Here is an 84,719-nt window from a genome sequence, read left to right as displayed (position 1 = left end):
ACGACGTGATGGGCTCCAAACACCTCGGCGCCGACCTCAACCTCGCCTGGCCCACCGCCCAGATCGCCGTGATGGGCGCCCAAGGCGCCGTCAACATCCTCTACCGCCACGAACTCAAAACCGCCGCCGACCCCACCGCCCGCCGCGCCGAGCTCGTCCAAACCTACGACGACACCCTCGCCAACCCCTACCAAGCCGCCGAACGCGGCTACATCGACGCCGTCATCACCCCCCACGAGACCCGCACCGAGATCACCCGCGCCCTCCGCCTCCTCCACACCAAACGCGAGACCCTGCCCCCCAAGAAACACGGAAACATCCCCCTATGAGCGAGCCAGCCGACCAGGCGACGCCGCCGCTGCTGACCATCGTCAACACCGACGCCACCCCTCACGAGATCGCCGCCCTCGTCGCGGTGCTCTCCGCCCTGGGGTCCGGACAGGCACCGCCGGAGAAGCCGGTCTCGGAGTGGGCCTCGCACCGCCGCAAGGTGCGCCGTACCCTCCCGCACGGACCCGGCGGCTGGCGGGCCAGCGCCCTGCCCCGCTGAGGTGACTCGACCGGTGGATAGGGTCGCCGGGTGACCGTGCCGTTCGTCCTCGCGTCCGCATCTCCCGCCCGTCTGCAGACGCTGCGCGGGGCCGGCCTCGACCCGCACGTCGTCGTCAGCGGCGTCGACGAGTCGCAGCTCCACGGGCTGCCCCCGGTGGAGCTCGCGCTGCAGCTGGCCGAGCTCAAGTGCGCGGCCGTGGTCGAGCGCGGAGACCTCCCCGAGGGTGCCCTGGTGCTCGGCTGCGACTCGGTGCTCGAGCTCGACGGCGAGGCGCTCGGCAAGCCCGCCGACGCCGCCGAGGCGACCCGGCGCTGGCGGGCCATGCGCGGACGGGTGGGTGTGCTCCAGACCGGGCACTGCCTGCGCGAGACCGTGACCGGAGCGGTGGCCGCCGCGACCGCGTCCACCACGGTGCGGTTCGCCGACGTCACCGACGACGAGATCGCGGCGTACGTCGCGACCGGGGAGCCCCTCCACGTCGCCGGCGCCTTCACCGTCGACGGCCTGGGCGGTGCGTTCGTCACCGGCATCGAGGGCGACCACCACAACGTGGTCGGCGTCAGCCTGCCGCTGCTGCGCGACCTGGTGCGCGAGCTGGGGCACGAGTGGACGTCACTGTGGAGTCCCGTCAGGGCTTGACCGCCACCACCGGGCACCGCGCCTCCATCAGCAACCGGGTGGCGACGCTGCCCATCAGCATCTTCCCGACCTGGCTGCGGTGCCGGATGCCGATGACGAGCGCCACGGCGTCGACCTCGCGGACCACGGCGAGGATCTCGTCGGCGACGTCGGCACCCATGGCCTGGCGCAGCTCGACGTCGACCGGGGAGGCCGAGAGGCGCTCCTCGAGCTCGGCGCGGGCGGCCTCGCCGACGTACTTGGTGTCGACCAGCGTGTCGCCACGCGTCGCGTTGACCACGACCAGTCCGGTGCCGCGCCGCTGGGCCTCCGAGAGGGCCTCGGCCAGGGCCGCCTCGCCGTACTCGTTGGGGATGTAGCCGACCACCACGCTCATCGACGCGCCTCCTCGTCCACCGTCTCGTCGCGCCGCGCGGGCACGCTTGCGCGTCGGCGGAGACGCTCGACGGCGAAGGGCACGACCAGCGCCAGCACGATGATCACGTAGATCGCGACCGCCAGCGGCTCGTTGAAGAGGCCGCTCACGGCGCCGTCGGAGAGGTCGAGCGCCTCGCGCATCTTGGTCTCCATCAGCGGGCCGATGATGACGCCGAGGATGAGCGGCAGGATGGGGATCCCGAATCGGCGTACGGCGAAGCCCACCGCCCCGAAGACCAGCAGCAGGGCGATGTCGAACGCACTCTGGTTGACGGCGTAGGCGCCGAGCGAGGCGAAGAACAGGATGCCGGCGTAGAGCTGTGGCCGCGGGATCTGCAGGAGCTTGGCCCACAGGGGCGCGAGGGGCAGGTTGATGACGAGCAGCAGCGTGTTGCCGATGAGCAGGCTGGCGAGAAGGGTCCACACGAGGTCGGGCTGGTCGACCATCAGGGTCGGCCCGGGCACGATGCCGTAGGTGTGCATCGCGGCGAGCAGGACCGCAGCCGTCGCGGTGACCGGCAGGCCGAGCGCGAGCAGCGGCACGAACATGCCTGCCGCGCTGGCGTTGTTGGCCGCCTCCGGCCCGGCGACGCCCTCGATGGCGCCGTGGCCGAACTCGCCGGACTTGCGCGAGAGCCTCCGCTCGAGCACGTAGGAGAGGAACGTCGGGGTCTCGGCACCGCCCGCGGGCAGCGCCCCGAACGGGAACCCCAGCGCGGTGCCGCGCAGCCAGGGCTTCCACGAGCGCCCCCAGTCGTCGCGGCTCATGAACGGCCGGCCGACCGGGATGACGTCGATCGGCTGGCGCCGCAGGTGCGCGGCGATCCAGAGCGCCTCGCCGATGGCGAAGATGCCCACCGCGACCACGACGATGTCCACGCCGTCGGCGAGCTGGAGGACGCCCCCGGTGAGGCGGGCCTGGCCCGTGGAGAGGTCGAGGCCGACGAGCCCGATGGTGAGGCCGATCGCCAAGCCGATGAACCCGCGCAGCTTCGACGACCCCAGCACGGCGGTGACGAGCACCAGCGACAGCAGCATGATCGCGAAGAAGGAGGGTGCGCCGATCTCCACCGCGACCTCGGCCAGCGGAGGCGTGAAGAAGGCGACGAGCAGGGTGCCGATCGTGCCGGCGACGAACGAGCCGATCGCCGCGGTGGCCAGCGCCTGTGCGGCCCGGCCCTTCTTGGCCATCTTGTTCCCCTCGATCGCCGTCATCACCGACGCCGACTCACCGGGGGTGTTGAGCAGGATGGAGGTCGTGGACCCGCCGTACATGCCGCCGTAGTAGATGCCGGCGAAGAGGATGAACGACTGCGTGGGCTCGAGGCCGAAGGTGAGCGGCAGCAGCAGCGCCACCGCCATCGCCGGCCCGATGCCGGGCAGCACGCCGACGAAGGTGCCGAGCAGCACGCCGACGGCGGCGAAGGCGAGGTTCTGCGGCGTGAAGGCGTTGCCCATGCCGTCGAGGAGCAGGTTGAGGGTGTCCATCTAGAGAACCCCGTCCAGGATGCCGGGCGGGAGCGGCACGCCGAGGCCGACGTAGAAGAAGTACCAGCTGCTGACGGAGAGTACGACGCCCACGATCAGGTCGCGCACCAGCGTGCGCGAGCCGAGGGCCCAGGCACAGCCGGCGAACAGCAGCGCGCCGGTGATGGCCCAGCCGACCAGGTTCACCAGCAGCATGTTGAGCACCAAGATGCCGACCAGCTTGCCCACGGTGAGCCAGTCGGGCGGGGTGGTCAGGTCGATGTCCTCGCCCTCCTCGCCCTGGGCGACGTCGCCGCGGGCGGTGGCCATCGCGAGCAGCACGGCGAGCACGACCATGGCGCCGCCGATGACGTAGGGGAACACCCGTGGCCCCACCGGGTCGCCGAACCCCACGTTGAGCCCTCGGGCGTCGATGAGCGTGTAGATGCCGACCAGGGCGAGCGCCGCGGCGAGGAGGTACTGCCCGCGGTCGACGCGGACCGGCTCCGGGGTCCTGGTGGTGGCCATCAGATCAGCCCCAGCTCTTCGAGGGTGCTCGACACCCGTTCGTCCTGCTCCTCGATGAAGGCGGTGAAGTCGTCGCCGGTCTTGAAGTCGTCGGTCCAGCCGTTCGTCGTCAACTGCTCCTGCCATCCCTCCGAGTCGTGCATCGCCTCCAGGTAGCCCACGAGCTCGTCGCGACGCTCCTCGGAGATGTCGGGTGGTGCGAGCACCCCGCGCCAGTTCAAGAAGACCAGCTCGATGCCCGACTCGGTCAGCGTCGGCACGTCGGCGAACATCTCCTGCGGTGAGCGGTCCTCGCCGGAGACCGCCAGCATCCGCAGCTCGCCGTCCTCGATCGAGCCGGCGAACTCGGACGGCCCGGAGAAGCCGGCGTCGATCTTCGCGCCCAGCAACGCGCTCGTGAGCGGCCCGCCGCCGTCGTAGGACACGTAGTTGACGTCGTTGGGGTCGATGCCGACCTCGGCCGCGAGCTGCATCGGGAACAGGTGGTCGGGCCCGCCCGGCGAGGACCCGCCACCGAGGGCCAGTGAGCCCGGGTCGGCGGTCCAGGCCTGCACGAAGTCGTCGACCGTCTGGAACGGCGAGTCGTCGGGCACGAGGATCCCCTCGGGCTCGCTCATCAGCTGCGCGAGCGGGGTGGCGTCCAGGAGGCTGTAGGTGCTGGCGAACGAGTAGGTCGAGCCGACGACGCCGAGCCCCACGGTCATCATCGTGTGCTCGTCGCCGGCCTCGCCGATCAGGTCGGTCATCGCCGCCGCACCCCCGGCGCCGATGACGTTGTCGACGGTGAAGGAGCCGCCGGTGATGTCGTCGTCCTCCATCACGTCCACGGCCGCCCGGCCGGTCAGGTCGTATCCGCCGCCCGGGCTGTTGGGGATGATCATCAGCAGGTCGCGGCTGTCCTCCCCCCGGGTGACCCCGCATGCAGTGAGCGGCATGAGTGCCACCAGCGCTACGAGCATCGACCACCGGCGCGCCTGCTGCTCTCGGTTTCGTCGCACGGGCCCACTGTGCCGCCTACCACCTGCACTGTCGAGCATGGGCCGACCGGTAGCCTCCGCACCATGGGGGTGACCAGGGAGACCGCTGCCGACCCGGCCGCGGAGCGGCTCTGGACCGCGGCCACCGTGATCACCTTCGTGCGCACGGCCATCTCGGTCTCACTCGCGGCCTGGGCGGCGTACGACGGCAACCTCACGCTGCTGGTCGTCGCGCTGGCCGTCTACTGGGTCGGCGACATGCTCGACGGGTTCGTGGCCCGCATCCGCGACGAGGAGACCCGCATCGGTGCGGTGCTCGACATCTTCAGCGACCGCTTCTGCGCCGCCGCCTTCTACATCGGCCTCGCCTGGCTCGAGCCGCACCTCTCCCCCGCGATCTTCGTCTACCTGGCGGAGTTCATGGTCATCGACTGCTTCTTGTCGATCGCCTTCCTGGCGTGGCCGATCCGCAGTCCCAACTACTTCTACGAGGTCGACCGCCGGCTCTGGCTGTGGAACTGGTCCAAGCCGGGCAAGGCCACCAACTCCGCGCTGTTCGCCGTGCTCCTGCTCGTGACCGGCTGGATGTGGCTCGGCCTGGCCATCGCCCTCGCCCTCGTGGTGCTCAAGTGCGTCTCGCTCGGCTGGCTGATGAAGCTGAAGCTGCCGGTCCCGGAGCGGGTCGCTTCGTGAAGCTGCTGGTCGGGACCTTCTTCTTCTCCTTCGGCTCGGCCCTCCTCCCGCTCCTCAACGCCGAGGCCTACGTCGCCGTCGCGGCCAACTCCCATCCCGCGGTGCTGATCGCGCTGATCGCCGCCGTGGGCCAGATGGTCGGCAAGATCCTGTGGTATTACGCCGGCGCCAACGCCGAGAAGCTCCCGTGGCTCCACCGCAAGATGGACCAGCCCAAGGCTCGCGCCAACATGGAGAAGTGGCAGGCACGGACTCAGGGCCGGCCGTGGTTCACTGCGCTCCTGCTCTTCGCGTCGGCGTCGCTGGGCTTCCCGCCCTACGCCGTCATGGCGGCCCTGGCGGGGGTGCTGCGCGTGAACCTGATGGTCTTCCTCGTCACCGGCCTCGTGGGGCGCTTCCTGCGCTTCTGGGTCGTGGCCGCCGCGGCGACGTCAGTGTTCGACCTGGTGCGCTGACACCAGCGTCGGGGCGGACCGGAAGACGAACCGCCGGAACAGGTAGAACCGCGCGCCGAACCCCAGCCCCAGGCCGACGACGTTTGCCGCGAGGTTGTCGGCCACGGCGTTCTCGATGCCGAGGCCGTTGCGGGTCAGCCACAGCAGGGCGACCGGGATCGCCATCGTGGCGACGTTGATCAGCAGGTACGCCGACCGCCCGCCGTCGGCGTGCACCGGCGGGCGGTGCCGGAAGGCCCACGAGCGCGTGCCGCGGTAGCTGACCAGCATGCCGACGGTGTTGGCGACGACGTAGGCGAGGATCGCGTGCTCGGCCATCGGCGCGTCCAGGGCACCCCAGCCGTGCAGCAGGTAGTTGAACAGCACGAACGAGACGAAGGTGGCGACGATCCCGACCGTGGCGAACCTGCTGACCTCGCCCAGCAGTCGGCGTGAGTCCATGGGGCAAGGCTAACGATGAGGGGGCTACTCGACGGGGAGGCCCAGGCCGCGGGCGATGAGCAGCCGCTGGACCTCGGAGGTGCCCTCGCCGATCTCCAGCACCTTGGCGTCGCGGTAGAAGCGCGCGACCGGGTACTCCTCCATGAAGCCGTAGCCGCCGAAGACCTGGGTCGCGATGCGGGTCGCGGTGACGGCCGACTCGGTGGCGTAGAGCTTGGCGACGGCGGCGGCCTGCTTGAAGTCCTTGGTGGAGACCGTCTCGCCCGCCTCCATCCGGTCCCTCATCTCGGCGGCGCGGTAGGTCAGCAGGCGAGCGGCGTCGAGCATGACCTGGAGGTCGGAGATCTGGAAGGCGACCCCCTGCTTGCGCCCGATCGGGCCGCCGAAGGTCTGCCGGTCCCCGGCGTACCGGAGGGACAGGTCCAAGCACGCCTGGATGCAGCCGACGGCCAGCGCGGCGATGGCGACGCGGCCGTCGTCGAGGGTGGCGAGGAACTGCGCGTAGCCGCGGCCCCGTTCGCCGAGCAGGTTGGCCTCGGGCACGCGGACGTCCTCGAAGCTCAGCGGGTGGGTGTCGGAGGCGTGCCAGCCGAGCTTGTCGTAGGCCTTCTCGGCGGTGAAGCCGGGTGTGCCGCTGGGCACGATGATCGTGCTGATCTCGGGCCGTCCGTCCTCGCGCTCGCCGGTGCGGGCGGTGACGGTCACCAGGCTGGTGATGTCGGAGCCGGAGTTGGTGATGAACTGCTTGGCGCCGTTGACGACCCACTCGCCGTCGGAGAGCTGCGCCTTGGTGCGGGTGGCGCCGGCGTCGGAGCCGGCGCCGGGCTCGGTCAGCCCGAAGCCGGCGAGCCGTTCGCCGCTGACCAGGTCGGGCAGCCAGGTCTGCTTCTGCAGGTCCGTGCCGTAGGTGAGGATCGGGTTGATGCCCAGGCCGACGGCCGCCTCGAGGGTGATGCCCATCGACTGGTCGACCCGGCCGATCTCCTCGATGGCCACGCAGAGGCTGGTGAAGCCGCCGTCCTCGCCGGCCAGGCCGGCGCCGCCGTACTCCTCCGGCGCCGTGAGCCCCATCAGGCCGAGGGCGCCCATCTTCTTCACGACATCGGTCGGGAAGTGGTGGTCGCGGTCCCACTGCGCGGCGTACGGCGCGATCTCGGCCTCCGCGAACTCGCGGACGCTGCGGCGGAACATCTCGTGCTCGGGCGACAACTCATAGGCCATGGCCACATGCTAGCCGCGAGGGTTAACGATCGCTAACCATTCGCCGGACCTTCGGTCGTCTTCGGCCGAGCGGGCGATATGGTCGGGCGCGTGCCAGACATCAAGCCGCTGCAGAAGGTCCTGATCGCCAACCGTGGTGAGATCGCGGTGCGGGTGGTGCGTGCGTGCAGGGACGCGGGGATCGGGTCGGTGGCGGTCTATGCCGACCCGGACCGGGATGCGTTGTTCGTGCGGTTGGCCGACGAGGCCCACGCGCTGGGCGGCTCGACCCCGGCGGATACGTACCTCGACATCGCCAAGATCATCGCGGTCGCGCAGAAGACCGGTGCGGACTCGGTGCACCCCGGGTACGGGTTCCTGGCCGAGAACGCCGGGTTCGCCCAGGCCGTGCTCGATGCCGGGCTGGTGTGGATCGGTCCCCCGCCCGAGGCGATCGAGAACCTCGGCGACAAGGTCAGGGCCCGCCACATCGCCGAGCGCGTCGGTGCGCCCCTGGCTCCGGGCACCAAGGACCCGCTCGCGAACGCCGACGAGGCGGTCGCCTTCGCCGAGGAGAACGGCCTCCCGATCGCCATCAAGGCCGCCTTCGGCGGCGGCGGCCGCGGCCTCAAGGTGGCCCGCGAGATGTCGGAGGTCGCCGAGGCGTTCGAATCAGCCGTCCGCGAGGCGGTCTCGGCGTTCGGCCGGGGCGAGTGCTTCGTGGAGAAGTTCCTCGACCAGCCCCGGCACGTGGAGACCCAGTGCCTGGCCGACTCCCACGGCAACGTCGTGGTCGTCTCCACCCGCGACTGCTCCCTGCAACGACGCCACCAAAAACTCGTCGAGGAGGCCCCCGCACCGTTCCTCACCGACGACCAGGTCTCCAGGCTCTACGAATCCTCCAAGGCCATCCTGCGCGAGGCCGGCTACGTCGGCGCCGGGACGTGTGAGTTCCTCGTGGCGAAGGACGGCACCATCTCCTTCCTCGAGGTCAACACCCGCCTCCAGGTCGAGCACTGCGTCTCCGAGGAGGTCACCGGCATCGACCTGGTCCGCGAGATGTTCCGCATCGCCGCCGGCGAGGAGCTCGGCTACGACGACCCCGTCATCCGCGGGCACTCCATCGAGTACCGCATCAACGCCGAGGACGGCGGCGCCAACTTCATGCCCGCCCCCGGCACCCTGACCGCCTGGACCCCACCCACCGGCCCCGGGATCCGCCTCGACGGCGGCTACCAGAACGGCGAGACCGTCCCAGGCGCCTTCGACTCCCTGATCGCCAAGCTCATCGTCACCGGCGCGGACCGTACCCAAGCCCTCGAACGCTCCCGCCGCGCCCTCGCCGAGTTCGTCGTCGACGGCATGCCCACCGTCATCCCCTTCCACCGTGCCGTGGTCGAGGACCCCGCCTTCATCGGCGACGGGCACACCTTCTCGGTCTACACCACCTGGATCGAGACCGACTTCGACAACCAGATCACCCCCTACCCCGGGCACAACCCCGACACCGACGAGCCCGCTGAACGGCACAAGGTCACCGTCGAGGTCGACGGCCGCCGCCTCGAGGTCGTCCTGCCCGGAGGCCTCGGTGGCCTCAACACCGGCCACGGGGCAGCGAAGAAACCCAAGCGCACCGCCCGCACGAAGGCCGCCGCCGCCGCGTCCGGCGACGCCGTGACCAGCCCCATGCAAGGCACCATCGTCAAGGTCGCCGTCAGCGAAGGCGACCACCTCACCGAAGGCGACGTCGTGGTCGTCATCGAGGCCATGAAGATGGAACAGCCCATCAAAGCCCCCAAGACCGGCACCGTCACCGGCCTCCACGCCGAGGTCGGCGCCACCCTCACCCAGGGCGCCGTCATCTGCGAGCTCAAGGACTGAGGACTCGGGCGAGGGGCCTTGGTCTCGAGGCTCCTCGCTGGCGCTCGTCGCACCTCGACCGGCGGCGGTCCCGGTCGCACCTCGACCGGCGGCGTTGACTACTCGCAGAGGCGGCGGGACTCGGCGCTCGTGCAGCTGTCGGTACCGGCCTGGCCCCACACGGTGTCGTGGCCGTTGCCGCCGTCGAGACGGTCGTTGAAGAAGCTCCCGTAGGCGAAGTCGTTGCCGCCGTTCAGCCTGGCGTCGAGCGCGCCCCCGCGAGCCACACCCACCAGCTCACCGGTGTTGGCGCCGGTGAAGTCGACGGAGACGTAGTCGTTGACGACGACCTGCTCGATGCCCTTGACCGTGCCGGCCCCACCGACGGCGGAGTCGATGACCCCGGAGGCGAGGTTGACGCGCACGTTGGGCCGGCTGCCGGGGTCGCCGAACGTGGTGGCGAGCGTCAGGACGTCGATCCCCGAGGAGCCGTCGATCTTGCTGCCGCCGCCGCGGACGACGTTGGCGAACAGCGCGTCGTTGCCGGCGCCGGCGCTGACCTTCGCCGGGTCGCCGGACTGGGCGTAGATGGAGTCGATCTCGGGACCGCCGGAGAGGGAGTCCCGGCCGCGGAAGCTGTAGAGGTAGTCGACACCCTCGCCCCCGGCGAGGGTGTCGTTGTCGTCGCCACCGGGCACGGGTCCCTCGGCCCACAGCACGTCGCCGCCGCCGAGACCGTTGATGGTGTCGCTGCCGCCGCCACCCTCGAGGTAGTCGTCGCGCCCGGAGCCGTTCATGCTGTCGGCGAACCCCGAGCCGATGATGCCGACCTGGCCGGCCGTGACGATGGTGTCGGCGCCGTCTCCGGCGACGGTGCCGGTGGAGCCCGTGGCGCCGAGATTGACCGTGACGGGCACCGGGGAGGTCGCGTAGGTGACGCGGTCCGGGATGGTCTCGTCGCGGCTGTTGCGCGCGTCGGCGACGGGGTCGATGAGGTCGTTCCCGGCGCCCGGGTCGATCAGGTCGCCGACCTTGTGGTCGCCACGACCGTCGAACCAGAAGGCGTCGGCGCCGCCGTAGACCTTGTCGTCACCCGCGCCCGCCACGATGGTGTCGGCGCCGGAGCCCCCGCAGATCACGTCGTTGCCCTCGAGCGCGTCGACGAAGTCGTCGCCGTTGCCGGCCGAGACCACGTCGGGTCCGGAGGTGCCGGTCAGCTTGTCGGGACCGTCGGTGCCGACGATGGTGGCCGGCAGCCCGGCGCAGACCTCGGCGGCGCGGGCCAGCTTGAGACCCGGCTGAGCGGTCGCCGCGGACAGCCCTCGGCCGGCGGTGACGTCCGCCGTACCTGGCGCACCCCACAGCGTCGAGATCGTCACGACCCCGGCCAGGAGAACGAATCGCTTCTTCATGGCACCCCCTTGCGACCGCCAACGGTACGTGACTGGAGTGACGAATGCTGACAAGCGGTGCGCCCCGCGCGTTTCCCGCGCCGGTCCCCCGGCCGGCACGCCCGGGCGGAGGCTCAGTCCGTGAGCGGCATGCCGACGGCGGCCTTGATCTGGTCGGAGGAGTCCCAGTCGTTGACCTGCATCGCGGCCGTGACAAGACCGTCGTGGAGCCAGTAGGCGCGGAAGACGCGCCCGGGCACATCGCCCCGGGTGACCACCTCGTCGTCGCGGCCGCCGCGGCCGACGTACTCCATGCCGAGGTCGTACTGGTCGGTGAAGAAGTACGGCATCCGGTCGTAGGTCTCGGACCCGCCGGCCATGTTGCGCGCGGCCACCTTCGCCTGCTCGATCGCGTTGTCCCAGTGCTCGACGCGGATCCGGCCGAGGGTCGGGTGGTCGTGCGACGCGATGTCGCCGATCGCCCAGATGCGCTCGTCGCTGGTCCGCAGGGTGGCGTCGACCAGCACGCCGTCGTCGACGTCGAGCCCGGCCTCCTCGGCGAGCGTGGTGTCGGGCACCGCGCCGATGCCGACGACGAGGACGTCGCCCTCGATGTCTGCGCCGTCGGTGCGGACCACCACCCCGTCGCCGCGGCGCTCGATGCCGGTGACGCTCGCGCCCAGCCGCAGGTCGACGCCGTGCTCGCGGTGCAGGTCGGCGAACACTCCGGCGACCTGGTCGCCGAGCACGCCCTGAAGAGGCAGGTCTGCTCGCTCGACGACGGTCACCTCCGCGCCGGCCCTGCGCGCCGCCGAGGTGACCTCAAGCCCGATCCAGCCGGCACCGATCACCACGACCCTCGTGCCGGCAGTGAGCCGCGACCGCAGCTGCTCGCTGTCGTCGATGGTGCGGAGGTAGAGCGCGCCGACCGCGTCCGCCTCGGGCAGGTGCCGCGGCTGCGAGCCAGTGGCGAGCAGCAGCGCGTCGTACGACGTGGTGGTGCCGCGGTCGGTGGTGACCGTGCGGGCGTCCCGGTCGATGGCGACGACGCGCTCGCCGGTGTGGAGGTCGACGTCGTGGTCGGCGTACCACTGTCGTTCGTGGCAGCGCACCGACGCGGGCTCCTTGTCGCCCATGAGCACAGACTTCGAGAGCGGTGGCCGCTCGTAGGGCTCGTGGGGCTCGGCGGCGAACACGACGACCTCGCCGTCGAAGCCGGTGTCGCGGAGCTCGGTGGCTGCTGTGGCCGCGGCGAGGCCGCCGCCGACGATGACGATGCGCATGCCCGGGACGCTACTCCCGGCGAGCCACCGGGGATGCGGTCACCTGGGTGAACGTGAACCACGTCGACCGCAGTCCGAGCGCCGAGCGCACGGTGTCCCCGGAGACCGTGACGGTGCCCTGGTCCCCGACGATGGTGAGCTCGTCCACGCGGCCGCCCCACTCCCCGTTGCCGTCGCGGGTGTCGACCACGAGCTGGGTGAGGTTGCCGACCTTCGGCCACTTCGCCTCGATGGCAGCGTCGGTGATCTTCCTGGTCCAGGTGTGCACCGGGTTGCCGGCCCAGCCGTCGTACGGGTCCTCGCGCGCGGCGAGGTAGGGCACCGAGCCCGCTGCCGTCCACCCGCCGCTGCTCGAGGCGAACTGCGTGAACGCCGGCTGCCCGCCCACGGTGAGCGCCTGGCCGGCTGTCGCCGCGATGGCGGCGTCGGAGCTCGGATGCTCGGCCGACTGGCCGCCGTAGACCTGGCAGAACGTGGTGTCGCAGACCTGGTAGTGCCCTGCCCGGGGGTGTGCCCGTTCGTAGGACGCGTAGGAGCGAGCCGCCACGGCCTGGGCGCGCACGGCCTCGGGGCTCCACGTGGCCGGGATCTCCAGCGGCACGACGCCGCGCAGGTAGCGCTCGATGTTGACGATGTTGACGGTGTCGCGAGCCACGCCCCCCGGCGTGGGCGAGGCGGCCCGGAGGCGGCCGCGGTAGGACACCGTGCCCGAGGGCGTCACCAACGCGATCGGCGCGCCCCTCGCGGCGAACTCGCCGTCTCCCGCGAAGGCCATCAGCCGACGCCAGCCCGACGTGCCGGCGCGGTACGAGACGACCGTCTTGCTGCGCTTGTTGGCCACCAGCCGCCACTGGGTGGCGCCGTTGGCCGGAAGCAGCCACTTCTGCCGGGTGACGGTGTTGCGGACGCTGAGGTCCGAGCGGGCGGCGACGACCAGGTCGTCGGAGGTGTCGGCGCTGACCAGCACCTTGATCGGCCCGGTGGCGGTGCCCCACTCGGTGCCGGCGTAGTAGAAGCCGATGATGTCGCGGTAGCCGAGGCCCGCCCGGGCGGCTCCCTCGGCGCCGTACTGGGACATGCCGTGGCCGTGACCGTAGCCGCGGCCGGCGATCGTGATCGACGCTGAGGCCGGCACCGCGAAGACCTCGTTGGTGGCGACGCTCTTGGCCAGCGACGGCGACTGCATCGAGAGTCCCATCGGCAGTGCCAGGACCGCCGTCGCCGCGACCAGCAGCCTGATCGTGCCGACTCGGACGGGGCTCATGGCGCACTCTTCCTGGGTCTGGTGTGGCGACTGATGCTCGATGGGACCACGCCTGTCACAGCAGTCTCAATGGAATGTCTACAATTACAGTCGTGTAATTCGAGGCGGCCTCGGAGCGAGTGACCGGAGTACGGACCGGTAACCGGGCTGGCGGACACTCGGGCCGCGGGTGGGTAGCCTGCGCGCATGTTCTCCAAGGTCCTGGTCGCCAACCGCGGTGAGATCGCGATCCGCGCCTTCCGCGCCGCCTACGAGCTGGGCGCGGAGACGGTTGCGGTCTTCGCGTACGAGGACCGGCTCTCGGAGCACCGGCTCCGCGCCGACGAGGCCTACCAGATCGGCGAGCGCGGCCACCCCGTCCGCGCCTACCTGGACCCTGACGGCATCGTCGCGGTCGCCCTGCGTGCTGGGGCCGACGCGATCTACCCGGGCTACGGGTTCCTCTCCGAGAACCCCGGCCTGGCCGAGGCGTGCGCCGACGCCGGCATCACCTTCGTGGGTCCCACCGCGGAGGTGCTCACCCTCACCGGCAACAAGGCCCGGGCCATCGCGGCGGCCCGCGCGGCCGGCGTACCCACGCTGGCCAGCGTCGAGCCGTCGACCGACGTCGAGGCGCTGGTCGAGGCGGCCCGCGAACTGCCCTTCCCGGTGTTCGTGAAGGCGGTCGCGGGTGGCGGCGGCCGGGGGATGCGCCGGGTCGACGACCCCGCCCACCTGCCCGAGGCCATCGAGACCTGCATGCGCGAGGGCGAGGGCGCCTTCGGCGACCCCACCGTGTTCATCGAGCAGGCGGTGGTCGACCCGCGGCACATCGAGGTGCAGATCCTCGCCGACGGGCAGGGCCAGGTGATGCACCTCTTCGAGCGCGACTGCTCGGTGCAGCGCCGGCACCAGAAGGTGGTGGAGATCGCCCCGGCTCCGCACCTCGACCCTGCGCTGCGCGACCGGATGTGCGCCGACGCGGTGCGCTTCGCCCGCGAGATCGGCTACCGCAACGCCGGCACCGTGGAGTTCCTCCTCGACCCGGCCGGCAACTACGTCTTCATCGAGATGAACCCGCGCATCCAGGTCGAGCACACGGTGACCGAGGAGATCACCGACGTCGACCTGGTGCAGAGCCAGCTGCGGATCGCCTCCGGTGAGACCCTCGACGACCTCGGCCTCTCCCAGGAGTCGCTGGTCATCAGGGGCGCGGCGCTCCAGTGCCGGATCACCACGGAGGATCCCGCCAACGGCTTCCGTCCCGACACCGGCAAGATCACGACCTACCGCTCGCCCGGCGGCGCGGGGGTGCGGATCGACGGCGGTACGACGTACACCGGCGCCGAGGTCAGCGCGCACTTCGACTCGATGCTGGCCAAGCTCACCTGTCGTGGGCGCACCCACGAGATCGCGGTGCAGAAGGCCCGGCGGGCGCTCGCGGAGTTCCGCATCCGCGGGGTCTCGACGAACATCGCGTTCCTGCAGGCGGTGCTCGCCGACGCCGACTTCGTCGACGGGCGGGTGACCACGTCGTTCATCGAGGACCACCCCCAGCTGCTCGCGACCCGGACCTCCGGCGACCGCGGCACCAAGCTGCTCGCCCACCTGGCCCACGTCACGGTCAACCAGCCACACGGACCGGCGCCGGTCAGCATCGACCCGGCCAGCAAGCTGCCGCCGGTGGACCTGAGCGTGCCCGCGCCCGACGGCACCCGCCAGCTCCTGCTCGCCGAGGGGCCGGAGGAGTTCGCGCGCCGGCTGCGGACGCAGACGCAGGTGGCGGTGACCGACACGACGTTCCGGGACGCCCACCAGTCGCTGCTGGCGACCCGGGTCCGCACCCGTGACCTGCTGCAGGTCGCCGGGCACGTCGCCCGCACGACGCCGCAGCTGTGGTCGCTCGAGGCCTGGGGCGGGGCGACGTACGACGTCGCGCTGCGGTTCCTGGCTGAGGACCCGTGGGACCGGCTGGCCGCGCTGCGCCAGGCCGTGCCGAACGTCTGCCTGCAGATGCTCCTGCGCGGGCGCAACACCGTGGGCTACACGCCGTACCCCACCGAGGTCACGAACGCCTTCGTGCAGGAGGCCGCGGCCACCGGCATCGACGTCTTCCGGATCTTCGACGCCCTCAACGACGTCGAGCAGATGCGACCGGCGATCGAGGCGGTCCGCGCGACCGGCAGCACCGTCGCGGAGGTGGCGCTGTGCTACACCGGCGACCTGTCGAGCCCCGACGAGAGGCTCTACACCCTCGACTACTACCTCGCCCTGGCCGAGCGGATCGTCGAGGCCGGTGCCCACGTGCTCGCCATCAAGGACATGGCCGGCCTGCTCCGCGCACCAGCCGCCCGCACGCTCGTCACCGCGCTGCGCGAGCGCTTTGACCTGCCGGTGCACCTGCACACCCACGACACCCCCGGCGGACAGCTCGCGACCCTGGTCGCCGCCATCGACGCAGGGGTCGACGCCGTCGACGCCGCCACCGCCTCCATCGCCGGGACCACCTCCCAGCCGGCCCTGTCGGCGCTCGTCTCGGCGACCGACCACTCCGCCCGGGAGACCGGCCTCTCCCTCGACGCGGTCTGCGCGCTCGAGCCCTACTGGGAGGCCACTCGCCGCGTCTACGCACCCTTCGAGTCCGGGCTGCCCTCACCGACCGGGCGCGTCTACACCCACGAGATCCCCGGCGGACAGCTCTCCAACCTGCGCCAGCAGGCCATCGCCCTGGGTCTGGGCGAGAAGTTCGAGCAGATCGAGGACATGTACGCCGCCGCCAACACCATCTTGGGCAACGTCGTGAAGGTGACGCCGTCCTCGAAGGTGGTCGGCGACCTCGCCCTGCACCTGGTGGCGGTCGGAGCGGATCCCGAGGTCTTCGAGGAGAACCCCGACAAGTTCGACATCCCGGACTCGGTGATCGGCTTCCTCAACGGCGAGCTCGGCGACCCGCCCGGCGGCTGGCCCGAGCCGTTCCGCAGCAAGGCCCTGGCCGGCCGCACCTGGAAGCCGCCCGCCTCCGAGCTGACCCGGGAGCAGTCGGCACGGCTGGCCACCCATCCCCGCGAGACGCTCAACGAGCTGCTCTTCCCGGGCCCCACCGCCACCTTCCTCGAGTCCCGGCAGACCTACGGCGACGTGTCCGTGCTGCCGACCCTCACCTACCTCTACGGCCTCAAGCAGGGCGAGGAGATCGAGGTCGAGATCTCCCCGGGCAAGCGGATCCTCTTCGGCCTCCAGGCGGTCAGCGAACCCGACGAGCGCGGCTTCCGCACCCTGATGGCCACCATCAACGGCCAGCTCCGCCCCGTGTCGGTGCGCGACACGTCGGTCGCCGCGGAGGTCACCGCCGCCGAGAAGGCCGACCCGTCGGTGCCCGGACAGGTCGCCGCACCCTTCCAGGGCGCGGTGACGCCGGTGGTGGCCGAGGGCGACACCGTCGCGATGGGCGACACCGTCGCGACGATCGAGGCCATGAAGATGGAGGCCTCCATCACCGCCCCGGTGGCGGGCCGGGTCGCCCGCCTCGCGATCACCTCGACCCAGGCCGTCGAGGGCGGCGACCTGGTGCTCGTGCTGGAGGCCTGAGCCCGCACCCGGTGCTGACGGCTGCGGTCCGGCGCCCACTCCCCGTACCCTGGCCGCCCAGACCATCGGGGGTACGCGGAAGGGGTTGGGGGACGACGCAAGGGACCGCCATCGGACGGGCGTCAGTCGTCGCGCAGCCTCGCGTAGAGGTGCTGCAGCGAGTCCGACACCGCCGTCACGGCGAACACCGCCGCCCAGGTGCGCGCGGGGCGCGGGGCGAGCGCGAGCGACGCGACGTACCCCGTCCCGACCCAGACGGCGAGGCAGAAGGGGCAGGTGAGCAGCTCCCCCACCGTGTGCCGCGCACCGTGCGAGCCCCGGGCGGCCTCGTCGTGCTCCGCGGACCCGGCCGGCCGCTCGAACCGCGTGAACGGGGCCCGCAGCGGGCTCGTGACCGACGCCTTAGACAGGAGGCGGGTGAACTTGTGGGTGGCCAGACCGCCGAGGACGACGTCGGCCACGGTGTAGCGCTCGGGCAGGCCGCGGCCCGCGGTCCGGGACGCCGCGACCAGGACGCCGACCGTCGCGGCGTACGTCGCCAGGCTGCCGGCGAACCCGGCCAGGTTGACCTGCCCCTGCGGATCGTAGGAGCGGGCGATCCTGGCGACCGCGCTCCCGGCGTGCTCGAGGTGGAAGGCGCTGACACCCTCGGTCACAACACTCATCACCTCCGTTACCCCCTCGTGGGCGTCTCACTCGCGATGGGAGGCGCCGATGTGCCGACACGCCGGGCCGGGTGCTGGTGCATGCTGGTCGCCCCGCAGGGGCACATGGTGGCCAGCGAGATCGTTCGTGGAGAGTGAGACATCGGTGAGACCAAGGTGGAACGGCGGACCGGCCGAGATCGTGCTCGTCAGGCACGGGCACAGCGTCGGGAACCTCGCAGACTCCCGGGCCCGTGAGTCCGGGGCCGAGCGTCTCGACCTCGACGCCCGGGACGCCGACGTCGAGCTGTCGGACACCGGGCAGGCGCAGGCTGACGCCCTGGGCGCCTGGCTCGGCCGGGCCGGGCAGGACGCCCTGCCCACCGTGGTGATCAGCTCGCCGTACCGCCGGGCCGCCGAGACCGCACGCCGCGTCGTCGCCGACCACGACCTCGACCTGGTGCTCGATGAGCGGCTGCGCGAGCGCGACCTCGGGGTCTTCGACGGGCTCACCGGGCGCGGCATCAAGGCGAAGTACCCCGAGGAGGCCGAACGGCGCGTGAAGCTCGGGAAGTTCTACTACCAGCCCCCTTCGGGCGAGAGCTGGGCCGACGTCGTGCTGCGCGTCCGCAGCCTGCTCGACGACCTGCGCCACGGCTACGACGACGCCCGGATCTGGCTGTTCAGCCACCAAGCGGTGATCAGCAGCTTCCGCTACGTGCTCGAGGGCATCTCCGAGGAGGAGCTGTTGGAGATCGACCGGAGCACCCCCATCCCCAACGCCTCCTTCACGACGTACCGCCGCCAGGGCGACTCCTTCGAGCTGGACTCCTTCGCCGACACCACGGCGGTCGACAAGGCCGACGTCGAGGTCACCGAGCAGCCGAGGCACGACGGCGACCAGGAGACCGACAGAGCAGCCACGGAGGCACAGTGAGCGCCGGCGGCCCGACCACGGTCACCCCGGCGACGCTGCGCGACTGGCAGCTCCCCGCACCCGGCTCGGGGAAGGGTGCCCGCGGCGAGGTGCTCGTCCTGGGCGGGAGCAGCGGTACGCCGGGGGCCGTGCTGCTCGCGGGCGAGTCCGCGCTGCGCGCCGGGGCGGGCAAGCTCGTGCTGGCGACGGTGGAGGACGTCGCCGCGGCGCTGGCCGTGGCCGTGCCCGAGTCGATGGTGCTGGGCCTCCCCCGCACCGAGGAGGGAGAGGTGTCACCCGGCTCCGCGCGGCTCCTGCAGCCGCGACTGGAGACGGCTGACGTCCTCGTCGCGGGCCCCGGAGTGACCGACCCGCAGGCCGCCGTCGACCTGATGGCCGCCGTGCTGCCCGACGTCACGGGCTCGCTGGTGCTCGACGCGCTCGGCTCGGCGTACCTCACCGAGCACCCCGAGGGGCTGCACCACCTCGAGGGCCGGGCGGTGCTGACCGTCAACCCGACCGAGCTGGCCCGGACCGCGCACTGCGACGAGGCCGAGGTCGAGGAGGACCCCTGGGGCCCCGCCACCCGGGTGGCGAGGCGGTCGCGCGTGGTGGTGCTCTGCGGTGGCAGCACCAAGTACGTCGTCACGCCCGACGGCGATGCCTGGACCGTCCAGGGCGGCGGCCCCGGCCTCGGTGTCTCCGGCTCCGGAGACACACAGGCGGGCATCGTCGGCGGGCTGACGGCCCGGGGCGCGGAGCCGGCCCAGGCCGCGGTCTGGGGCGCCTACCTGCACGCCCGGGCCGGCGAGCGGCTCGGCGCCGCCGTGGGCGTCGTGGGCTACCTGGCCCGGGAGATCCCCGAGCAGGTCCCCCGCGTCCTGGTGGAGCTGCAGGCCTGACCCCTCCGGATCGGCCCGCGATCGGGCAGGCGGATCAGACGTGGTGGAGCCGGCGGGCCGCCTCGGCGATGGAGCCGCTCAGCGAGGGGTAGACCGTGAAGGCCTGGGCGAGCTGGTCGGCGGTCAGCGACTCCGCGACCGCGATCGAGACCGGATGGATCAGCTCGGACGCGCGCGGGCCGACCACCACCCCGCCGACCACGATGCCAGTGCCGGGGCGGCAGAAGAGCTTCACGAAGCCGTCGCGCACGCCCTGCATCTTGGCGCGCGGGTTGCCGGCCAGCGGCAGCATGACCGTCTCGCTGAGGATCTCCCCCGCTTCGACCGCCTGCTGCGACCACCCCACCGTGGCGATCTCGGGCGCGGTGAAGACGTTGGAGGAGACCTTCTTCAGGTCCAGCGGGGCGACGGCGTCGCCCAGGAAGTGCCACATCGCGATGCGCCCCTGCATGGCCGCGACGGAGGCGAGCATGAGCACGCCGGTGCAGTCGCCCGCGGCGTAGACCCCGCGCGCGGAGGTGCGCGAGACCCGGTCGACCACGATGAAGCCACCCTCGTCGAGCTGGACGCCGCTCTCCTCGAGGCCGAGGTCGGCAGTGTTGGGCACCGAGCCCAGAGCCAGGATGCAGTGCGAGCCCTGCACGCTCCGGCCGTCGGTCAGGGTGACCGTCACGGTGTCGCCCTCGCGCGACACCGACTCCATCCGCGACTTCTTGAGCACGTTCATGCCGCGGCGGGTCGAGACCTCCTCCAGCACCGCCGACGCGTCGGCGTCCTCGCCGGGCAGCACCCGGTCGCGCGATGACACCAGCGTGACGTCGATGCCCAGCGCCAGGTAGGCGGAGGCGAACTCAGCGCCCGTGACGCCCGAGCCGACCACGATCAGGCTCTCCGGCACCTCGGGGATGTCGTAGACCTGCTCCCAGGTCAGGATCCGCTCGCCGTCCGGCTGCGCGGACGGCATCGTGCGCGGGGCGGCGCCGGTCGCGAGGAGCACGGCATCGGCCTCGAGGGTCTCCTCGCCGCCATCGGCCAGGGAGACCTGCACCCGGTCGGGGCCGGCCAGCCGGCCCCGGCCGCGGACGACCCGGACGCCCTCCTTCTCGAGACGGCGCGCGATGTCGGCGGACTGGTCGGCGGCAAGCTGCTTGACGCGGGCGTTGATCCGGCCCAGGTCGACCTGGATCGTGGTGGCGGTGTCGCCCTCGTGGTCGTGGAAGTTGACCCCGAGCTCGGCGGCCGAGGCGACCTCGGTCATCAGCTCGGCGGTGGCGATGAGGGTCTTGCTCGGCACGCAGTCGGTGAGCACCGCCGAGCCGCCGATCCCGTCGCTGTCGACGACGGTGACCCGAGCGCCGAGCTGGGCCGCGACCAGGGCGGACTCGTAGCCGCCCGGGCCGCCGCCGACGATGACGACGTGGTGGTCTGTGCTCATTGGGGGCTCATCTTGGGCTCATCTCGCACTCATCACAGGTTGATCATGTGGCCGGCGATCCCCTCGACCGCTTCCTTCATGGCCTCCGACAGCGTCGGGTGGGCGAAGACGTTGCGGGCCACCTCGTCGGCCGTGAGGTCCCACTGCTGGGCCAGCGTGAGGGCGGGCAGCAGCTCGGTGACCTCCGGGCCGATCATGTGCGCGCCCAGGATCTCGTTGTAGGTGGCGTCCGCGACGATCTTCACGAAGCCGACGCCCTCGGCCATGCCGCGCGCCTTGCCGTTGGCGGAGAACGGGAACGACGAGACCTTCACGTCGTACCCCTTCTCCTTGGCCTGCGCCTCGGAGTAGCCGAACGACGCGATCTGCGGCTGGCAGAACGTCGCGCGCGGGATCATGTCGAAGTTGATCTCGACGGTCTCGGCGTCGGCGATGGTCTCGGCGGCGACCACCCCCATCGCCTCGGCGGTGTGGGCGAGCATCAGCTTGCCCGTGACGTCGCCGATGGCGTAGACGCCCTCGACGTTGGTGCGCCCGCGGGCGTCGACGGCGATGGCGCCGCGGTCGGTGAGCTCCACGCCCGCGGCCTCGAGGCCGAAGCCCTCGACCCGGGGGGCGAAGCCGAACGCGGCGAGCATCTTGTCGGCCTCCAGCACCTGCTGGTCGCCGCCGGCCGCCGGGCTGACCGTGACCTTCACGCCCGAGCCGGTGTCCTCGACGCCGTCGACCTTCGTCGACAGCAGCACCTTCACGCCGAGCTTCTTGTACTGCTTGAGCAGCTCCTTCGACACGTCGGCGTCCTCGGTGGGCACCATCCGGTCGAGGAACTCCACGATGGTCACGTCGACGCCGAAGTTCTTCATCACGTAGGCGAACTCCACGCCGATGGCGCCGGAGCCGCCGATGATGACCGAGCCGGGCAGTCCGGCGTCGAGGATCTGCTCCTCGTAGGTCACCACGTTGTCGCTGACGCTCATGCCGGGCAGCATCCGGACGGTGGCGCCGGTGGCCAGGATCAGGTTGTCGCAGGAGTACGACGAGGTGGAGCCGTCGTCGCTCTTGACGTCGAGCGACTTCGGCCCGGTGAGGGTGCCCCAGCCGTCGATCTCGGTGATCTTGTTCTTCTTCATCAGGAAGTGCACGCCCTTGGCGCTGGCGTCGGCCACGCTGCGGCTGCGCTGGTGCGAGACCGCGAAGTCCATCGTCGGCTCACCGGAGATGCCGAAGGTCTTCGCCTCGGAGGTGATGATGTGCGCGATCTCGGCGTTGCGCAGCAGCGCCTTGGACGGGATGCACCCGACGTTGAGGCAGACGCCGCCCCAGTACTTGCGCTCGACCACGGCCACGGACTTGCCGAGCTGCGAGGCGCGGATCGCGGCGACGTACCCACCGGGTCCGGCGCCGAGGACGATGACATCGAAGTGGGATTCGCTCACCGCCCCAGCCTATTGCCCCGTGGTAGCCCCCGGCGAGCCGGTCGGCACGCGCCGCGACGACCCGCGGGCCGATACCCTCACCCCGTGACGCTCTACGCCGCCTACGGGACGAACCTCGACCCCGCGCGCATGGGCGAGCGCTGCCCGCACTCACCGCTGCGCACCACCGGCTGGATGACCGGCTGGCGGCTCACGTTCGGCGGCGAGGACCTCGGCTGGGACGGCGCGCTGCCGACGATCGTCGAGGACCCGATCGACCAGGTCTTCGTCGCGGTGTACGACGTCACGCCGGAGGACGAGACCTCCCTGGACGGGTGGGAGAGCGCCGACACCGGGCTCTACCGCAAGACCAAGGTGCGCGTCTCGACGCTGACCGGCGAGCTGCTGGTGTGGGCCTACGTCCTCGACGCCTACGAGGGCGGGCTGCCGTCCGCCTCGCTGCTCGGCCTGCTGGCCGACGCCGCCGAGGCGGCGGACGCACCGGCCGACTACGTCGCTGCGCTGCGGCGGCGCAACTGCCGCTCGACCGGTCTCTGAGGCCCTCCACCCGGCGGCAACGCTCGACGCGTCTTTACGGCGGCTGGTAGACAAGCCCGACAAGGCGGGCACCGGCAGGAGCCCGAAGGGACCTTGACGGCCTGGAAGGAGCGCGGAGCGTGCCTCAGGCAGCCGAGCGGCAGCGCCGGATCGCGGAGCGGTTGGCCGGCCAGCACGTCCTGCTCACGGGCGTGACCGGCTTCGTCGGCGAGGCCCTGCTGGAGCTGCTGCTCGCCGAGGCCCCCGACACCACCCTGACCCTGCTCGTGCGGGCCAAGGACTCGACCAGTGGCACGGACCGGGTGACCGCCCTGCTCGGCAAGCCGGTCTTCGCGCAGAGCGTCGACCGGGCCGGAGGCGTCGAGGCGCTGCTGCGCAGCCGGGTGCGGGTGCTCGAGGGCGACCTGGCCGAGGTGCCCGCGCTCCCTGGCGACCTCGACGCGGTCGTGCACTGCGCCGGCGACGTCTCCTTCGACCCGCCCGTCGACGAGGGCTTCCGCACCAACGTGGTCGGCACCCGCGCCCTGCTCGAGCGGGTCCGCGAGGTCGGCGACCAGGTCCACTACGTGCACGTCTCCACGGCGTACGTCGCGGGCCGTCGGCGGGGCGCGATCCCCGAGGAGCCGGTCGCCCACGACGTCGACCTCGAGGCCGAGCTGGCCTGGGGCCTGGCCCAGCGGCGCGTGGTCGAGCACACCTCACGCTCCGCCGACCACCTGGCCCGCTCCCGCGCCCGTGCGGAGCGGCGGCACGGCCGGGCCGGGCTGATCACCGCAGCCGCGGCGACGGAGGAGGACCGCAGGACCTGGGTCACCCGGCAGCTCGTCCGGATCGGCACCGAGCGCGCCCGCTCGCTCGGCTGGACCGACTGCTACACCTTCACCAAGGCGCTGGGCGAGCGGGTGGTGGAGGGACACGCCGGCCGGGCCCCGGTCACGATCGTGCGGCCGAGCATCATCGAGTCGGCGCTCCGCAGGCCCTACCCGGGCTGGATCGAGGGCTTCAAGATGGCCGAGCCGCTGATCCTCGCCTACGGCCGGGGCGAGCTGCCGGAGTTCCCCGCGGCGGGCGACACCATCGTCGACATCGTCCCCGTCGACCACGTGGTCGCCGCGATCGCCGCGGCGGTGGCTCACCCCCCGGAGCCGGGCGCGCCGTCGTACCTCCACGTCTGCTCGGGGTCGCGCAACCCGCTCACGTTCCGCTGTCTCTACGAGAGCGTCCGCGCCTACTTCGACGAGCACCCCTTCGAGGTGGGCGACCGCGGGGCGGCCCGGCTGCCCGACTGGCGCTTCCCCGGCGCCCAGTCCGTGGAGCGGCTGCTCGCCACGAGCGAGCGTGCGCACCGGGCCGCCGACTACCTCGTCGGGCACGCGCCCCGGTCGGACCGGGCGCGCGACCTCGCCCGCAAGCTCGACCGGCAGGGCCGGCGGCTGGAGTTCCTGCGCCGCTACCTCGACCTCTACCGCGAGTACGCCGAGGCGGAGCTCCGCTTCGACGACGGGCACACCCGGGCCCTGCTCGACCGCCTGCACCCCGACGACCGTGCCGCGTTCGGCTTCGACGTCGACGACATCGACTGGGACCACTACCTCCGCGAGGTGCACTGTCCCGCGGTCACCGCACCGATCCGCGACCTCGACGAGCTGCGCCGGGCGCGTCCCAAGGGCGCCGCCGGCACCCTCGGGCCGGTCCAGCCGGGCGAGCAGCGCACGGCGGCCTTCTTCGACATGGACGGCACGCTGCTCTCGTCCAACGCCATCGAGACCTACCTGTGGATGCGGCTCCAGGAGCTGTCCCCCGCCGAGCGACTCGGGGAGCTGGGCCGGATCGCCGCGCGGGTGCCGGGCCTGGTGCGGGCCGAGCGCCGCGAGCGGAGCGCCTTCCTGCGGTCGATCTACCGCGAGTACGCCGGGGCCCGGCTGGCCGACCTCGACACCGTCGTCGACGAGGTCCTCACCGACCACGTCCTCGCGCGGCTCGCCCCGGCCGCCGTACGCCGGATCCGCGAGCACCGCGCGGCCGGCCACACCACGGTGCTCATCACCGGGGCGATCCGCCCGCTGACCCGGCCGCTGGTCCCCCTCTTCGACCACATCGAGGCCGCCGACCTCGCCGTCGACGACCGGGGCACCTGCACCGGCTTCCTCGCGGCGTCGCCGCTGGTGGGCGAGTCGAGGGCGGCATGGATGCGCCAGTGGTCGGCGACCCACGGGATCGACCTGGCGGCCAGCTACGGCTACGCCGACAGCCACTCCGACCTCCCGCTGCTGGCCGCGGTCGGGAACCCCGTCGCCGTGCGCCCCGACGTCTCCCTGTCCCGGCACGCCCGGCGGCACCACTGGCCGACCGTCGACTGGGCGAGCCCGAGCGCCGCCGCCCGGCCGGTCAACCCCGCGGGAGTACGCCGATGATGCTGGCCCTGCAGATGTACCGCTCCCTCCCCCGGCACCTGGCCGGACGCGCCGTCGGCGACCGGCTGCCGGGCATCCTCTCGGGGTTCGCGGCTCCCCTGCGGCTGGTCACCATCGACGAGCCGAGCGTCGACCGGCCGGGCTGGGCCCGGCTTCGCAGCCGGCTCTCCGGGGTGTGCGGCTCCGACCTCGGGGCGCTGTCGGGCCGGACCAGCCTCTACTTCTCCGGCCTGGTCTCGATGCCGTTCGTCCCGGGTCACGAGGTGGTCGCCGACCTGGTCGAGGACTGCGAGGACCTCGCCGCCGGCACCCGGGTGGTGGTCGACCCGGTGCTGGCGTGCGCCGCCCGCGGGGTCGAGCCGTGCGAGGCGTGCGCCACGGGCGCGACCAACAGGTGCGCGCGGATCACGGTCGGTCACCTCCCGCCCGGCCTGCAGACGGGCTTCTGTGCCGGCACGGGCGGCGGCTGGGGCGAGGTCCTGGCAGCCCACCGCAGCCAGCTGCATCCCGTCCCCGAGGGCTACTCCGACGAGCAGGCGATCCTGATCGAGCCGATGGCGTGCGCCGTCCACGCCGCGCTGCGCGCCCGGGTCGAGGAGAACGCCCGGGTGCTGGTGAGCGGCGCGGGATCCGTGGGCCTGCTCACCACCCTCGCCCTGCGCAGCCTCACCGGCGCCGGCGAGATCACCGTGGTCGCCAAGCACGCGCACCAGCGCGAGCTGGCGCTCCAACTCGGCGCCACCGAGGTGGTGGCACCCGGCGAGGCACTCCGCCGGCTGCGCCGGTCCACCGGTGCCTTCCAGGTCAAGCCGGAGCACTCGTCGCCGTACCTGCTCGGCGGGGTGGACGTGGCCGTCGACGCCGTGGGCAGCAGGCAGTCCATGGAGACGGCCCTGCACGCCACCCGCGCGGGAGGCCGGGTCGTGCTGTCGGGGATGCCGGCGGCCGCCGACCTCTCGGCGGCGTGGTTCCGCGAGCTCGAGGTGGTCGGCTCCTACTCCTCCGCGCAGCGCGAGCACGACGGCCGCGGCGCCTTCGACATCGCGACCGAGCTCGTCGCCGGCGACGCGGTCGGCCGGCTGGCCAAGTCAGTGGCGTGCTACCCGCTGCACCGGTGGCGGGAGGCGCTCGACCACGCCCATGGCGCCGGCCGGCTCGGCACCGTCAAAGTGGCATTCGACCCGAGGAGACAAGGGGTGAGCCGACCATGAGCCGACCAGGCTTCGTGCTCGAGGTGGACGACCGGACCCCGCCGCTGGTGGTCCACGAGGGCCAGGGATTCCGGCTGGAGACCTTCCCGCTGGGCACCCGGGTGATCTACCCGCCCGAGTCGCTGCCCGGGATCGCCGACGTCGACGCGGCGATCCAGGAGGCGCTGCTGCACCCGGTCGACGCCGACCCGCTGCCGGCCAAGCTGCGGCCGGGCATGCGTCTCACCATCGCCTTCGACGACGTGTCGCTGCCGCTGCCGCCCATGCGCGCACCCGACATCCGGCAGCGCATCATCGAGGCCGTACTCACCATGGCCGCCGACGCCGGCGTCGACGACGTGCAGATCGTCGCCGCCAACGCGCTGCACCGGCGGATGACCGACGCCGAGCTGCGGCACATCGTCGGCGAGCGGGTCTTCCGCTCGTTCCATCCCCAGGGCGCGCTCACCAACCACGACGCCGAGGACCGCGACAACCTGCTCCACGTCGGCCAGACCGACCGGGGCGAGGACGTCGAGATCAACCGCCGGGCCGCGGAGTCGGACCTGCTGGTCTACGTCAACGTCAACCTCGTCGCCATGGACGGCGGGCACAAGTCCGTGCCGATCGGGCTCGCGTCGTACAAGAGCCTGCGGCACCACCACAACGCCAAGACCATGGTCCGCTCGCACTCCTTCATGGACCACACGAAGTCGCACCTGCACCTCTCGGCCTGGCGGATGGGGCGGCTCCTCAAGGAGCACCTCGACATCTTCCAGATCGAGACGACCCTCAACAACGACGTCTTCCCAGCGCCCTACGACTTCCTGATGAAGCGCGAGTGGGAGTGGGGCGTCCGTGACCAGGCCTCGATGCTGGGCGTACGCCGCGGCCTGGCCGCCGCGCCCCGGCGGCTCAAGCACAAGCTCTTCCACGACATCCGGGCGCCGTACGGCCTGACAGGCGTCCACGCCGGTGACACCGAGGCGGTGCACGAGCGCACCATCGCCGCCGTGCACCGGCAGCAGCTCGTCGAGGTGAAGGGGCAGAGCGACGTGCTCGTGATGGGAGTCCCCTACCTCGGGCCCTACAACGTGAGCTCCTCGATGAACCCGGTCCTGGCCACCTGCATGGGGCTGGGCTACTACTTCAACTCCTACCGCGGCCAGCCCGTGGTTCGTCGCGGCGGGGCGGTGATCCTCTACCACCCGCTGAACGAGGGCTTCGACCAGCTGCACCACCCCAGCTACGTCGACTTCTACGACGAGATCCTGGCCGAGTCGACCGACCCGGCGGTGATCGAGGCGAAGTACGAGGAGCAGTTCGCCACCGACCCGTGGTACATCCACCTCTACCGCACCTCCCACGCCTACCACGGCGTCCACCCGTTCTACATGTGGTACTGGGCGGCGCACGCCATGGACCACGTCGACGACGTGGTGTGGGTCGGCGCCGACCGGAAGGTCGCCCAGCGACTGGGCTTCCGGGCGGCGTCCACGCTCGCCGACGCGCTGGAGATGGTGTCGGGCACCGTGGGCACCAGCCCGTCGATCTCCTACCTGCACAACCCGCCCCACCTGATCGCGGACCTGTCGTGAACTGGCTTCGCGACGGTGTCGCCGACGTGCGCACGGTCGCCGACGGCTGGCGCTGGGGACGGCGGTCCCAGGTGCCTCGGTCGGCCGAGGCCTTCGTGCCTCCGGCGCGTACGACGGTCTTCCGCACCGCCTGGGCCCGCCGCCCGGCGGCCCGCGTGGCGCGCGAGGTGGCGCAGAGGGCCGGGCTCGAGCCGCTGTTCCGCTCGCAGGTGCGCACCCACGTCGAGGGGCTGGACGTGCTCGAACGCCTGGAGGGGCCGGTCATCTTCGTGGCCAACCACGCGAGCCACCTGGACACCCCGCTGATCCTGCTGTCCCTGCCCGACGAGTGGCGCAGGCGGACCGCCGTCGCGGCGGCCGCCGACTACTTCTTCGACACCTGGTGGCGGGCCGTCGGGTCGGCGGTGGTCTTCAACACCTTCCCGATCGAGCGGCGGGGCGGCACCATGGCCACCACGCCGGACGAGGTGCTCGCCGACGGCTGGTGCCTGGTCATCTTCCCCGAGGGCACCCGGTCGCCCGACGGCTTCGTGGGCAAGTTCCAGCTGGGTGCTGCCCACCTCGCGGTGAAGAACGGGGTGCCGGTGGTGCCGATCGCGCACCGCGGCACGTTCGCGGCCATGCCCCGCGGACAGAGCTGGCCCAGCCCCGGTCGGCGCCGCCTCACCGTGCGCTTCGGGGACCCGGTGCGCCCGCAGCCGGGCGAGTCGGCCCGCGACCTCGCGCCCCGGATCAGGCAGGCCGTCGCCACCCTCCTCGACGAGGAGCAGAGCACCTGGTGGGAGGCGCGGAGGCGGCAGGCGGCTGGCAGCACTCCGGACCCCGCCGGACCCGACCTGGCCCGGTGGCGGCGGGTGTGGGAGCAGACGGCCCCGGTCGCCGATCCGGGCGCGGCCGGCCGGACTCGCGCCTGGGCTGGTCGACGCCGTTCCTGATCCCCGGCCGTCCGGGAACCATGGACGGCCGGCGCGGTTGCGAGGCGGGATCCGTCAGACTGTCTGCGCGATTCGCCCGGCGCGAGCTGGCGCCTCAGGCGGATGAACCGGTGGGAAGGGAATCAGCATGGTCTTGCTGCTGACTGCAGAGGAGCTGCATGGACTCATCACCTTCGAGGAGGCAATCGCCGCCCTTGAACATGCGTGTCGAGATTGGGCGGATGATCCGGCTCTGTGTGAGCCCCGGCACCGGGTCTTCGCCCCGAGCGGGGTGCGTGCGACAGTCCACCAGGGGGCAGCGCCCTCGGCCAACGGGACCGGCCTGGCCGTCCATGCCGAGCTGTTGAAGTTCGATGACGATGGTCATCAGACGTACTCGATGCTCGGAAGCCCCGTCAGGGTCAGCTACAACCTGGAGACGGCCGAGCTCGACGCGATCATCGTCGGTGAGCCGTACTCGCCGGAGTTTCCCACCACCCATGCCAACTTCGGCATCGCAACTGCGGCCGCCAGCATGGTGGGCACGAAGTTGCTCGCCAAGAGAGACACCCCCCTCGTCGGAGTCTTGGGATCCGGGAACCAGGCCCGACTCCACGTGGCGGCGCTCACTGCCGTTCGTCGCATCCAGGACGTGAAGGTCTACAGCCGGAACCCCGATCGTGCTGCTGCCTTCGCGGCCGAGACCTCCGAGGCGCTGGGTCTCAGGGTGACAGCAGTCTCGGGAGCGGAGGAGGCAGTGGCGCACAGCGACGTGGTGATCTGCGCGACCAACGCGAGCACGCCCGTCCTGGACGGGTCCTGGCTGAGTCCTGGTGCGCACGTCGTGTCACTCGTCACCGGCGACTCTGGCCTTCAGACCAGAGGGCACGTGAGTAGGAAGCGTCGCGAGCTGGACGACGAGACGCTCCGGCGGGCGGATGTGATCGGCACCAGCTCGGTGCTCCAAGTCGACCTGGATCGAGGTGCTGACCTGTACGACTCGCGGGAGAAGGGCCTCTTCCCCGCGGAGAAGCTGGTGGACCTCGGTCACCTGATGCGGGGCGAGCATCCTGGTCGCGTCAACGACGCCCAGATCACCGTCTTCAAGAACTCGGCCCTGTACGGCAGCGGGGACCAGGCCATCACCCGCCTGCTGATCGACAAGGCACGCTCCCGCGGGCTGGGTACGAGAATCAACACGAGCCCGGGAACGTCCCCCGCCGAGTCTCGCTGAGGCGGGCGGCCCCGCCTGCGCTCAACCCACGGACGCCCGGGTCACGAGCAGCAGCCGGGATCGTCCTCCCCGGGGCGCGGCGCCTCGGATGCCGCAGCGCTCCACGCGGTCCGCCAGCGCGGCTCCCACTCCTCCACCTGCGCCATCGTCTCCTCGGCGCTCCAGTCGGAAAGCCCGGCGAAGCGCGCCCAGTTGCCGCCGAGCATGTGGGCCATGTCGGCACGCCCGACCGGCATCCCACCGTCCGCGGCGTCGTTGACCAGCGCGAACTTCGGAAGCACCTCCGCGGGTGCGCCACCGCCCGGGTAGTCGCTCGCCCAGCAGATGCGCGACCACGGGCAGTCGAGCTGGCGCGCCCTCTGCAGGAAGCCGTAGATGTCCGCCTGCGCGACCTTGCGGATGAAGTAGCTGACGTCCAGGTAGAGGTTCTCGTGACGGCCGACGATGGACAGGGTGTCGTCCACCCACGGGAACCCCGCATGACACACCAGGATCCTGAGGTCGGGCAGCCGGCGGGCCACCTCGTCGAGCCCGCCGGGCTTCCCGTAGGCGAGCACGGTGTCGCGCGCCGGGGTGAGCCCCATGTGCACCATGACCGGGATGTCGAGGGCCATCGCATGCTCGAGGACCGGCATCGACAGCTCGACGTCGTCCACGGCGTAGTGGTCGTACATCGGGTAGATCTTCAGTCCGGTGAGCCCGAGCTCGCCGACGGACCGGCTCAGCTCCTCCTTGGCCGCCTCGACACCCCGGTACCTCGGGTTCACCGCAGCCATCCCGAGCAGGGAGTCATAGGTGCGGGTGAGGGCGGCGATGTAGTCGTTGGCCCGGTCGATGGAAGGGGGCCCGGGGACGTCGGTCGCCCCCGTGAGGTCGACCGACCCCCTCATGCCGTACTCCGTGTAGTCGGAGGGGGCGACCGACAGGATCACCGACACGTCGACACCGACCGCGCGGTGGTCCTCGAGCAGCCGGGTCGGCTCGACCGGCTCCCACCCGCCGCCGGCCTTGTCCCAGTCCTCTTCCGTGGCGGGTCGGTCGCTGGGGAGGAGGCCGGCGGTGCGCATCCCCGCCCCCCGCATCTCCTTGATGAACCGCTCGTGCCCAGGGGGCAGGGCAGTGCCGAGGACGTGGTTGTGAGGGTCGATGATCATCCGCGCGCCTTCCCGGTCACGTCGTCAGCGGGGAGCTTGGAGTCGATGGGCATGGATCTCCTCCTCGAGGAAGGGTCGCTCCGCTACTTGCTCGGCAGCAGCCCGAAGTCGAGGGCCTCGTCGAAGGGCAGGATGTCGGACTCCTTGTAGAGGCCGAGGTCGACCAGCACGTCGGTGGTGCTCTGGTAGTCCTTCTCCTCGACGGTCAGGCCGGGCGGCACCATGTCGAGCGTGAAGCTGACGGCGTCGGCGAGGACGTCGTCCGAGACCGCGAAGTCGCTGTCGCTCATGGCGTCGACGGCGAAGCCGGCGTCGGCCTCCGACTTGTCGTAGGCCGTGCTCAGCCCCTCGAGGAAGCCCTTCATCGTCGCCTCGTGGTCGGAGGCCCAGTCGGGCTTGGCGAGCGCTGTGATGGAGAGGAAGGAGAAGTCCGGGGACCAGACGGTGGTGTAGCCCTTGTCCAGGAGATCCGCCAGCGTCGGCTGCAGGACCATGCCTGCCGCCACCTGACCCTGCTGGAGGGCGGCGATCGCCGTCGTCCCCGCCCCGACTCCGAGCACCTGCATGCTGTCGTAGGCCACGCCGGCGTCGGCCGCCGCCTTCTTCAGCTCGGTGTCGGACAGGCTCCCTGGCGAGGTGATCCCGACCTTCTCGCCCTCCAGGTCGTCGATGGAGTCCACCGTCGAGTCAGGCGGCGCAACCAGGACGTACGGCATCCGGTTCTCGAGCACCGCGTACGCCTTGAGGTCCAGGTCCTGGGCGCGCAGGGAGAGGGGGTACTCGATGGACCCGATGACGACGTCGACGCTGCCGCCGATCAGGGCCTGGACCATCTCGGAGCCGCCGTCGAAGCAGGTGGACTTGACGGAGAGCCCCTCAGGGAAGGTCTTGGCCGCCATCGCGACCTGCGGGATGAGGGGGGTCACGCCACCGCACACCAGCCCCAGGCGGACCTCGCCGAGATCGGTGCCACCGCCGGCGGACTCGTCGTCGCCCTCACCCGAGCTTCCGCACGCCGCCAGGAGCAGCGTGAGACCTACCGCGACGACCGAGAAGGAGAACCTGCGTGACAACCTTCGGGACATGTGTGCAACTCCTTGGAAATTGGCTGGATTGAAGCAGTCCTGGGCTCGGTAGCCAGGACCTCGATCGCGAGGACCCACGAGTGTCCAGCTGGGCTTGCGCGTCGCGATGACGACATCGCCGTGCCCTCCGACAGCTCGGCGGAGGTCGAGCTGTCGGTGACAACCGACGATCAGCCGGGTGTCACGGGCGGTGTCCTGGGCGGGAGACGCGCAGGAACACCAGGTGGGCGGACAGCTGTCCCGCCGGGAGGTGGCGAGCCTCGTTGGGAAGCAGCGCCGTCGCGCGCGGACACGCTTCCGGGTGTCATCGGCTCAGCGCTCCGGGGTAGGCGACCCGAGGTCGTCCGCGCGTGGTGGTGCACGGCGACGCCCGGTCCACTTCGCACTCAGGCCGCCGTCGAGAGCGAGGGGGTCGAGGACCCGATGCTTGCGGGCATCCCACCGGTTCCGAGACTCGCCGTTTCCGGCATGAATCCTCCTAGCCCCAAACCGTCGGACGTCTGACGTCCGATGATGCACGTGAACCACGTCACACGCAAGGGTCAGTCCAGGCCGGCGGCGGTCAACCCCGACTGACCTTCATCGACTCGAGCACCATCATCAGCTCGCCTGCCTGCGGGCCCCAGCCTCCCGGCAGGACCGGCCACGAGACCCGGACGCCGCCGGCCTGCACGACATGCGTCTCCTTGGGCGAGCCGTCGTTGAACGCCGTGAAGACGAGCGACTCCGCCCGCAGCCCGCCGGGTCCCGGCACGTCGCCGTCGTACTCCAGGTCGCTGGTGGCGTCGTCACCCCCGTCGGCCTCGAACCTCTTCTCCGACTCGTAGGCGTCGCGCAACGGAGCGTCGACGTCGGCGGAGACGGTCAGCCTCTCCAGCTCGGCCTGCAGTGGCCGCTGGCGCGACAGCGAGCACGTGCGCCCGCTGGTGAGCCGCTCGGGAGCCCAGAACGTCACGATGGCCGACCGGTGTCCTCGCGGGCCGGCACAGGACGCCCTCCGATAGCCCGTCGGCGGCGGCCCGGTCGTGACCGGCCCGAACTTGATGGCCTCGTACGTCGGCTCCTGCGGCATCACCTCGTCGGAGCGCGCGTCCGGGTCGCCGTCGCCGGCGGCCGGTGAGCGCACGGCCAGGCTGGCCTGCACGTCGCGCCACAGCCGGCTCGCGTCGCGCTCCTCGGTCGGCCTCCGGCCGACCGGCGCGAGCCAGGTGAGGCGCACGCCGTCGGCCTGGAGGGCGACCACGTCGTAGGCGCCGATGCCGGGCACGCGGAGGCGGTAGGTCGCCCGCTCCCCCGCACGACCCGAGAGCACGCGCACGTCGTCCTCCACGCTGTGCGGCGCATCCTGCGACGCGAGGTGTGGCAGCGCTGCGCGCAAGGACTGCCGGGCCGGGATGGTCACCTCGAACACGTCGCGGCCCTTCACCCGCAAGGAGTCGATGCCCCTGCCGACGATGAAGGCGCACGTCGGCAGGTACCTCGCCGCGTCGTCCCCCTCGAGCGTCGCGGCGGGAAGGTCCTGCGGGAACGGGTCCACCCGGTAGGCGACCGGCACGACGATCGAGGCCACGCGCGTCGCGACGGCGTCGGTCCCGTCGGTCTCGTCCGACGCGGCCTCGGCCGTGCAGGGCTGCAGCACGGAGTGGCCGTCGATCACCTGGGTGCGCTCCGGCTCCCGGAGCGCGACCACGACCGCGCCGGCCGGACGGTTGCCTTCGTCGTGCCTGCTGCAGCCGACCAGCGACCCGACCAGCAGGGCCGAGACGAGGAGAGGCGCAAGCCGACGACGCGTCACGTGGCGCTGATGCCGATCTCTCCCTCACGGAAGGCATCCACGAAGAGCGCGTGGTCCTCACGCACCCGCGTCGCGTACGCGAGACCCCAGTCGACGACGTACTCGGTGAAGGCCTTGCGCCGGCCTTCCAGCGCCTGCCCGATGACCTCCTCGACCTGGAAGTCGACGAGGTCCTGGCTGCTGTCCTCGTCGGAGGCGCAGTGAATCTTCGCCGTCGCCCGGCCCAGCTGGTCGACCACGGTCGCGATCTCGTCGGGCTCGTTGAGGCCGCCCCAGTCGAGATCCACCTCGTACGGCGACACCTCCGCGACGACGTACCCCACCCCGTCGAGGCTGGTGTGCCCCAGCAGCGGGTCGGTGTGCACCTGCAGGGCTCGCTGGCTGACCACGGTGCGGTGCCCCTCGTGCTCGAAGTAGCCGTCCACCGCGGCCGAGTCGACGAAGCGGCCCAGCGCGGGCACGTTCGCCTGCTTCATCGAGAGCACCACGTCGTTGTCGAGCGCCTGGCTGTAGCCCTCGACGAGCAGGTTGTACGCCGGGAGGCCGGCGCTCCCGATGCCGAACCCGGACTTGCCCACCACGTCGCGGAGCTCGTAGAACAGGTCGCGGTCGAAGCGCTTCGACTCCGGAATGGTCTCCAGGTAGCCCTCGAAGGCGGCCACCACCTTCGCCCGCTCTGCCTTGCCGAGCGGGCGGACCGAGGCGTCGCCAGCGAAGCGGCGTACGCCGCCCTCGAGCATGGTCATGCCGTCCAGGAGGTCGGCCCGGCGGATCTGCCGGGCCAGCACCAGCGCCTCCAGCACCGCGCCGGTGCTGTTGTCGAGGTGGAGGGCGAAGTCGTCGTCGTCGGCGCTGTCGCGGTAGTGGTTGATCTGGAGGAGGTAGGCGCGGACGTAGCGCGCGATGAGCTGCCGCACGGTGGCCTCGGGCAGCGCCTTCTGCCAGCCGACGAGCGCCAGGCTCGCCGCGAACCGCTGGAGGTCCCAGGTGTAGTGGCCCAGGTAGGCCTCGTCGAAGTCGTTGACGTCGAAGACCAGCCGGCCGTCGGAGTTGAGGTAGGTGCCGAAGTTCTCCACGTGCAGGTCGCCGTGGATCCAGATCCGCGAGCAGCGGTCGTCGACGTAGTCGTCGGGCTCCTCGCTGACGTCGGCGTAGAACACGCACGCCGACCCGCGGTAGAACGCGTGCGGGTCGGCGGCCATCTTGCGGTACTTCGCCCGGAACGCGACCGGGTCGGCTTCCATCAGGGGTGCGAAGGCCTGGTCGAGCGACCTCACGATCAGCTCTGTGCGCGCACGGGTGTCGGCATCGGTCACGCAGCCGAGCCTATGTTGGGCGATCGACCCTGTCCGGTCCTAGAGTCGCGCTCGTGACCGCCACCACCGCCACCTCCCCGTCCGAGCTCGCCACCGAGGCCGCCCGCGTCCTCGCCGACCTGACCGGCGTCGAGCGCCACGACGTCGCTCTCGTGCTCGGCTCCGGGTGGCTGCCCGCCGTGGACGCCCTGGGCGAGGCCACGGCCGACATCGCAACCACCGACCTGCCCGGCTTCTCGGCCGCCGCGGTGGCCGGCCACAGCGGACGGATCCGCAGCGTGCGGGCGGGCGGGAAGAACCTGCTGGTGTTCCTCAGCCGCACCCACTTCTACGAGGGCAAGGGCGTGCGCGCCGTCGTGCACCCGGTGCGGACCGCTGCCGCGGCAGGCTGCCGCGCGATCGTGCTGACCAACGGCTGCGGCGGGCTCAAGGAGACCTGGTCGCCCGGAACGCCGGTCCTGATCAGCGACCACATCAACCTGACCGCGACCTCCCCGATCGAAGGGGCCAACTTCGTCGACCTGACCGACCTCTACTCCAGCCGGCTTCGCGCGCTCTGCAAGGAGGCCGACGCCAGCCTCGACGAAGGTGTCTACGTGCAGTTCCCCGGTCCGCACTACGAGACGCCGGCCGAGATCGGCATGGTGCGCGCGATCGGCGGGCACCTCGTCGGCATGAGCACCACGCTCGAGGCGATCGCCGCGCGCGAGGCCGGCATGGAGGTGCTGGGCATCAGCCTGGTCACCAACCTCGCGGCCGGGATCAGCGGCGAGCCCCTCGACCACGCCGAGGTGCTGGCGGCCGGCAAGGCCGCCGCCAGCCGGATGGGCGACCTGCTCGGCAGCGTCGTCCCCCTCATCTGATGCGCGTCCTGCTCACCGGGGCCGGCGGCAGCATCGGCCGGGTGCTGTGCGAGGGCCTCGCCGACCGCGGTCACGAGGTCGTCGGGCTGGACCTGGTGCCCGCGCCCGAGGGAGTCACCGGTGCCTGGCACGTCGCCGACTGTGCCGACCCCGACGCGGTCGCGGCCGTCTTCGACGAGGAGCGCATCGACGCGGTCGCGCACTTCGCCGGCATCCCCGAGGAGCGCGGGCTCCCCGAGTCGCTCACCTCCCACGTGGTCACCACCGCAGCGCTGCTCGACGCGATGGTCGAGCACCGCGTCACCCGGATCGTCTTCGCCTCCTCCAACCACGCCGTCGGCCGCACGCCCAGGCAGCACCTGCTCACGATCGACGAGCGGCCACGCCCAGACACCTTCTACGGCGTCGGCAAGGTTGCCGCGGAAGCGCTGCTCAGCCTCTACGCCGACCGCTACGCCATCGACGCGGTCAGCTGCCGGATCGGGTCGTTCACCGAGACCCCGCAGGACACCCGCGCCCTGTCGACGTGGCTCTCCCCCGACGACTGCGTGCGGATGGTCGAGGCCGCGCTCACCGCGCCCGCCCCCGGCTATGCGGTGCTCTACGGCATCAGCGCCAACACCCGCGCCTGGTGGGACCTCGAGCCCGGCCGCCGGCTGGGCTACCAGCCCCTCGACGACGCCGAGCAGTACGCCGCCTCCGTGCCGGCCGCCGAGGGCGACCAGGACGCTGCCGCGCACGTGGGCGGCGCCTTCGCCGGGCGCTCCGTCGAGCGCCCGGCCTTCTGAGGGACCGGGACAGGTAGCCGCCTCGATCGGGATGGCTGCCCCGAGGTGGGCTGGCGGGCTTAGCTCAGCAGAGGTGAAGGTGACCCACACCGCCCACAATGACGCGGCTGGCTGGGGTGGCCTGTCCGGCCAGCTGGACTCCGACGTCGCGACTTGGTTCGTGTTCAGATTGGCCGATGGCGACGGGCTAGCGGCCGCCCATCCGATCGCGGTAGTGCCAGCTCGGATCACGCGTCTGCGCGTCAGCGGGGCCGCTTAACGGAAAACGAGGGATTGGCGCTCACGGTTCGACCTTGGAACCCGCACCGCTCTGGGGTGGCACGAACCAAGCTCCAGATGCCCCAGGGCGAACTGATGAACCAGAACTTTCCGATGCCTCAATCAGGGAGCGACCGCTACCTGCCCGCTAGGTGTCTTCCGCTGATTCCAGGTCTATAACCTCGTCGTCAGGGTGAGCGGTAGGCGGGAGAATCGTATCGAGCGTGAAAGGCGGGTAGCCGAGCCTGCTTGTCGCGCTTTGAACCGTCTCCCGAGCATAGGGATGAACGTGCATGACGCCGAGCGCGAATGCAAACGCTTCCAACTCATCAGCCGAAAAGTCTGGCAATAACTCTTCACTGTTGTTGCGCTCGAAGTTCGCAATCAACTCGAGTTGCAGACCCCATGCTTTAGACGATTCATAGTCAGAGTCGGCCTGCCCCGCGGTCGCGTCCACTATGTAACGGATCCAGCACTCCACGGCTTGCCGATTGCGCGGAACACCTCGGAAGGAGATTCCCGTCGAGACTTCGAATGGTCCAGCCAAAAGGACGTCTGAGCTGTCACAGCTAAGTGACTTGAGACGTATGTCCTCAATGTGCACGTGGTCGAGAACCCGTTGCGCCATCGTGCGGAGATTGGCGACGCTGACTTGCCGCGTCACGCCGCGCCACTGTGGCCGGCAATGCCTCGGATCGCTACCCCCGTCTGGGTGTAACGCAGGTCCTCAGCCGGCCAGTCCATTGTGCGACGAGAAGCAATGGCGGGGCGTCGATCAGCTGGAGCTGCAATGGGCCGAAGGTTGATCTCGGCCTCAAACCCAAGCTCGTGAGCCATCGCCGCGAGAGAACGCAGGGTGAGGTTGCGGCTACCACTTATGCGTTGGCTGAGCTCGGCGGGCTTGATGTTCAGTCGTCCCGCAAGGTCCTTTTTCACAGTCCCAGTCCGCTCGATCGCCATGGAGAGCCTCTCTGCGACCTTCACAACCAGGCGCTCCTCGGCGAGAACGCGCCGCTCCTCAGGACCGTCGGTCCACCAGTTACTCACTGCCGCCTCCTGTGGCGAATACATCTCGTGCTCTCTTGGCCTCTTTGGCCACCTTGCGATCCTTCGGCTTCTTGCAGCCATGGGTGGCGTACCAAGACGTTCCCAGTCGGATCAGATAGAGCCTCCAGCCCGGCCCGTGGTCGACCTTGATCTCGTAGACCTTCGGGCTACCGGGCACGTTGAGGACCCTCATGAAGTCAGGGGTGCGCAGCGTGCCTGTCTGCGACAACGCGTCGAAGCGTGCCCTGAACTGTGCCCGCGCTCGGAGTTCGAGGGACTGGAGAAATTCTTCCGCAGGACATGACCCATCCTCCACCTTGACAGCCCAGATAGCCCCCCTTGGACCTGCTGGATGCAGCTCCTCACACGAAGGGACTTTAGACATAACTTAATCCCTCCGTGTGGGTTTTTCAAGATGCGAGACGAGAGCCACGCCACATCAGCGAGCGCCCGGGGACGCACAGCGTAGATCACAGTGCCGGGGTCTTCCTGTACACCCGCAGGTGTTGTTGTTCGAGGGTCGCGGCCACCGTCGATTGACCCGATCAACTCGCTGAACGAGCGCACGATGGTCAAGCCTGAATCAGCGCCGGCCGTCGTGCACCTAGCTGGCAGCCTCACGCCAGCGAGGCGTGCTCGTAGGCAAACCATCGCAGCTCCCTCACCCTCAGTCGCCCACATCGCCGCCTACGACGGTCAAGCCGCAAAGGGGCGTTGGTCCGGCGTGGCCGTGCTCGGTGCCCCGTGAAGCCGGGCTCCCCTCCCCTGCTTTCGCACACACGTCGGCTAAGGAGCAAGATCCGTCCCGTCGGGCATGGTGACGAACGGCTTCGCCACGAATGGGTTGAAGTCGTACTGGCGCACGCATGTGTCTTCATGACGTCGTTGCCTGGCGGCTTCTCTGAAGTGCGCTGGCTCCTCAGGCATGAGGTCGAAGCCCCTGAGGGCGTGCTCCGGCGCAATCACGGCCTTCGCGTCTTCGAAGTTCGGCTGCCCGAACCCACGAAGGATCGAACATCCGTCGTTCGTCATCACGGCGGCGAGGAAGAACGGTGCGTCTAGGGTGCGGGTGTGGCCAAACCGACCTGCTTCATCGTGATGCCTGTCACAACGCACGAGGCCGACGCTGAGCGTTTCGCCGACCCGGATCACTGGCAGCACGTACGCGAGACCCTTTTCGTGCCAGCCATCGAGCACGCAGAGTTCGAGCCGATCCTGCCGATCATGAGCGGGGCCGAACTCATCCACGCCAGCATCATCCGCCACCTGGAGACGTCGGACATGGTGTTGTGCGACCTGAGTTCTCACAACCCGAACGTATTCTTCGAGCTCGGTGTGCGCACTTCCCTCAATCTACCGATCGCGCTCGTGCGGGACGAGTTCACGACGTTGCCGTTCGACACAAGCAGCATCAATACGGCCACATACCGGTCTGCACTGCATGGCTGGAACACGACAGAGGATGTCACACAGCTCGCAGCGCATATTCGATCGAGTTACGAGTCGTGCGACGGGTCTAACCCTCTTTGGCAGGCATTCGGGCTCCGCATACGTGCCTCCGAGGCGGTGGCTGATCAGGGTGAGGACAGTGATCCTCGGGTCGATCTGTTGCTGCAAGAGATGACCTCCTTGCGAAAGGAGCTCGCAGTGCTGGGTACGCAAGTCGGCCAGGACTCATCATTGCCCCGCCGGGAGCGGGAGTTCCTGCTCCTGTCTGCCAACAGTGGGGAGGCCTCGGCCAAGCTCAATGAGTTCATGAAGGCCGCATCGGTCTTTTCGACTGACAGCGACGACGATCTTCATTGGTACTTTGCGCCCGGGGATAGTTCCACAGCCTTCGTTCCGAATCACCAGTTGGAGAGCGTCCCGCTGGCCAGCCGACGGGCCTTACTCCAGATGGCGAAGGACCGGAACGTCGGGATCGCAAGGCTTCCCTGATCGACCAACTGGAGAGCGAGGGGCGGAGCCTCCAACGAACCCGCCCAACACCACGCTCGGAAAATGAGGTCATAGCGACGGTCGAAAAACGAGGCCACCAAGACAGCTCGGCTGCGTGAACTTGTAAGGATCGGGGGTCTGATTCGGCTGGTTGCGGACGGTGTTCTGCAGTGTCAGTTCCCGCGGGACCTGGGTGTGGGGGGCGACGGTGGCGCGGGCGTTGGGCTCCCGCCGAGATATGAGCGTGCGGGGTGCCGACGGCGGGCACGACGTTCGAGCCGTTGGTGGCCCAGTGGTGAAGGACGCCCCGGACGTGCCGGCCCTAGCGTTAGTCCCTCGCAACATGGGAAGTTCGACCTGCCGCCCAACACCCTCGAAGCAATCCGCAACATCGTGAGTGCCTGTGGGCCAAGCGCGGCCACTCCGCCCAACCAGACCATTGCCGAGACCAATCCCTCGGATGTGAGCAATTCCGCTGCAGATGAAGACGAAGAGCAGGGTGGCGAGGAGGAGCACTTGCCCGGGGTCCGTCCCACTCCGCACGCCTCCAGGAAGGCTTCTCGCTACCCGAGATGCGTGACTCCGCCGCCAGCCGGGCACCTCTTCATGGCGATGACAGGGGCCTTCGGCTGAGCAGATCGAGATCCCTGGGCGCGTCAGTGGCAGGAACGCTTAGTCGTCGGGCACCTAGTTGTCTGAGGGCGGGTCGCCACGGGATCTGTGGACCGTCCAGCCGTTGATCATGGCACCCTCCTCGACGACCTCTCCTGTGATCCAATCCATGTCAGGAGTCATGACGATCAGCGGCATGGTCCCGGTGGGAATCGAGCGCTTAGACCAGTCCGGCCACAGCGAGATGGGTCCGACCTCCATGGCGGCCCAGCCACCCTCCGTGAACTCCCCACCGCCCTCGACATACGCCTCTCGAACAGGCAACAGCCATTCCGCGACCTCTTTCGCGTACGGATCGGGAGAAGCCGGGAGCCACGCCGATGGCATTTCTGAGGAGTGGATGTACCACCTGGTCTTGCCGCGCGCGGAGAAGGCGAGATACGCGACCACCTCGGCTTTGTCTGTGATGCCCCGAGTGGCCGTTTGCGCTGCCTTCCAGACGGCGTTCCCGTGCAGCGTTACCAGATGTTTGACAGCGCTTCCGGGGCTGTTGGCGTCGAAGCCGGGGTATTTGTCCTCCAGATGCACAAGAAGTTGTAGGTACGCCTCAACACCGGTCGCCAACGCCAGAGGTACGAGTGCTGGGACCCTTCCAGCCGCGTAGGTGGCTACGTCAGAATCGTGAAGTCGGAATTGACCGATGGCGCCGGCCGAGCTTCCGTGGGCCACCGCCGAACCGACTCGATAGAGGTCGTACAGGTCTCCACGTCCTGAGGCGGCGGCGCGGTCATACAAGTTGGCTGTGTGCCATTGGCGGGCGAAGCTCGCTCCGTACCGCTCCAGGGATTCCTCCCATTTCGACCGTGCGGCGTTCGCGGCCCTTCGGGCGGCACGGATCACGGTGCGCCGCGGACCGGTGTCCAACATTGGGGCCTCTGGCGCATCGGCGAGGAGGATTGGCCCTTGGTCGAGATGTGCGAGGTAGCGCTCCGCGGCCTCCTCGGAAGTGATCACGCTGTGGATGTTGACGGCGTGCTCGATCAGGCTGCGCGCGCTCCGCATCGCGGCGCGCCCGCTCCCGCGCTCGACCTCGTCAATGAGGTCGAAGACATCGCTGATTGCCAGCGTCGCGATGAGCCTGACCGCCCTGTGATACTCGGGACCAGAGATCAATCGTTGTACGACAAGCGCTTGCAGGACTCGTGCTGTCTCCGCTGCCTGGGCGAAGTCAGGATCAAGCTCGGCAAGGATCTCGGTGTATTTCGGCGCTGGCATCTGGTTAGTCTCACCGACTGTGCGCAGGCATGAGGTGATTTCGTCACACACGCTCGGAGCGAGAAAAAGCGTGGCACAGCCACCGAAACGACCGCTCACGGCGCGGTCGCAAGGTGCCCCATTCCGCCGCGTTCGCCCGCACTTCAAGAGCGCCAGATGCGATCGCCGGTACCAGGCTCAAGACATGAGGGTTCGGTTCATGTGGGCGCTCGTGTCTCGAAGTCCGGCTGGCCGCGAGCCTCGACCGGATGTTCGGCCGGTGGGGGGATCTCGGTGTTGCCCGATGGTGAGCAGGTGCGCGAGCACGGCGGGCACCCATGGCTGCTGCAGCGAGGTCCGGCCGCCAAGCGGCGTACTGCGTGTCGGTGACCGCGGAGCCGATCTCGAAACGCACCGCGGGCCGACCGTCGTGCGTGAAGACGACTCCGGGCTTGACCGAACTCGCAGCGAACCGTCAGCTCGACCGCTCGGCAGCCCGAGTGTAGGCCTCGGAGAACGTCACAAGGTTGTCCATGAATCGCTTCGCCTCGGCCACCGGCACGGCCGAGAGTCCCTCCTCGAGGACGGCCATGACGAAGCGCATGTCGCCGGCGAACAGGTCGTACCCCTCGTCTGTCGGGGTCAGCGTCCGCGCGCCCCCGCCGGCCTGTTCGGCCCGTTCGAGGTAGCCGGCCTTCAGGGCGGCGTTGGCCTGCCGGTTGACGGTCGACTGCTCGAGTCCGAGCTCCTCGGAGATCTCCTTCATGGTGCGGGGACCCTCCTCTACGAGGAGCCAGATCAAACGCAGGTCGGCCGTATTTAGTTGGGCCCGGCTTTCGACCGCTCGGCGCCCGCGCTCGAGCCGGGCCGTGGCAACCACGAGGTCCCAGATTGGCGATGCCCTCAGTGCCTGCGTGACGTGTCGCACACTCGCTCCCGCTGTGCTCGCCCGACGTTTGTATGTAGTCTACATGCGCCCGTGTGTAACTTACACACTCCCGAGTTCAGAAAGATCCACTCCTGTGAACACCAGCTCCCCCGCAGGGGAAGCACCGGTAGAGGTTGTCAACTCCCGGTTCTCGCCCACCGTCATCACCTTGGTGCTGTGCCTCGGCAGCCTCTGCGGTGCGCTGATGCAGTCGCTAGTCATCCCGATCCAGTCCGAGCTGCCGCAGCTCTTGGGCACCAGCGCCGCCAACACCTCGTGGGCCATCACTGCGACCCTGCTCGCCGCCGCCATCGCCATGCCCGTCACCGGCCGCCTCGCCGACATGTATGGCAAGAAGAAGATCATGGTCGCGTCGGCCGCGATCCTGGTCCTCGGGTCGGTGGTCGCGGCGCTGTCCAGCACCATCGCGCCGTTCCTCGTCGGCCGTGCCCTGCAGGGCATCGCGATGGGCTACATCCCGGTCGCGATCAGCATGGTGCGCGAGACCGCTGCGCCCGAGAAGCGCGCCGGTGCCGTCGCCGCCGTCTCAGCCACGCTCGGCGTGGGCGGCGCCCTCGGTCTCCCGCTGTCCGCGTGGATCGCTGAGAACTACTCGTGGCACGCCCTCTTCTGGGTCTCCTCCGCCATCGCTGCGGTCGTCCTGGTGCTCACCGCGGTGGTCGTCCCGAACGTTCACGACGCCCATCCGGCTCACATCGACGTGGTCGGCATCATCGGCCTCGCGGTCGGTCTGTCCTCGTTCCTGATCGGCGTGTCGAAGGGCTCGACGTGGGGCTGGAGCGACGGCAAGACCCTGAGCGCGATCGTCGGCGGCATCGTCGTCCTCCTCGCCTGGGGTTGGTACGAGCTGCGCCACCACGACCCGCTGGTCGACCTGCGCACCACGAGCCGCCGTCCGGTGCTCTTCACCAACTTGGCCGCGCTACTCATCGGCTTCGGCATGATGGCCCAGGCCATCGTTGTCCCGCAGCTGCTGCAGATGCCCACGGCCACCGGCTACGGGCTGGGCCAGACGATCCTTGAGGCCGGCCTCTGGATGGCTCCCGGCGGTCTGATGATGCTGCTCTTCGCCCCGGTCTCCGCGAAGATGATGACCACGATCGGCGCCCGAATCACGCTCTCGGTGGGTGCCCTCGTCACCGGCTGCGGCTACATCGTCGCCGTCTTTCTGATGGACGCCCCGTGGCAGCTGATGCTCGCCTCGATCGTCGCTTCTGCCGGTGTCGGCATCGGCTACGCCGCCATGCCGACTCTGATCATGGACAACGTCCCTGTCGAGGAGGCCGGCTCGAGCGTGGGCCTGAACGGCCTCATGCGGTCGGTCGGCACCACGGTCGCGGGCGCCGTGATGGCGGCCATCCTCACCAGCAAGACCATGGAGCTCACGCCCGGCGTGACGATCCCCGACCACGACGCCTTCAAGATCTGCTTCTTCGTCGGAGCCTGCGCCGCCATCGGCGGCGCGCTGATCGCCCTGCTGGTCCCGCGTCAGCGACTGCGTGCACTGGCCAGGGAGGCTGCCGCGACCTCGGCCGCCGACAGGCGTTGGCCCGCGAGCGCCTGACCCGCAGCGGCCGCTGGCATGGCGCCCATCTGAGCCCGCCGTCGGCCATGAGACCGACGGTGGGCTGTCGGCTTCCTTCCGTGGTCATGGCCTGCGAGGGCATCGAGCCTATAACCACGATCGCTCGCGTGATGCGACTCAGGGACTACCTGCCGACCCGCACGTTCGAGCTCGTCGTGCACACCGCAGATCTGAGGACGCCGCTGGAGATGCCGCCGGATGCGCCTGGGACCTCTGCGCTAGGCACTCGAGCTGGTTGCTCAACTCGCCGTCACCGAGGGCCTCGCCGGACCGCTGCTGCTTGCCGCCACCGGCAGGCAAGGGCTACCAGCCAACTTCTCATTACCGCGACCCGACTACTGCGACACAGGCGGCCTCTTGCCGCCGTACTGCGTGCGGAGGCCCGAGTCGTAGGCGTGGCGGGTCTTTTGCCACCTTGGCGAGATTCAGTGGTGGTCTAGGGCGGCCAGCAGACCTGTCCGAATCAGCGTCATATCGCCGCCAGTCGGCCAGCGCGGCCCGAGGCATCGCTCGCTTTCGGGACGAGACACGCGTTTTGGTGAGCCGCGGGAAGAAGGAGCCGCCGATGCCGGTTGCTGCAGCATGAAGAAGATCGGCTTCTTGTCATTCGGCCACTGGAACCCCTCGCCTCAGTCGCAGGCGCGGACGGCCTCCGACGTACTGCTGCAGTCCATCGACCTGGCGGTCGCGGCCGAGGAGGTCGGCGCGGACGGCGCCTACTTCCGTGTGCACCACTTCGCCCGGCAGCTCGCCTCGCCGTTCCCGCTTCTTGCGGCGGCGGGCGCGAGGACGAGTCGTATCGAGCTTGGCACCGGTGTGATCGACATGCGTTACGAGAACCCGCTCTACATGGCCGAGGACGCCGCCGCCGCCGACCTGATCGCCGGCGGCAGGTTGCAGCTCGGCATCAGCCGGGGATCGCCGGAGCAGGTCGTCGAGGGGTACAAGTACTTCGGCTACGACCCGGGCGAGGGCAACGACCACGCCAGCATGGCGCGCGAGCACGCTCGGGTGTTCCTCAACGTGATCGACGGGCAGCGGTTCGCCGAGCCGAACCCCCGGCCGATGTTCGCCAACCCGCCCGGCCTGCTGGGCATCGAGCCGCAGTCGCCCGGCCTGCGCGACCGGATCTGGTGGGGCGCTGGCACACGTGAGACCGCCGTCTGGACGGCAGAGCAGGGGATGAACCTGATGAGCTCGACGCTGCTCTCAGAGGACACCGGTGTGCCGTTCCACCAGCTTCAGGCCGAGCAGATCCAGAAGTTCCGAGACGCGTGGAAGGAAGCCGGCCATGAGCGCGAGCCGCGGGTGTCGGTCAGCCGCAGCATCTTCCCGATCGTCAACGCCACCGACCGCGCGTACTTCGGCGGGGAGTCGCGGAGCGAGGACCAGGTCGGGTTCATCGACGGCGGGACGGCCCGATTCGGCAAGACCTACGCTGGGGAGCCGGACCAACTCGTCAAGGACCTCGCCGAGGACGAGGCGATCGCTGCCGCGGACACGCTGCTGCTGACGATTCCGAACCAGCTGGGCGTCGACTACAACGCGCACCTGCTGGACAGCATCGTCAGGTACGTCGCGCCGGAGCTGGGTTGGCGCTGACGGCATAGAGACGCCCCGATCGGGACGTCCACGTGCCGACCCGCCTCTGAGCGTGGACCGTCTGACATCGGTCCTGCTGGACCGCCCGGTGATTCGACCCGCCTGTCCCGCTTTGCGCGGATGGTGCGTCATGCCGCCGCCTATCGGGCTCGGGATCCGCCGATGACCGGGCGCTGATCGACCGCCAACCGGGCGTGGAAGCAGTGCAAACTGTTGACGTGAGCGACCTCGATCACGGCGTCGCCGTCGATTTGGGTGGGTGGGATCGTCGCTACTCCGTCGTCCTGGCCACGGCGGGTCGCGACAGCGTCGCCGCAGCCTGGGTCGATACAAACGGTGGCGGTGCAGACATCGACATCGATCAGTACGAACGTGGAGCGGCCGGGCTTCGGGTGGCCGGGGTCAGCTTCGACTGCGGTGCACCAGGAGCCTTCTCGACCGGATTCATGGGGGTGGCGTGGGGTCAATCGGACCCGCGAACGATTTGTTGAAATCGAGAATCAGACGAGCGAATACACCGTGCGGGCATCTGCGCGTGGCTGGTGGATGTTTGTATGCCCAGCCCACTCCGACGGCATTCCGAAAGTCGTTGCGTTCGGCGATGAGTCACGTCGTCGGACGTCCCTTTTGCCGCTGATGGTGTGTAGAGCTGTCGACCGCCGTGCGCTTCGTGATCCGCTGGCGGCACCCGCGGGTCCCCGGTGGCGGGCTGATGTCAGGGCGTGAAACGGACGGGCGTTCGGCTCATGCCGGGTCCTGTGGCACCGATAGGTACCCGGTGCGCCGGGCCTGGCGTGCAGGCCCCACACCAGATCGGTCCTCCATGTCCCTCACTGCAGTGCGCCGCATCAGCATGGTCATCGCCGCATGCTCGGTCGGTCTCGTCACCATCATGGGCGGAGGTGCCAGCCCGGCCGGGGCTGTGACCCCCGGCATCGCCGCCACCCCCGATGTCCAGGCGCAGACGTCCGACTGGTTCGTCGACCCGCGCAGCAAGGCTGAGCGCCGTGCCGAGATCGCCGTGCCCGGGAGGCCGAAGGAGTACGTCGGACCGCTGGCCGAGACCCGTGCGGCCTACCGCACCCGGGCCGGTGATCTCGCCGTCCCGGTGCGGCTCGCCCTCGGGAACACCGTCGAGCAGGGCCAGGCCCTCACGTTGGACGGCAACGGGCTGTTCGTCGTCAACACCACCACCCTCACGCCCGTGGCGGAGGCCCAGTTGGCGAGGCTCGCGGTCTCGTTGCGCAATGCCGCCAGCATCCGCTGCGAGGGGTACGCGGACTACGCCGGCAAGGTCGGGCACCACCGGGACCTTGCTCGCGAGCGAGCAGTCCGCGTCTGCGACACCCTTGCCTCCCTGAGTGCCGGGCTGAGGACCAGCACCGTCGGCTACGGGTCCGGCCGGCCCGCGGCGGTCGGCGGCAGGTCGGAGGACCGGCGCCTCAACCGTCGCGTGGTCGTGCAGATGACGGCGACCCGTCCGATCCCGGTCCCGCCGACCGTCCCGCCCGCCCCGCCCATCCCTGCGGTCGAGGTTCCCGGTGCCCCGGTGCTCGATACCGCATCGGGCCAAGAGGGTGTCGTCCACTACGCGTTCACCGGACCCGTCACCGATGGCGGCTCACCCGTCACCGGCTACGAGGTGACATGGGGCGAGCACGACTGGGCCCCCGTCGTCGCAGAGCAGCTCGGCGCCGGCCTTGGCGGCGTACTCACCGGTGTCCCCACCGGCACGCCGTTCGGCATCTCACTGCGAGCAGTCAACGCCGCAGGCGCCGGCGCCCCTTCCAACACGCTCTCGGTGACGTCCTACGGCCGTCCGACATCTCCCAGGGACCTTCACGGCACGGTTGGTGCCGACACCATCGTGCACCTGTCCTTCGACGTCCCCACCTCCGACGGCGGCCGGACGATCACGGGGTACGACGTGCAGGTCGACGACGGCGAGTGGGTCGACCTCCCTGCCACCGGCACGAGCCCGCTGGCAGGCATCCTGAGCGACCAGCCTGCCGGCGCCCACACCTACCGAGTGCGTGCACGCAACGACATCGGCGCCTCCCCCGCCTCCGACCCGGTCGCCGTCCAGGTTCCGGCACCGCAGCAGCCAGACGCCCCGACCATCAGCGGCGTCGGTTACTACGGCGCGGGCCAGGCGTGGGCCGTGTACTTCACCGCCGGCGCGTCGAACGGTGCCGTCGTCACCGGCTACGAGGCCTCCCTCGACGGCGGCCCGTGGACCGCGGCCAGCGGCGTCTCGGGCAGCCCCGCTATGTTCCCGTGCCCCGGCATGGCCTGCGGCTGGACCTACAGCACATCCGTCCGGCTGCGCGCGGTCACCGCCACCGGCGCCTCCGCGCCGAGCCAGGTGCACGTCGGAAACCCGATCTAGTCCGTCCCCGGGCTGGCACGCCGGCGGCTCGCGGCCGTCGCGCTCGACCAACACGGGGGCGCGGCGGCGGGTGAGCGCGGTCGGGAGGTTGTCACGGACTTCCCGTACCGCCGGCAGCGGCCGTCGCGCGAGGAGCCGCTTCTGCCTCGATGAGTGCGTGCTTCGGACGCTTGCGCGACTTATCGAACAGGTGTACGATAGGTGCAGGTCATGGGTGATACCCGATGCTGAGGCCCTGACCTGACGAGACGACTCTCCGAGGAGACGCTCTCGTGGCCCCCTCTCAGGGCGCGCTGCCATCGACATGTGAGACCCGCAGGCCACCGCAGGGTGGCGTGTCCAGGTCGTCGTGTCGAGGAGGTGCGCCGCGCAGGCAGTCCATCCGTTGCTGAGGTGCGCCGCTGAGCTGCAGGAGTCCCTGAAGTCCGTGGCCGACGTGGATCCCGTCTTCATGACCACCGATGACCAGCGAGAGGCGTTGCTGGAGCTGGCGCGGGTCGAGGCCCGGCTGGCTGCGCTGCGGCTGCGACTGACCGCCAGTGCTGGCGAGGTCGCGGAGGTCGACGGACATCGCGACGTCGCTGCCTGGCTGGCCCACCACACGCGGGTCGACGGCGGCGAGGCGCGGCGCCACCAGCGACTCGCGCACCGACTCGAGCGGCGGCCCGTGCTGGCCGACGGCCTGTCCGAGGGTGCCGTCAACGTGGCACAGCCCGACGTGATCGCGCGGGCGCTCGACGACCTGCCGATCGATCTCGATCCGGACCTGGCAGCGCGCGCCGAGCGCCACCTCGTCGACCAGGCCGGCGAGTTCGGGCCGCGAGAGCTGCGGATCCTCGGCCGCCGCGTCCTCGACGTCGTGGCCCCCGAGGTCGGCGAGCAGCACGAGCTCAGGCTCCTGCAGGCCGAGGAGGCACTCGCCCTGAAGCTGACCCGGCTCACCATCCGCCGCCGCGGCGACGGCACCACCGACGTGCACGCTCGGGTGTTCGGCGCGGTGGCAGACCGCCTCGCGACCTACCTGCACGCCTACGCCAACCTGCGCCACGACGACGGCGAGCAGACGTCGTACGACGTCCGTCTCGGGCACGCGTTCTGCTCGTTCCTCGAGCACGCCGACCCGCGCCGGCTGCCCGTCGACGGCGGGGACGCCACCACGGTCGTCGTCACCCTCGATCTCGCGACGTTGCGCGACGGTCTCGGCTCGGCGATGACCGACACCCGCACCCCGATCAGCGCCGGCGAGGCCCGGCGACTGGCCTGCACCGCACGCATCATCCCCGTCGTCCTCGGCGCGGACGGCCAGGTCCTCGACCTCGGCCGCAGCGCCCGACTCTTCAACCCGTCCCAGCGCAAGGCGCTCCGGCTGCGTGACGCGACCTGCCGCGCCCTGGGCTGTGACATCCCAGCGGCCTGGTGCGAGGCCCACCATGCCAACGACCCCTGGGCCCACGGTGGCAGGACCGACCTTGCCGACGGTCAGCTGCTGTGCAGCTTCCATCACCGCAGGGCCCACGACCCCGGCTACGCCCACAGCCGCCTGCCCAACGGCGACGTCAGGTTCCACCGTCGCAGATAGGGACGCCGGACCGGCTACGAGCGCGCGTCGAGGAACTCGATGACCCGGCGCGTCAGCAGGGTGGCCGCCTCCGCGTCGTACGACGGCAGCGAGCTGTCGGCGAAGTAGTGCTGGTCGCCCGGGTAGAGGAACAGCTCGGCGTCGTCGACCGTGGCGACGATCTCCCGGGCCGCCTCGACATCGCCCTCGCCGACGAAGATCGGGTCGGCGTCCATCCCGTGGATCTGGACGGGCACGCCGTCGGGCCACGGGCCGAACGCCCACTCGCCGGTGATCGGGATGCACGAGTAGAAGAGCAGGGCGCCCTTGGCGCCCGGACGCGTCTGCGCCAGCTTCTGGGCGGCCATCTCGCCGAGCGAGAACCCTGCGTAGACGAGCCCCTCAGGCAGGTCGTCGGCGGCACGGACCCCCGACTCGAGGATCGCCTCGAAGCCGATCCCCTTGGCATGCGCCATGCCCTCGTCGAGGGTCTCGAACGTGCGCCCGTCGAAGAGGTCGGGCGTGTGGACCGTGTGACCGGCCGCCCGCAGCTGGTCGGCGAACGACAGCACCCCGGGCGTCAGCCCCTGGGCGTGATGGAACAGCAGCACCTCAGCCATGCGTCGTCTCCCCGTGTCTCGTGTGATATCGGCAGATCCCACCCTAGAGGCCGGCCCCGACAGTCGGGCGCGTTGACTTCGAGTGTGCTCGAAGGACGACAATCCACCCATGAGTCTCACCATCGCCGAGACCGCCGAGCGCACGGGGCTGACGGCGCACACGCTGCGCTACTACGAGCGCGACGGGCTGATGCTGTCGGTCGACCGATCCACCGCGGGACACCGGCGCTACAACGAGGGCGACCTGGAGTGGATCGGCATGATCACCCGGCTGCGCCGCACGGGCATGCCGATCCGCGACATCCGCCGGTACGCCGAGCTGGTGCGCTCCGGTGACGGCACCGAGGCCGAGCGGATGGCGGTCCTGCGACGGCATCGCGAGCAGGTGCGCGCCCAGCTCGATGAGACCCAGGCCCATCTGACGTTGATCGAGCGCAAGATCGAGTGGTACGCCGGGCGCACGCAGGCCTGCGACTGACAGCTCGAAGGTCGCTTGACTGCGAGCGCGCTCGAAGCGGGAGGCTCGCCGTCATGACGACCCTCCCCACCCGGACCCTCGGCACCGACCTCGCCCGGACCCGCACCGTCAGCCACCATCGCCCTCGGCGCCATGCTGATGGGCACCCGCACCGACGAGGACACGTCGTTCGCGATCCTCGACCGCTACGCCGAGGCGGGCGGATCGTTCATCGACACGTCCAACAACTACGCGTTCTGGGTCAACGGGACCCAGGGTGGGGAGAGCGAGGCGCTGCTCGGCCGCTGGCTGAAGAGCCGCGGTGTGGGTGACGAGATGACGATCGCCACGAAGCTGGGCGGCCGCCCGAACTTCCCGACCACCACGTTCTCGCACGACGTCGAGGTGCAATCGGCGACGCGCATCCGCGAGGCCGCCGAGGAGAGCCTCGAGCGCCTCGGCCGCCCCCGCATCGACCTCTACTACTCCCACATCCTCGACGGCCGCGTCGCCGTCGAGGAGCAGGTGGAGGGCTTCGCGGCCCTGGTGGCCGACGGACTGGTGCACCTCGTCGGCGCGAGCAACCACTGGAGCTGGGCGCTCGAGCGAGCGCGGAGCATCGCCGCGCAGCGTGGCCTGCCGTCGTACGACGTGCTGCAGTACGCCCACACCTACCTCAGCTCGCGCACCGACCAGCCGACGATGCGCTCGCCCGAGGGCCAGATCGGCGTGGCGGACGGCAACGTCCTCAGCTACGTCCGCACCCAGCCCGGGATGACGCTGGTGGCCTACTCCCCACTGCTGGGCGGCGCGTACGTTCGCGACGACAAGCAGCTGGGCACCCGGTTCGACCATGCCGGCACCGCCGCGCGTCGTACGGCGCTCGCCGAGGTCTCCGCGGAGACCGGTGCCACGCCCAACCAGGTGGTGCTGAGCTGGCTCATCGGTGGCGAGACCCCCGCCATCCCCCTGGTCGGCGCCTCCTCGGTGGCGCAGCTCGACGAGACCCTGGGAGCGGCCACGCTCGAGCTCCCCGGTGAGCAGCGGGCACGTCTCGACGCGGCCGGCACAGACTGAGTTGACTTGGAGCGCACTCGAAGGCGAAGACTTGGGATCATGACGATCACACGACGCACCCTCGGCACAGACCTGACCGTCTCCGCGCTCGGCCTCGGCTGCATGGGGATGAGCGAGTTCTACGGCACGGCCGACGAGTCGCAGGGCATCGACACCATCCACCGCGCCCTCGACCTCGGCGTGACCTTCCTGGACACCGCCGACATGTACGGCCCCTTCACCAACGAGCAGCTCGTGGGCAAGGCCATCGGTGGCCGCCGCGACGAGGTGCAGCTCGCGACCAAGTTCGGCAACGAGCGGCTCCCTGACGGCACCCGAGTCGGCATCAACGGCTCGCCGGCCTACGTCCACGCCGCGTGCGATGCCTCGCTGCAGCGGCTCGGGGTCGACCACATCGACCTCTATTACCAGCACCGCGTCGACCAGAGCGTCCCGATCGAGGAGACGGTGGGGGCGATGAAGGAGCTGGTCGAGGCCGGCAAGGTGGTCCACCTCGGGCTCTCCGAGGCGAGCTCCACCACCATCCGCAGGGCCCACGCCGTGCACCCGATCACCGCGCTGCAGACCGAGTACTCCCTGTTCACCCGGGACCTCGAGGACGAGATCCTGCCGACCATCCGGGCGCTCGGCATCGGCCTGGTGCCGTACTCGCCGCTGGGTCGCGGGCTCCTCACCGGAGCGATCAGCCGCGAGTCCGGCGCCGACGGGGAGGCCGACTCCCGCCGGTCGTCGTACTTCCCGAGGTTCGAGGGCGACAACCTCGCCGCCAACCTCGCCCTCGTGGACAGGATCCGCGAGATCGCCACGGCCAAGGACTGCACGCCCGGGCAGCTCGCGCTCGCGTGGGTGCTCGCCCAGGGCGACGACGTGGTGCCGATCCCCGGCACCAAGCGGGTCGCCTACCTCGAGGAGAACGTCGCGGCGGCCGACATCACCCTGACCGCCGACGACCTCACCGCCCTCGAGGCGGCCGTGCCCCGCGATGCGGTCGCCGGTGACCGCTACGGCGACATGTCGAGCATCGACGCCTGACCATCCACCGGGCCGCCGCACGCCGGCGGTGTGGGCGCAGTGTAGGAATGTGGCATGGCAACCACTGCACTCAAGAGCAACCCCATCCACACCGTCGGCGAGCTGCCGGCCGTCGGCTCCGCCGCCCCGTCCTGGACCCTCGTCGGCCCCGACCTCTCCGAGGTGACCTCCGAGATCACCCGGGGCAAGCGCACCGTCCTCAACATCTTCCCCAGCGTCGGCACCGGCGTCTGCGCCGCGAGCGTCCGGAAGTTCAACGAGCTCGCCGCCGGCCTCGACAACACCATCGTCGTGTGCGTGTCCAAGGACCTGCCGTTCGCGCTGGCCGCCTTCTGCGGTGCCGAGGGCATCGAGAACGTCACCGTCACCTCCGCCTTCCGCTCCTCCTTCGGCGAGGACTACGGCGTGACGCTGACCGGCGGGCTGTTCGAGGGCCTGCTGGGCCGGGCGGTCGTCGTACTCGACGAGTCGGGCACGGTCACCTACACCGAGCTGGTCCCGGAGATCAGCACCGAGCCCGACTACGACGCCGCGCTCGCCGCCCTCTCCTGAGCCGGAGGCTGTGCCCGCACCACCCATGCCGAGGCCGTGACCTCGAAGGGCGCCGGCGGGCACAGCTCCTCGCACCTGGCACGCAGCTCCTCTCGCGCGCCCTCGGCGAGCGAGGCGACGTGGGAGCCGGCGGGCCCGACGCCGTGCGTGTAGGGCTCCCACCACTCCTCGAACGTCGCGTACGACGCCCGCACCGTCAGGTCCGACTGCTCGATGCGGGTGAGCCCGGCGCGGTCGCAGAGCTCGGCCAGCTGCCCCTCGCGGGTGCCGGCCAGCTCCGCCTCGCCGGCGTGCCCGGGCTCGAGCTCGGCGACGGCTCGCCAGAAGGTGGTCAGCGGGCTCCGGCCACCGGCGAAGTCCCACACGCACGCGGCCACGACCCCGCCGGGACGCACCGCTCGCGACATCTCACGCAGCCCCGCCACCGGGTCGCCCATGAAGTGCACGACGAGCTGGGCGAGGGCACAGTCGAACTCGTCGTCGGCCCACGGGATCCGCTCGGCCGTGGCCTGCCGCACCTCGACCTCGGGGAAGCGCGCCCGCGCGGCCGCCACGAACGGCGGTGACGGATCGAGGGCGGCCACCCGTCCGCCTCCCAGCCGCTCCACGAGCGCACCGGTGAGCGCGCCGGGCCCGCAGCCGACGTCGAGGGCGCGCTGCCCCGGGCGGACTCCGCACCAGTCGGCGAAGACAGGGGCCAGCGGCTCGGAGAACCGTCCCATGAACCGGCCGTACGCGTCGGCCGCCACCTCGAAGGTCACGGCGCCGACGCTACGCCGGCTCGACCGTCTCCGCCTCTCCCGATCTGCCGGCCAGCCGGGTCTCCAGACCGGCGCGGCAGCCGGCCATCATCCTCCCGTGGTTCCAGCGGACCGCGGGCCGGGCGAGGACGGCCGCCACCGCGAGCCACCGCCCGGCCACTCCCACCTCCTGCTCGAAGAGCATCCGGGTGCCGGCACCCTCGTCGAGGAGTCGCCACCGGGCCGTGCCCTCGAGGTCACCGTCGACCAGCGTCTCGAGCACGTCGGCGTCCCGTCGCTCGGCGTGCAGCACCAGGTCGAGGGTGTAGGGCAGCACCGACCGGCACAGCACCCGCGCGTCGTCGGGCCCGAGGGAGGCGACCGCGACGACCTGCGGCCACCACACGGGATACCTCGCCAGGTCGAGGAGCACGTCGGCCACGGCCGCCCGCGGGTGGGGCAGCCACCAGTCCTCGGTGAACTCGAAGCGGTTCACCGAGGCAGCTCCAGGTCGAGCCGGATCTCCAGCCGGTCCGCCGCCCGGGCCGCGACACGGCGTACGGCCTCGTCGGCGTCGTCGAGGCGGGCCGCGACGGCCTCGACGTGCTCGGTGTCGCCGACGACCGCGAGGGTCCGCATCGCCTGGGCGCGGACCCGGGCCAGCTCGTGTGACGACAGCGCCGCCGCCCCGTCGCCGGCGCCGCCCAGCTCCCGCTTGGTCGCGACCTTGAGGCACATCTCGGCCGGCCGCCACTCCTCGTCGTGGAGCCCGTCGATGACAGCGGTAGCGGCCGAGTCGTCCCAGACGTAGAGCAGGCCGCGGGCACCCCACGTGCGCAGCCAGTGGTTCTTCCAGGCGGCCGGGTCCCGGGCCGGCTCGCCGTCGGCGAACGAGTGCCGGGTCAGGTAGGGCAGGACGTCGAGGTGCGCCTCACGGGGGGCACCCCTCATCAGCGCCATGCACCGCGCCACCGCGGCGGGCTCGCCCAGGTGGCCGGCGAGCTCGCGCACCAGCTCCCACACGGGAGCGTCGAGGTCCCGCGGTGGCGACAGGGAGGGGATCACGACCCCCAGTGTGCCGCGCTACCGTGCGCCCATGACCGACACCGACACCGCAGCCCTCCTCGACCTGGCGCGCGCCTGGTCCGCAGAGGACCCCGACTCCGTCACCCGTGCGGAGCTCGAGGCGATCATCGACGACGTCACCGCCGGGAAGGACGCGACCGACCTGGCCGACCGGTTCGCCGGCACCTTGGAGTTCGGTACGGCGGGACTGCGGGGCGCCCTCGGGGCGGGGCCGAACCGGATGAACCGGGTCGTGGTGCTGCGCGCGGCCGCGGGCCTCGCGGCGTACCTCAGGGCCAACGGGGCGGGCCACGACGCCAGCGTGGTGATCGGGTACGACGCGCGCCACAACTCCGACGTCTTCGCCCGCGACACCGCGGAGGTGATGACCGGCGCCGGGTTCAAGGCCCTGACGATGCCGCGGCCGCTGCCGACCCCGATCCTCGCCTACGCCATCCGTGAGCTGGGCTGCGTCGCGGGCGTGATGGTCACCGCCAGCCACAACCCGCCGCAGGACAACGGCTACAAGGTCTACCTCGGCGACGGCAGCCAGATCGTGCCGCCGGCCGACATCGAGATCGCCGCGCAGATCGCGGCGGTCGGCGCCGTTGCCGACATCCCCCGTGGCGATGCCGGCAGCATCGTGGGCGCCGACATCGTCGACCGCTACCTCGACACCGCCGCCGACCTGGCCGGCGACGGCCCACGCGACCTCACGATCGTCTACACGCCGCTGCACGGCGTCGGGGGCACGTCGGTGGTCGAGGTCCTCGAGACCGCCGGCTTCGACGCCCCGCACGTGGTCCCGGAGCAGGAGGAGCCCGACCCGGACTTCCCGACGGTCGCCTTCCCGAACCCCGAGGAGCCGGGGGCGATGGACCTGGCCATGGCGCTCGCGGCGGAGAAGAACGCCGACCTCGTGGTGGCCAACGACCCCGACGCCGACCGCTGCGCCGCGGCCGTGCCCGGCCCGCACGGCTGGCGGATGCTGCGCGGGGACGAGGTCGGCGCGCTGCTCGCCTCGCACCTGCTCAAGTCCGGCCGCACCGGCGTCTACGCCACCTCGATCGTCTCGTCCTCGCTGCTGTCTCGGATGGCCGCGGCGGCCGGCCAGCCCTACGTCGAGACGCTCACCGGCTTCAAGTGGATCGGCCGGCTCGAGGGCCTGGCGTTCGGCTATGAGGAGGCGCTGGGCTACTGCGTCGACCCGGAGCACGTGAAGGACAAGGACGGCGTCTCGGCGCTGCTCCTCCTCTGCGAGCTCGCGGCCCAGGCCAAGGCCGACGGCAAGGGCCTCACCGACCTCCTCGACGAGATCGCGGTCGAGCACGGCCTGCACGCCACCGACCAGCTGTCGGCGCGCGTCACCGACCTCGCACAGATCGGTGCGGCGATGGACCGGCTGCGTACGGCGCCGCCGACGGTCCTCGGCGGCCTGGCCGTCGAGAGGGTGGAGGACCTGTCGGAGGGCTCGGCGGACCTGCCCCCCACCGACGGGCTGCGCTACCGGCTGGCCGAGGGCGCCCGCGTGATCGTCCGGCCGAGCGGCACCGAGCCGAAGATCAAGTGCTACCTCGAGGTCGTCGTACCGGTGAACCCCGCAGACGGCGTCGACGCCGCCCGGATCTCTGCCGCCGGCCGCCTGGACTCCCTCAAGGCCGACATCCGGGCGGCGGCGGGAATCTGAGCTGGGCGTGATCCCCAGATATCCGGGGATCACCGCGCTTTGCCGGCGTTGCAACGCACACGAACCGCAAGGAGTGCCAGCACAGCTCGGCCTCTTCGCGAGCGTCGTGCGGGCTGAATTCAGACGAGCAGCGACAGCACGAACAGCACCAGCGGGACCGTCACGAGCGCGATGACCGGCCAGTCCCAGTCGCGGCGTACGTCGGCAGCCAGGGCCTGCTGCTCGTCGGAGAGCATCGTGACGCCGCGCTCGGCGCGGGCGTCCTCGGCGAGGATCCGGATGCGCTCCTCGACGAAGGCGGTGTAGTCCATCTCGCCCTGCTTGGACTGCTCGCTCCGGGCCGCCCTCTCGGCCCGGGTGAGCTTGCGGCGGCTCTTGCCGATGACGGGCGAGACGTAGCGCTTCTCCCCCGCGCGTACGGCGAGCACCTGGCGCACCGCGATCAGCTCGATCGCCGCTAGCGGGACGTGCACCGTATCGACCATGTTGCGCATCACGAGGAAGTCGCCGTCGACCAGCAGCGCCGGTCGAAGCATGGACGCCCACGCCATCGCGCCGAGGGTCAGCCCGGCGAGCCCGACGGGCAGGGCCCACGACTCATCGCGCTCGGCGACGGCCAGCACCGCGACGGCGGCGCCCGCGATCACGATGAGGATCCCGGTGACTCGGCCACCGGTCGCGGGGAACCGCTCGACCTCGCGTGCTTCCGCCATGTTTCCTGCCCTCCGTGATTGCCACGCACCGCCGCGCCAACCCTATGCTGGGTCGGTGACGACCACCTCCGCTGCCACCGCGTCGAGCCCTGCTCCGACGGCTGCCGAAGCCGGCTGGGACTTCTCCGACATCACCGGCTCGGACGCGTCCCTGCGTCGGTTCCTGCACGGGTTGCCGGGCGTCGACCAGGTCGGTGCTGAGGCCCGGGCTGCGCAGCTGGGGACTCGCTCGATCAAGACGACGGCCAAGCAGCACGCGATCGACCTGGCCATCGGGATGGTGGACCTGACCACGCTGGAGGGCATGGACACCCCCGGGAAGGTCAGGGCGCTCGCCGCCAAGGCGATGCGGCCCGACCCGGCCGACCCGTCGTGTCCCGCGGCCGCGGCGGTGTGCGTCTACCCCGACATGGTGGCGACGGCCAAGCAGGTGCTGGGCGACAGCGGGGTCCACGTGGCGGCGGTCGCGACGGCGTTCCCGAGCGGCCGTGCTGCGTTGGACATCAAGCTGGCCGACACCCGCGACGCGGTCGAGGCCGGCGCCGATGAGATCGACATGGTCATCGACCGGGGCGCGTTCTTGTCCGGTCGGTACCTCCAGGTGTTCGAGGAGATCGTCGCGACCCGCGAGGCCTGCGCCCGGGCCGGTGGGGGCAGTGCGCACCTGAAGGTGATCTTCGAGACCGGTGAGCTGCAGACCTACGACAACGTACGCCGGGTGTCGTGGTTGGCGATGATGGCCGGTGCGCACTTCATCAAGACCTCCACCGGCAAGGTGCAGCCCGCGGCCACGCTGCCGGTCACCCTGGTCATGTTGGAGGCGGTGCGTGACTTCCGTGAGGCGACCGGGCAGATGGTCGGGGTGAAGCCCGCGGGTGGGATCCGGACCAGCAAGGACGCCATCAAGTACCTGGTGATGGTCAACGAGATCGCGGGCCCTGAGTGGTTGACGTCGCAGTGGTTCCGGTTCGGTGCCTCGACGCTGCTCAACGACCTGCTGATGCAGCGCACCAAGCTGCGCACCGGCCGCTACTCCGGCCCCGACTACTTCACCCTGGACTGAGAGAGAGCCGCCCGATGGTCAAGGTTCCCGAGACGGTGTCGCCGACGGTGGCGTTCGACTACGCGCCGGCGCCGGAGTCGCGCAGCATCGTCGACATCGCCGCGTCGTACGGCCTGTTCATCGACGGCGAGTTCGTCGACGGTGGCGGGCGGTCGTTCAAGACGATCAACCCGGCCACCGAGGAGGTGCTGGCCGAGGTCGCGGAGGCCGACGACGCCGATGTCGACACCGCGGTGAAGGCCGCCCGGCGGGCCTATACCCGGGTGTGGTCGCGGATGGCGGGCCGGGAGCGCGCGAAGTATCTCTACCGGATCGCCCGGATCATCCAGGAGCGCGGCCGTGAGCTCGCGGTGCTGGAGTCGATCGACAACGGCAAGCCGATCAGGGAGACCCGCGACGTCGACATCCCGATCGTCGCGGCGCACTTCTTCTACTACGCCGGCTGGGCCGACAAGCTCGACTACGCCGGCCTCGGCCCGAACCCGCAGGCACTGGGGGTGGCCGGGCAGGTCATCCCGTGGAACTTCCCGCTGATGATGCTGGCCTGGAAGGTCGCCCCGGCGCTGGCCGCGGGCAACACGGTGGTGCTCAAGCCGGCCGAGACCACCCCGCTGACCGCGCTGCTGTTCGCCGAGATCTGCCAGCAGGCCGACCTGCCCGCGGGGGTGGTCAACATCCTCACCGGCGCCGGCGGCACCGGCCGCGCGGTGGTGGCGCACCCGGACGTGGACAAGGTGGCGTTCACCGGGTCCACCGACGTGGGCCGGGCGATCGCCAAGGCGGTCGCCGGGTCGACCAAGAAGGTCACCCTGGAGCTGGGCGGCAAGGCCGCCAACATCGTCTTCGACGACGCACCGGTCGACCAGGCCGTCGAGGGTGTCGTGAACGGCATCTTCTTCAACCAGGGCCACGTGTGCTGTGCCGGCAGCCGACTGCTGGTGCAGGAGAGTGTGGCCGAGGAGGTGCTGGCCAAGCTCAAGCGCCGGATGTCGACGCTGCGGCTGGGCGACCCGCTCGACAAGAACACCGACGTCGGCGCCATCAACTCCGCCGAGCAGCTCGCCAAGATCCGCGAGCTCTCCGACATCGGCGAGGCCGAGGGCGCCGGCCGCTGGTCCCCGCCCTGCGACCTCCCCACCACCGGGTTCTGGTTCCCACCCACGGTGTTCACCGGGGTCACCCAGGCCCACCGCATCGCCCGCGAGGAGGTCTTCGGCCCGGTCCTGTCGGTGCTGACCTTCCGCACCCCCGCCGAGGCGGTCGAGAAGGCCAACAACACCCCCTTCGGGCTCTCGGCCGGGGTCTGGACCGAGAAGGGCTCCCGCATCCTGTGGATGGCCAACCAGCTCCGCGCCGGAGTCGTCTGGGCCAACACCTTCAACAAGTTCGACCCCACCAGCCCGTTCGGCGGCTACAAGGAGTCCGGCTACGGCCGCGAGGGCGGCCGACACGGCCTCGAGGCCTACCTGAAGGGAGCCACCGCATGAGCCGCCCCGATGAGCGCCAGCGCGTCCGCAAGACCTACAAGCTCTTCATCGGCGGCGCGTTCCCGCGCTCGGAGTCGGGCCACTCCTACGTCGTCCACGACTCGAAGGGGACCTTCGTGGCGAACGCCGCAATGGCCTCGCGCAAGGATGCCCGCGACGCGGTCTCTGCCGCCCGCAAGGCCTTCGCCGGCTGGTCCTCGCGCACGGCGTACAACCGCGCGCAGATCCTCTACCGCGTCGCGGAGATGATGGAGGACCGGCGCCCGCAGTTCGTGGAGGCGGTCAAGCAGTCCGAGGGCCTCACCCCCCGCCAGGCCGACCGGGTCGTCGAGGAGTCGATCGACCGCCTCGTCTGGTACGCCGGCTGGGCCGACAAGATCACCCAGGTCGTCGGCTCCGCCAACCCGGTCGCCGGCCCCTTCTTCAACCTCTCCAGCCCCGAGCCCACCGGCGTCGTGGCGGTGATTGCCCCGCAGGAGTCCTCCCTCCTCGGCCTCATCAGCGTCATCGCACCGGTCATCGTCACCGGCAACACCGCGGTCGTGCTGAGCTCCCACCAGCGCCCCCTGCCCGCCGTGACCTTCGCGGAGGTGCTCGCCACCTCCGACCTGCCCGGCGGCGTGGTCAACATCCTCACCGGCCCGATCGCCAACACCGCCCCCTGGCTCGCCTCGCACATGGACGTCAACGCCATCGACCTCACCGGCGCCGCCGGCCTCGCCGAGCAGGCTCAGGCCTTCGAGGAGGCCGCCGCCGAGAACCTCAAACGGGTCCTCCGGCCACCCGCCACCGAACCCGACTGGAACACCCAGCCGGGCATCGACCGGATGACGACGTTCCTGGAGACCAAGACCGTCTGGCACCCGATCGGGGTCTGACCGAACGCAACGTCATACGGATGGAGCCGCCGGAGGCTCCCCCCGTATGACGTCCGGCGCTCAGGCAGGCACCGCCCCCAGGATGGCCTTCGCGAGGTCGGCGGGTCGGGTCAGCTGGGGCCAGTGCCCGGTGGGCACGTCCACGTAGGCGACGTCGGCGGGTCGGGCCAGCTCGGGCACGTGCCCGTCCTTGACCCAGCCGCGGAGGTCCTCAGCGGTGTACTCGGGGCACACCATCGTGACCGGGACGCCGTACCGGCGGTCGTCGTGCAGCCGGACGACGCCCTCCATCACGCCTTGCGGCTCCGGGATGGCGGCGGCGTAGAAGGCGGCGAGCTGCGCGTCGGAGAAGCCGATCAGGTTGGCGTCCTCGCCCTTCTCGGCCCAGTCGGGCATGGTGACCTCGCCGCCGATGGCCTCGAAGCCGCCGAGCAGCGTCTCGCCGTCGGAGGGCGGGAAGCCGCCGACGTGTACGACGTGCGTCACCCGGTCGGGCCGGGCGTCGAGCGCGAGGTGCGCGATGCCGCAGCCGGCCGAGTGGCCGACGAGCAGCACCGGCCCGTCGGCGGCGTCGATCGTCGCGACCACGGCGGCCACGTGGTCGTCGAGGGTGATGCCCGAGCGGTCGGCCCCCTTCGACTCCATGCCGGGCAGGGTCAGGGCGTGGGGGCGGTGGCCCTCCGCCTCGAGCAGCGGGGCCACCCGGTCCCAGGTCGACGCGTTGAGCCACATTCCGGGTACGAGCACGATGTCCATGAGAGTCCTTCGAGTTGTGTGCGTTGGGAATCAGGAGGCGAGCAGGGCGTCGAGGTCGCGCTCGGCGTAGAGCCGGTGCTGCCACTCCTCGTTGAGCACAGTCAGGAGGCACTCGCGCACCGGGAACGACCGGGGCGGCGGCCAGCCGGCGCCCTCCACCGGCCTCGTGTCGGAGCCGAGCTGCTCGTCGGTGAGCCCGTCGACGATCCGGCGTACGGTCGCGGCGCGGTCCTGGCGCAGCGCGAGCGCCTCCTCGAGGGTCGGCCGGGCGTCACGGTCGCGGGGGATGCCCGAGGTGTCGGGCATCTGGTCCCACGGCAGGTCGAGCGGGTGCCACGGGCTGGGGTCGCCCTCGATGGCTCGGCGCACCCACGCATCGGTGGCGAAGGCGAGGTGACGCAGGGTCTCGATGAACGACCACTCCCCGGCCACCTGCTCGTGCAGCCGCTCCGGTGGCAGCCTGCGGGCCTTCTCGACGGTGCCGGCCCACAGCTGCTCGAGGAGGTCCCAGGCCTCGCGGAAGCCGGCCGGGTCGCTCGGGCGCATCTTGACGCGCCCCGGCTGCCGGCGGTCGAGCTCGGCCTCGACCATCGGGCCCACGTCGACGCCGTTGACGACCAGCCCGTCGATGTCGCCGTCGATGCGGACGTCGATCAGGTCGACGTCCTTGAGACTGCTTCCGCTCAGGTCGACACCTCGGATGTCGGCGCCGCGCAGGTCCACGTGATGGAAGCGGCTGCCGCTCAGGTCCACGTTCTCGAAGCTCGCGCCCCCGAGGCGGGCATCCTTGAAGTGCCGCTGCGGCGCCGGCTGGGTATCGGTCATGGCAGGGACCGTAGACGAGGTTCCGGACGTTCTACTGCCGGTAGTGGCCCTACACTGCCGGAGTGTCCGGAACCGACGGCGTCAGCCCCACCGCGCGGGCCCTGCTTGCCCTGGAGCTGCTGCAGGGCAGCCCCGGTGTGACGGCAGAGCGACTCGGCGAGCAGCTCGGCGTCTCCGAGCGGGCGGCCCGCCGGTACGTCGCGATCCTGCGGGAGGCAGGCATCCCCATCGAGTCCGTGCGAGGGCCCTACGGTGGCTACCGGGTCGGGCGCGGCCTGCGGCTGCCGCCACTGGTCTTCTCCGCGACCGAGGCGCTGGGCCTGGTGATGGCGGTCCTCGAAGGTCACCATGCCGCGGCCGACGCGACCCAGCCCGTGGGCAGTGCGATCGCCAAGATCCTGCGCGGCCTGCCGGAGCCGGTGGCCGCCCAGGCCGATGCCGTCCGCCGTGCCGCCGCCGCGACTCCCGAGCGCTACCCCGTCCGGCCGGACCCCGACACCACTGTCACCCTCGTCGGGGCCTATGCGGGACGACGGCGGCTGCGGATCGGCTACCGCTCGGTGGCGGGCCGGGAGTGGACGGCCGAGGTGGACCCGTGGGCGGTCGTCGTCCGGCACGGCCGCTGGTACCTCCTCTGCTTCAGTCACCAGGCCGGGGCACAACGTGCCTACCGGATCGACCGCGTCACGCGGGCCGAGGTGCTCGAGCAGGGCTTCGACCCGCCGGCCGACCTCGACCCGGTCGCCGCCCTCGAGGAGCACCTCGCCGTGGGTTGGGAGTACGACGTGGAGGTGCTCGTCGACGCGCCGCTGGCCGTCGTGGCTGCCCATCTGCCCCGCACCATGGGCCGGTTGGAGGTCGTCGACACCACGACCACCCGGGTGGTGGGCACGACCAGCAACCCGGTCATGGTCGTCGAGCGCCTGGTCGTGCTCCCGACGACGTACCTCGTCGTCGGCGGTCCCGAGGTGCGGACCGCGGCGCGGGAGATCGCCGGAAGGCTGTCGGACGCCGTCCGCTGACGATCAGGCCCGAGCCGGGCCTTCAGCCCACGAGCTCCTCGGGTGCAGTCAGCGCGAGGTGACCGGCGATGGCGACCACCTCCGCGGGCACGATCTGCCAGCCGTCCCCATGGTGGTCCATGGCCACCCTGGCGATGCCGCGCGCGGGCAGGGAACGGTACAGGGTCTCCATGGTGGTACGGCGCGCATCGTCGTCACGTGCCTCGTCGGTGCACTCGTGGTCGTCGTCGCTGAAGGTCCCCACGGCCCGCGCCTCCAGCGTCGCGCACTCCTGCGCCAGCCGCTCGATCACGTCGTCCCGGGCAGCCGAGTCGTCCGCCGCGCCGTAGGAGTCGAGCGAGACCTGCAGTCCCACAGGGCGCCCTGCGAAGGTGCCGCTCATCTCGCAGGTGGCAGTCGCCACCTCACCCTCGTCGGTGGTCTCGTGCGACACCTCGTGAAGGGCCCAGCGCTCGACCGCGCTGCTCGGAACGGCGTCGCAGAGGTTCTCCGGCAGGGCCACGGGGCCGAGCGGCTCGGGTGCTTCCTCCTCCGAGCAGGCCGCCAGCAGGAGCACGGCGCCGAGGACCGCCGCGGGGGCACGAAGACGCATCACGCGCTCACTGTTTCACAGCGTCGGGACGAGACGTCACGTTTGCGGCGCCGCTCCGCGGGAAGAGATACACCGACAGAACGGGGAACACCATGAGCAATCTGGACTACGACGGGCAGCAGCTGCTGGCCCGGCTCTCGACCGAGGACGCCGACCTGTTCCGCGACGTACCCGATGCCACAGGCGCCGACCACGCGGACCGTCTCGCCGTCACGGTCGACAGCGCCCGACGCGTCGTCGCCGTCGACGTCCGCGACGTCGCCCGGCTGCGTACGCCGGAGGACCTCGCCGCCGCGGTCCGCGAGGCGTTCGCCGCGGCCGACGGTCAGCGGGCGCTCGCCTCGCTGACCGAGGCGGGCAAGGCGGAGGACCGGCTTGCCCACGCCGACGCGCTGGTCTCGGGCAGACGGAAGCTCCAGGTGCGATCCGCACCCGATGTCAGCTACCAGGCCTACGTGGAGCGCGGTGGCAGACATCGCGCCCGGGTCGTCCAGTCGGCGGCCGCGGCGCGGCCCGACGCGACCACCTCCGACAACGGCTACGTCAGCATCGTGCGCGACGAGCACGGCATGGTCAGCGCCGTCCACGCCGACGGCGAGTGGCTCTCGGCGGCACAGCCGCATCATCTCGAGCGCGCTCTGCAGCAAGCAGGGCGCTGGACGACACGGCAGGGGCTTTGACATGGGACTGAAGGCGAGCAGGGACGCGCTGATCGCGGCCGCGGCCGGGCTGGACGGCGTCGCCGCCGAGCTCAACAATGCGCGCACGAAGGTGATGCGCGGCGATGGACGCGGCTCGGAGTTCGGCAGCCTCGCAGAGAGCATCCAGGAGCCCCACGACACGTTCATCACCTCGATGCTCGACGCGCTGGCGCAGGGCGACAAGGTGATGCGCGAGATCGCTGACGCCCTGCAGGCGACGGCGAAGGACTACGGCGCGACCGACACCGCCGTGGCAGACACCTTCCACAACCCGGACGGGACCCCGGCATGACCGAGTACAGCCACCACCCCGACTTCCGGTCCGACGTCGAGAAGAAGGTGCAGGAGTTCAGCGACAAGATCCAGGAGGGCGTCAACTGGGTCATCGACGAGTGGGAGAAGTGCATCGGCAACCAGAACTGGATGTGGATCGTCTCTCCCGCCGTCAAGCTCGCCTACGAGCTCGCCGGTGACCGTCTCCAGGACGCCATCAACGCCATCTGGGACTACTGGGAGGAGAAGTCCCAGGAGATCTGGGACTCCGTCGACAACGTCGCGGGCGACCCCTTCGAGCTGATGGCGATGAACGAGGCCTACCACGCGGCCGCCGGAGCCATCCGCGACGAGAAGATCGTCCTGGGCCGCATCGTCTCCACGGCGTCCTCCCACTGGGAGGGCCTCGCCTTCACCGCGTTCAGCGACACGATCGAGGAGCAGAAGAACGCGATCGCCGGGGTCGACTCGGGCCTCACGAGCGCTGCGACGGCCTGCGCCGAGGGCGCCAAGCAGATCAACGACGTGTGGAACGACATCGTCGACGGGATCCTCGACTACGCCTCGAGCATCGTGGACGCGATCAAGGAGGGCACCGACGCGGGCCAGTGGGTCACGTTGGACACCGGGCCGGCGATCAAGGTCATCCTGGACGCCGCGATCAAGGTGGCGCAGCTGGCCCTGGTGCTGGAGAAGTACTGGGCCGAGAACGCCACGGTCAAGGCGAGCATGTGGACCGGGCTGAACTCCGGCCTCGACGGTCTCGACGCCAACAACGACTGGCCGAACATCGCCAGCGCCCGCTCCTCCGACATGAACGACAAGGACGACTGGGACCAGAAGTAGGCCAAGAGGTACGGCGGGGACCACGCCGAGGGCGCCTGCAGGTGCGCTCGCGGGTCGGGCACAATGACCCGGTGCGCGAGCGAGAGGTCGAGGACGAGGCCCACGACCAGCCTCCCCGGCGCGTGATCGTGCTGGCCGGGCCGTCCGGCGCCGGCAAGTCGAGGCTCGCCGAGCGCACCGGGCTGCCGGTCCTGCGCCTCGACGACTTCTACAAGGACGGCGACGACCCGACCCTCCCCCACATCCACGGCGGCGCGATCGCCGGCATGGTCGACTGGGACCACCCCGACTCGTGGCTGCCCGATGACGCGATGGTCGCGATCGAGGCGCTGTGCCGCGACGGCGTGACGAAGGTGCCGGTCTACGACATCGCGCGCAACGGCCGGCACGGCGTGCACACCCTCGAGCTGGGCGCGGCCCAGTGCTTCGTCGCCGAGGGCATCTTCGCCGCGGAGATCGTGCCGGCCTGCGCCGAGCGCGGCATCCTCGCCGCGGCGTACTGCGTGCGGCAGCACCCGCTCGTCACCTTCTGGCGACGCCTGACGCGCGACCTGCGTGAGCACCGCAAGCCCCCGCTCGTGCTGCTGCGGCGCGGCCTGGCCCTGCTGCGTGACCAGCGGCGCGTCGTCGACCACGCCGTCTCGCTCGGCGCCCGGCCGGTGACCCCCGAGCAGGCGTACGCGGAGATCAGCGGGCTCCTGCGGTGAGCGTCCCGGGCCCGGGGGCCGCCCGACTGCTGCGGCATCATCCGCGGCAGCCCGACCAGCGCTCGTGCGGCGCTGCCGTCCTGGTGGTGGCCGAGGCTCTGAGCAACGATGCGTACGCGGGTTGGCTGGCCGACGATGCCGGCGTCCGCTTCCCCGCCGCGGTGCTCGCGATGCACCGGCGCACGACCGGTCCCGTCGACGCCGCCGGTCGGATCCAGGCGCCGTGGACCCGCCTGCTGGGCACCCCGCCGTGGGCCGTCGACCGGCAGCTCACCGCCCGTCGTGCTCGTCCGCACGCCAGCCGCCTCGTGCTCCCCTGGTCCCGGCGCCGGGCGCTCGCGGCGATCCGTACGGCGGCCGCGCACGACGCCGTACCCCTGTACGTCGGGAGCGTGCTCCCGCGGCACGTGGTGCTGGTGCTCGACGCCGGCCTCACGACGTACGACCCCGCCACCGGTCGCACGCGCACCATCGACCCGGACGAGTTCGTGGCCGCCCGGATCGGCGCCGTCGCCTGGCCGGTCCCGTGGCTCTACGTCAGCCCGGCCGCACGGTGAGCCGGTCGGCCGACCATTGCGTCTGCCCGGCCACGACACGACACTGAGTCCGTGACGCCGGTCATCGTCAGTGCCGGCCGGCCCGCGTCGCGGCCTGCGAGGAGGGTCGCGCGTGGACTGCTGCTGGTGGTGCTGTGCCTGGGGGTGACGGTCGGAATGCTGTGGGCCCTGCAACGTCAGGTGATCTTCCGCCCCGACGCCACCCAGGTGCCACCGGCCGCCCAGGTCGTGCCCGGTGCCCGCGACGTCTCGCTGCACACGGCGGACGGTCTCGAGCTGGGTGCCTGGTTCGTGCCTGCCGCTGGCGGCGACGACACCGGGCTGGCGGTCCTGCTCGCACCTGGCAACGGAGGCAATCGAGCGGGCCGGGCACAGCTGGCCGAGAGGCTGAGCCGACGAGGGATGGCCGTGTTGCTGATGGACTACCGCGGGTACGGCGGCAACCCGGGCAGGCCCAGCGAGGAGGGCCTCGCCGCCGACGCGACGGCTGCCGCGCAGGCTCTGGAGGAGCTCGGCTACCCGGCGGCCCGCACGATCTACTTCGGGGAGTCCCTGGGCACCGGGGTGGTGGCGGCGCTGCAGCAGGAGCGGCCACCGGCGGGCGTGGTCCTTCGGTCTCCCTTCACCGATCTGGCCGACCTCGGGTCACACCACTACCCGTGGCTTCCGGTGCGAGCCCTGCTGCGTGACAGGTTCCCGGTCCTGGAGCACCTCTCCTCGAGCGACGTCCCGGTGACGGTGATCTACGGCGACCAGGACACGGTGGTTCCGTCCGCGCTCAGCGCACAGGTGGCAGACGGCGTCGCATCCCTTGCCGAGCGAGTGGTGATCACGGGTGCCGACCACAACGATCCCGTGATGTTCGGAGCCGTGGTGGCCGACGCCGTGGGGCGACTGGCCGGGCGGGTCGGCTGAGGCCGACCGGTCCGTGGGCGGCGGCGATCCCGCGCAGGCGACTGCGGCAGGATGTCGCCATGACTGCTTACTGGATCAGCATCTACCGGGAGATTCTCGACGAGTCGAAGCTCGCCGCCTACGCCGAGCTTGCCGGCCCTGCCCTCACCGGGGCTGGTGGCACGTTCGTGGCCCGGGGCATGCCCGAGCAGACCTACGAGGCGGGCGAGTCGGCCCGGACGGTGATCATCCGGTTCGAGTCGACCGAGGCCGCCCGGGACGCCTACGACAGCCCCGCCTACCAGGAGGCGCTCGCCGCTCTCGACGGCGGCGCCGTGCGTGACATCCGCATCGTGCCCGGGGTGGAGTGACGGTCCCGGTCCCCGGGGCGGCGGCCGCGGCGCTCAGCCCGCGCTGAGCGCGGCGTACTCCGGCTTGATGATCCGGTCGATGATGTCGAGGCGCTCGTCGAAGGGCAGGAACGCCGACTTCATCGCGTTGATCGTGAACCAGCGCAGGTCGTCGAGCGAGTAGTCGAAGGCCTCCACCAGCGACACCATCTCGTCGGTCATCGACGTTCGGCTCATCAGCCGGTTGTCGGTGTTGACGGTGACCCGGAAGCGCAACCGCGTCAGCAACCCGATCGGGTGCTCGGCGATCGACGTCGCCGCGCCGGTCTGCACGTTGGAGGCCGGGCACATCTCCAGCGGGATCCGCATGTCCCGGACGTACGCCGCCAGCCGACCGAGGGTCACCGAGCCGTCGTCGGCGACGGTGATGTCGTCGACGATGCGCACGCCGTGGCCGAGCCGGTCGGCGCCGCACCACTGGATCGCCTCCCAGATCGACGGGAGCCCGAACGCCTCGCCGGCGTGGATGGTGAAGTGGGAGTTCTCGCGCTGCAGGTACTCGAACGCGTCGAGGTGCCTCGTCGGCGGGTACCCCGCCTCCGCGCCCGCGATGTCGAACCCGGCGACACCGCGGTCGCGCCACGTGACGGCCAGCTCGGCGATCTCCATCGACCGGGCCTGGTGGCGCATCGCGGTGAGCAGCTGGCGGACGACGATCCGGCCACCGGCAGCCGCCACGGCCTCGTCGAAGCCTTCCTGCACCGCGGCGACCACCTCGTCGAGGGTCAGCCCGTCCTCCACGTGCTGCTCCGGCGCGTAGCGGACCTCGGCGTAGACGACGCCGTCGGCGACCAGGTCCTCGACGCACTCACGCGCCACCCGGGTGATGGCCGGGCCGTTCTGCATCACGGCGACCGTGTGGTCGAACGTCTCGAGGTAGCGCACCAGGCTGCCGCTGTCCGCAGACTCGGCGAACCAGCGGCCCAGCTCGTCGGCGGTGCCGGCCGGCAGCTCGTGGCCGGCGTCGCCCGCCAGGTCGAGGATGGTCTGCGGGCGCAGGCCGCCGTCGAGGTGGTCGTGCAGCAGGACCTTGGGGGCCGCGCGGACCTGGTCGCGGGTCGGGCTCGTCATGGCAGCCATCCAACCATCCGGTCGATCACCCGATCGGCCTGGCGAGCAGAGCGCGCAGCGCCTGCACCGTCACGTCCGGCGCCTGGCTGTGCACCCAGTGGCCCACGCCCTTGACGCGCACCAGCCGCATCGCCGGGAAGAGCTTCCGCATCTGCACGGCGTCATCGGGCTTGATGTACTGCGAGTCGGCACCCGCCAGCCACAGCACCGGCCCGGGGTACGGCGCCAGCTCGGCGGCCGCGGCCGGGAAGTCCGCGATCCGGGATTCGTGCCCGCGCGCCGCGTCGGCCGAGAACAGCCCGACGTTCGACTGCCAGCGCCACTCGTCGCCCTCGCGGCGCAGGTTCTGCAGCAGGAACGCGCGGACACCCGGGTCGGGATCCGCGCCGGCGAACCTCTCCTCGGCATCACCGCGGTCGGCCAGCTCGTCGAGGGGCAGCTCCTCCATGGCGCGGATGTAGCCGTCGAACCGGGAGAGGTCGCCGTAGTCCTTCGGGGCGATGTCCACGACCGCCAGCCGGCCGACGAGGTCGGGGTGCGCCAGCGCGAGCATCATCGCGACCTTGCCGCCCAGGGAGTGGCCCACGACGGTCCAGCGGTCGTCGCCTCCGGCCTCGCGGAGCTCGGCCGCGACCCGGTCGGCGTACGCCGCGAAGGAGAACTCCGTGCTCCAGGGCGATCGCCCGTGGTCCGGCAGGTCCACCAGCAGCGCGCGGGCGTCGGTCCCGTCGGGGCCGACGAGCGCCTTGGCGATCTGGGCCCAGTTGCGGCCCTGCCCGAAGAGGCCGTGCAGGAAGGCGACACGCGGACCCGACGAACCCAGCGACAGGGTGTGCAGTCGGGATTCGGTAGGTTCGGCGCCGGACGTCATGGCGTCATCCTCGCAGCCGCACCACGGGAGTTCTCATGCGCGTGTTCACCAGTCTCGACGAGATCGCGGCCGCCGCGGGAGAGCCCCTGGGCACCAGTGACTGGCTCACCATCGACCAGGAACGGGTCGACCTCTTCGCGGACGCGACGGGCGACCACCAGTGGATCCACGTCGACGAGGAGCGCTCGGCCGCCGGGCCGTTCGGCGGCACCGTCGCGCACGGCTACCTCACCCTCGCGCTGCTCCCCATGCTGGGCGCGCAGATCTTCACGCTCGAGACCCCCGGCGCCAGGCTCAACTACGGCGTCAACAAGGTCCGCTTCCCGCACCCGGTGCCCGTCGGCTCTCGCGTGCGGGCCCACGTTCGGATCGGGAAGGTCGCCGACGTGGCTGCCGGCACGCAGCTGACACTGCGCTGGTCGATCGAGATCGAGGGCGTCGACAAGCCGGCGTGCGTCGCCGAGACCGTGGTGCTGATGCTGCCATGAGCGCCGGGCGATTCATCGTGTACGGCGCCGGCGCCGTCGGCGGTGTGCTGGGCGCCCGCCTCGCCCTGGCGGCGCACGACGTCGCGCTGGTGGCCCGGGGCGCGCACCTCGCGGCGATCCGCGCCGACGGCCTCACGCTCCGCTCGGCCGAGGGCGACCAGGTGGTCCGGCTGCCTGCGTCTGACACGGTCGCCGACCTGTCACCCGACGCCAGCACGGTCGTGCTGCTGACGGTGAAGGGTCACCAGACGGCCGCTGCGCTCGACGACCTGGCGGAGCACGTGCCCCAGGACGCCACCATCGTGTGCGTCCAGAACGGCGTCGCCAACGAGACGGCCTGCCTGCGCCGGTTCCCGCACGTCCTGGCCGTCACCGTCATGATGCCGACCACCCACCTCGAGCCCGGCGTCGTGGTGCAGGACAGCTCGCCCGTGCCAGGGATCCTCGACGTCGGCCGCTTCCCGGGCGGGCACGACTCGCGTTGCGAGGCCGTGTCCGCGGCGTTCCGGGCCGCCGGCTTCGAGTCCGTAGTACGCGACGACGCGATGGCCTGGAAGCACCGCAAGCTGCTGATGAACCTCGGCAACGCCGCCGAGGCCTGCTGCGCCCCCGGGGACGATGCCGACGAGCTGGTCGCCCTCATGCGCGCCGAGGGCGAGCGGGTGTTCGCCGCCGCCGGTGTGCCCGTGGTCAACCAGACGGTCGACATCGCGCGGCGGGGCACGCTGCTGAACCACGGACCGGCGGCCGGCCGCACCGGCGGCTCCACTTGGCAGAGTCTCGCGCGGGGGCAGGGCTCGGTGGAGACCGACTACCTCAACGGCGAGATCGCTCTGCTCGGCCGCCTCCACGGCGTACCCACTCCCGCGAACGACCTGATCCGCGTGGTCATGGCCGAGCAGCTCCGAAACGGTGCGGAGCCCGGGCTCCTGCCCGCCGGCGAGCTGCTCGCGCGGCTGTAGCCCTCGATCGTGGCAGCTCACCCCTCACCACGTCGGTTGACCAACCGTTCGACCAAAACGCTCCATGACCGAACGGTTGATCAACCACGAAGGCTCACCTGATGGGCTCACCTGTGCGGAGCAGGGCTCGGAGAGGCGCGGCGGTAGCCGCGTCGGTTGACCAACCGTTCGACCAAGACGCTCCATGATCGAACGCTTGATCAACCACGAAGTCTCACCTGATGCGGAGCAGGGCTCGGAGAGCGCGGCTGTAGCCCTCGATAGGGGAGCTCACCCCTCACCACGTCGGTTGACCAACCGTTCGACCGCGACGCTCCATGACCGAGCGGTTGACCAACCACGAAGGCCCACCTGATGGGCTCACCTGATGCGGAGCAGGGCTCGGAGAGGCGCGGAAGACCGCAAAGGCCCTCCGACCGCGTCAGGAGATCCGGTCCAGGATCAGTGGGAGCGGTTCGAAGGCGGCATCCGGCTCGATGTCGTAGCCGCCTTCCAGAGAGCCCAGCGCCCGGTCGAAGCGGTCGGCCTCGTCGGTGAGCAGCGTGAACAGCGGGTCACCCTCGCGCACCGTGTCGCCCGGCCGCGCGTGCCAGACCACCCCGGCGCCGGCCTGCACCGGGTCCTCCTTGCGCGCCCGGCCGGCGCCGAGGCGCCAAGCGGCCAGCCCGACCGCCATCGCGTCGAGGCGAGTGAGTACGCCGGAGGTCGACGCGGTCATGACGTGCGACTCGCGTGCCGTCGGCAGCGCGGCGTCGGGGTCGCCGCCCTGGGCGCGGATCATGTCCTTCCAGACGTCCATCGCCCGACCCGAGCCCAGCACCTCGGCTGGGTCGACGTCGGTGATCCCCGCGCCGGCCAGCATCTCGGTGGCCAGGGCGACGGTGAGCTCGACCACGTCGGCGGGGCCCCCGCCGGCGAGGACATCCACCGACTCGGCCACCTCGATCGCGTTGCCGGCGGCCAGCCCCAGCGGCGTGGACATGTCGGTGATCAGCGCGACCGTGTGCACGCCGGCGTCGGTGCCGAGCTCGACCATCGTCGCGGCCAGCTCGCGGGCCCGCGCCAGGTCCTTCATGAACGCCCCGGTGCCGACCTTCACGTCCAGCACCAGCGCACCGGTGCCCTCGGCGATCTTCTTGCTCATGATCGACGAGGCGATCAGCGGGATCGCCTCCACGGTGCCGGTCACGTCGCGCAACGCGTAGAGCTTCTTGTCCGCCGGCGCCAGCCCGTCACCGGCCGCGCAGATCACCGCACCGACCGACTCCAGCTGGGCGAACATCTCCTCGTTCGACAGCGCCGCCCGCCAGCCCGGGATCGACTCGAGTTTGTCCAGTGTGCCACCGGTGTGGCCCAGTCCCCGACCCGACAGCTGGGGCACCGCGACTCCGCACGCCGCCACCAGCGGCGCCAAGGGCAGGGTGATCTTGTCGCCGACCCCGCCGGTGGAGTGCTTGTCGGCCGTCGGCCGCGACAGGCGCGAGAAGTCCATCCGCTCCCCCGAGGCGATCATCGCGGCGGTCCACCGGGCGATCTCGCGCCGGTCCATCCCGTTGAGCAGGATCGCCATCGCCAGCGCCGACATCTGCTCGTCGGCGACCTCACCGCGCGTGTACGCGCCGACCACCCAGTCGATCTGGCTGTCGCTCAGCTCGGCCTTGTCGCGCTTGGTGCCGATCACCTCGACGGCGTCGTGGGCAGCCACAGTTCACACTTCCTTCAGGTCATCGGGCCCGAACGCGTCGGGCAGCACCTCGGCCATGCTGCGCACGCCCGAGACGGTCATCAGCTGCAGGTCTCGCCCGCCGTTCTCGAAGAGCAGCTGCCGGCAGCGGCCGCACGGCATGATCACCTCGCCCGCACCGTTCACGCACACGAAGTGGGTCAGCCGCCCGCCCCCGGTGGCGTGCAGCTGCGAGACGAGCCCGCACTCGGCGCAGAGCGTCACGCCGTACGCCGCGTTCTCGACGTTGCAGCCCACCAGCAGGCGGCTCGCACCATCAGGACCCTCGGCCAGCGCGGCGGCGCCCACGTGGAACCTGCTGTACGGCGCGTAGGCGCGCGCTGAGATCTCGGTCGCTGCAGCGCGCAGCGCCTCCCAGTCGACGTCGGCAGTGCCCATGGTCAGCTCTTCACGTACGGCTCGCCGTCGGCCGCCGGCGGGCGGACCCGGCCGACGAAGCCGGCCACGGCGATGATCGTGGCGAGGTAGGGCGACGCACGCAGCAGCTCCGGCGGGATCTTGCCGAGGAACGACAGCTGGGTTTGCAGCGTCCACACGAAGCCGAAGAACAACGCCGACAACGACGCGTAGACGGGGTGCCAGCGACCCATGATGACCGCCGCGAGGGCGATGAAGCCGTTGCCGGCCGAGGCGTTGTTGTCGAACGAGCCCGTGGAGCCCACGGTGAAGTAGGCGCCTCCGAGGCCGGCGAACACACCCCCGAACAGCACCGCCTGCCAGCGGATCCGGTTGACCTTGATGCCGACGGTGTCGGCCGCCTTCGGGTGCTCGCCGACCGAGCGGGCCCGGAGGCCCCAGCGGGTCTGGAAGAGCATGAAGGTGACCAGCACGACCGAGACGTACATCAGGTAGGCCAGCAGCGTCTGGTTGAACAGCGTCGGCCCGATCACCGGGATCTCGGAGAGCCCCGGGATCGAGATGGGCGCGAGGATCACGGGCTCGTTGAGGTAGCCCTTGATGTCTGGGTCGTTGGGGATCTGGCTGAGCAGGAAGCTCGTCAGACCTGTCGCCAGGGCGATCAGCACGACGCCGAGGACGACCTGGTTGACGTGGTAGCGCAACGCGAAGACCGCCAGCAGCGCGGCGATGGCGACCCCTGCCAGGACGCCGCCGACCAGGCCCATCTCGGCGCTGTAGAACAGGCTGGAGAAGACCGACGCGAAGAACGCCGCGGTGAGGAACTGGCCCTCGATGGCGATGTTGATGACGCCCGCGCGCTCGCAGAGGCAGCCGGCGAGCGCGCCGAAGATCAGGGGGGTGGCCAGCCGGATCGTGCCCGGCAGCGGGTTGGCGAAGACGAGGTTCCCGGCCCCGGCCTGGTCGGCGTACTGCCAGGCGATGAACCCGGCGAAGAACGCGATGCCGACGACGATGCCGGCGACCGCGCCCCACACGCCGCGCGGGATCCGCCCGAGCGCCGCCAGTGCGAGCCCGACGACGGCGACGACGAAGGAGACCCAGGCGACGGCTTGGCCGTTGACCTCGTTGCCGGTGTTCTCGGCGGTGCGGGCGCCCAGGAGGTACTTGACCGTCGGGTTGTCGATGTCGAGCGCGAACCACAGGAGCAGGGCCGCGATGATCGCGAACACCACGACCAGCTTGACCTGCCGTCGTACGTCGGCTCGGTCGCGCACGTCGACGACGTCGTCCTGGCTGACCACCGCGGTGCTCACTGGTCTTCTCCGTTCGCTCGCTGTTCGAGCGGAGCCTCACGGCCAACTCCCGGGTTCATGCCGCCCCGCTCTCTCGCCGCGCTCACGAGCCCCAACCCTTCGCCATGACCGCCGACCCGCCGTCGGTCTTCTTCATCCGTGCGATGCCCTGGACGAGCGCCGGTGCCGCCACGAACAGCACGATCAGCGCCTGCAGGACCTCGGTGAGCTCCTTGGGCGTGGACGCGGCGCTCGCCTGCATCGCCACGCCGCCGACGCTCAGGGCGCCGAACAGCAGGCCGGCGAGCACGGTCCCGAGCGGGGTGGCCCGGCCGAGCAGCGCGACGGTGATGGCGTCGAAGCCGATGCTGCCGGCCATCGTCGGGCTCAGGGAGTCGTGGTGGCCGAGCACGCCCATGGTGGCCGCGAGGCCGGCCAGGCCACCGGCGATCACCATGGCCGCGGTGTAGACGTGGGGCACGTTCATGCCGGCGGTGCGGGAGGCATCCGCGTTGGCGCCGACCGCGCGCAGCTCGAAGCCGAGCTTGCTGCGGTCGAGGATCCACCAGACGAGGATCGCCGCCAGGAGCGCGACGATGACGCCGAGGTGGAGGTTGCCGATCTCGGGGAACGTGGCCGAGCTGTCGGGCGGCGGCGAGAGGGTGTTGTCGCTGTTGGGCCGCTGGAAGGCGTCCTTGCTCAGCGCGTAGAGCAGCAGCGCCCCGGCGAGGTAGTTGAGCATGATCGTGGTGATCACCTCGTGCGCGCCGGTGCGGGCCTTCAGCACACCCGCGATCGCGCCCCACAGGGCGCCGCCCGCGATGCCCGCGACCAGGGCCACCAGCAGGTGCAGGCCCGGCGGCAGGTCCCAGGTGAAGCCGACGTAGCCGGCAGCGAGGGCTCCGACGAGGAGCTGGCCCTGCGCACCGATGTTGAAGAGGCCGGCACGGAAGGCCAGCGTCACGCCGAGCCCGGCGCAGATCAGCGGGGCGGAGCGCACCAGCGTGGTGCCGACGGCGCCGGGGCTGCCGACCGACCCGTGCACGAGCGCGGCGTACGACGACCAGATGGCGCTGCCGGCCTCGCGGAAGAAGTCCTGCGGGTAGGAGAAGATGTAGGGCAGGGTCTCGATCACCTCGCGCGAGCTGAACACGATCAGCAGCGCGCCGATGACCAGGGCCATCGCGACGGCCACCAGGGTGGTCTTCACGGTGGGCAGCCAGGTCGCCCCGGGACGGGCGTCCCGTGGCGCGGCGGGCCCGGCGGCCGGCTCGGTGGCGACCCGCTTGTCGGCGGGTGCGTCGGCGTCCGGCGGCGGCTGCTGGGCCGGGGGCTTGTCGTCGCTCATGCGCTGGCCGCCTCGTCGGCGTCGTGGGCTCCGGCCATCATCAGGCCAATGTCCTCTCGTGCGATGTCGGGCGAGACCGTGCCGACGATGCGGCCGTCGTACATCACTGCGATCCGGTCTGACAGCGCGAAGATCTCGTCGAGCTCGGTCGACACGATGATCACCGCGGTGCCCTTGTCGCGCTCGGAGATGATGCGCTTGTGGATGAACTCGATCGAGCCGACGTCGACACCACGCGTCGGCTGTGACGCGATCAGCACCTTGAGGGGACGTGAGAACTCCCGCGCCACCACCACCTTCTGCTGGTTGCCACCGGAGAGCGACGAGACCGGGGCCTCCATCGACTCGGTGCGGATGTCGAACTCCTCGATGCGGTGCCGGGCGTTCTTCTCGATCTCGTCGAGCCGCAGCGCCGGGCCGTGCGAGAACTCGTCGTTGCGGTACAGGTCGAGCACGAGGTTCTCGCGGACGCTGAACGCACCGACGTACCCGTCGTGGGAGCGGTCCTCGGGGATGTACCCGATGCCGGCCTCCAGGCTCTCCCGCGGCCCGTGCCTGCTGATGTCCTTGCCGTCCAGCTCGATGACGCCGGCGTCGGGCCTCATCACCCCGAGCAGCGACTTGATGAGCTCGGTCTGGCCGTTGCCCTGCACCCCGGCGATCCCGAGCACCTCGCCGGCGCGTGCCTCGAACGACACGTCCTTGACGACCTGGACGCCGCGGGCGTCGACGACGGTCAGCCCGGAGGCGGAGAGTACGACGTCGCCCGGGGAGGCCTCGGGCTTGTCGACCTTGAGCTTCACCGAGCGGCCGACCATCATCTCGGCCAGCTCGGCCTCGGAGGCGGTGGGCGGAGCGGTCCCGACGACCTTGCCGCGCCGGATGACGCTGATCTTGTCGCCGACCGCCTTCACCTCGCGCAGCTTGTGGGTGATGAAGATGATGGAGGTGCCCTGGCTCTTGAGCTCGCGCATGATGTCCATGAGCTCGTCGATCTCCTGCGGCGTCAGCACGGCTGTCGGCTCGTCGAGGATGAGCACCTTCGCCTCGTTGGCCAGCGCCTTGATGATCTCGACCCGCTGCTGCACGCCGACGGGGATCTCCTCGACCAGCGCGTTGGGATCGACCGCCAGGCTGTACTTCTCCGACAGGTTGCGCACCAGGTCGGCGGCCGCGGCACGGTTGAGCACGCCGAGGGCCCGGGTCTGCTCGCGGCCCAGCATGACGTTCTCGGCGACGGTGAACACCGGGACCAGCATGAAGTGCTGGTGGACCATGCCGATGCCGGCCGCGATGGCGTCGCCCGGCGAGGCGAACGTGACCGGCTCGCCGTCGATGAGGATCTCGCCCTCGGTCGGGTCGAGGAGCCCGTAGAGCATGTTCATCAGCGTGGACTTGCCCGCGCCGTTCTCCCCGAGCAGGCAGTGGATCTCACCCGGCTCGATGGTGAGGTCGATGGCGTCGTTCGCCGTGAACGAGCCGAACCGCTTGGTCAGGCCGCGGATCTCGAGTTGCATGGCTCCCCTGACGGTTGCTTGGGGTGGAGGAACTGGTCGCTGTCGGGTCACCGGGAGGGCCCCGGCCGAGACTAGCGGCACCCAGACGCGAAAGCCGGGACGGGGAACCTCCCCCGCCCCGGCCTTCCCAGGCGTTCGTGCTGGTCAGGCTGGTGTCAGCCGACCTTGAGGGACCCGTCGACGATCTGCGACTTGAGGTCCTCGATCTGCGACTTCACGTCGTCGGAGATGTCGCCCTCGGCCTCGTGGTACGGCGCCAGGCTGACGCCGCCGTTCTCGAGCGTGCCGTTGAACAGCTCGTTGGAGAAGCTGCCGTCGACGGAGGCCTTGATGGCTTCCTCGACCGCGACGTCCATGCCCTTGACGACCGAGGTCAGCAGCACGTCGCAGTACTCCTCGGCCGAGACGCAGCCGTCGGTGTCGACCCAGATGCCCTTGACCCCGGCGTCCTTGACGGCCTGCAGGCCGCCGAGACCGGCCGGACCGGCGACCGGCATGATCACGTCGGCACCCTGCTGGATCATGCCCTCGGCGATCGACTGGCCCTTCGACTTGTCGTCGAAGCCGCCGACGAACGAGCCGTCCTTGCCGTCCCAGCCGACGACCTCGACAGCACCGTCGTTGTCCTCGTTGAACTTCTCGACGCCCTGCTTGAAGCCCTCCATGAAGATGGAGACGGTCGGGATGTTGAGGCCACCGAAGGTGCCCACCACTCCGGACTCGGACTGGGCAGCGGCGAGGTAGCCCGCGAGGTAGGCCGGCTGAGCCGTGTCGAAGACGAGGCCCTTGAGGTTCTTGGCGGGCTTCTCGTAGGCGAAGTCGACGATGGAGAAGTCGATCTCGGGGTTCTTCTTGGCGGCCGCCTCGGTGGCGTCACCGAGGAGGAAGCCGACCGTGGTGATGGAGTTGCAGCCCTGGCTGACCAGCGCGTCGATGTTGTCGGCGTACTCGGAGTCAGAGTTGGACTCCACCTCGCCGGTCTGGACGCCCAGGTCCTGCTCTGCCTTGAGCAGGCCGGCGTAGGACGTCTGGTTGAACGACTTGTCGTCGAAGCCACCGGAGTCGGACACCATGCAGGCCTTGAAGTCGATGCTCTCCGCTGCCGGCGAGCTGCTCTCGGCGGTCGACGGGCTGTCGTTCTCCGATGCCTCGTCGGAGGGACGCTCGCCACAACCGGCGAGGGTGAGTGCAGCGATGCTGATCACGGCTGCGATACGGGCCGTCTTCTTCACGGCGCCTCCTGATCTCTGTTCTATCGTGAGAGCGCCACCGCGGCGCACGTCGCGCACAATGTAGTACCCGGTGAGCCGGATCACGTAGTGACTTGGCCAACCGTTATCTCACAGTGACCCGCGGGTAGCGGGTCAGGCTGTCAGAGAGACGACGGCGGCCTCGGCCAGCACCCGGGCTCCGATGGCAGTCGCGCGCTCGTCGATGCGCAGGTTGCCCTGGTGGAGGTCGAAGGTCGGCCCGCCCGGGGTGCGAGTGCCGAGCCGGCCCATCGCACCGGGCACCCGGTCGAGGTACCAGCCGAAGTCCTCGCCCCCGAGGCTCTGGGTCGTGGGCACGTGACCGGGCACGCCGAGCACGGACTCGACGGCGGTGGCGAGCACCTTGGTCTGCTGCGGCCCGTTGACCACGGGGGGCACTCCGCGCTGGTAGGTGATCTCCGCCGTCACGCCGTACGGCGCGATGATGTGCCCGACGAGGCTCCGGATGGTGCGCTCGGCATCGGCCCAGGCGACCGCGTCGAGCATCCGGACGGTGCCGGCGACCTCGCCTGTTCCGGGGATGACGTTGTGGGCGGAGCCGGCGCGGACCCGGCCCCACACGACGCTGACGCCGGCCCGGGGATCGAGGCGGCGCGAGAGGATCGCGGGCAGCTCGGTGATCACCTTGCCAAGCGCGAACGTGAGGTCCTCGGTGAGGTGCGGGCGCGAGGTGTGGCCGCCACTGCCGGAGAGGCGCACCGACAGCGCGTCGGCCGCGCCGGTGAGCGGCCCGACCCGGAGCCCCACCTGGCCGACGTCGAGCGTCGGGTCGCAGTGCAGGCCGTAGATGTGGTCGACGTCGTCGAGGCCGCCGGCGCCCATGACGTGCAGGGCACCGCCGGGCATGACCTCCTCCGCGGGCTGGAAGAGCAGCCGCACCCGGCCGGACAGCAGGCCGGCACGCTCCACCTCGGCGAGCGCCAGGCCGGCACCCACCAGCGCGGCCGTGTGCACGTCGTGGCCGCAGGCGTGGGCGACACCGGGCACCGTACTGGCCCACGGGTCCTGGGTGAGGTCGTCAACGGGCAGTGCGTCGAGGTCGGCGCGCAGCGCGACCAGGCCCTCGCCCGTGCCCAGGTCGGCGATCACGCCGCCGCCGTCGAGCCGCCGGACCACCCAACCGGTGCCGTCCAGGTGGCCGACCACCTGGTCGCAGGTGCGGGTCTCGGCCCACGACAGCTCGGGGTGGGCGTGGAGATCGCGGCGCAGCTCGCTCAGCTCGTCGGCGTACTTGTCGACGAGCTCGGTGATGACGCTCGAGGCGTCCCGGGGGTGGTGCTGAAGTTGTGCGGACATTGGTTCCTAGGTTAAGGCCTCGTCTCACCGAGCGGACGAGGAGTACGAAGTGCGGACTCAGCCGCCTCCGAACCGGCCCCTTCCTTGTAACGCGCAGTTGATGACACTGGCGCGCCCGTGCACCCCCGCACCAGTGTCATTGACTACGCGTTACATGTGGGTCGGGGCGCTCGTCGTACGCCGCGAGGATGCGGTCGGCGGCCGCGGGCGCGGCGAGCTCGCCGGAGAGCACGGCGGCCCGGACCTCCTGGCGTACCCGCGCGACGTTGGCCGAGCGCCGCAGCCGCTGGTCGAGCTCGTCGCGCACCAGCGCCCAGGTGAACTCCAGCTGCTGCTCGGCCCGCTTCCGCGCCAGACCGTCAGCCGACAGGTGGTGGCGGTGGTCCAGGACCCGCTGCCAGACCTCGTCGACGCCGGCGCCGGTCAGGCCGGAGCAGGTGACGACCGTGGGGGCCCATTCGCCCTTGCCGTGCACGAGTCGCAGCGCCCCGGACAGCTCACGGGCTGCCGAGCGGGCCTCGCCCTCCCTGTCGGCACCGCCGACGTCGTCCGCCTTGTTCACCGCGATGACGTCGGCGATCTCCAGGATGCCCTTCTTGATGCCCTGCAGCTGGTCACCGGTGCGGGCCAGGGTGAGGAAGAGGAAGGTGTCGACCATCCCGGCGACGGTGACCTCCGACTGGCCGACGCCGACGGTCTCGACCAGCACCACGTCGTACGCCGCCGCCTCGAGCACCGCCATCGCCTGCGCCGTGGCCCGGGCCACCCCGCCGAGGGTGCCGGCGGCCGGCGAGGGCCGGACGAACGCCTCGGGGTCGACGGCCAGCCTCGCCATTCGCGTCTTGTCGCCGAGCACTGACCCGCCCGTGCGGACGCTGGAGGGGTCGACAGCCAGCACGCCGACCCGGTGCCCCTGCGCGGTGAGGTGGGTGCCGAGCGACTCGATGAACGTGGACTTGCCGACGCCGGGCACGCCGGAGATGCCCACCCTGACGGAGTCGTGCCGGTCCAACTTCGCGAGCAGGTCCCTCGCCAGCGCCCGGTGCTCGGGCTTCGACGACTCCACGAGGGTGATCGCGCGTGAGATCGCGGCCCGGTTGCGCTCGCGCACGCCGGCGGCGAGCTCGGCGGGATCGACCTGGGCGCGCGCCATCACCGGTCGCCCGTCACGTGTGGTCGGACAGCTTCGCGAGCAGGTCGAGCGCCGAGTCGGCGATGACCGTGCCGGGCAGGAACACGGCCGCGGCACCCATCTCCTTGAGCGTCGGCACGTCGTCGGGAGGGATCACCCCGCCGATGACGACCATGATGTCGGGCCGCCCCTGGTCGGCGAGCGCCTGCCTGAGCGCGGGCAGCAGGGTCAGGTGCCCTGCCGCGAGGCTGGAGACGCCGACGATGTGCACGTCGGCGTCGACCGCTTGCTGGGCGACCTCCTCGGGCGTCGAGAAGAGCGGCCCCACGTCGACGTCGAAGCCGAGGTCGGCGAACGCCGTCACCACGACCTTCTGCCCGCGGTCGTGGCCGTCCTGGCCCATCTTGGCGACCAGGATGCGGGGGCGGCGACCCTCCTCCTCCTCGAACCTCGCGGTGGCGTCGAGGACCTCCTGGACGCGGGCGCTGCCGGCGCCGGCGCGGGACTCGTCGCGGTACACGCCGCTGATCGTACGGATCGTGGCCTGGTGGCGGCCGTAGACCTTCTCCAGGGCGTCGGAGATCTCGCCTACCGTCGCCTTCGCGCGCGCCGCGTCGACGGCCAGCGCCAGCAGGTTGCCGTCGAGGCTACCCTTGCTCGCGCCGCGGTCGGCGGAGGCGGTGAGCGCATCGAGGGTACGACGCACCTCGTCGTCGTCGCGCTCGGCGCGCAGCCGCTCCAGCTTGGCCAGCTGCTGCCGGTAGACGTCGTCGTTGTCGACCCGCAGGACGTCGAGTTTGTCCTCCTCGGCCAGCCGGTAGGTGTTGACGCCGATCACGGCCTGCGCACCGGAGTCGATGCGGGCCTGGGTGCGGGCGGCGGCCTCCTCGATGCGCATCTTCGGGATGCCCTGCTCGATGGCCTTCGCCATCCCGCCGGCGGCCTCCGCCTCGACGATGTGGCCCCAGGCGCGCTCGGCGAGGTCGTGGGTCAGCCGCTCGACGTAGTAGCTGCCGGCCCACGGGTCGATGACCTCGGTGGTGCGGCTCTCCTGCTGGAGCAGCAGCTGAGTGTTGCGTGCGATCCGGGCGCTGAAGTCGGTCGGCAGCGCGATCGCCTCGTCGAGCGCGTTGGTGTGGAGGCTCTGGGTGTGACCCTGGGTGGCCGCCATCGCCTCGATGCACGTGCGCTGCACGTTGTTGAAGACGTCCTGCGCGGTGAGCGACCAGCCGCTGGTCTGGCAGTGCGTGCGCAGGCTCAGCGACTTGGGGTTCTGCGGGTCGAACTGGCGCACCAGCCGCGCCCACAGCGCCCGGGCCGCGCGCATCTTGGCGACCTCCATGAAGAAGTTCATCCCGACCGCCCAGAAGAAGCTCAGTCGGGGCGCGAAGTGGTCGATGTCGAGGCCGGCGGCCAGGCCTGCGCGGAGGTACTCCACGCCGTCGGCCAGCGTGTAGGCGAGCTCGAGATCGGCCGTCGCACCGGCCTCCTGGATGTGGTAGCCGGAGATGGAGATGGAGTTGAAGCGCGGCATCCTCTCGGCGGTGAAGGCGAAGATGTCGCTGATGATGCGCATGCTCGGCAGCGGCGGGTAGATGTAGGTGTTGCGGACCATGAACTCCTTGAGGATGTCGTTCTGGATGGTCCCCGTCAGCTGCTCCGGCTTCACCCCCTGCTCCTCGGCGGCCGCGATGTAGAGCGCCATCACGGGCAGCACGGCGCCGTTCATCGTCATCGACACCGACATCTCGTCGAGCGGGATCCCGTCGAAGAGCGTCCGGGTGTCGTAGATCGAGTCGATCGCCACCCCGGCCATCCCCACGTCACCACGCACGCGCGGGTGGTCGGAGTCGTAGCCGCGATGGGTGGCCAGGTCGAACGCGACGCTGAGCCCCTTCTGGCCGGCCGCCAGGTTGCGCCGGTAGAACGCGTTGGACTCCTCGGCGGTCGAGAAGCCGGCGTACTGCCTGATCGTCCACGGCTGGGTGGTGTACATCGTCGGGTAGGGGCCGCGCAGGAACGGGCTCAGGCCGGGCCAGGTGTCGAGCGCGTCGAGTCCCTCGAGGTGCTCGGGGCCGTAGACCGGGAGGATGTCGATCCCCTCGGGGCTCGCCCACTCGGTCCCGTCGGTTGAGGCGCGAGCGGAGCGAGCCTCGAAACCAGGGCCGCCCTCGGCCACGAGGGGCTGGTCCCCGAAGCTCTCCGGAATGCTCATGCCAGCTTCTCCCTCGTCGTGGCCAGGAAGGCCAGCGCGTCCACGCCGAC

The 84,719-nt window shown here is 70.8% G+C and carries 84 protein-coding genes (1 of these 84 cut by a window edge); 41 read left to right on the top strand and 43 right to left on the bottom strand.

The window, feature by feature from the left end:
- From ACP7BP_RS19815 to ACP7BP_RS19805, 3 genes are all read left to right on the top strand, one after another.
- Nucleotides 1-329, top strand: a 329-nt coding sequence (locus tag ACP7BP_RS19815; protein WP_426247182.1) for a carboxyl transferase domain-containing protein, incomplete at its 5' end; no start/stop codon positions are given.
- The gene (locus ACP7BP_RS19810; protein WP_426247181.1) at nucleotides 326-550 is read left to right on the top strand and encodes an acyl-CoA carboxylase subunit epsilon; all 225 of its coding nucleotides are present in this window, start codon (nucleotides 326-328) and stop codon (nucleotides 548-550) included. The genes ACP7BP_RS19815 and ACP7BP_RS19810, both read left to right, overlap by 4 nt.
- Before the next feature lie 30 nt (nucleotides 551-580).
- Nucleotides 581-1,192: a Maf family protein gene (locus tag ACP7BP_RS19805; protein ID WP_426247179.1), complete on the top strand. Its 612-nt coding sequence runs from the start codon at nucleotides 581-583 to the stop codon at nucleotides 1,190-1,192.
- On the opposite strand, the gene ACP7BP_RS19800 is transcribed toward ACP7BP_RS19805, so the two are convergent.
- Genes ACP7BP_RS19800 through ACP7BP_RS19785 form a run of 4 tightly spaced genes read right to left on the bottom strand, consistent with a single transcriptional unit; the run spans nucleotide 1,182 to nucleotide 4,602 of the window.
- Complete coding sequence (locus tag ACP7BP_RS19800) at nucleotides 1,182-1,568, bottom strand: universal stress protein (protein WP_426247177.1); 387 nt, start codon at nucleotides 1,566-1,568, stop codon at nucleotides 1,182-1,184. The genes ACP7BP_RS19805 and ACP7BP_RS19800 overlap by 11 nt on opposite strands.
- On the bottom strand, nucleotides 1,565-3,097 hold the full coding sequence (locus ACP7BP_RS19795) for a tripartite tricarboxylate transporter permease (RefSeq protein WP_426247175.1): 1,533 nt from the start codon (nucleotides 3,095-3,097) through the stop codon (nucleotides 1,565-1,567). Before ACP7BP_RS19795 ends, ACP7BP_RS19800 begins: the two co-directional genes overlap by 4 nt.
- Nucleotides 3,098-3,604 (bottom strand): tripartite tricarboxylate transporter TctB family protein, encoded by a 507-nt coding sequence (locus ACP7BP_RS19790; protein WP_426247173.1) that lies wholly within the window; start codon nucleotides 3,602-3,604, stop codon nucleotides 3,098-3,100.
- Nucleotides 3,604-4,602: a Bug family tripartite tricarboxylate transporter substrate binding protein gene (locus tag ACP7BP_RS19785; RefSeq protein WP_426247171.1), complete on the bottom strand. Its 999-nt coding sequence runs from the start codon at nucleotides 4,600-4,602 to the stop codon at nucleotides 3,604-3,606. The genes ACP7BP_RS19790 and ACP7BP_RS19785 overlap by 1 nt, the downstream gene beginning before the upstream one ends.
- 63 nt (nucleotides 4,603-4,665) lie before the next feature.
- Between ACP7BP_RS19785 and ACP7BP_RS19780 the strand changes: the two genes are divergently transcribed.
- Both ACP7BP_RS19780 and ACP7BP_RS19775 read left to right on the top strand, forming a co-directional pair.
- Nucleotides 4,666-5,274, top strand: a complete 609-nt coding sequence (locus ACP7BP_RS19780; RefSeq protein ID WP_426247170.1) for a CDP-alcohol phosphatidyltransferase family protein — start codon at nucleotides 4,666-4,668, stop codon at nucleotides 5,272-5,274.
- Complete coding sequence (locus tag ACP7BP_RS19775) at nucleotides 5,271-5,729, top strand: VTT domain-containing protein (RefSeq protein ID WP_426247168.1); 459 nt, start codon at nucleotides 5,271-5,273, stop codon at nucleotides 5,727-5,729. Before ACP7BP_RS19780 ends, ACP7BP_RS19775 begins: the two co-directional genes overlap by 4 nt.
- On the opposite strand, the gene ACP7BP_RS19770 is transcribed toward ACP7BP_RS19775, so the two are convergent.
- Complete coding sequence (locus ACP7BP_RS19770; protein WP_426247166.1) at nucleotides 5,706-6,170, bottom strand: GtrA family protein; 465 nt, start codon at nucleotides 6,168-6,170, stop codon at nucleotides 5,706-5,708. The two genes, ACP7BP_RS19775 and ACP7BP_RS19770, sit on opposite strands and share 24 nt — an antisense overlap.
- Nucleotides 6,171-6,194: 24 nt before the next feature.
- Nucleotides 6,195-7,391, bottom strand: a complete 1,197-nt coding sequence (locus ACP7BP_RS19765) for an acyl-CoA dehydrogenase family protein (protein WP_426247164.1) — start codon at nucleotides 7,389-7,391, stop codon at nucleotides 6,195-6,197.
- A gap of 78 nt (nucleotides 7,392-7,469) precedes the next feature.
- On the opposite strand from ACP7BP_RS19765, the gene ACP7BP_RS19760 reads away from it, so the two are divergent.
- A complete protein-coding gene (locus tag ACP7BP_RS19760; protein WP_426247162.1) occupies nucleotides 7,470-9,251 on the top strand; it encodes an acetyl/propionyl/methylcrotonyl-CoA carboxylase subunit alpha in 1,782 nt (593 codons plus the stop codon).
- Between the two features lie 98 nt (nucleotides 9,252-9,349).
- On the opposite strand, the gene ACP7BP_RS19755 is transcribed toward ACP7BP_RS19760, so the two are convergent.
- The 3 genes from ACP7BP_RS19755 to ACP7BP_RS19745 all read right to left on the bottom strand — a co-directional run bounded on the left by ACP7BP_RS19755 (nucleotide 9,350) and on the right by ACP7BP_RS19745 (nucleotide 13,168).
- On the bottom strand, nucleotides 9,350-10,642 hold the full coding sequence (locus ACP7BP_RS19755; protein ID WP_426247160.1) for a calcium-binding protein: 1,293 nt from the start codon (nucleotides 10,640-10,642) through the stop codon (nucleotides 9,350-9,352).
- Nucleotides 10,643-10,755: 113 nt separating this feature from the next.
- Nucleotides 10,756-11,904 carry an NAD(P)/FAD-dependent oxidoreductase gene (locus tag ACP7BP_RS19750; RefSeq protein WP_426247158.1) on the bottom strand — a complete coding sequence of 383 codons (1,149 nt, stop codon included), beginning with the start codon at nucleotides 11,902-11,904 and terminating at the stop codon, nucleotides 10,756-10,758.
- Between the two features lie 10 nt (nucleotides 11,905-11,914).
- The gene (locus ACP7BP_RS19745; protein ID WP_426247156.1) at nucleotides 11,915-13,168 is read right to left on the bottom strand and encodes a SpoIID/LytB domain-containing protein; all 1,254 of its coding nucleotides are present in this window, start codon (nucleotides 13,166-13,168) and stop codon (nucleotides 11,915-11,917) included.
- 186 nt (nucleotides 13,169-13,354) lie between these two features.
- Here ACP7BP_RS19745 and ACP7BP_RS19740 point away from each other — a divergent pair, with 186 nt between their 5' ends.
- Nucleotides 13,355-16,735 carry a pyruvate carboxylase gene (locus tag ACP7BP_RS19740; protein WP_426247154.1) on the top strand — a complete coding sequence of 1,127 codons (3,381 nt, stop codon included), beginning with the start codon at nucleotides 13,355-13,357 and terminating at the stop codon, nucleotides 16,733-16,735.
- 122 nt (nucleotides 16,736-16,857) lie between these two features.
- On the opposite strand, the gene ACP7BP_RS19735 is transcribed toward ACP7BP_RS19740, so the two are convergent.
- Nucleotides 16,858-17,400, bottom strand: coding sequence for a DUF1360 domain-containing protein (locus ACP7BP_RS19735; RefSeq protein ID WP_426247153.1), 543 nt, complete (start codon nucleotides 17,398-17,400; stop codon nucleotides 16,858-16,860).
- A 145-nt stretch (nucleotides 17,401-17,545) separates the two neighbouring features.
- Here ACP7BP_RS19735 and ACP7BP_RS19730 point away from each other — a divergent pair, with 145 nt between their 5' ends.
- Entirely contained in the window at nucleotides 17,546-18,316 is a 771-nt protein-coding gene (locus ACP7BP_RS19730; RefSeq protein WP_426247152.1) for a histidine phosphatase family protein, read from the top strand.
- Nucleotides 18,313-19,197 (top strand): NAD(P)H-hydrate dehydratase, encoded by an 885-nt coding sequence (locus tag ACP7BP_RS19725; protein WP_426247150.1) that lies wholly within the window; start codon nucleotides 18,313-18,315, stop codon nucleotides 19,195-19,197. The genes ACP7BP_RS19730 and ACP7BP_RS19725 overlap by 4 nt, the downstream gene beginning before the upstream one ends.
- Nucleotides 19,198-19,231: 34 nt before the next feature.
- Here ACP7BP_RS19725 and ACP7BP_RS19720 read toward each other — a convergent pair whose 3' ends face one another.
- Both ACP7BP_RS19720 and lpdA read right to left on the bottom strand, forming a co-directional pair.
- On the bottom strand, nucleotides 19,232-20,632 hold the full coding sequence (locus ACP7BP_RS19720) for an NAD(P)H-quinone dehydrogenase (protein WP_426247148.1): 1,401 nt from the start codon (nucleotides 20,630-20,632) through the stop codon (nucleotides 19,232-19,234).
- A 32-nt stretch (nucleotides 20,633-20,664) separates the two neighbouring features.
- Nucleotides 20,665-22,068, bottom strand: coding sequence for a dihydrolipoyl dehydrogenase (gene lpdA, locus ACP7BP_RS19715; protein WP_426247146.1), 1,404 nt, complete (start codon nucleotides 22,066-22,068; stop codon nucleotides 20,665-20,667).
- 84 nt (nucleotides 22,069-22,152) lie between these two features.
- Between lpdA and ACP7BP_RS19710 the strand changes: the two genes are divergently transcribed.
- The 5 genes from ACP7BP_RS19710 to ACP7BP_RS19690 all read left to right on the top strand — a co-directional run bounded on the left by ACP7BP_RS19710 (nucleotide 22,153) and on the right by ACP7BP_RS19690 (nucleotide 28,742).
- Nucleotides 22,153-22,605: a gamma-glutamylcyclotransferase family protein gene (locus ACP7BP_RS19710; protein ID WP_426247144.1), complete on the top strand. Its 453-nt coding sequence runs from the start codon at nucleotides 22,153-22,155 to the stop codon at nucleotides 22,603-22,605.
- Between the two features lie 119 nt (nucleotides 22,606-22,724).
- Nucleotides 22,725-25,019: an HAD-IB family hydrolase gene (locus ACP7BP_RS19705; protein WP_426247143.1), complete on the top strand. Its 2,295-nt coding sequence runs from the start codon at nucleotides 22,725-22,727 to the stop codon at nucleotides 25,017-25,019.
- Nucleotides 25,016-26,230: a zinc-dependent alcohol dehydrogenase gene (locus ACP7BP_RS19700; protein WP_426247141.1), complete on the top strand. Its 1,215-nt coding sequence runs from the start codon at nucleotides 25,016-25,018 to the stop codon at nucleotides 26,228-26,230. The genes ACP7BP_RS19705 and ACP7BP_RS19700 overlap by 4 nt, the downstream gene beginning before the upstream one ends.
- Entirely contained in the window at nucleotides 26,227-27,807 is a 1,581-nt protein-coding gene (locus tag ACP7BP_RS19695; RefSeq protein WP_426247139.1) for a lactate racemase domain-containing protein, read from the top strand. The genes ACP7BP_RS19700 and ACP7BP_RS19695 overlap by 4 nt, the downstream gene beginning before the upstream one ends.
- Nucleotides 27,804-28,742, top strand: a complete 939-nt coding sequence (locus tag ACP7BP_RS19690; RefSeq protein ID WP_426247137.1) for a lysophospholipid acyltransferase family protein — start codon at nucleotides 27,804-27,806, stop codon at nucleotides 28,740-28,742. Before ACP7BP_RS19695 ends, ACP7BP_RS19690 begins: the two co-directional genes overlap by 4 nt.
- 94 nt (nucleotides 28,743-28,836) lie before the next feature.
- Here the strand turns inward: ACP7BP_RS19690 and ACP7BP_RS19685 are convergent, their stop codons facing one another.
- Entirely contained in the window at nucleotides 28,837-29,109 is a 273-nt protein-coding gene (locus tag ACP7BP_RS19685; protein WP_426247135.1) for a hypothetical protein, read from the bottom strand.
- Between the two features lie 12 nt (nucleotides 29,110-29,121).
- Here ACP7BP_RS19685 and ACP7BP_RS19680 point away from each other — a divergent pair, with 12 nt between their 5' ends.
- Nucleotides 29,122-29,955 (top strand): ornithine cyclodeaminase family protein, encoded by an 834-nt coding sequence (locus ACP7BP_RS19680; RefSeq protein WP_426247133.1) that lies wholly within the window; start codon nucleotides 29,122-29,124, stop codon nucleotides 29,953-29,955.
- A 41-nt stretch (nucleotides 29,956-29,996) separates the two neighbouring features.
- On the opposite strand, the gene ACP7BP_RS19675 is transcribed toward ACP7BP_RS19680, so the two are convergent.
- From ACP7BP_RS19675 to ACP7BP_RS19660, 4 genes are all read right to left on the bottom strand, one after another.
- Complete coding sequence (locus tag ACP7BP_RS19675) at nucleotides 29,997-31,109, bottom strand: amidohydrolase family protein (protein WP_426247131.1); 1,113 nt, start codon at nucleotides 31,107-31,109, stop codon at nucleotides 29,997-29,999.
- An 83-nt stretch (nucleotides 31,110-31,192) separates the two neighbouring features.
- Nucleotides 31,193-32,194: an ABC transporter substrate-binding protein gene (locus ACP7BP_RS19670; RefSeq protein ID WP_426247129.1), complete on the bottom strand. Its 1,002-nt coding sequence runs from the start codon at nucleotides 32,192-32,194 to the stop codon at nucleotides 31,193-31,195.
- A gap of 562 nt (nucleotides 32,195-32,756) precedes the next feature.
- Nucleotides 32,757-33,989 (bottom strand): hypothetical protein, encoded by a 1,233-nt coding sequence (locus ACP7BP_RS19665; RefSeq protein ID WP_426247127.1) that lies wholly within the window; start codon nucleotides 33,987-33,989, stop codon nucleotides 32,757-32,759.
- Nucleotides 33,986-35,305 (bottom strand): DUF2252 domain-containing protein, encoded by a 1,320-nt coding sequence (locus ACP7BP_RS19660; RefSeq protein WP_426247126.1) that lies wholly within the window; start codon nucleotides 35,303-35,305, stop codon nucleotides 33,986-33,988. Before ACP7BP_RS19660 ends, ACP7BP_RS19665 begins: the two co-directional genes overlap by 4 nt.
- 53 nt (nucleotides 35,306-35,358) lie before the next feature.
- On the opposite strand from ACP7BP_RS19660, the gene ACP7BP_RS19655 reads away from it, so the two are divergent.
- Together ACP7BP_RS19655 and ACP7BP_RS19650 are read left to right on the top strand one after the other, a co-directional pair.
- Entirely contained in the window at nucleotides 35,359-36,168 is an 810-nt protein-coding gene (locus ACP7BP_RS19655) for a purine-nucleoside phosphorylase (RefSeq protein WP_426247124.1), read from the top strand.
- Nucleotides 36,168-36,956: an NAD-dependent epimerase/dehydratase family protein gene (locus tag ACP7BP_RS19650; RefSeq protein ID WP_426247122.1), complete on the top strand. Its 789-nt coding sequence runs from the start codon at nucleotides 36,168-36,170 to the stop codon at nucleotides 36,954-36,956. The genes ACP7BP_RS19655 and ACP7BP_RS19650 overlap by 1 nt, the downstream gene beginning before the upstream one ends.
- A gap of 406 nt (nucleotides 36,957-37,362) precedes the next feature.
- On the opposite strand, the gene ACP7BP_RS19645 is transcribed toward ACP7BP_RS19650, so the two are convergent.
- From ACP7BP_RS19645 to ACP7BP_RS19630, 4 genes are all read right to left on the bottom strand, one after another.
- Nucleotides 37,363-37,878, bottom strand: coding sequence for a hypothetical protein (locus ACP7BP_RS19645; protein ID WP_426247120.1), 516 nt, complete (start codon nucleotides 37,876-37,878; stop codon nucleotides 37,363-37,365).
- On the bottom strand, nucleotides 37,875-38,261 hold the full coding sequence (locus tag ACP7BP_RS19640) for a hypothetical protein (protein WP_426247119.1): 387 nt from the start codon (nucleotides 38,259-38,261) through the stop codon (nucleotides 37,875-37,877). Before ACP7BP_RS19640 ends, ACP7BP_RS19645 begins: the two co-directional genes overlap by 4 nt.
- Nucleotides 38,254-38,646, bottom strand: coding sequence for a type II toxin-antitoxin system RelE/ParE family toxin (locus tag ACP7BP_RS19635; protein ID WP_426247117.1), 393 nt, complete (start codon nucleotides 38,644-38,646; stop codon nucleotides 38,254-38,256). Before ACP7BP_RS19635 ends, ACP7BP_RS19640 begins: the two co-directional genes overlap by 8 nt.
- 401 nt (nucleotides 38,647-39,047) lie before the next feature.
- Complete coding sequence (locus ACP7BP_RS19630; protein ID WP_426247115.1) at nucleotides 39,048-39,509, bottom strand: hypothetical protein; 462 nt, start codon at nucleotides 39,507-39,509, stop codon at nucleotides 39,048-39,050.
- On the opposite strand from ACP7BP_RS19630, the gene ACP7BP_RS19625 reads away from it, so the two are divergent.
- Nucleotides 39,486-40,199 carry a hypothetical protein gene (locus tag ACP7BP_RS19625; protein ID WP_426247113.1) on the top strand — a complete coding sequence of 238 codons (714 nt, stop codon included), beginning with the start codon at nucleotides 39,486-39,488 and terminating at the stop codon, nucleotides 40,197-40,199. The genes ACP7BP_RS19630 and ACP7BP_RS19625 overlap by 24 nt on opposite strands.
- A gap of 687 nt (nucleotides 40,200-40,886) precedes the next feature.
- Here the strand turns inward: ACP7BP_RS19625 and ACP7BP_RS19620 are convergent.
- Nucleotides 40,887-42,086, bottom strand: a complete 1,200-nt coding sequence (locus ACP7BP_RS19620) for a DUF5677 domain-containing protein (RefSeq protein ID WP_426247111.1) — start codon at nucleotides 42,084-42,086, stop codon at nucleotides 40,887-40,889.
- 454 nt (nucleotides 42,087-42,540) lie between these two features.
- Nucleotides 42,541-42,945, bottom strand: coding sequence for a MarR family winged helix-turn-helix transcriptional regulator (locus tag ACP7BP_RS19615; RefSeq protein WP_426247110.1), 405 nt, complete (start codon nucleotides 42,943-42,945; stop codon nucleotides 42,541-42,543).
- Here ACP7BP_RS19615 and ACP7BP_RS19610 point away from each other — a divergent pair.
- From ACP7BP_RS19610 to ACP7BP_RS19590, 5 genes are all read left to right on the top strand, one after another.
- Complete coding sequence (locus ACP7BP_RS19610) at nucleotides 42,830-44,578, top strand: MFS transporter (protein WP_426247108.1); 1,749 nt, start codon at nucleotides 42,830-42,832, stop codon at nucleotides 44,576-44,578. The genes ACP7BP_RS19615 and ACP7BP_RS19610 overlap by 116 nt on opposite strands.
- A 603-nt stretch (nucleotides 44,579-45,181) precedes the next feature.
- Complete coding sequence (locus ACP7BP_RS19605) at nucleotides 45,182-46,201, top strand: LLM class flavin-dependent oxidoreductase (RefSeq protein WP_426247106.1); 1,020 nt, start codon at nucleotides 45,182-45,184, stop codon at nucleotides 46,199-46,201.
- Nucleotides 46,202-46,419: 218 nt separating this feature from the next.
- Nucleotides 46,420-46,692: a hypothetical protein gene (locus tag ACP7BP_RS19600; protein ID WP_426247104.1), complete on the top strand. Its 273-nt coding sequence runs from the start codon at nucleotides 46,420-46,422 to the stop codon at nucleotides 46,690-46,692.
- Between the two features lie 332 nt (nucleotides 46,693-47,024).
- On the top strand, nucleotides 47,025-48,590 hold the full coding sequence (locus ACP7BP_RS19595) for an OmpA family protein (protein WP_426247102.1): 1,566 nt from the start codon (nucleotides 47,025-47,027) through the stop codon (nucleotides 48,588-48,590).
- Between the two features lie 451 nt (nucleotides 48,591-49,041).
- Nucleotides 49,042-50,169, top strand: a complete 1,128-nt coding sequence (locus ACP7BP_RS19590; RefSeq protein WP_426247101.1) for a DUF222 domain-containing protein — start codon at nucleotides 49,042-49,044, stop codon at nucleotides 50,167-50,169.
- A gap of 14 nt (nucleotides 50,170-50,183) precedes the next feature.
- On the opposite strand, the gene ACP7BP_RS19585 is transcribed toward ACP7BP_RS19590, so the two are convergent.
- Nucleotides 50,184-50,768, bottom strand: a complete 585-nt coding sequence (locus ACP7BP_RS19585) for a dienelactone hydrolase family protein (protein WP_426247099.1) — start codon at nucleotides 50,766-50,768, stop codon at nucleotides 50,184-50,186.
- A 109-nt stretch (nucleotides 50,769-50,877) separates the two neighbouring features.
- Between ACP7BP_RS19585 and ACP7BP_RS19580 the strand changes: the two genes are divergently transcribed.
- The 4 genes from ACP7BP_RS19580 to tpx all read left to right on the top strand — a co-directional run bounded on the left by ACP7BP_RS19580 (nucleotide 50,878) and on the right by tpx (nucleotide 53,886).
- Nucleotides 50,878-51,246, top strand: coding sequence for a MerR family transcriptional regulator (locus ACP7BP_RS19580; RefSeq protein WP_426247097.1), 369 nt, complete (start codon nucleotides 50,878-50,880; stop codon nucleotides 51,244-51,246).
- Nucleotides 51,247-51,384: 138 nt separating this feature from the next.
- On the top strand, nucleotides 51,385-52,302 hold the full coding sequence (locus tag ACP7BP_RS19575) for an aldo/keto reductase (RefSeq protein WP_426247095.1): 918 nt from the start codon (nucleotides 51,385-51,387) through the stop codon (nucleotides 52,300-52,302).
- Between the two features lie 39 nt (nucleotides 52,303-52,341).
- Nucleotides 52,342-53,334 carry an aldo/keto reductase gene (locus ACP7BP_RS19570; protein WP_426247093.1) on the top strand — a complete coding sequence of 331 codons (993 nt, stop codon included), beginning with the start codon at nucleotides 52,342-52,344 and terminating at the stop codon, nucleotides 53,332-53,334.
- Between the two features lie 54 nt (nucleotides 53,335-53,388).
- Nucleotides 53,389-53,886 (top strand): thiol peroxidase, encoded by a 498-nt coding sequence (tpx, locus tag ACP7BP_RS19565; RefSeq protein ID WP_426247092.1) that lies wholly within the window; start codon nucleotides 53,389-53,391, stop codon nucleotides 53,884-53,886.
- Here the strand turns inward: tpx and ACP7BP_RS19560 are convergent.
- The 3 genes from ACP7BP_RS19560 to ACP7BP_RS19550 are packed head-to-tail and all read right to left on the bottom strand — an operon-like array spanning nucleotide 53,856 to nucleotide 55,691.
- Complete coding sequence (locus ACP7BP_RS19560) at nucleotides 53,856-54,647, bottom strand: class I SAM-dependent methyltransferase (protein WP_426247090.1); 792 nt, start codon at nucleotides 54,645-54,647, stop codon at nucleotides 53,856-53,858. The genes tpx and ACP7BP_RS19560 overlap by 31 nt on opposite strands.
- A gap of 10 nt (nucleotides 54,648-54,657) precedes the next feature.
- Complete coding sequence (locus tag ACP7BP_RS19555; protein ID WP_426247089.1) at nucleotides 54,658-55,122, bottom strand: SRPBCC family protein; 465 nt, start codon at nucleotides 55,120-55,122, stop codon at nucleotides 54,658-54,660.
- Nucleotides 55,119-55,691, bottom strand: coding sequence for a hypothetical protein (locus ACP7BP_RS19550; protein WP_426247087.1), 573 nt, complete (start codon nucleotides 55,689-55,691; stop codon nucleotides 55,119-55,121). Before ACP7BP_RS19550 ends, ACP7BP_RS19555 begins: the two co-directional genes overlap by 4 nt.
- A 31-nt stretch (nucleotides 55,692-55,722) precedes the next feature.
- Here ACP7BP_RS19550 and ACP7BP_RS19545 point away from each other — a divergent pair, with 31 nt between their 5' ends.
- Complete coding sequence (locus ACP7BP_RS19545; RefSeq protein ID WP_426247085.1) at nucleotides 55,723-57,378, top strand: phospho-sugar mutase; 1,656 nt, start codon at nucleotides 55,723-55,725, stop codon at nucleotides 57,376-57,378.
- A gap of 119 nt (nucleotides 57,379-57,497) precedes the next feature.
- Here ACP7BP_RS19545 and ACP7BP_RS19540 read toward each other — a convergent pair whose 3' ends face one another.
- Nucleotides 57,498-58,091: a hypothetical protein gene (locus ACP7BP_RS19540; protein ID WP_426247083.1), complete on the bottom strand. Its 594-nt coding sequence runs from the start codon at nucleotides 58,089-58,091 to the stop codon at nucleotides 57,498-57,500.
- A 55-nt stretch (nucleotides 58,092-58,146) separates the two neighbouring features.
- On the opposite strand from ACP7BP_RS19540, the gene deoC reads away from it, so the two are divergent.
- The 3 genes from deoC to ACP7BP_RS19525 are packed head-to-tail and all read left to right on the top strand — an operon-like array spanning nucleotide 58,147 to nucleotide 61,519.
- Nucleotides 58,147-59,154: a deoxyribose-phosphate aldolase gene (gene deoC, locus ACP7BP_RS19535; protein ID WP_426247082.1), complete on the top strand. Its 1,008-nt coding sequence runs from the start codon at nucleotides 58,147-58,149 to the stop codon at nucleotides 59,152-59,154.
- A 14-nt stretch (nucleotides 59,155-59,168) separates the two neighbouring features.
- On the top strand, nucleotides 59,169-60,641 hold the full coding sequence (locus ACP7BP_RS19530) for an aldehyde dehydrogenase family protein (protein ID WP_426247081.1): 1,473 nt from the start codon (nucleotides 59,169-59,171) through the stop codon (nucleotides 60,639-60,641).
- Nucleotides 60,638-61,519 (top strand): aldehyde dehydrogenase family protein, encoded by an 882-nt coding sequence (locus tag ACP7BP_RS19525; RefSeq protein WP_426247079.1) that lies wholly within the window; start codon nucleotides 60,638-60,640, stop codon nucleotides 61,517-61,519. Before ACP7BP_RS19530 ends, ACP7BP_RS19525 begins: the two co-directional genes overlap by 4 nt.
- Nucleotides 61,520-61,579: 60 nt before the next feature.
- On the opposite strand, the gene ACP7BP_RS19520 is transcribed toward ACP7BP_RS19525, so the two are convergent.
- Together ACP7BP_RS19520 and ACP7BP_RS19515 are read right to left on the bottom strand one after the other, a co-directional pair.
- A complete protein-coding gene (locus ACP7BP_RS19520) occupies nucleotides 61,580-62,275 on the bottom strand; it encodes an alpha/beta fold hydrolase (RefSeq protein WP_426247077.1) in 696 nt (231 codons plus the stop codon).
- 30 nt (nucleotides 62,276-62,305) lie between these two features.
- Nucleotides 62,306-63,100 (bottom strand): DinB family protein, encoded by a 795-nt coding sequence (locus ACP7BP_RS19515; protein ID WP_426247075.1) that lies wholly within the window; start codon nucleotides 63,098-63,100, stop codon nucleotides 62,306-62,308.
- A 62-nt stretch (nucleotides 63,101-63,162) separates the two neighbouring features.
- On the opposite strand from ACP7BP_RS19515, the gene ACP7BP_RS19510 reads away from it, so the two are divergent.
- Nucleotides 63,163-64,122 carry a helix-turn-helix transcriptional regulator gene (locus ACP7BP_RS19510; protein ID WP_426247073.1) on the top strand — a complete coding sequence of 320 codons (960 nt, stop codon included), beginning with the start codon at nucleotides 63,163-63,165 and terminating at the stop codon, nucleotides 64,120-64,122.
- A gap of 22 nt (nucleotides 64,123-64,144) precedes the next feature.
- On the opposite strand, the gene ACP7BP_RS19505 is transcribed toward ACP7BP_RS19510, so the two are convergent.
- The gene (locus ACP7BP_RS19505) at nucleotides 64,145-64,717 is read right to left on the bottom strand and encodes a hypothetical protein (RefSeq protein ID WP_426247072.1); all 573 of its coding nucleotides are present in this window, start codon (nucleotides 64,715-64,717) and stop codon (nucleotides 64,145-64,147) included.
- Nucleotides 64,718-64,806: 89 nt separating this feature from the next.
- Between ACP7BP_RS19505 and ACP7BP_RS19500 the strand changes: the two genes are divergently transcribed.
- The 7 genes from ACP7BP_RS19500 (at nucleotide 64,807) to ACP7BP_RS19470 (ending at nucleotide 69,063) form a co-directional block, all read left to right on the top strand.
- Nucleotides 64,807-65,394 (top strand): hypothetical protein, encoded by a 588-nt coding sequence (locus ACP7BP_RS19500; RefSeq protein ID WP_426247071.1) that lies wholly within the window; start codon nucleotides 64,807-64,809, stop codon nucleotides 65,392-65,394.
- Nucleotide 65,395: 1 nt separating this feature from the next.
- Nucleotides 65,396-65,707 (top strand): type VII secretion target, encoded by a 312-nt coding sequence (locus ACP7BP_RS19495; RefSeq protein WP_426247069.1) that lies wholly within the window; start codon nucleotides 65,396-65,398, stop codon nucleotides 65,705-65,707.
- The gene (locus ACP7BP_RS19490; protein ID WP_426247068.1) at nucleotides 65,704-66,534 is read left to right on the top strand and encodes a WXG100 family type VII secretion target; all 831 of its coding nucleotides are present in this window, start codon (nucleotides 65,704-65,706) and stop codon (nucleotides 66,532-66,534) included. Before ACP7BP_RS19495 ends, ACP7BP_RS19490 begins: the two co-directional genes overlap by 4 nt.
- A gap of 71 nt (nucleotides 66,535-66,605) precedes the next feature.
- On the top strand, nucleotides 66,606-67,241 hold the full coding sequence (locus ACP7BP_RS19485) for an ATP-binding protein (RefSeq protein ID WP_426247067.1): 636 nt from the start codon (nucleotides 66,606-66,608) through the stop codon (nucleotides 67,239-67,241).
- Nucleotides 67,238-67,798, top strand: a complete 561-nt coding sequence (locus ACP7BP_RS19480; protein ID WP_426247065.1) for a hypothetical protein — start codon at nucleotides 67,238-67,240, stop codon at nucleotides 67,796-67,798. Before ACP7BP_RS19485 ends, ACP7BP_RS19480 begins: the two co-directional genes overlap by 4 nt.
- Before the next feature lie 51 nt (nucleotides 67,799-67,849).
- Nucleotides 67,850-68,713, top strand: coding sequence for an alpha/beta hydrolase (locus ACP7BP_RS19475; RefSeq protein WP_426247063.1), 864 nt, complete (start codon nucleotides 67,850-67,852; stop codon nucleotides 68,711-68,713).
- Nucleotides 68,714-68,772: 59 nt separating this feature from the next.
- Nucleotides 68,773-69,063: a DUF1330 domain-containing protein gene (locus ACP7BP_RS19470; RefSeq protein ID WP_426247062.1), complete on the top strand. Its 291-nt coding sequence runs from the start codon at nucleotides 68,773-68,775 to the stop codon at nucleotides 69,061-69,063.
- Between the two features lie 33 nt (nucleotides 69,064-69,096).
- Here ACP7BP_RS19470 and ACP7BP_RS19465 read toward each other — a convergent pair whose 3' ends face one another.
- Nucleotides 69,097-70,173 carry an adenosine deaminase gene (locus ACP7BP_RS19465; protein WP_426247060.1) on the bottom strand — a complete coding sequence of 359 codons (1,077 nt, stop codon included), beginning with the start codon at nucleotides 70,171-70,173 and terminating at the stop codon, nucleotides 69,097-69,099.
- Nucleotides 70,174-70,198: 25 nt separating this feature from the next.
- A complete protein-coding gene (locus tag ACP7BP_RS19460) occupies nucleotides 70,199-71,044 on the bottom strand; it encodes an alpha/beta fold hydrolase (RefSeq protein ID WP_426247059.1) in 846 nt (281 codons plus the stop codon).
- A gap of 35 nt (nucleotides 71,045-71,079) precedes the next feature.
- Between ACP7BP_RS19460 and ACP7BP_RS19455 the strand changes: the two genes are divergently transcribed.
- Together ACP7BP_RS19455 and ACP7BP_RS19450 are read left to right on the top strand one after the other, a co-directional pair.
- Nucleotides 71,080-71,532 (top strand): MaoC family dehydratase, encoded by a 453-nt coding sequence (locus ACP7BP_RS19455; protein WP_426247057.1) that lies wholly within the window; start codon nucleotides 71,080-71,082, stop codon nucleotides 71,530-71,532.
- Nucleotides 71,529-72,494, top strand: a complete 966-nt coding sequence (locus tag ACP7BP_RS19450) for a ketopantoate reductase family protein (protein WP_426247056.1) — start codon at nucleotides 71,529-71,531, stop codon at nucleotides 72,492-72,494. Before ACP7BP_RS19455 ends, ACP7BP_RS19450 begins: the two co-directional genes overlap by 4 nt.
- A 421-nt stretch (nucleotides 72,495-72,915) precedes the next feature.
- On the opposite strand, the gene ACP7BP_RS19445 is transcribed toward ACP7BP_RS19450, so the two are convergent.
- From ACP7BP_RS19445 to ACP7BP_RS19400, 10 genes are all read right to left on the bottom strand, one after another.
- Complete coding sequence (locus ACP7BP_RS19445) at nucleotides 72,916-74,199, bottom strand: thymidine phosphorylase (protein WP_426247054.1); 1,284 nt, start codon at nucleotides 74,197-74,199, stop codon at nucleotides 72,916-72,918.
- A 3-nt stretch (nucleotides 74,200-74,202) separates the two neighbouring features.
- Nucleotides 74,203-74,616 carry a cytidine deaminase gene (locus ACP7BP_RS19440; protein ID WP_426247052.1) on the bottom strand — a complete coding sequence of 138 codons (414 nt, stop codon included), beginning with the start codon at nucleotides 74,614-74,616 and terminating at the stop codon, nucleotides 74,203-74,205.
- A 2-nt stretch (nucleotides 74,617-74,618) separates the two neighbouring features.
- Nucleotides 74,619-75,911, bottom strand: a complete 1,293-nt coding sequence (locus ACP7BP_RS19435; RefSeq protein ID WP_426247050.1) for an ABC transporter permease — start codon at nucleotides 75,909-75,911, stop codon at nucleotides 74,619-74,621.
- Nucleotides 75,912-75,993: 82 nt separating this feature from the next.
- Nucleotides 75,994-77,238, bottom strand: a complete 1,245-nt coding sequence (locus tag ACP7BP_RS19430) for an ABC transporter permease (protein ID WP_426247048.1) — start codon at nucleotides 77,236-77,238, stop codon at nucleotides 75,994-75,996.
- Entirely contained in the window at nucleotides 77,235-78,806 is a 1,572-nt protein-coding gene (locus ACP7BP_RS19425; protein WP_426247047.1) for an ABC transporter ATP-binding protein, read from the bottom strand. The genes ACP7BP_RS19430 and ACP7BP_RS19425 overlap by 4 nt, the downstream gene beginning before the upstream one ends.
- 104 nt (nucleotides 78,807-78,910) lie before the next feature.
- Nucleotides 78,911-79,987: a BMP family lipoprotein gene (locus tag ACP7BP_RS19420; protein WP_426247045.1), complete on the bottom strand. Its 1,077-nt coding sequence runs from the start codon at nucleotides 79,985-79,987 to the stop codon at nucleotides 78,911-78,913.
- 132 nt (nucleotides 79,988-80,119) lie between these two features.
- Complete coding sequence (locus ACP7BP_RS19415; protein WP_426247043.1) at nucleotides 80,120-81,322, bottom strand: amidohydrolase; 1,203 nt, start codon at nucleotides 81,320-81,322, stop codon at nucleotides 80,120-80,122.
- A 136-nt stretch (nucleotides 81,323-81,458) separates the two neighbouring features.
- On the bottom strand, nucleotides 81,459-82,475 hold the full coding sequence (gene meaB, locus ACP7BP_RS19410) for a methylmalonyl Co-A mutase-associated GTPase MeaB (RefSeq protein ID WP_426247041.1): 1,017 nt from the start codon (nucleotides 82,473-82,475) through the stop codon (nucleotides 81,459-81,461).
- Between the two features lie 13 nt (nucleotides 82,476-82,488).
- Nucleotides 82,489-84,669 (bottom strand): methylmalonyl-CoA mutase, encoded by a 2,181-nt coding sequence (scpA, locus tag ACP7BP_RS19405; RefSeq protein ID WP_426247039.1) that lies wholly within the window; start codon nucleotides 84,667-84,669, stop codon nucleotides 82,489-82,491.
- A protein-coding gene (locus ACP7BP_RS19400; protein WP_426247038.1) for a methylmalonyl-CoA mutase family protein crosses the window boundary here: on the bottom strand, nucleotides 84,666-84,719 show its 3' end. It continues 1,659 nt past the right edge of the window; the window shows 54 of its 1,713 coding nt (coding positions 1,660-1,713); its start codon lies beyond the right edge, outside the window — the gene reads right to left on this strand; its stop codon occupies nucleotides 84,666-84,668. The genes scpA and ACP7BP_RS19400 overlap by 4 nt, the downstream gene beginning before the upstream one ends.

The sequence above is a fragment of the Nocardioides sp. LHG3406-4 genome (assembly GCF_049897745.1).
Lineage (GTDB): Bacteria > Actinomycetota > Actinomycetes > Propionibacteriales > Nocardioidaceae > Nocardioides.
This window is presented reverse-complemented; position numbering and strand designations above follow the sequence as displayed.

Excerpts from the sequence above, each read along its gene's own strand:
- ACP7BP_RS19770 (WP_426247166.1), bottom strand. The coding sequence starts at position 6,170 with ATGGACTCACGCCGACTGCTGGGCGAGGTCAGCAGGTTCGCCACGGTC.
- scpA (WP_426247039.1), bottom strand. The coding sequence starts at position 84,669 with ATGAGCATTCCGGAGAGCTTCGGGGACCAGCCCCTCGTGGCCGAGGGC.
- ACP7BP_RS19635 (WP_426247117.1), bottom strand. The coding sequence starts at position 38,646 with ATGTCTAAAGTCCCTTCGTGTGAGGAGCTGCATCCAGCAGGTCCAAGG.
- ACP7BP_RS19585 (WP_426247099.1), bottom strand. The coding sequence starts at position 50,768 with ATGGCTGAGGTGCTGCTGTTCCATCACGCCCAGGGGCTGACGCCCGGG.
- ACP7BP_RS19675 (WP_426247131.1), bottom strand. The coding sequence starts at position 31,109 with ATGATCATCGACCCTCACAACCACGTCCTCGGCACTGCCCTGCCCCCT.
- ACP7BP_RS19685 (WP_426247135.1), bottom strand. The coding sequence starts at position 29,109 with ATGACCATCGTCATCGAACTTCAACAGCTCGGCATGGACGGCCAGGCC.
- ACP7BP_RS19680 (WP_426247133.1), top strand. The coding sequence starts at position 29,122 with ATGCTCGGAAGCCCCGTCAGGGTCAGCTACAACCTGGAGACGGCCGAG.
- meaB (WP_426247041.1), bottom strand. The coding sequence starts at position 82,475 with ATGGCGCGCGCCCAGGTCGATCCCGCCGAGCTCGCCGCCGGCGTGCGC.
- ACP7BP_RS19700 (WP_426247141.1), top strand. The coding sequence starts at position 25,016 with ATGATGCTGGCCCTGCAGATGTACCGCTCCCTCCCCCGGCACCTGGCC.
- ACP7BP_RS19740 (WP_426247154.1), top strand. The coding sequence starts at position 13,355 with ATGTTCTCCAAGGTCCTGGTCGCCAACCGCGGTGAGATCGCGATCCGC.
- ACP7BP_RS19670 (WP_426247129.1), bottom strand. The coding sequence starts at position 32,194 with ATGTCCCGAAGGTTGTCACGCAGGTTCTCCTTCTCGGTCGTCGCGGTA.
- ACP7BP_RS19765 (WP_426247164.1), bottom strand. The coding sequence starts at position 7,391 with ATGGCCTATGAGTTGTCGCCCGAGCACGAGATGTTCCGCCGCAGCGTC.
- ACP7BP_RS19515 (WP_426247075.1), bottom strand. The coding sequence starts at position 63,100 with ATGACCGATACCCAGCCGGCGCCGCAGCGGCACTTCAAGGATGCCCGC.
- ACP7BP_RS19465 (WP_426247060.1), bottom strand. The coding sequence starts at position 70,173 with ATGACGAGCCCGACCCGCGACCAGGTCCGCGCGGCCCCCAAGGTCCTG.
- ACP7BP_RS19605 (WP_426247106.1), top strand. The coding sequence starts at position 45,182 with ATGAAGAAGATCGGCTTCTTGTCATTCGGCCACTGGAACCCCTCGCCT.
- ACP7BP_RS19610 (WP_426247108.1), top strand. The coding sequence starts at position 42,830 with ATGGTGCGGGGACCCTCCTCTACGAGGAGCCAGATCAAACGCAGGTCG.
- ACP7BP_RS19545 (WP_426247085.1), top strand. The coding sequence starts at position 55,723 with ATGACCGACACCGACACCGCAGCCCTCCTCGACCTGGCGCGCGCCTGG.
- ACP7BP_RS19800 (WP_426247177.1), bottom strand. The coding sequence starts at position 1,568 with ATGAGCGTGGTGGTCGGCTACATCCCCAACGAGTACGGCGAGGCGGCC.
- ACP7BP_RS19415 (WP_426247043.1), bottom strand. The coding sequence starts at position 81,322 with ATGTCCGCACAACTTCAGCACCACCCCCGGGACGCCTCGAGCGTCATC.
- ACP7BP_RS19470 (WP_426247062.1), top strand. The coding sequence starts at position 68,773 with ATGACTGCTTACTGGATCAGCATCTACCGGGAGATTCTCGACGAGTCG.
- ACP7BP_RS19625 (WP_426247113.1), top strand. The coding sequence starts at position 39,486 with ATGAGCGGGGCCGAACTCATCCACGCCAGCATCATCCGCCACCTGGAG.
- ACP7BP_RS19570 (WP_426247093.1), top strand. The coding sequence starts at position 52,342 with ATGACGATCACACGACGCACCCTCGGCACAGACCTGACCGTCTCCGCG.
- ACP7BP_RS19755 (WP_426247160.1), bottom strand. The coding sequence starts at position 10,642 with ATGAAGAAGCGATTCGTTCTCCTGGCCGGGGTCGTGACGATCTCGACG.
- ACP7BP_RS19520 (WP_426247077.1), bottom strand. The coding sequence starts at position 62,275 with ATGGACATCGTGCTCGTACCCGGAATGTGGCTCAACGCGTCGACCTGG.
- ACP7BP_RS19695 (WP_426247139.1), top strand. The coding sequence starts at position 26,227 with ATGAGCCGACCAGGCTTCGTGCTCGAGGTGGACGACCGGACCCCGCCG.
- ACP7BP_RS19440 (WP_426247052.1), bottom strand. The coding sequence starts at position 74,616 with ATGGGCACTGCCGACGTCGACTGGGAGGCGCTGCGCGCTGCAGCGACC.
- ACP7BP_RS19530 (WP_426247081.1), top strand. The coding sequence starts at position 59,169 with ATGGTCAAGGTTCCCGAGACGGTGTCGCCGACGGTGGCGTTCGACTAC.
- ACP7BP_RS19450 (WP_426247056.1), top strand. The coding sequence starts at position 71,529 with ATGAGCGCCGGGCGATTCATCGTGTACGGCGCCGGCGCCGTCGGCGGT.
- ACP7BP_RS19430 (WP_426247048.1), bottom strand. The coding sequence starts at position 77,238 with ATGAGCGACGACAAGCCCCCGGCCCAGCAGCCGCCGCCGGACGCCGAC.
- ACP7BP_RS19490 (WP_426247068.1), top strand. The coding sequence starts at position 65,704 with ATGACCGAGTACAGCCACCACCCCGACTTCCGGTCCGACGTCGAGAAG.
- ACP7BP_RS19780 (WP_426247170.1), top strand. The coding sequence starts at position 4,666 with ATGGGGGTGACCAGGGAGACCGCTGCCGACCCGGCCGCGGAGCGGCTC.
- ACP7BP_RS19745 (WP_426247156.1), bottom strand. The coding sequence starts at position 13,168 with ATGAGCCCCGTCCGAGTCGGCACGATCAGGCTGCTGGTCGCGGCGACG.
- ACP7BP_RS19575 (WP_426247095.1), top strand. The coding sequence starts at position 51,385 with ATGGGCACCCGCACCGACGAGGACACGTCGTTCGCGATCCTCGACCGC.
- ACP7BP_RS19795 (WP_426247175.1), bottom strand. The coding sequence starts at position 3,097 with ATGGACACCCTCAACCTGCTCCTCGACGGCATGGGCAACGCCTTCACG.
- ACP7BP_RS19790 (WP_426247173.1), bottom strand. The coding sequence starts at position 3,604 with ATGGCCACCACCAGGACCCCGGAGCCGGTCCGCGTCGACCGCGGGCAG.
- ACP7BP_RS19735 (WP_426247153.1), bottom strand. The coding sequence starts at position 17,400 with ATGAGTGTTGTGACCGAGGGTGTCAGCGCCTTCCACCTCGAGCACGCC.
- ACP7BP_RS19580 (WP_426247097.1), top strand. The coding sequence starts at position 50,878 with ATGAGTCTCACCATCGCCGAGACCGCCGAGCGCACGGGGCTGACGGCG.
- ACP7BP_RS19500 (WP_426247071.1), top strand. The coding sequence starts at position 64,807 with ATGAGCAATCTGGACTACGACGGGCAGCAGCTGCTGGCCCGGCTCTCG.
- ACP7BP_RS19455 (WP_426247057.1), top strand. The coding sequence starts at position 71,080 with ATGCGCGTGTTCACCAGTCTCGACGAGATCGCGGCCGCCGCGGGAGAG.
- tpx (WP_426247092.1), top strand. The coding sequence starts at position 53,389 with ATGGCAACCACTGCACTCAAGAGCAACCCCATCCACACCGTCGGCGAG.
- ACP7BP_RS19495 (WP_426247069.1), top strand. The coding sequence starts at position 65,396 with ATGGGACTGAAGGCGAGCAGGGACGCGCTGATCGCGGCCGCGGCCGGG.
- ACP7BP_RS19650 (WP_426247122.1), top strand. The coding sequence starts at position 36,168 with ATGCGCGTCCTGCTCACCGGGGCCGGCGGCAGCATCGGCCGGGTGCTG.
- ACP7BP_RS19595 (WP_426247102.1), top strand. The coding sequence starts at position 47,025 with ATGTCCCTCACTGCAGTGCGCCGCATCAGCATGGTCATCGCCGCATGC.
- ACP7BP_RS19460 (WP_426247059.1), bottom strand. The coding sequence starts at position 71,044 with ATGACGTCCGGCGCCGAACCTACCGAATCCCGACTGCACACCCTGTCG.
- ACP7BP_RS19760 (WP_426247162.1), top strand. The coding sequence starts at position 7,470 with ATGGTCGGGCGCGTGCCAGACATCAAGCCGCTGCAGAAGGTCCTGATC.
- ACP7BP_RS19590 (WP_426247101.1), top strand. The coding sequence starts at position 49,042 with ATGACCACCGATGACCAGCGAGAGGCGTTGCTGGAGCTGGCGCGGGTC.
- ACP7BP_RS19720 (WP_426247148.1), bottom strand. The coding sequence starts at position 20,632 with ATGAGCACAGACCACCACGTCGTCATCGTCGGCGGCGGCCCGGGCGGC.
- ACP7BP_RS19810 (WP_426247181.1), top strand. The coding sequence starts at position 326 with ATGAGCGAGCCAGCCGACCAGGCGACGCCGCCGCTGCTGACCATCGTC.
- ACP7BP_RS19620 (WP_426247111.1), bottom strand. The coding sequence starts at position 42,086 with ATGCCAGCGCCGAAATACACCGAGATCCTTGCCGAGCTTGATCCTGAC.
- ACP7BP_RS19525 (WP_426247079.1), top strand. The coding sequence starts at position 60,638 with ATGAGCCGCCCCGATGAGCGCCAGCGCGTCCGCAAGACCTACAAGCTC.
- ACP7BP_RS19750 (WP_426247158.1), bottom strand. The coding sequence starts at position 11,904 with ATGCGCATCGTCATCGTCGGCGGCGGCCTCGCCGCGGCCACAGCAGCC.
- ACP7BP_RS19540 (WP_426247083.1), bottom strand. The coding sequence starts at position 58,091 with ATGGCGGAAGCACGCGAGGTCGAGCGGTTCCCCGCGACCGGTGGCCGA.